We start from the raw sequence: 115,343 nt of genomic DNA, 5'->3' as shown, positions 1-115,343 counted from the left end.
ATGCATCAGGGCCATTTGATGCGCGCCGCGGTTGAGCTCGCCAAAGACTGGCGCACCGACCGGATGCTGAGAAAACTCGAGGCGCTGCTCGCGGTTGCCGACAGCGAAAGCTCGCTCATCATCACGGGTAACGGCGATGTGGTGCAGCCCGAGAACGATTTGATTGCCATCGGCTCCGGCGGCAACTTTGCCCAGGCCGCTGCCACCGCGCTTTTGGAAAACACCGACCTCAGCGCCCTTGAGATAGCTGAAAAGTCGCTGACCATTGCCGGTAACATTTGCGTATTCACCAACCAGTTCAAGACCATCGAAGAGCTGAGTTACTGAAGGAATCATCATGTCTGAAATGACTCCCCGCGAGATTGTCCACGAGCTGGACGCGCACATCATAGGTCAGCAAAAAGCCAAGCGCAGCGTTGCCATTGCCCTGCGTAACCGCTGGCGCCGGATGCAGCTCGATGCCGCGCTGCGCCACGAAGTGACCCCAAAAAATATTCTGATGATTGGCCCCACCGGCGTCGGCAAGACCGAAATCGCCCGCCGTCTCGCCAAACTCGCCAACGCCCCCTTTATCAAGGTCGAAGCCACCAAGTTCACCGAGGTGGGTTATGTGGGCAAGGAAGTGGACCAGATCATCCGCGATCTGACCGACGTGGCTGTTAAACTGACCCGCGAAGTCGAGATGAAAAAATGCCGCGCCCGCGCCGAAGAAGCCGCCGAGGAGCGTATTCTCGATGCGCTGCTGCCTCGGCCGAAAAACGACTGGGACGCGCCAAAAGAAGACACCTCAGCGAGCCGCCAGATCTTCCGCAAAAAGCTGCGCGAAGGGCAGCTCGATGACAAAGAGATTGAAATCGATGTGGCTGGGCCGCAGCTTGGGGTTGAAATCATGTCGCCCCCCGGCATGGAAGAGATGACCAATCAGCTGCAGAGCCTGTTCCAGAACATGGGTCAGGCCCAGTCCAAGCGCAAAAAGCTCAAAATCAAAGACGCCCTCAAGCAACTGGTGGATGAAGAAGCCGCCAAGCTTGTGAATCAGGAAGATTTGAAAGAAAAGGCCATCGAGCTGGTCGAGCAGCACGGCATCGTATTCCTCGACGAAATCGACAAAATCTGTAAGCGTGGCGAAAGCTCAGGCCCCGATGTATCCCGCGAAGGGGTGCAGCGTGACCTGCTGCCTTTGGTCGAAGGCTGCACAGTCAACACCAAGCACGGCATGGTCAAGACCGACCATATCCTGTTTATCGCCTCGGGCGCGTTCCAGATGTCGAAGCCATCGGATCTTATCCCCGAGCTGCAGGGCCGCCTGCCAATCCGGGTTGAACTCGATGCCCTCACCGCCTCGGACTTCAAACGCATCCTGACCGAGCCACACGCCTCGCTCACCGAGCAATACAAGGCGCTGATGGCCACCGAAGGCGTGAATATCGAGTTTACCGAGTCGGGTATCGAGCGCATCGCCCAGGCCGCCTGGCAGGTGAACGAGCGCACCGAAAACATCGGCGCCCGCCGCCTGCACACCGTGATGGAGCGGCTGATGGAAGACATCTCCTTCGATGCCAGTGACAAGTCCGGCAGCAAGTTCACCATAGATGCCGACTATGTAAATGCTCACCTCGACAATCTGGTGCAGGACGAAGACTTAAGCCGCTTCATCTTGTAAGCAGCATCCACACCGCAAAAAACCGGGCACAGTCCCGGTTTTTCTTTTTATCTCGGTTTATTTACACAGTAATTGCCACAGCACTTGGCGATAGTCCCTGGCGATAGTCCTTGGCAACAGTTCTTGACCACAGTTTATCGCCATTTTTCCAGTCAAAGTTCAGCACAGCCGCCCCACAACAGGCTCGCCCAAGCCAAGGTCACAACTTTTTTTCATCATACCTTTAACTGAGATTTACTCGGCAAAACCCGCCTGCTATATTGCCCACGCCTGAACCCGAGCACCCATTAACTACAATAAAAATTTTAGGAATATCAATGAAAAGGAATCTTTCCCTGCTGGCTGTTGCCGCACTGCTGTCTGCCCCTGCATTTGCCAACGAAACGCCTGACAACGGCCTGAGCTACAGCCACGCCGGTATCGGTTACACCCAGCTGGAGCTGGATGGTTTCAGCGAAGACTTCACCGGTTACACCGCGCATCTGGTACAAAGCTTCGGCGCCAGTAATTTCTACGCCACAGTGCGTCACAGCAACACCACCGCCGATATCAACACCTGGGGAGGTAACATTGAGCTGGACCTGACTCAGGGCAGCTACGGTGTGGGTTATGCCTTCAACCTCAATCCTGTGCTGGATCTGGGCATTGAAGCGGCACTGGTGAAAGTCGAAGCCAATGCAGAAGGTGAGTCTGCAAGCGATGATGGTTACCGCGTAGGCGCCCTGCTGCGCTACGCCACAACCCCGGCTCTGGAGCTTTACGCCGGTCTGGATTACATCGACCTGAGCGATGCCGAAGACAGCGACACATCGCACCGTATCGGTGCCAAGTACGCCTTCAGCAAGCTGTTTGCCGTGACTGCAGAGCTGAATGAATTCGGCGACGCCAGCGCCTTTGTGATTGGCGGCGAATTCCGCTGGTAATACAGCTGGGATATCCAAAAAAGGAAGGCATCGCCTTCCTTTTATCGTTTCTGAGCCTTGCTGCCTGTTGCAACCTGAGGCGCTGCCAGAAGTAGTATCCCTTTTCGCAGCAGTAAGCGTTCCACTCCAAGCATAAACAACATGGCTGGCAGCGCCAGCAGGGCTCGCAGCGGGAACGACGCCAGTACACTCAGTTCGCCTTCAAAAGCCGCAGGATACAAATCCGGCAGCAACAAGAACGGCAACATGATCAAACACCCAAGGCCAAACACCCAAAAGCCCGCACGGGTCACGTGCCAAGCACTTTTATTGGATAGCGGCTCATTGACGTCTGCTTTGTGTTTTATTTGCTTATTGCTCACTCTTCTTTCCCTGAATTGCCTGCATAGACCAGGCTCACTCTAGCAAGGCGCACAGGTCACAGGCAAGGCGCGCTGCTTGTGGTACACTGCCGCCACTTAGGTGCAATTTACTCCCAGCGTCATGGTGTCAGAACTCTATATCCTTCGTCACGGTCAAACCGAATTCAATGCCGAGCGCCGCCTGCAGGGCCACTGTAACTCGCCGCTGACCCCACTTGGGCAAGCCCAGGCACAGGCTTATGGCAACAGATTGAAAAAATTGGGTAATCTGGATGATTTCCAGCTCATTTCCAGCCCACTTGGGCGAGCGATGCAAACGGCAGCTCTGGTGGCCCAAACCCTCGGCCGTGATGAGCGCAGCATCATAGCGGACGAACGCATCAAAGAAGCGGGGCTTGGCGAATTTGAGCAGGCCTGCATCCCTGAACTTCACGCCGCCAATCCGCATTTTGCCAACCTGCCGGGCTGGTATCTGCAGGCGCTGGGAGCCGAGCCGCTTAACGCGATTCAGGCGCGGCTGCAGCACTTTTTGCGCGACGACGCCACGCCGGGCAAGGCCATTTTAATCTCCCACGGCATTACCAGCATGATCCTGCGCGCTATGCTGCAAGGGCTTGATGACGATGCCATCTGGGCACTCGACAGGCCACAGGATGCCTTTTACCACTTCAGCGACGGCAAACTGCGCCGCATCGAATGCGATTGACGAGCATCGCGTCTATCTGCTTTTAAGAACCTGTTTGTGACTGCAGCCTGCCGCTACTGGGCCAGCTCTCGCTGTGGCTGAGCTCTCAGTTCATCCGATGCCAGCAGCTCAAAATGCGTCAGCAGCGCGCGCAGGTAGCTTAAATCGGCGCAGGATAACTGCCCGGCGTGCACCACTTCACGCACATCCGACAGGATCTGCAGCGCCTGCGGCTCGCTGCACACGCCTTTCCACAGCGCCAGCGCTGCCTGCACCGGCTCACGGCCATAGCGTTTACGCTGCAGCGATAAAAAGCCGCAGGCGCGCTCGGTTGCACTCGGCAGTATCGCAATCACCGACCAGTTCATCTGCTCGTCCCCTCAGTCAGACAGCGCAATACGGTTTCGGCCGTCACGCTTGGCGCGGTACAACGCGGTATCGGCGCTCAGCAACATCGCATCGGCGGTACGAAACTGGCCGCAGCTCTCGCTGGCAATGCCCTGACTGACGGTGATGAGCGCCCCCTGCGGCAGCCCAAGGGCACTAACGTCAATGGCGGCAATCGCATCCGACACCTGCCGCGCCACCAGCTCGGCCATCGCGGCATTAAAGCCCGGCAACACCAGCACAAATTCCTCGCCGCCAAAACGGGCCGCCATACATTGATTCGACGGCAGCGCCGAACTCAGCGCCGATGCAATCAGCCTAAGGCACTCATCACCCTTGAGATGGCCATACAAATCATTGAACTGCTTGAAATAGTCCACATCCACTATCAACACGCTGATGGGTGTACGGCGCAGCACACATTGCTGCCACTGGCGCTCGAGGTTTTCGGTCAGGCTGCGACGGTTGGCAAGGCCGGTTAAGCAATCGGTGGAGGCAAGGGTCGATAAGCGGCGAATTTCCGCCTTCTGGGCCGACAGATCTTCGATACCAATCAAAAACACCGGCAACACGCCGCCCATCAACGACAGGCTCAGATTGATAGACAACAGATGACCATCGGCGCGGCGCAGTTGCATTTCACGGGGGCCGTGCTGATAGCTGTCCATGCAGCAGCCGGGTCTTGGCAGCGGCGCCGAGGCAAACAGGGTGGCATATTCACTTTGAAACGGATTGGCAAGCCAGCTTGGCCAGTGCTCGCCGACAAAGGTTTCGGCATCGTCGCCGAGGAGTTCGGCCGCCGCCGCATTCACACTGATAACAGTGCCATCGCTGCTGGCAAGCACCATGGGTTGACGCAGGCACAACAGCACATCGGCCACGGCGTCATAATCACAAACCACCGGATTCACCTGAGCGGCAAGGCTCGCCTGCAGCGCATGTTCGTCAGCGGCCATATGATTGTCATTGAGCCTTGCGGCTGTCCCCAAGCGGGTCAGATTGGCGTTGCTAAAGTCCTGTTTATGCATCATGCGCTCCACGGCATCGATTTTGACTGTGACTACTTTATCGAGTCAGGTCAAATTTCACCTTCCGCCAACCTTACGATGCAAGCTATTGTTTAAATTATATAAAAATCAAACCTTCCGCCAAGCTTACGGCCAAATTTCTGCCTGCGGCGAGCCACATTCGGCAAAACCCTGCGCTGATCCTGCCCCGCTCCTGCGCAGTTCCTTGCACTGAACCTGTGTAAAGGGCGTGCTTATGCTGCGCTGAAAGCGTCACGGCACCACCCCAAAAAATGCAAACCCGCGCTTGGGTTGGATGAGAGCTTTTGAACAAGTTCCGCCAGCAAGGAAGCGCGGCCAACGCAAAAACCAAGCACGCAGCAGCGGATACATGAGGCCCAAATCAGTGCTCAACTCAGTGCTCAACTCAGTGAAAAGGCAAAGCGGAAACAAGGTTGACACGCGGCAAAAAATGCCACAAAAAAGCCCGGCGCGGGGCCGGGCTGTTGCCGTATTTTTGCTGCTGTTTTGCATCACCTTTGCGGCGCCTATGGCACACCCTGTATTGCAATTTCGGCAATAAAGCTCGGGCTTATTTCTCGTCTTTGTTAATGACCTGCGGGTCATGGCTGCACAGCTGCAGCGTGCTGCCGGCAATGTTAAACAGCAGACGGAAGCCGGTGGTGCCGATAACCGCATCGGTATCAGTCAGGGTCAGCAAAGTAGGCGTTACTTCAACCGCGTCGATAATCCGGTCAAACGGAGTGGCAAAGGCGGCGCCGGCAAAGCTTAAGCCCTTGTTGGTCTGATCATCCAATTTGTAGTTGATTTGGGAGTTTTCGATTACAGTCACAGAGCCCGGTGGGTTATAGGCGAACTGAGGCACTTGATTGTCGTCGAGGCTGACGGTCACTGTGATATCGATAATAGTAGGCATGGGATTTCCTGTTGTTTGAGTTATTTAGGCTTGTGCAGGGCTAAAGCGGACTGAGTCGTCCACTCGCACGGATCCGCTCACATTGATTAGGCCTTAAAAAGGCGAACGCCGATGCGCCAAGCACGCTACGCATACTACCGCAGCAGCGCTGACAAACCTTCCGGCAATCTTACTAGCTAACACACTGTTTTAAAATGATTTTGTTATGCGCTTAATGTAAATTATCAAACACCACCCCCTGGGCAAGCAGCGGCGCCTTAAGCCGGGTGGCCTGCTCGGTCTCACCGAGACACTCCAGCGCCTGCACCAGCGGCAGCGTGATTTTAGGCTCATTTGATGCACCCGCGAGCGGCAAAAGAAGCTGTTTTGCCTGTAAGCACAACTCGGTGTCAGGCAACTCCATTCCCTGCGCCCTGCGACTGGCACGCCACAACAGCTGCACCTCTGCCCACTTGACGCTGTCATTGACATCGGCGGAGGCGGCCAAGTTTACCAGCTTAAATGCGGCCATCGCGGCCGCAGCCCGGGCTTCGGCGCCAGCAAAGTCGCCAAGCTTATACAAGCGCTTGGCGGCCGACAGCAGGTAAAGCTGCTGCAATCTTTGCTGCCGCTCGCCGGGCAATGGCGCCGCACTGTGGTTAAGCTCCGCCTCAAAGACGGCAAGCTCAGCACTGCTTGCCGCGGCAAGCCCGAGTTCAAGCCCTTGAATTTTGAGGGTGAGCAAATCGTAACGCCAGGAGAGGTTATCCGGATCGCCGCTTAAGGCATCCGAGCGGGTCTTGAGCGCGCGCTCAAGCGCCGCTTTTGCTGCTTCTGAGTCGCCCAGCCACTGGTGAAGCCGCGCAAGCTTAACCTGACTGTGGGATAAGCGGTCCAGCGCATAGGCCTCTTTGGTGACACCAAGCACGGCGCCTATGTCGTGGTAAAGCGCCAGCGCCTTTTTCACATCCCCCTGCGCCAATGCTGCACTGGCAAGCCAGGACTGGGTATCGGCCACATCGGCAAGCAGCTGGCCATCGCCCGGGTTTGCCGACAGCAGTATCTGCTTAAGTGCGAGGGAGGCCTCAAACATCTCGCGGGCGCGGCCATAATCCTGCTGCTTCATCGCCAGACTGCCAAGGGAGTTTTCGGCGTAGGACAGCTCCAGCATGGCATCGCGGCTTTCAGGCGCAAGGGCAAGCATGGCCTCGCTGTGCTCAAGGTAGGCGGTAAACCAGGGCTTGGTCGCCGCCCAGTCGCTCCTGTCGTACTCGATTTGCCCAAGCCAGAAGGCGTTGGCCCCAAGGGTTTTGTGCAGCTCAAGCTGGGGCACATCGTCCCCCACCAGCGGCAGCAGTTTGCTGCGCGCCGCCAGCAGCGCCGCCCTGGCTTCGTCGGGTTTTTCACGGCTGTAAGCCACTTCGCCCATGGCCTCGAGGGTCTGGCCGTGGCGCAGCAGCGCCGCAGCCGACAAGCTGCGGTCTTCGGTACTGAAATAATCCAGCGCCTTGTTGCTGACACCGTCGAGCAAATCCATGCGGCCGATGCTGCGCAGCCGGTCGGCAAACTGCCCCACCATAAATCCCAGCAAATCTTCGGCGGCAAGGCGCCGCTCGGTGGCAAGGCGCTCGGCACGCATGCTGCTGATACCCATCAGCACCGACACCAAAGTCAGCACGGCCAGCAGCGCTACTGTGCCGCGCTTAAGCAGGCTGCGGCGCGCCGCGCGGGCGCAGGAGGCGGCAATAAAGTCGCGGCTGATGTCATCGAGCCTGAGCACGGGCTCATCCAGCAGTTGCCTTGCTTCCAGCAGCGGTTTGCCTTCGCCAAGCAGATAATCCCGCTCACGCCCGCCCTGTTGCCAGCGGTTGGCCTGATGAAAAATCCGCGCCTGCAGCGCCAGATGCTGGCGGTGAGCCTCAATCCAGCTTGCAGCACGCTGCCAGCGGCGCAGCAGCGCTTCGTGGGCGACGCTGAAGCTTGGCTCGGCATCTTCGAGGTGTGACACAAACAGGCGGCTGTCCACCAGCGCCTGCACCAGCTGCCGCTCGGCATCGGTGACAAGCTCACTGTAACGGGCGCTGCGGCTGGTGATGGAAAGCTCGTCTTCCCGAAGGGTTACCAGCCGTGCAAGCAGGGTGGGCAGCGCGCGGCGGGTGGCGTCACTCTCGCTGGCAAGCGCCTCGTCGGCGGCGCGGCCAATCGCGCCTTCAATGCCGCCAAGACGATGATACACATCGAGTTTTAATTGATTTTGCCCATCGCGCTCCAGATACAGTACCTGCAGCAGGTACTGCAGCATCGGCAGCGCATCCGGACTTGCCGAAGCTTCACGGCAGAGGATTTCATCGAGGCCAAGGGCGCTTTGGGCGTCAAACTCCCAGCTAAGCCCTGCCGCGGCCGCCGGCAGACGGATCATTTGCAGCAGCGCCTGACGGCTCGGTGGTTCAAGGTCGAAATGGGCGCCGTTGCCCTTGCCTGCCATCAGGCTTGGCTGGCTGACCACCTGCGGGTAAAAGTCGTTGCGACAGGCGCTGAGCAGCAGCACTGCGCCGCTGCGGGACAGGCTGTCCATCAGCGCAAGAAAGGCATCGCGCTCGTTGGCGCTGAACAGCGGCGATGACAGCAACACCTCGAGGCGGTCAATCACCAGCGCAAACCTTGGTTTATCCCAGGGGCTGCCCGGCAGCGCGCCAAGCAACTGGCCATAGAGCGAGCTGGCATCCTGCTCGAGCACGGCCGCGAGCGAGGCCATGCTGTGGCCCTGAAACACCGGCGTGTCGTTTACTTCCCAGTCGAGCATGGCACCGGCCAGGGCGCTGTAAAGCTGGCCACGGCCAACGTCGGCCAAATCGAGGCCACTGGCCGACACCACGCCGATGCCGTTTACGCCCTGGGGCGTCATCAGGTTGGGCAGCACCCCGGCATGGATAAGCGAGGTTTTGCCGCTGCCGCTTGGACCAAGCAACAGGCAAAAGCCACGGCCGGTGCGCAGTTGGCGGCTGATGTTGTCGAGCAGGGCATTGATTTGCTCGCGGCGGCCAAAAAACACCCCGGCATCGGCTTCGCCAAAGGCGCGCAGCCCCGGAAAGGGCGAGCCGGATTGCCAGGCCTGCTCGGGGGCGGATTCTTCATGACCGACAGGAAAATTGACCTGCGCCAGGGTGCGGTAACCACGGCGGCGGATGGTTTCAATAAACTGTGGCGTGGTGGCGCTGTCATCCAGTGCCCGGCGCAGCTGGGCGATGGTTTTGTGCAGCGGGTTGTCGCCGGTATCCAGCCCCGGCCAACAGGCATCGAGCAGCTCGTCGCTGCTGACCACCTCGCCCGCGCGGTGGCACAGGTACAGCAGCACCTCCATCGCCTTGGGTTCGAGCTGGCGGTTGATGCTGCCACGGCTCAAGCGGTTGCTTTGGGGTGAAATCTGCCAATCGCCGAAGAAAAAAATATTGTCTGTCATGTCTGCCTGGCCGCGAGTCCGTGATCTGTTGTGTTTTTTGGCGGTGTCGGGGTTCACAATTGCTTAAAAGCAAGCGACCATAATCGGGCTTTGTCCCATTCTGGAGCTTACATGAGCCACCCCAATGTCGTATCCCTCAAGCTGAAACGCAAATCACGCCTGCTGGAAGTCGGTTTCGATGATGGCAGTCAGTACCAGCTCAGCTGCGAGTTTCTGCGGGTGTATTCCCCTTCTGCCGAGGTCCATGGCCACGGCAACCCTGTGCTGGTGACCAACAAGAAAGAGGTCAATATCAGCGCCATAGAGCAAGTGGGTAACTATGCAGTAAAACTGGTATTTGATGACGGCCATGATACCGGACTTTATTCGTGGCAGGTATTACATCAGCTCGCTACCAATCAAATAAGCTTATGGGAGCAATATCTTGCGCGGCTGCGGGCCGAAAAAGGCTCCCGCGAGGCCATTATCCCGATGGCGATTAAATATCGCTGAAGGCAGATAAACTCCTGTCACCTCACTGAGTGAAAAATGGGGTTGATGCCGCTGCAACTTCGGTTAGCCGAAAGTAGCGCTTCACCCCAAAAATGCCTGCCAACTATAGTGCATTAGAGCAATTGCCCGCGTTTTTACATCCCAATAACATAAAATTCTTCATTGGTTAACGCCAATGGGTTCAGGGTGTTTCACCCAATAATAATTTGCTGTTGTGACCTTCGCAGGCGTGCCTGCGTTGGATTGAAGGATGTGCCAAGCGGCATCTCGCCGCCCGACCCACAAGGACAAGTCACTTATGCGCAAGCAACAACTTTCACTCTTGTTTATCGCCATTTCCGCTACCCTGGGCACCTCAGCCCATGCTGCCAACGTGGTGGATGTATCCAAGCTTCGCCACACCGCCTCCGGCGATATCGGCAGCGTGCTGCAACTGGCACCCGGCTATGAGTTCCGCACTGCCAAAAAGTTAGACCTTGGTAAAGGCAAACAAAAAGAACGGCTGCAGCAGTATTTCCACGGCGTACCGGTACAGGGCTTTTCAGTGGCCGCCGACCGCTCGGTGATGGGCAGCTACAGCAACCTTAAAGGCCTGATGCTGACCGAAATCAACAAGGATGCGTCCTTCGCCAAGCCAAGCCTGAGCAAGGCCAGAGCGCTGGAAATCGCCAAGGCAGCCAAGGGCGGACATGGCCTCAAGGCCGGCAAAACCCGTAACGACAGCGCCGAGCCATGGATTATTCTGTACGGCAAAGATAAAGAGCCACGCCTGGTGTACATCACCTCTTACGTGGTCGATGGCGCAGCCCCAAGCCGACCTTTCACCATAGTGGATGCCCACAGCGGTGAAGTGCTGGATCGCTGGGAAGGTCTGACCCACGCCGCCACCGGCACAGGCCCCGGCGGTAACGTTAAAACCGGCCAGTACGAGTACGGCACCCAGTATGGCTATCTGGACGTTGAAGTAAATGGTGACACCTGCACCATGAACAACGCCAACGTCAAAACCGTGAACCTGAACCACGGCACCAGCGGCAACACCGCCTTCAGCTACACCTGCCCGCGCAACACAGTCAAAGAAATCAACGGCGCCTATTCGCCACTGAACGACGCCCACTACTTTGGCGGCGTGGTATATGACATGTACAGCCAGTGGTACAACACAGCGCCACTGAGCTTCCAGCTGACCATGCGCGTGCACTACAGCAACAACTACGAAAACGCCTTCTGGGACGGCAGCGCCATGACCTTCGGTGACGGCGGCAATACCTTCCACCCACTGGTGTCGCTCGATGTATCGGCCCACGAAGTGAGCCACGGCTTTACCGAGCAAAACTCAAGCCTGGTGTACGCCGGTCAGTCCGGTGGTATGAACGAAGCCTTCTCCGACATGGCCGGTGAAGCCGCCGAGTTCTTTATGCGCGGCACTAACGACTGGCTGGTCGGCGCCGACATTTTCAAAGGCAACGGCGCGCTGCGTTACATGGCAGATCCGACCCTGGACGGCATTTCCATCGGCCATATCAACGATTATGTTGACGGCATCGATGTTCACCACAGCTCAGGTATCTTCAACAAGGCGTTTTACACCCTGGCCACCACCCCGGGCTGGGATACCCGCAAAGCCTTTGAACTGTTCGTGATTGCCAACCAGGTTTACTGGACGGCAAACAGCCTGTTCCACGAAGGCGCCTGTGGCGTGAAAAACGCCGCCACCGACAAGGGTTACAGCACCGCCGACGTGGACGCAGCGTTTGCGGCCGTAGGTATCACCCCCTGTGAAGTACCGCCACCACCACCGGCACCCGATGCTGAGGCGCTGGATAACGGCGTAGCCGTGTCAGTCAGCGGTGCCACCGGCAGCAAGCAGTACTGGACGCTGGAAGTGCCGGCCGGTGCCAGCAACCTTGCCTTTAACCTCTCAGGTGGCAGCGGCGATGCCGACATGTACGTGAAGTTTGGCTCTTACCCAAGCACCACAGACTACGATTGCCGCCCCTACAAAAACGGCAACAACGAGTCTTGCCCGATTTCCACGGCTCAGGCCGGTACCTATTGGGTGATGCTGCGCGGTTACAGCAACTACAGCGGCGCGACTCTGGTGGGCAGCTATGAAGGCGGCAGCGGCGAGCCAAATCAGGCGCCTGTGTCTGACTTCAGCGCGGCCAATACCGGCGCCCTGTACAACTTCACCAGCACAGCTACCGATGCCGATGGCAACGTAGTGGCCTGGAGCTGGGACTTTGGTGACGGCGAAACCGGCAGCGGTGAGAGCGTAAGCCACCAGTATCTGGTGAGCGGCAGCTACACCGTGACCCTGACAGTCACCGACGATGATGGCGCGACCGGCGCTGCATCTCAGGTGTTCAACGTCGAAGTACCGGCAGCCGAGATTGATTTGAGCGTCAACAAGGTCACCCGTTCACGCCGCGGCAGCGCCCGCGTCGGCCTTGAGTGGACCGGCAACAGCGCAAGCTACAGTGTGCTGCGTAACGGCGTGCTGGTTGGCACCACCTCGGCCAGCAGCTTCGTTGACCGCTTCGACACGCCGGTCGGTGTGAGCTACACCTATCAGGTATGCAACGCCGAAGGCGGCTGCTCTGATATCGAAAACGTAAGCTTCTGATAAGCCTGAAACTGAAAACGCCGTCCAGTGGACGGCGTTTTTTTATGGTTACTTTTTCGCAGGCGGATTGCTTGCAGGCGGATTACTGCCAGAAGCGGCGCTGTCGCTTGCAGCGTCAGGCACGTAACGCTGGGTTTCCCAGTCGAGCCGGTAAAGCTGCCCCTGCCATTCGTAGCGGGGTTTGCCATTGACCATAATCACCCTGGCGTTGTCCGGCAAGCTGGCAAGGCTGCCAGGCTGGCTCTGGGATTGGCTGCGGGTGATTTGCGCAGGAGGCACAGGCTCAACCAGCCTTGGCTGGGTCAGGCGCCGCTGACGCTCGGCCTGCGCCGCCTCGCGTTCCCGTTCGCGGTCACGCTCCCATTCGCGCTGCTGCCAGTACCGGTTATCGTTATAGCGCCAGAAGGGATCTCGGTAAAAAGGATCGCGGTAAAAAGGGTCACGCCAAGGGCCATACCAGGGCGAGTTCCAGTGGCCTCCCCAGTTAAGTCCCGGCCGCCAACCCGACGGCCAGTTGTTGTGATGCCAGCTCGCGCCCACCTGATTGCCAGCATAGCCGCCGGTGGAATAGCTGAGCCCAAGGCCATTTTCATTGCCAACCCACACAGTGCTGCCAAGCCGCTCAGCGGCGCTGACCTCAGTCGCACTGAATGCGGCCGTAAAAAAGGTTGCTGCCGCTACCGTCACCGACAGCGTCAGTCCAAGGGAGGATACTAACTTCATACACCTGAGCCTTGCCATACTGCCCCTCCTGCTATGGGCGCTTTTGATTCCGCCCTGTGGGCTTTAATGATATAGTGCGCGCCACGAAAGATGTTTGCAAACTGAGGCATTTCCATATGAGTTTTAAGGATTTACGCAGCTTTATCAGCCACCTTGAACAGTGCGGTGAGCTTAAGCGCGTCAGCTATCAGGTTGATCCTTATCTTGAAATGACAGAAATTGCCGACCGGGTACTGCGTGCAGGTGGCCCGGCGCTGCTGTTTGAAAACCCCAAGGGCCACAGCATGCCTGTGCTGGCAAACCTGTTTGGCACGCCAAAACGGGTGGCCATGGCGCTTGGCAAAGAAGACCCGCTGGCACTGCGTGAAGTGGGCGAGCTGCTCGCCTTCCTGAAAGAGCCCGAGCCGCCGCGCGGCTTTAAAGATGCCATCGCCAAAATCCCCATGTTCAAGCAGGCGCTGAATATGCCGCCAAAGACAGTTAGCCGCGCGCCCTGTCAGGAAGTGGTGCTGACAGGTGACGATGTGGACCTGACCAAGCTGCCCATTCAGCACTGCTGGCCGGGCGATGTGGCGCCGCTGATGACCTGGGGCCTGACCATCACCAAGGGCCCACGCCAGAAACGCCAGAACCTCGGCATTTATCGTCAGCAACTTTTGGGCAAGAACAAACTCATTATGCGCTGGCTGTCCCACCGTGGCGGCGCGCTGGATTTCCGTGATTTTCAGCAGCAGCACCCCGGCGAAAACTACCCTGTGGTGGTGGCGCTGGGCTCAGATCCTGTGACCATTCTTGGCGCGGTGACGCCTGTGCCGGACTCCATGAGTGAATATGCCTTCGCGGGCCTCTTGCGCGGCGAGCGCACTGAAGTGGCCAAGGCGCTGTCGTGCGACCTTGAAGTACCGGCCACCAGCGAAATTATCCTCGAAGGTTATATCGCTCCCGGCGAGATGGCCGAGGAAGGCCCCTACGGCGACCACACCGGCTATTACAACGAGACCGACAGCTTCCCTGTGTTTACCGTGACCCACATCACCCACAGGAAAGATGCGATTTACCACAGCACCTACACCGGCCGTCCACCGGATGAACCGGCGATGCTGGGGGTGGCGCTGAACGAAGTGTTCGTGCCGATTTTGCGTAAGCAATACCCTGAAATCGTGGACTTTTACCTGCCACCCGAAGGCTGCTCTTACCGGATGGCGGTGATCTCCATCCGCAAACAGTACCCGGGCCACGCCAAGCGGGTGATGATGGGCGCCTGGTCGTTCCTGCGCCAGTTTATGTACACCAAGTTTATTGTGGTGGTGGATGAAGACGTAAACTGCCGCGACTGGCAGGACGTGATTTGGGCCATCACCACGCGCATGGATCCCAAGCGCGATACCGTAATGATTGAAAACACCCCGATTGATTATCTCGACTTTGCCTCGCCGGTGGCGGGCCTTGGCTCGAAGATGGGTCTGGATGCCACCAACAAATGGGAAGGCGAAACCAGCCGCGAATGGGGCACGCCCATCGTGATGGACGAAGCAGTTAAACAGCGCGTCGATGCGATTTGGGATGAGCTTGGCATAGACCGGGCACCAACGCTGTAATCCGCCGCGGCACCTGTGGCCGCAGCGGTTGCCGCCTTGCCCTCGGCGCAATGGCGGCAATACTTATTTTGAATGCATACAAACTGACATTGAATCCAACCCTTCAGCAGAAAGGGACATAAAAAGCACAGAGGTTTTAAAGAACATCGATGAACAACATCCGCTGTAAAGTTCTCAGTATCACGCCGTTCAACGACGCCGTGTATCAGGTCAAGCTGGCCCCGGAAACGGCCTTCGATTTCAAGGCAGGCCAATACCTGTGTGTGGTGATGGGCGAAAAAGACAAGCGTCCTTTCTCCATCGCCTCGGCTCCCGGCGCAGAGACTCTGGAGCTGCACATCGGTGCGGCGGTGAGCGAAAGCTACCCGATGCAGGTGGTTGAGCGCCTGAAGACTGAAACCCATATCGACATCGAAGCCCCGGGCGGCGATGCCTTCCTGCGTGAAGACAGCCACAGACCAAGGCTGCTGATTGCCGGCGGCACCGGCTTTTCGTACATCAAGAGCATAGTCGAGCAGCAGATTGCGCTGGGCCAGAAGGTTGAAACCCAGCTGTACTGGGGTTGTCGCACCCAGGATGCCATGTATTACGAGTCGATTGCCCGCCAGTGGCACGAAGCGCACCCCTGGCTGCACTTTGTGCCTGTGGTGGAAGAAGCCGAAGGCGACTGGGATGGCAAGACCAACAATCTGCTGGCGCAAATCAAGGCCGACTTTATCAGCCTGGTGGGCTACGACATCTATATCGCCGGCCGCTTCAACATGGTTGGCGCCGCCCGCGAGCAGTTCCGCGAAATGGGCGTGGACGAGCCACACCTCTATGGCGATGCCTTTGCCTTTATCAAATAAGCGCGTCGGCAACAGCCAAAACAATCCCGGCTCCGGCCGGGATTTTTATTATCAGAGCAGCGCCCTGGTGTAGCGGGTCCAGGCCAGAATATGGCCAATCTGCGGCACTATCCACACGGCGGTATCCTTGCCCTGCCACACCCGATAAAAGTACAGGGTGTCGTCGCGGATATCGTGCTTACGGATCTCGCGGTAAAAATGCAGCGCCGAGCCGCTGACATTGTCTGGTTTTTCCAAGGTTTTTTGCAAAACCTTCACCTGAAACACATCCACATCCATGCTGCCAATGCGGCTTTGATACTGAGTGAATGCGCCCCGCAGCCGGTATTTAATCGGGGTGGTAATGCAGTTTTCATCGGTAATGCAGGCCGACACATGGAACTGACCGGTATCTGCGCCTTCATACACCAGTGACAGGCTTAAATCCGCCCGCACCAGAAGCTCGCCCGCCACCGGAAAATACACATCGGCCTGGAAGTTATGCTCTTCAATTTCGCCGCCGGCTTGAGCTTCGGGCAATATCACCTTGTTGTAGCGGATACGCTCTTCCATCTGGCGACTCAGCGGCAAAAACTCCGCCATACTGAGGCCTGCTGGCTCCTCGCCTATGCTGGTGATATTGATGATGCGCTTGCCGCTGCAGTCGGTCGGCGACTCGCCGGGACACACGGCAAAGGAGTAATTGTTGCCATCGGTGGCGGCAAAGCCCGACAGCGGGCCATAATCGCTGAGCTGATTGCCCTCGGGCGCCAGATGCCGCTGCCACATCGAAGGATGCAGCCGGTCCACATCCTTAAGATAAAAAAGCTCAGCCTCCACCAGACTGCCACCGACATTCAACGGAATATCGCCGCCGGACTGCCAGCGGCTGACATCCTTGACCATGGCGTGCCGGTCGCTCAGATACCAAAAGGCGCCAAGAATAAACCCCAGCAGCACAATACCGGCGAGCTTGACCCGCAGCGACACGCCAATCAGCGCATCCTTGATGGCCTCACCGTCGTTGATGGCAAGCATATGCACATGGGACTGGCGGGAAATGTGTAGCTGATAGCCACGGCGGGCCACGGTTTTCAGTTGCAGCTCCGGAAAGGGCTCAAGCTTTTTACGCAGGGTGCTGACGCACTGGGTCAGGGAGGTCATGGACACAACCCGGTCGGGCCAGCCAATCGATAGCAGATCTTCCTTGGCAATAATGGTCTCGGGGGACTCAAGCAAGGCGGCCAGCACCTGGGCCTCCGAGAAGGTCAAAGGCACCTGGCTGTCGTCACGCTGATCCACCAGCACCTTGGCCGATGGCTCAAATATCAGGTAGGGGGTCAGTTGATGCATACAGGTTCCGGCCGCAACAGGTTGATCTTTACCGCATTCTACTGGCCAGACGCCATTCAGTGTGTGAGCTTACGCCCATTCAAGCCTATGTGCGGTAAAGGCTTTTTGCTAAACGAATCACGGATCACAGTTCATCACCCAAGCGTCGCACTTTGCACTGCGGCCGAAGCTCAAAGCTCGTTACAGCCGCGCACTATGCCAAGCTGGCCAAACCGAAACAGCAGCACAGGCACCAGCAGCTGCCCGAGCGCCCACAGCGGCAACTCGGCCTGCAACACAAAGCCCCTGAGCACAGTGACAGGATTAAGGAGCACCAGCACCTCAAGCAGGCCGCCCGGGATCGCGCCAAGTAACAGCAGCGCCAGCAGCAGCAAATCCCACAGCAATAACAGCGCCCCAAGCCACAGCAGGCCCAGAAACAGGGCGCTTTGACTGCCACGGCACCAGGCGCTGACCACCAGCGCACTGAGATGACAGCCAAGGGTAAGCGCCGCGCCGCCAAGCCAAAGCCGCAGTAGCCCTGCGAAGTACTCAAGCGGCGCCGAGCTTGCAACGAGCAGATACAGCAGCGCACTGCCAAGGGCCGCCAATGTCTGCGCCAGCAGCAGCGGCGCCGCGCCCCCAAGCCATTTGCCAAGCAACAGCTGCCCGGCTGACACAGGCTGAGTCAACAGCAGCCCCAGCGTCGCGCCTTCACGCTCGGCCACTATGCCCTTAAAGCCCGCCATCAGCGCCAGCAGCGGCAAGGTCAGGCTCCAAAGCGCGGTCAGGGAGCGCAGCGCCGCCATCGGCTGGGCAAGGAGCCCTGCCGATGCCGAAAAAGATAAACACACACAAACTCCCAGCAGCAGCAGTACTCCAAAGCTGATAAGGAGCAGCCGCTGCCTTTTGGCCTGCAGCCATTCGAGCCGGGCGATAAAGCGCACCGCATCAAGGGCACGGCTGCTGCAAGGTTGTAACGTCAGGGCTGACTTGTCGCCGCAGTGGCTGCTTACCAGACTGGTCATCACCCTTCACTCCCTATTGCTGCGCTCTGCATAGACTTTTGGCATAGACTTTTGGCCTCAACTTCTGGATATGAGCTCTGGGTCTGAGCTTTCGCCAAAAGCATTGGGCATCAGCCGCGAATAGGCGGCGCGCAGGCTGTCGCCGCCCAGAATGTCAGCGGCGCGGCCAAAGGCCTGCTGCCTGCCGCTGCCGATAAAAAGCAGCTTGTCGGCGCGCGGCTCCAGCAGCGCCAGATCGTGGCTGCAAATCACCAGCGCGCAGCCGTTTTGCTTCAGGCGGTCAAGGCGCTGATACATAAATTCAGCAGCGCCGGGGTCAAGCCCCGTGGTTGGTTCATCAAGTAGCAGTAACCTCGGTTTACCAAGGAGCGCCAGCGCAAGCGAGAGCCGCTGCAGCTGCCCCTTTGACAGGCTCTGGCACGGCCGATGTAGAAGCGAAGCCAGACTAAACGCCTCAATAAGCTCATTCACCTCACCGGCAGTCGCGCCCTTAAGCCTGCCAAAAAGCGCAAACAGCTCACTGCCGCTAAGCCTTGGGTACAAGCGGCAATGCTCGGGTAAATAACCCACCCCCGCCATGCCGCGCGAGGGCGTGTGCCCAAGCACCTTAAGGCTGCCGCGGCTTGGTGCAATTAGCCCGAGCAGCAGCTTTATCAGGGTCGATTTACCCGCGCCGTTATGACCAAGGAGCGCCAACAGCTCGCCCTCAGCGAGGGAACAGCTCACCTCCGTCAGCGCGGCTGTGCCCGAGGTTTGGTCTTTGCCAAAAAGCCCGGGCAACACTTTGCAGCGCCCCGGCCTGCTGTAGCCAAGCATTTGGGCATCAATCACCATGACAAACCTCCCGTGGCATTTGTGGCAGGAACAAGCGAGGCTGAAACAAGCGTGGCTGAAACAAGCTTCGTTGAAACAAGCGTGGCTGAAACAGAAGAATCTATTTCCGGCAGATGCACTGCTGACGAAGGTGCCTGCATCAGAGGATAAGGGTCGGTTACCCCTTCACCGCGCTCCAGCGCCAGCGCATCTGAGAGGGATTTAAGCAGCATCACCAGCGGGCTTTGCATCAGGGTGCGCGCCTCGGGGTAAATGAGAAACAGCCGGTCAAACCTGTCGTTTGGCCGGTACGGCCCATCGCCTATGCCGTCGCCATTTATATCAAGCCCCGAATGGCCGCCCCAGAAGTTACCCCGCCCCCCGCCGCTCCAGTCCATGGCCACAGTGCCCGTGTAGCGCAGCTCCTCGCCATTGCCCGCAATAACATTGCCATGAAAGCGGTTTGCCTCCGCCCCCATGGCAATGGCAACGCCGACATCGCCATCAATAAAGTGATTGTTTTCAATCAAATTGCTTTTTGCATCGTAGATAAAGAGCCCCTTGCCGACACTGAATATATCAAGGCTGGCACCCGTGCCGGCTTTAGCCTGAGCCTTGCTGGCTTTCACCAAATTGCCGCTCAAGCGGGTATCTTCAGTGACATTCAAAAGCACCCCAAAGTCGCTCGCCTGCAGGGCGATGTTTTCTTCAAGCCGCAGCCCTTGTGAGCTCATCAGCGCATAACCCCCAAGTACATTTTCGGCCTGATTAAGGGCGATAAGCTCCCCTTGGCTGTACATGGTATGCACGCCGTATTGCAATGAATTCATACGGTTGGCAATCACCTCACTGCCTTGTGTGCTTTCAAGGTAAATGCCGTCCCGCACCGTCTCGATGCGGTTATGGGCGATGCGCGCCGCCCTGCCCCCCTTAAGGTGAATGCCATCACCACGGTCAAGGAGGTGCAAACTGGCATCGCCGCGAATGTGGCTATGCTGAACCTCAAGAAAATCAGCATCTTCTGCATGAACACCGTAGCCTGCGGCCTCGATATTGAGATTGGCGAGCGTCACCCTGTGGGCGCCGGGCGTAAGTTTTACCGCCGCATCAAGGCTAAGCAGCGAGCCGCCAACGCCGTGAAAATGGATGCCATCCAGGGTTATATCGCTCGCGGCGATAATGAGCCCCGAGCCGACGCCGTCGCAATCAAACAACACCTTACCCGGGGATTGGGCGATAAGATCAATTGGAAAGTCGATGGTATCGCCGCAGGCATAGCGGCCATCATCAAGCAGCAGAGTTGCAGGCTTTTGCGCGAGCATCGCCTTAAAACTTTCCGGGGTGGCTGTGGGGATGCCTGAAGCCCTCTCCCCTGCACTTAAGTTAAAAGGCAACAGCAGGCCAAGCACGAACATTATTCTGCGTGCCTGCATGCCCCGGGCGGCGCTCATCTCAGTGCTCGCTCTTTAATAGCTCTAGGCTGATGTCATCGAAGCCCAGCACCCGCCCGCCATATTCGGCGGCAAACTTTTCGGCGGCCTCACGGCTGGAAAATGGCGCCACTGCCGGGCCCATCACGGCTTTTTTGCTGGTGCCGTACACATAAAAGGCGCTCTTGGCATCGATAAAGGCGCTGTCGTCCGGCGTTTCCCAGTTGGTTGCGCCCATGTCGTGGACAAACAGTGCCAGGGTGCGGCGGCCATTTTCCGGCTGCAATACATAGTTGAACATGTCGCGGCTTGAGCAGAATTGCGGCCGCGTTTCACCGTCATTTAAGATCACCTGCCCCTTGGGGCCCGGGTACTTGGTGATCATCATGCCGCACAGGTGGCAGCGGTCATGGTCGTGCAATGGCTCGGGGCGCAGGTCGGTGGCGGTGACCTCAGAAAAACAGGCACTGAGCAAAGGGATAAGGGCGGCAATCAGCAGTTTTTTCATGGCTGGCTCCGGATGAAGTGATTCCTTAAAAGCCGCCGCCCGACACGGAGATGAGATGGGGCGGCGGCCGGTTTTACCACACAGGGGTTAAGCTCGATTCTTTAGATCGCATAGCTCTCGGTCAGATCGCATGGCTCTCGGTTAAATCGCATAGCTCTCGGTCAGATCGCATAGCTCTGGCCCGCATACAGGATGAAGAGCCTGAGACACATCATGCCGCTGACCGCACACAGCCCGGCCAGATAAAACGCCTGGGCCGAGTGGCTGAAGCGCTTGCCGGTGGCGAAGTTAAGCAGCAGCGGCAGCACAAAGCCGACACCCACCACACCAAGCCAGAACAGCATCGACCAGTCACCGCCGTTAAAGGCGGCAAAGGCCATCTGGGCACCGGCATTTCCTGTGGCAAGCGACACCATGATCATGAAGATAAACAGGGCTTCGGCGGCCATAATCGGCCACTCGGCACCATGTAAGAGCTTCATGTCGCTGCTGTGCAAATCTTCATTGAAGAAGCGCACCGCCACCATCTTGGCCGCCGCCGCCCCCGCCGACAGACCGGACGCTACAAACAGCGCCGGCAGCACCGAGGTGTTGATGATGGGGAAGCGGATAAGCGCCGAGATGAGAAAGCCGGTGTAGGCACACACGGATACCGCGAGTACCAGAAGCGCGATTTCCATCGGCCGACGCTGACCTTCGAACTTGGCAGCAATGCCGGTGAGCATGGCGCCCATGGGCAGGTACTTAAGCTCTTCTTTCAGGGCTATCAAACACACCAACGCCAGCAGCGGCATATAGGCGCACAGGGCTATCACCCCGATGGACATGACCGAGTTCAGGTTGTAGAACACCAAAATTCGCCAGAAAAACAGCGGGTTGGTCAAATCCAGCACCAGACACAACATCCCAAGGCCAATGGTGACCAGCGCGGTGATGCTGGCCGCCTTCAGCAGCGGCGTGTTACTGCTCTGGCCCTTATAGAGCCTAAGCCCAAGGGCGATGGTCAGTGCGCCGCCGGAGATCCCGGCGAAAAACAGGTACACCGCGATGGGCCAGGGCCAGGCGACCCCTTCAGACAGCCCGAGGGTAAAAGCAATGCTTCCGTCCATGTCAGACTCCTGTTTTCACAATGGGGATGTAACGCAGGCTCGGCTCGGTGCCAAGGTGTGGCTTTATTCTGACCGAGTCCTTCACCGCCAAAAGCTTGCTGACGTAGGACTGGGGGTCATTGATGTCGCCAAACACCAGTGCGTCGTGACGGCAGCTCTCCACACAGGCAGGCAGCAGCCCCTTCGACAGGCGGCTTTCGAGGCAGAAGTCGCAGTTATCGGCGACCTTGGTGGCGCTGTTGATAAAGCGCGCGTTGTAAGGGCAGGCACCGATGCAGTACTTGCAGCCGGCACACTTGCCCTCATCCATGGTGACCACGCCGGTGGCTTTGTCGCGCATGGCGGCGCCGGTTGGGCATACGGTCACGCAGGGCGCGTCCTTACACTGCTGGCAGGACACCCGCACAAACTTACGCTCGCAGTCGCACTTAAGCTTGCCGCAGTGGGGGCAAGGCTGGCCTTCGACCCGGCCGGACTGCTGCTCAAGCAACAGCCGCGACTGGCCTTCGGGCAAACCATTGGCCTGATTACAGGCGGTTTTACATTCGCCGCAGCCGACACACTTGTTCTGGTCGAACACCATTACGTAGTGCGGCTTGTGGCCGCCGGTTTCGGCGTCCTCGCGGCTGGTACATCCCATGGGCAGCAGGGCTGCCGAGCAGGCACCGATTAAAAACCGGCGCCGCGATAGATGTTCACTCACACATTCCTCCTCGGGTCATGGATTGACCCTGTTATCCTTCGGCCTGGCTTCGACATGGGCCTCGACACGGGCATCGACACGGGCAATGGCGCGCTCGATGGCCTCGCGTCTGGGCTCCCCTGCGTTGCTGTCCAGCAGCCATTGCCACTGCCCCCGCGCAGCAGCCAGCTCTCCTGCCTGATAAAAGGCAGTGGCCAGCAGCAGGCGGCTTTGCAAATCGAAGGGGTCGAGCCTCAGGGCGCTGGCGATAAGCCCGCTGCTGGTTTGGCTCAGGATGCGGCCGTCACGGTAGTAGAGTGCCTCGGCTTCGCGGGCAAAGAGTTCGCTCTTTTCCCCTTCAAGCAAACGCACCTGCTGCCACAGGCTTGCGGCATCGCCATAGCGGCTGCCTTCGCTGTACAGAGCAGCGAGCCTGCGCATAACAGCGACATCGCCCGGGCGCGCCTCCAGCTCACGGCGTGCCTCGGTGATGCGACCGGCCAGCTGGTAGTCGATGCGCTCATCCACTTTGGCCTGCTGCCACTTATCAAAAGCGCCAAGTTCGCTGTAAACCCAGAACGCCAGCGGCAACATCAGGCACACCAGTGCCAGCGGCAGCCGGACTTCGGTGGCCTCACCCTGGTGGGTCGAGTGCACATGGGCGAGGGTAAGACTTGCCGGGATAAGCAAACTCAGGGCGATAAGCACAAGCAGCAGTGTCATGACAACATCCTCAGGGTAACCAGACTCAGGGCTTGGCCGCGCCTCAGTGACCCATGCCCATCATGGCGCCGTGATCGCCTTTGCCAGGGGCCTCAACTTTGACCAGTTCAAGCTCAAACATCACCGCGGCCTCAGGTGGAATGACGCCGGCACCGTCCTTGCCGTAGGCGAGCTCGGCAGGGATCAGGATTTTCGCCTTGCCGCCTTCGCGCAGCTGACGAATACCCTGCTCAAGCCCCGGGATCACCGTCATCAGCGCAAAGCGCGCCGGGGTATCGCCGGTGTTCTCAAACTCGCTGCCATCGCTTAAGGTGCCGCGGTATTTCACCGTGACCACATCCTCAGGCTTTGGCTGCTCGCCCTTTCCTTCACTCAGCATCTCCAGCTGCACGCCGGACTCCAGGGTGGTGACCTTGGCGTTGCTGGCGTTGGAGGCCAAAAACGCCTCGCTGCGGGCCTTTTCTTCGGCGGCAAGCTGGGCAAGTTTGGCGTCGCGGGCGGTATTGAGCCGCTCGGCTCTGTCGTTCAGAAGACCCACAATGGCGTCGTCACTGAGTTTGCTTTCGTTTTTAAGGGCATCGACGAAGCCCTCAATCACCTTGGCAACCTCGGCGTTTTCACCAAGCTCGGCATGTTGATAGAGCTGATTGGACACATAGCTGCCGACAGAGGCGCCAAGCGCATAGGACTCGTCCTTGGGCGCATCGGCGGCAACAACTGACAGTGACAGCATCACACCCGATACGGCCAGGGTGAGGGACTTGAATTTGAACTGGATTGATTTCATTACTACTTTCTCCAAAAACAAAAAGGGATCAGGGCTTTTCCACCGGCCTGCCGGAAATACGCCAGCCATAGACCCCATCGGGCATCTGGCGCACATCTGTGTAGCCAAGCTTCATCACTTCCCGCGCGGCCAGCACGCTGGCGGTGCACAGGCGGTTGGCGCAGTAAAACACCAGGGTGGCGTCTTTCTTTGCCGGCAACAGCTTTTGCCAGTCGCGCACGTTGAAGAACACGGCGCCCGGCAGGTAGCCCTCGGCCCAAATCTCCAGGGTGTTCACATCGAAGAAGTGCACATTGGGCTGACCTAGCAGCGACTCGGCCTCGAGCATCGAGATCTGGTTAAGCTCGGCTTCGTGGCGCACTGCGGCTGTCAGTTCACCGCCACCGCCCGCCTGACATTCGCTGATAACAGCGACGTTGGCGCCAAGGGCGATGAGTGCAGGCAGCAGATACAGGCTTGGGTTTCGCATCAGCATCCTCTCTTGCTGCCCCCGGCTGCGCGCCGGGGGCTTTGGGTGTTACAGGGTTTTGGCTGTGGTGCCGCTGGCATCCAGAATATTCTGGGCCTGGGTGACGTAGGTCAGCGCCGCATCCAGACGTTTCTGGACATAACGTGGACCGTGTACGCCCCATGAACCGTCTTTACGGACCATGTCGATGGCATCACGCGCCTTGTCGGTAAGCAGCAGCACCTGGGTCTTGTCATCCACGCTGAGCACTGTCACTTCCATCAGCTTGTCGATGCGAACCAGCGACTGCTCAACCTTGGCGAAGGTATCTTTAACCGGGGTTTGCCACTTCATCACTTCACCGTAGATTTCCATCTGATCTTCGAAGTGCAGGCCAACTTCCAGCTCAGACTGGAACTGGCTGTGACAGCCCTTGCCTTCAACGACCGAGTGATCAGACACGGCGGTACGGGCACAGCTCCACATCAGGTCGAGGTAGCCATGGCCGTTCTCGTCCTGGGCCACGGTCCAGCCCTTGGTGGTGGCATCCCTTGGCTGACCTTCAGGTGGGTTGAGGGTCTTGCGCTCTGGGCTCACGTCAATCTTCCACAGGTGAGACTTACGCACCGCGTCGAAACCGGCCTGATCCGGATACTGAATGGCGGTGAAGTTCTCACAGCTGCCCATGTTGGGCATGTGACAGCTGGTACAGGTGCTGTTGCTGTGGGTGTCGGTGTTTTTGGCCACTTCCGCCTGCACTGTGTGACAGTCGGTACATTCTTTCTTGATGGTCGGCTTGGTGAAGCCAGACTTCCAATCGTTGCCGGTCACTTCGTGCGGGTCGTGACAGGTGGCGCAGCGCATGCCCTTGTCGTAGTGAGCCGACATGAACATTTGCGAACCTTCGGTACCACAGGATGGGCAGGACGACTTCATCTTCACGTTGAAGGCGTACTCCATCTTTTCTTTGCCCTGTGGGGTGTCGGCCAGTTCATCGACGAAGTTGAAACGCTGGTGACAACGTTCACAGTTGGATGGCATGCCGCCGCCCACACCGCCGTCGAGGTGACCACCGGCGCCGTGACACTCTTCACAGGCGATACCTTTACTGATGGTGTGTTCCTGCAACTTCTTGGGGTCGCCCAGGGCGCTTAAGAATTCATCCTTGCTCTTAAAGTCGAACTTAAAGGTGTGGCACACCTCGCAGTAGGAGCTGGCAGGCTGGAACAGGAAGTCTTTTTCGTACTTGGCGCCGTAGGAGGTCATGCCCCACTGATGCGAACCAGTTGGACCAAAGTCCTTCATTTCGGTTGGGAAGCCGGGGATAGCCTTGTTGATTTTCTTGGCCATTTCCGGGGTCAGCCATTCGGCCCAGCCACGGGAGAACTGGTTGCCGCCGGCCACCAGAGTGCCGGTGCCGTCTTTGAGCAGACCGTCTTTGATGTGGTAGCTGCCGCGCACCAGATAGCTGTCGATAAAACCGTACTTGGTACGTGGGGTACCGACTGTGGCGTAAATGGCATCGGCGGTGACGCCATCAGGCAGAATTGAGGCCTCTGAGCCATACATTTTTTGCTTGAGGTCGTTATTCACCTCGGGGTGATCGCCGGGGAAGCGGATGGTCTGGGCGTGACGGGAGCGTTTCCACTTCTCGTACTGCACCGCGTGACACTCGCCGCACTTCTCCGGGCCAACAAACTTGTTGGGATAGTCGAGAATCGACTTGGCACCCAGACGGTACTGCACCGCCATCGGGCGGCCGACGCGCTCACTGTATTTTTCGCTGTTGCCCTGCTCGAGGTACTCTTCACCCCGGTCAGAAATGCGGTAAGTCCCCTTGATGCGGCCTTCTTCGGCGTATTTGAACACCGGGTGATTCTGGAACAGGAAGTCGAACAGCTCTTTTTCCTGAACAATGTAGTCCTGCAGGGTTTTCACGCCCTTGCTTTCTTCGGTCAGATCCGGATTGGCAATCACGCGCTGGGCAGCCTTGCCCATGTTCTTGTTGCCAAAGCCCGGATCGCCCTCGGAAGCCGCGACGGCCGCGCCCGATAAGGCAACGCCGCCCAGGCTTAACAGCACTGACAGTGCCGTCCTGGATTTCCATGGTTTCATCACTCACTCCTCTCATCATCTTGTTTGTGTTTTTGCTGCCGGGGCTGGGTTGCCGGGGCAGTCAACGACTTGAGCGAGGCCATGATGAGAGGGAATGCGGGACAAAAATCTGCGCTGGCGCACACTAAAAAACGGCTCAGGTCTCAGCAGTTATCAAAAGGACACAAAACCCATCAATTCAAACAGTTGACACCAATTCAATCACATCAATTCAGATCTAAAACCCTGCTTTTTAAGGTCTCAAAACTTGTGAAAACGCCCTTGAAAACTGAAAAAAACGCAGCACCATAGCGCACTTGCGAGGGATCACATTTCGCCGCGCCATTTGCCGCTAAGGTGCCTTCACCTTCCATCAACGGGCATTGATATGCTTGCCGAAACAGGACACTTTTTACTGATCCTCGCCATAGTAGTGGCGCTTGGCAGCGGCTGCCTGATGTTGGCCGCTCACTGGCAACCGGGGCGCGCACCTTACCTTGAGCGTCAATCAAGGGCGCTGGCGCTGCTTGGCGCCTGCAGCTGGCTTGGCGCCATGGCGGTGCTGGCACTGTGCTTTATTACCGATGACTTTTCGGTGGCCTACGTGGCCAACCACTCCAACACCGCCCTGCCACTCTTGTTTAAGGTGGCGGCGCTGTGGGGCAGCCATGAAGGCTCGCTGCTGTTTTGGGCGGCGCTGCTTGCCCTGTTTGCGGTGCTGTTTTTTAACACTGAGCCGACCCTTGGCCTCAGCCAGTGGCTGCTGGTTGGTTTTGGGCTGGTGATATTGCTGTCGGCCAATCCTTTTATGCGCCTGCTGCCGGGGGTGCCGCCCGAGGGCCGGGATCTGAATCCCGTGCTGCAGGACATTGGGCTTATCCTGCATCCGCCTATGCTGTTTATCGGTTATGTGTTTTTGTGTCTGATGTTTGTGCAGGTGATGGCAAACCTGTGGCAGGGCAACACAGATAAAGCCCACCAGGCCGGCGAGCGCCGCCTGCGCACCCTGACGCTTTTTGGCTGGCTGTTTTTAACCGGCGGCAATGTGCTGGGGTCATGGTGGGCCTATAACGAACTTGGCTGGGGCGGTTGGTGGTTTTGGGATCCGGTTGAAAACGCAGCCTTTATTCCATGGCTTTTGACCACGGCGCTGCTGCACTGCTTTGTGGCCCCCACGGTCAATGGCAAGCCGCAGCCACTGCTGCAATCGGCCGCCACGCTGCTGACGATTACCGCCTTTGGCTGCTGCCTGCTTGGCAGTTTTCTGGTGCGCTCGGGCATAGTGCAATCGGTGCATGCCTTTGCCAGCTCCCCCGAGCGCGGCATCAGCCTGCTGCTGTTGCTGGCGGGCTGTCTGGTGCCGGCGCTGTATCTCTTTGCTGTGCGCCACCTCAAGGGCGATGGGCAAGGCGCGCCAACGCCTGCACCACCTTTGCTGCTGCTCCTTGGCATGGCAGTTATCGCCAGCGCCGCACTCACTGTGCTGCTTGGCACCCTGTATCCGCTGCTCCATGAACTCCTTGGTCTTGGCAAAATTTCCGTCGGCGCCCCCTATTTCAACAGCGTATTTGTGCCTCTGGTGTGGCTTGCGGCGCTTGCCATGGGTTGGCGCTGGTTTGCCAGCCATCAGCAGCGGCTGCAGGCGGCTATCGGTGCACTGCTGCTGCCCCTTGGCTGGCTGTATTTCAATCAGCCGGACAGCATGCTTTATGCGCTGATGGGATTAAGCGCCGCATGCTGGCTGCTTTTTGCCGAAGTGACGCAGTGGTTTAGCAGCAATAGCAGGCGCCGCTGGGCAAGGCTTGCGCACCTTGGGGCGGCCATCAGTATCCTTGGCGCCACCTTTGTGAGTCAGTATGAAACCGAGGCCGTGCTGCGCATGGGGCCAGACACAGGCAAAACCATCAGTAGCCTTGGCAGTGACTACAGCTTTGTTTACCGCGAAACCGCGCGGGTCGAAACTCGCGCCTTTCATGCCATCGAGGGCCGGATTGAACTCCTTGGCGACGACGGTATGCGCCTGCACTGGCTCTATCCCCAGCGCCAGAGCTTCAAGAGTAACGGCATGGAGATGTCTCAGGCGGGCATAGTCCATGGCGTGTGGCAGGACTTTTATGTCTCTATGGGGCAGAAGCTGGATGACAACACCTATCTTATCCGCCTGTCGGTGAAACCGCTGGTGAGCTGGCTGTGGCTTGGCGGCGGCCTGATGATGCTCGCCGCCATCGCTTCCCTGCTGCAGCCACTGCTGCGCGCACGGCTGTCACCCACGGGGCAAAGGCCACAAAAGCTTGACGACAATGCCAAGCCCGCAAACCCGGCCACTGCTGCGGAGGTTTTATGAAACTGCTGTTTTTACCCCTGAGTCTGGTTATCGCACTTGTCTTTTTTTCTTCACAGGGCACCTTTGCGGCCCAAGACCTGGCGGGGCCGGAAAAACTGACCCTCGCCATGGACATTGCCAGGGAGCTTCGCTGCCCCATGGCCACCAACCAGAGCCTGTTTGAGTCCGAAAATGCCATCGCCAGTGAGCTTAAGGCGCAGATTTACCTGATGGTGAATGAAGGAAAAAACCGCGAGCAAATTCTTGATTTTATGACCCAAAGATACGGAGAGCAGATCCGCTACCAGCCAAAGCTTGGCATCAATACCGCACTGCTTTGGGGTGCGCCACTGCTGCTGTTTCTGGGGTTGGCGCTGCTGTCACTCAAGCTGACCGGCTGGCGACCGGCGCGAATGCGATAAGGAGTTTTTATGCGTTTATTGATGATGTTAATCGGCGCCCTGTTTGCCAGCAGTGCACTCTTTGCCAGTGCCAGCGCCAGCGGCGCCGGAAATCTGCAGCACAGGGCTTATCACACAGGTGAAGCGATTGCCAAACCCATGGTGATGACAGGCTTTGTGGAGCTGAGCCGCGCCCGCACCATCCCCACCATTGAATTTACCGACATCGATGGCAAGCCAAGAAAGCTCAATGAGTACAAAGGCAAACTGGTGGTGCTCAATCTGTGGGCCAGCTGGTGTGCACCTTGCCTTAGAGAAATGCCCGCGTTAAAGACACTTAAGCGGGCGCTGGCCGACGCGCCTATTGAAATAGTGCCGCTGTCGCTGGATGACGACCCCAGCGCTATTCCGGCCTTCCTTGAGCGCCATGGCCTTGCGGACTATGTGAGCTGGTTTGACCCCGGGCTAAAGGTTGAGGCAATTATGCCCGCCAATGTGGTGCCGGCAACCTATGTATTTGACGGTGAAGGAAACCTTATCGGCTTCGTGCGCGGGTTTCTTGACTGGAGCGATAAAGAATCTGAGGCCTTTTTACGGGCGCTCGGCGAAAAGTATACCGGCGTGCAACTACAACAACTGAAAGCAACTACGCCGTCCTGAGACGGCACTCCCTGCAAACCACCCTGCTAGGCAACCATCTTTTAGGGTTCCTCCACCCCAAGAGTGTTGTGCCCCTTTCCCGCCATGCACGCCGACCTTACCGGCGGGAAAGGCTTTTTTTTAGCCCCATAGAGCAAATCAAATATCACCGTATCGCGCCTTGCGCTGCGCTGTGTAATCCCACCATGGCCGTGGCTCGGCCCCTTGACTGAAGGCCACCAGCGACATCAACACATCCAATACGCAAGGGTCCTGCCGCTCAAAGGTTAAGTCACACAGCCGCCAATAGAGCTGCAAAGGGTCTTGCCCTGCTAAGTCATCCACACTGTTAATACCCAAAAGAAGCAAGTCTTTGGCGGTGGCGGGCCCCACATTGGGCAAATCGGTGAGCTTATTCAGTTTGCTTCGGTCTACTTTATCCGGATGCATGGTGACTCCCAGTCAGTTAACTCCGCCAGTCAGTTAACGCCGGCAATCTTTGCCTGCGGCGGCGCAATTCTTTATCATCCCCAGTTTCACGTAATTTGCGCAACAAGGCGAGCCATGAAACTGACCCAGCTGACTCCGGCACTCTATGAAAAACTGTACCGCGACATTCATCAATTCCGCACCACCTTTGACCTGCCGGTAGAAGACAGCGCCAGCCTGGATGACAAAGCAGATACCCTGCACTCATCTTTGATTATCGAAGAGCTGACCGAGCTTGCCGAAGCAAACTGCAAAGTCGAGCAGGCCGATGCGATAGTGGACAGCGTGTACGTGCTCATGGGCCGCGCCGTGCATTTGGGTGCCAAGAGCGCCGAGGCACATCTGGAAATCAGCTACTTTATCGATGTGCTGCTGCACGTGGCCGCAAACCGTGGCATCAACTTCGAAATCTGCTGGGATGAAGTGCACTCAAGCAACATGAGCAAAGTGTGCCGCACCGAGCAGGAACTTAACGACACCATAGCCCACTATGCAACCCAGGGTGTGGAGATTGTCGGCAGCCGTCAGGGCGAGTTTTTGATTGCCAAGTGCGCCAAAGATGTTGAGCTTGAAGGTAAAACCGTGCGTCAGGGCAAGGTGCTCAAATCGGTTTACTATCGCCCCGCCAACCTGAGCGCGCTGGTGCAGTAATCCAGCATCACCACATTGAAAAAGCAGGCCTGGCCTGCTTTTTTGTTGGCTGAGCTCACAAGGTACGCATCCACAAAAGCGCTGCTCACAAGAGCGCCGCCTTAGCCATTGCCTTAACCATCGCCTTATCCATCACCTTATCCAAATCGGCTGCGATTTTATGGCAATCTGAGTGTTAATTGGTCATAGCCCGACTAGGCTTATGGCATTAGCACCTATCAATCTGCTGCTTATGCTCAAGCCTTTATCATTACCCGCCCTGCCAATCGCCGCATTGCTGCTGGCCGCCATGGCATTGCCAGCGGCGGCTCAGACAGAGCCTGCTAAAGCTCAGTGGTATCCGCTGCAAATGATGGTCGATGGCAAACCGGCAAGCTTTGAGCCACCCACGGTGGCGGGCAAACTCTGGCGCCTGTGCGCCCTTTTGCCCCATGGCAAGGATCATTACTGGTGGGGCGTGGCCTGGGGATTATCGGAAGAAGCAAAGCGGCTTGGGGTCGAAATCGGCATTTACGATGCCGGCGGCTACGATAAGCTCGCGATGCAAAAACAGCAGCTGCGGGACTGCTATAAACTCAAGGCCGACGCCTACATCATCGCCGCCATTGCCGCCGACGGGCTAAATGCCGAAGCTGAGCTGCTGTATAACAACCATATTCCGGTGATTGATTTGGTCAATGGCATGAGTACCAGCAAGGTAAGCAGCCGCTCACTGGTGCACTTTTCTGACATGACCCGCGCCGCAGTGGCTTTTATGCTGAAACAGCCAGTTCAGGGCAAGCAAACCCTCGGCTGGTTTCCGGGGCCCGAAGGCGCAGCCTGGGTAACAGATGCCGAAACAGGCCTGAATACCGCCCTCGAAGGACAGCCGTTTACTCTTTACCACGGCGGCTACGGGATGACTGAAACCTTTGCCCAGGCCGATTTGGTGCGAAAAATGGTCGCAGCTCACCACCCCGACTACATCATTGCCAATGCGGTGGCCGCCACTGTGGCCAGTAAGTATTTTACCGACGGCAAACGCGGCAAGACCAAGGTGATTTCTTTTTACTCCAACCCGCAAACCATAGCGCTTACCCAAGAAGGCGCGCTGCAGGCCACAGTGACCGACTCACCTGTGCTGCAGGCGCGGGTGGCCGTGGATTTGGCGGTGCGTTGGCTCGATACAGGAAATGCGCCCAAGCGGGTCAGCCCCATTATCAAGGTGCTGACGCCGGAGAACATTAAGGATGCGGATTTGGAGCAGACGTTGCCACCGGCAAATCAGTGGATGATCCACCAGCAGCTGAGTCCCATTGATGGCGCTACAGCGCGGATATTCCGTAATCTGCGCCCAGCGCCAAAAACAGAGTAAGACCGGCGTAGTTGTTGTTCAAAAACGCTTTAAAACAATCGCTGCGCTCACGGCCACGAATAAGCCGCTGCTGATACACAGAAAAGCCGATAAAGGTGGCAATGCCGAGGGCATACAGAAGCCCACGCTCGGCGCTCATGCCGGCGGCGATAAAGCAGCCGAGCGCAGCAAGCTGAAATAAGCCAATGATTTCTCTGTCGAACCTGCCAAACAAAATGGCGGTGGACTTGATGCCGACCTTAAGATCGTCATCCCTGTCGACCATGGCGTACATGGTGTCGTAGGCCACGGTCCAAAACCAATTCGCGGCAAACAGCCACCAGGCCGAGGCCGGGACTTCGCCGGTCTGGGCGGCGTAGGCCATGGGAATAGACCAGCTCCACACCACGCCAAGGAACATCTGCGGCATATTGGTCCAGCGCTTGGTGAAGGGGTAAATCACGGTAAGGACTATCCCCACCACCGAGAGCTTTACCACCAGGGGGTTAAGCATCAGCACCAGCGCAAAGGCAAACAGCCCCAGTACCACAAACAGGGTCAGCGCTTCGCGCACTGTCACCTCACCGCTGGCGAGCGGGCGGCTTTTGGTACGGGCCACATGGCCATCGAGATCCCGGTCGGCATAGTCGTTGATGATACAGCCGCAGGCGCGCATCACCACCACACCGATAACAAACACCACCAGCACCTTGAGGTCGGGCATACCCCCTGCGGCCAGCAGCAGCGCCATCAGGCAGGGCCAAAGCAGCAGCAAGGTGCCTATGGGGCGGTCGAGCCGCATCAGGCGGGAGTAAGCATCCCATTTTCGCGCAAGTTTGCTCATATGACGTCCTTTTGAGTTTCGCGCCCGATTATAGCCACAGGCTGCTACCCGCTTAAATCAGATATTTTCCAGCTTGGCGTAACTCACCACCAGCCACTTGCTGCCAAAGTCATCGAAGTGCACCTGCACCCGAGCCTGCGGGCCGCTGCCTTCGTAATTGGTGACTATGCCCTCGCCAAACTTGAAGTGCCGCACCCGGCCGCCGATTTTAAGCCCTGAGTCATTGAATGACTGCTGGGCATGGGCAAAACGGTTGGTGGCCATCGGGGTAGACACCTGCGCCTTCAAACGGATTTCTTCCACATACTGGGGCGGAATTTCGCGGATAAAGCGCGACGGTCTGGCGTAGTCTTCACGGCCATAAATGCGCCGTGACTCGGCATAGGTGATGTAAAGCTTCTGCATGGCGCGGGTCATGCCGACGTAGCACAGGCGCCGCTCTTCTTCGAGCCGGTCGCCCTCTTCCAGCGCAAGCTTACTTGGGAATATGCCCTCTTCTACCCCAGCCATAAACACCATCGGAAACTCAAGCCCCTTGGCAGAGTGCAGCGTCATCAGCTGCACTGCGTCGGTGTGGGCATCGGCCTGGCCTTCACCGGCCTCCAGCGCCGCGTGGGACAAAAAGGCATCCAGCTCCGGCATGTCTTCAATGTCGTCCGGCCGCTCAAAGCTGCGGGCGGCGGTGACCAATTCCTCAAGGTTTTCAACCCGGGCCTGGGCGTTTTCGCCTTTTTCGGCCTCGTACATGGCCTTAAGGCCCGAGTGCTGAATCACATGGTCGGCTACCCGGTACAGTGGCAGCTCGGCGGTGTCGCTGCGAAGCTGCACTATCAGGTCCAGAAAACCTTTTACCGCGTTGGCGGCGCGGCCGGACAATACCTTTTCTTCCATCAGCTTAAGGCTGGTATGCCACAGGGTCAGCTGCTCTTTGCGGGCCGTGGTGCGCAGAATATCCAGGGTGCGCTCACCTATGCCGCGGGGCGGGGTGTTAACCACCCGCTCGAAGGCGGCGTCGTCGTTGCGGTTGGAGATAAGGCGCAGATAGCCCATGGCATCCTTGATTTCCTGACGCTCGAAAAAGCGCAGGCCGCCGTAAATACGATAGGCCATGCCCTTGTGCAGCAGGGCTTCTTCCAGCACCCGCGACTGGGCATTGGAGCGGTACAGGATGGCGCACTCGCCGAGCATGCCGCCCTTGTCCTGCCAGTCGTGGATGCGGCCGACGATAAAGCGCGCCTCGTCCATCTCGTTAAAGGCGCAGTAAAGGGAAATCGGCTCGCCGTCTTTATCTTCGGTCCACAGCTCCTTGCCCATACGGTCGGGGTTATTGGCAATCAGCTCGTTGGAAGCTTTAAGAATATTGCCGGTGGAGCGGTAGTTTTGCTCGAGGCGAATAGTCTCGGCACCGGGGAAGTCTTTCAAAAAGCGGTGCAGGTTCTCTACCTGCGCGCCGCGCCAGCCGTAAATCGACTGGTCATCGTCACCCACTATCATCACATGGGCACTGTTGCCCGCCAGCACCCGGATCCAGGCGTACTGAATGGCGTTGGTATCCTGAAACTCGTCCACCAGAATGTGGCGGAATCTGTCCTGATAATGGGCCAGCAAATGGGGCTTGTTGAGCCAAAGCTCGTGGGCACGCAGCAGAATTTCGGCAAAGTCCACCAGACCTGCGCGGTCGCAGCTTTCCTGATAGATGCGATAAAGCTCAAGCAGCTTTTGCTCCATCGGAAACGGGGTTGCGGCAATGTGCTGTGGCCGAAGCCCCTGATCTTTTTTGCCGTTGATATAACCTGCCACCATGCGCGGCGGATACTGTTTCTCGTCCAGATTCAGGCTCTTGAGTATGCGTTTGAGCAGCCGCTGCTGATCGTCCGAGTCCATGATCTGAAAGCTTTGCGGCAAGCCCGCGTCCTGCCAGTGGGTACGCAGCAGTCGGTGTGCCAGGCCGTGGAAAGTACCAATCCACATGCGGCCTGTGTTGTTGCCAACAATTTTTTCGACCCGCTCGCGCATCTCGGCGGCAGCCTTGTTGGTAAAGGTCACGGCAAGAATGGAATAGGGGCTCTGGTTTTCAACCTGCAGCAGCCAGGCAATCCTGTGGGTCAGCACCCGGGTTTTGCCGCTGCCGGCGCCGGCCAACACCAGCATGCTCGAGAGTGGCGCCGCCACTGCCTCACGTTGTTTATCGTTCAGGCCATCGAGTAAAAATGAAACGTCCATTCCTGCCTCCCAAAAGTCGAGGCGGCATTATATCAGAAGCCTGCAGACATGGGGCGGCAACCGCCAATCCATTGCTGGGCAAAATCCCATCAAGTGACTAAGATAGGTTTGCGCCTAAGAAAACAGCCTATCAAATCGATGATCTATACACTGCAGCCACTGACACTGGATGTTCAAGGACGCAGCCTTTCCTGCCTTGGACAGAAACTTGATTGCGACGAGCGCACTGTGCAGTTAATGCAACTGCTGATTGAGCGTTACCCCGAACCCCTTGACCAGCAACTGCTGCTGTCGAGCCTGTGGCCCAATACCGTGGTCAGCAATTGGTCGGTGGCGCGGTTAATCTCGGATACTCGCAAACGCTTTAAAGATGCCGGCATGGATGAAAGCGTGATTCAAACCCTCCATGGCCGGGGTTATCGGCTCGAACCCGAGCTCGCGGCGCGGCTTCGGATTGAAACCGACCCAGCGCCTGTTTCTGCTCCGGTTTCTGTTTCTGCTCCGGTTTCTGTTTCTGCTCCTGTTTCTGTGCTTGAGCCTTTCACAGACGCAGCACCTCAGGTATCGATCGCCGAGTCCAAGCCAAGCCGCAGTGCACGCCCTCTCCTTTGGCTTGCCCTGGCACTCGCCGTGCTGCTGGGCGCAAGCTGGCATTATCTGCAGCAATTGCCGCAAACCCTGCTGATTGGCGAGCCCGCCGGCGTCAAGGGCCGCATCCTGTGGGTTGACGATCATCCCGCCAACAACGAAGCCGAAATCAAAAGTCTTAAGCAGGACAACATCGCCGTGTACACCACCACCAGCAGCGAAGAAGCGCTGATGCTGCTGTCCATGTACCGCTACGATGCCATTATTTCTGACATGGGCCGGGGCGATGATTCGCTGGCCGGGCTCAGGCTGGTGCAAACCTTAAGAAGCCGTGGCGACCAGACGCCTTACTTTCTCTACACCATTCTACCGTCCGACGCGCAGCGCCAACTGGCACTGGACCATGGTGCCCAGGGCGTTGCCGTGGATGAGACCAAGCTATTCAAACAGCTGCAAACTGTGCCTTGGGGCGTAAAACCGGCAGTGCCTGCCCAGGTCGGCGATGCCGAGCCTCAAAGCGCAAGCAACTGATAAATAATACATTCAAAAAAATTCAAAACATTTCACAGCCGATTTTGGCAATTTTGGGCTAAAAAAGAGGTCGCCGCGCGTTCAGTGCAAACTGCTGCCAAGCAGCGGACTTAACAGCGGCGGAAAGGGAAAGGGGACTATCCCCACGATGGCGCCCACTTGGTTGGGGAATGGAGTCGAGCCAGACTCCGGCCATGGTCAGGGACGACCGGGGCGCCGCCACTTAAGGATTGAATGCGCTGAAGGAAACAACCATGTTACTTGCCATACTACTGGCGGTATTTATCGGCACCAGCGTGTATTTGTTGTTTCAGCTGCGGGACCGATGAAACCGCGCCCACGCCGCCGCTTGGCTCCTTTGATTGTTTTCAGCAGCTTAGGCCTTATCTTCAGTTGATGATGGGCGGCTGTGTGAATATCTTCTTCTCTGGCATCAGTTTTTTTCGAATTCCGCTGATACTTGGCAATCAGCCTTTGCGCGTCAAGGCGCGCTACTCGTTGCAGCTAAACTACTCATTCCAAGCGCTGTGCTTACTTTTAGCCCTCTCTTTTGGTGCCGCCGCCAACACCCCCGCATATGATTTCAGCCGCGCCGATGTCGCCGGATTGCTGGAGGCGCAGCGCCGTGGCGAGCTTTCGGCCGAGCACATCAGCGAGCATTATCTCAAGGTGATTGCCGATAACAATCCCAGGTACAACGCGGTCATCACCCTGGCAAATGATGTGAAAGCCCAGGCGCAGCAGCTCGATAGCGCCCGCGCGCAGGGCAAACCCATGGGCGCGCTGCACGGTATTCCTGTGCTTATCAAAGACAATATCGATACCGCCGATGGCATGGCCAACACCGCAGGCAGTGTGCTGCTGGCCAAGCATTTTCCGAAGGCCGATGCGCCGCTTATCCAAAAACTCAGGGCGGAAGGCGCCATCATTCTGGGTAAAACCAATCTGAGTGAATGGGCCAACTTTCGCTCAAGCCACAGTGTCAGCGGCTGGAGCAGCCTTGGCGGCCAAACCTTTAATGCCCACGACCCAAGCCGCAGCCCGTGCGGCTCAAGCTCGGGCTCGGCAGTGGCAGTCGCGCTGGGCATGGCACCACTCGCCATTGGCACAGAAACCGATGGCTCCATCACCTGCCCCGCCGCAATGAACGGCGTGGTGGGCATCAAGCCGAGCCTGGGACTGGTAAGTCAGGAAGGAATAATTCCCATCTCGGCGCTGCAGGATACCGCAGGCCCAATGGCAAGGAGCGTGGCCGATGCGGCGCGATTGCTTGCGGTGATATCGGGCGAGAAACTCAACAAAGATGACGCCAAGCTCAAGGGATTACGGCTTGGGGTGGTCGCAAATCTCATGGGTTACAGCCCGCGCACCGACGCCGCGTTTGCCGCAAGCCTCGATACCCTCAAGGCGGCGGGGGTGACGGTTATCGAAGGGCTTGAGCTGCCAAACCTTGATGAAATGGGCAATCTTGAGTTTCAGTTGCTGCTGTGGGACTTTAAAGACGCCATCGCCGACTATCTTGCCACCACGTCACTGCCCCATAAAAACCTCGCCGACCTGATTGCCGCCAACAGGGCCGCTGCCAAAACGGCCATGCCGCACTTTGGTCAGGAACTGTTTGAAATGAGTGAGGCCAGTAAGGGCCGCACCGAACCGGAGTTTGCCAAGGCCGAGGCGCGGGCAAAGGAGCTTGCCGGAAAGCTTGGTATCGATGCGCTTATCAACGCACACAGCCTCGATGCCCTGATAGCCCCAACCACAGGGCCTGCCTGGAAAATCGATGTGCTCAATGGTGACCATTATGGCGGCAGTGCCTCGAGCCCGGCGGCGGTGGCCGGTTACCCCCATATCACCCTCCCCATGGCCCAAACCGGCGACATGCCGCTGGGCTTATCGCTGTTCAGCGGTAAAGGCAGCGACGCACGCCTGATAGCCATAGCGTCGGCGATTGAGCCTCTGCTGCACCGCAAATGAGGATTTCACATAACAAAAAAGAGGGCCAAGGCCCTCTTCTTCATTAAAGCAGCAAGTTACTGTTTGCTGCTTTGGGCACGTGACGCCTCCAGCTGCTTTTTGAAGTCAGCTGACAAGGCGTCCAGTTTCGGCATCATCTGCTGCATCATGCCCATGGTGATTTGCATCGACTCCTGGGTCATCTGGGGCATTTTGGCTACCATGGCCTTGCCGGTTTCACTCTGGTAAAACGCGAGCATGTCGGCAATTTCTTTTTCGGTAAAATTGCGGGCATAAATATCGGCCATCGGCCCTTTCAATTTATCCCAGCCCATTTCGTCGCTGACCAGCTTAACCACCTTGGCGTTAAAGTCCTCGACCAGGGCGCGCTCACTTTCCTTGATTTGCATCTGCGCCTGCATCTGCCTGATCATGCCGTCCATCTGACCATAAATGGCATCCATCAGGGCATCGGCTTTCATGGCAACCAGCAGCTCGTCCACCTGGGCGCGGCGCTCAGCCTCACCGGCAAATACCGGCGCCGTCAGCAGGCTCACGCCAATCATTACTGACATCAGTGTCTTTTTCATGCTTCTTTCCTTATTGTGATTGAGGCCGTTCAGCGGCGCTCATCCAGACCCATCGCGGCCATCCACTGTTCAAAATGAACTATGTTAGCGGGCACCACGACACGGCTTCCCTGCTGCCCAAGCCCCTTGAGCTGGGCAAGATACTGCTCACCGAGCTGCAAACGCAGCGCGTTTTGACCGCCGGGCGCCGAAATCACCGCCGCCAGCCGCTCGATGGATTCGGCGGTGGCACGGGCAATGGCGAGGATTTCCTCGGCCTTACCCTCGGCTTCGTTGATACGTTTTTGCATCTCACCTTCGGAGCGGTTGATGGTCTCGGCCTTGATCCCCTCGGAGCGATTGATCTTGGCCTGTTTGTCACCCTCACTCTTGGCCAGCAGCGCCCGGCGCTCACGCTCGGCGTTTACCTGCATCTCCATGGCGTTTTTCACGGTTTCCGGCGGGGTGATGTTTTTGATTTCATAACGGTGTACCCGAATGCCCCACAGGGCACCGGCCTGATCCAGCACTTCCACCACCTTGGCGCTGATCACATCGCGCTCTTCAAAGGTGCGGTCCAGCTCCAGGGTGCCAATCACAGAGCGGGTGGTGGTCTGCGCCAGCTGAATCGCGGCGTAGCGATAGTCGGTGACGCCGTAACTGGCTTTGACCGGGTCAACCACAGACATATAAATCACCCCGTCCACTTCGACTTTCACCTCATCGCTGGAAAAACATTCCTGCGGCGGCACATCAATGGTTTCTTCCTTCAAATCATGAATATATGAAACCTTATCCACAAAGGGGATCAAAGTGTGAAAGCCCGCATCCAGAGTGGAGTGATACTTGCCAAGGCGCTCGACTATGTAGGCCGACTTGGTGGGCACCAGACGGATAGACTGAAACAACTTAATGATAAAGATGAAGAAAATCAGGCCCCAGATGGCCATAACTATCAATTCGCTTTGTACTGGCAGTTCCATGGCTGTTCTCCTTATGCCTTGTTCAGCGTGTGGCTGACTTTATCCATGCCTTCGAAAAAGCCTTCCAGTTTGGCCAGCTCCGCCGGCACCACTGACACTTCGGCATGTTTCAGCACTTCACCTATCTGCTTGATAAACTGCTCTTTAAGCTGCATGTTCATCGCCTCTGTACCGCCATTGACCGCCAGCGCCCCAGACACCATGGCCATGCCCTCAGCCTTGGCTTTGGCGATGATGGCAATTTCAGCCGCTGTGCCCTTTGCTTCGTTGATGCGCTTTTGCTTTTCACCCTCTGACAGGTTAATGGCCTCCTGACGCTCCCCTTCTGAGAGGTTAATCATCGCCGCCTTCTCGGCGCTGGCGAGGGTGATTTCCGCCCGCTTGCGACGCTCGGCTTCCATTTGTTTTTCAAGGGTATGAATAACGTGGTGCGACGGAGTGATATTGCGGATTTCGTAGCGCAGCACCTTGATACCCCAGGGCTCAGACGCCTTGTCGATTTCACGCACTATCGACTCATTGAGCCGGTCCCGCTCAGAAAAAGTCTCGCTCAGGGTGAGCTTACCGATTTCAGAGCGCATGGTGGTCTGGGCAAGATTGACCGCCGCCAGCTGATAATCTTCAATGCCGTAACTGGCAAGCTTGCCGTCCATCACCTTGAGATACACCAGACCGTCCACCTCCAGCTGAGTGTTGTCCTTGGAGATACAGCTTTGGCTGGGCACATCCAGCACCTGTTCGCGGGTGTCGTGGCGATAGGCCACCCGGTCAAAAAACGGAATAAGAAAGTGAAAGCCGGGCTCAAGCACGGTGCGAAACTTGCCAAGGCGCTCAATCACAGCCACCTCACGCATGGGCACCACCAGCATCAGCTTGTAGAGCAAAAATAAAATGAATAGAAAAATTATGGTAAACAGCAACATATTTCCGTCCTTGTCACATTGAACTGTTATTTTTCGCCGAGGTTTTCGACGATAAGCGAGATGTTTTCGCGGCAGATCACCCGCACTTTGGCGCCGCTGGCAATCAGACTGCCGTCACCGAGCGCGGGCCATTCGGCACCCTGAAACTCGACCCGGCCGGGCTTTTCTCCCGGGCCTATATCGGCCTTCACCAGCGCCAGCTGGTTGTAGATATCGAGCGCTTCGTCTGTGTTATCGACATGGGAATCGCCGCCAACCAAACGTTGGGTCACACTGCGAAACGCGAGCAGCAGTACCATGGCGCTGATAAACCACAGGGTAAAGGCTTGCGGCAAACCTTCGACCAGCCCGACCCACAGCGCGCCGGCCACCACCAGACAGGCAGCCCCAAGCAGAATCACTATGCCGCCGGGCACTATCACCTCGGCCAGCATCAGCACCACGCCAACACCGCCCCACACCAATACCGGATTTGAAAATTCCATCTCCCCCTCCCATCCAGTGTCATGATGAAACGACTATATCAGTAGTTTTTTAACATAGCGACATAATATGTCATTTCGGATGTAAATTTCGCCGACAAAAAAAGCGCCACTGGGGCGCTTTTTAATTAAGTCAGTATGTTAACTGCGAAGGAAACGGCAATGGAACAGTGGCATTTGCTGGAAGCTGTGCCCCGAACCACGCTTTGCAATCACACGATAACGGCCATACGAGCAAGCTTGGAACCTACTCGCGGCTTCCCTTCTATCAGGCCAGCAGTTTACGCGCGGCTGCCACAACCACAGACACGGCGCTGACTTCGGTGTTCTTCATGGTGGACTCGTCGGGGATTTCCTGCTGAGTACGGTTCACGATAACACCGGCCACGCAGGCCGCGCGCCAGCCCTGTGAAGCACACATGGTAAACAGGGTCGCAGACTCCATTTCATAGTTGAGTACGCCCATGGCCTGCCACTCTTGCATCGAGCCTTCAAAACGGCGGGTCACACGGCCAGAAACTGTGTCATAACGCTCCTGACCCGGATAGAAGGTGTCACTGGAGGCGGTAACGCCCACGTGTGGCTCAACCCCGGCGTCACGGCAGGCCGCCACCATGGCAGTGGTACATTCAAAGTTGGCCACCGCCGGGAATTCCATCGGTGCAAAGTGCAAACTGGCGCCATCGAGACGCACTGAAGCCTGGGTCACAATCAAGTCGCCCACTTTCACATGGGGCTGAATCGCGCCCGTGGTGCCGACCCGCAGGAAGGTATTGATACCAAGCTGTGCCAGCTCTTCCACGGCGATAGAGGTGGATGGGCCACCGATACCGGTTGAACACACCACCACGGCCTTGCCATCGACATAGGCCAGGTAAGAGGTAAACTCACGGTGGCTTGCCAGGAAGGTTGGCTTATCCATCAACTCTGCAATGCGCTTCACGCGCTCTGGGTCGCCCGGTACGATCGCCAGCGTGGCACCATCGAGCATGTCTTTGGTCAAACCCAGGTGAAATACATCTGCCATTGTGAAAACCCCTTTCATTTTTGATAATAAAAATCTTATAACTTCGACTTTAACCTAGTATCGAAGCCAATAAGGTTAACTTGATCACGTAATTTCTGCCAATCAGTAAAAGTTATGTCGTAAAAGAGTTACCAAACAAACTAATCCACTGATTAATAAGATAGCAGCCCGCAGACGCTGTTCCATTCCCCGAAAGGGCGATTCCGCCATTTGTGATCCCGCTGGCAAAGCCAGCAATCAACAACAAATAAAATCTTTAAAAATCATTAGATTATCCAACTCAATCTGAATTGGTGATCCGGATCACTTTTTGCCGAAAAACACAGGCGTAGGGTTAAGGTGAACCCGAAAGACAACGCATCAAAAAGGACAGTGCCGATGTTTCCAGAGTACCGTGAACTCATCACCAAATTGAAAACCGAAGACGCGCATTTTCTTAGAAAATTCAATGAGCACAATGATCTGGATAAAGAGATCATTGAGATGGAGAAACATCTTTCCAGTGAAGTGACCCCGGAATTAAAAGTCTTGAAGCAGAAAAAGCTGCATTTGAAAGAGGAAATCCACCAGATCCTCAAGTCATACGACAACTGATGTCACGCTGACAGCGTCTGCTTCAAAACACAAAGGGTGCCCAAGGGCACCCTTCTTTTTATCGGCTCTTTACCGGCCTGCTTACCGGCTCTTTACCGGCTTGCTTAGCAGCCGGCTTACGGCCTGTTCAGCGACTTAAGCTGAGCAAACAGCCATTACAGGTAGTAGTCTTTCAGCGGTGGGAAACCGTTAAAGCACACCGCTGAATAGGTGGTGGTGTAAGCACCGGCGGTAAGCCAGTAAAGGCGATCGCCGATTTCCAAATCTGATGGCAGACCATAGGCATAGTGCTCGTACATGATGTCGGCGCTGTCGCAGGTTGGGCCAGCAATCACGCATTTATCCAGCTCGCCCTTCTTCTCGGTGTAGATAGGGTACTTGATGGCTTCATCCATGGTCTCAATCAGGCCGGAAAACTTACCCACGTCGGTATACACCCAACGCTCAAGCGCCGTGTGGGATTTACGGCTGATAAGCACCACTTCTGATACCAGCACACCGGCGTTGGAGATCAGCGAGCGGCCCGGTTCCAGAATGATTTCCGGCAGTTCGTCGCCAAAGTCTTCTTTAAGGAAGTGCTTGATCTGCTGAGCATACACACCCAGCTGATTGGTCTTGTCGATGTAGTTGGCCGGGAAGCCGCCGCCCATGTTGATCATCTTGAGAGTAATGCCGTGATCGTCGCGCAGACGCTCAAACAGTACCTTCACCTTGCCGATGGCCGAATCCCAGGCGCCGATATCGCGCTGCTGAGAGCCCACGTGGAAAGAGATGCCATAAGGGTCCAGGCCCAGTTCTTTTGCCAGCGCCAGCAGCTCGTAAGCCATTTCGTTCTGACAGCCAAACTTGCGTGACAGTGGCCAGTCAGCGGTCTGTGAGCCTTCGGTCAGGATACGCACATACACTTTAGAGCCGGGGGCTTCTTCGGCAATCATGCGCAGATCTGCTTCAGAATCAGAAGCATACAAACGCACGCCGCGCTCATAGAAAGCGCGCACGTCTTTGCGCTTCTTGATGGTATTGCCAAAGCTCACGCGATCGGCAGTCACACCCACGGCCATCACCATATCCAGCTCGTAGATGGAAGCGATGTCGAAGTTCGAGCCCTTGTCTCTGAGCAGGGTCAGGATTTCCTTCGCAGGATTGGCCTTGACTGCATAATAAACATTGGCAAAAGGAAAGTTGCTTACCATGTCATCGTATTGCTTTGCGATGATATTGGTATCAATCACCACAAAAGGGGTTGCCTTGTCTTTGGCGAATTCCTGAATGCGCGCAAAGGTTTCACTGTCATAAAAGTTAGCAACATCAATAGATTGAAACTGGCTCATTGGCCCTGGGTCTCCTGTAATTGGTCTGCACCCGCCGGCGCAGTGACATGGTAAAAATCGTGCGAAGTAGACGATATTTTGCCCCAAGATGCAACGAATTTTTATGCGATATGCGTAATTTATTATGCATAAATAGTCAAATATATTGAACGCTATGTTTTGTCATTTAAAAACAGATAGTTGCATTTGACATTTCGACAGTTTTCGGTTCAAAAATCCCCTGAATAACCCATGCTTTAACGTGACTTTTCAGATGAATATCCACTGCTGCCGCATTGTCATTGCCGTTGCCATTTCCTTTGCACCTCCTTTGTCCTTTCCTTTGTCCTTTCCTTTGTTATAGCCAGGCAGCTCCCCGCTATATACTCACGCCTTTATATAAGCCAGCCCGGCTTAAGCCTCTTAGCTTAAGCCCTACCCAGCACAAGCTCCCGCTTCCATACGCCAGTCCGACATAAGCCTAGCCGCTTCCCGTAAGAAGCACTCTTTCGTGGGCCTTATATATAGTGGCCATCCACAGCCTTCTATAAGCGGGGCTTATATATATTCGTAAAACTGATAATCCATATAATTCATGCCTTATCGTTCTTCGCCGCTGGGTTACCTACAATGGCCTCACTTTCGCAAAACGACGTGTTTATACACCAAGGAGTGAACCATGAAAAAGTCAATGATTGCACTGGCACTGTTCGCTGCAACTTCTTATGCCAACGCTGCTGCACCTGAGAGTGGCTTCTATTTCGGCGCCGGCGCAGGCCAGACCAACTTCAACGATGTAACCACCGAAAGCCACCTGAAAGACGGTGAAGGCACAGCCTGGAATGCGGTCGCAGGTTATCAGCTGAATAAATATTTTGCCGTCGAAGCCGGCTGGCAAGACCTCGGTACCCTGAACGATACCGACATGCGCGGCGCAGCCGCCCACGGCCAGAATATCGAAGTGAGCGGCGCGACGCTCGGTCTGGTGGGTACCCTGCCGCTGTCTGAAAAATGGTTTTTGACCGGTGAGGCCGGTGCCTATCAGTACCACCTCGAGCACCACATGGCCGCCGACCATTATGTCAGCGACACCGATGTGACTCCCTATGTGGGCGCCGGTGTGGGCTATCGCATCACCGACAATATGGATGTCACCGCCAAGTACCGCCGTTTCACCGACATAGATGAAACTGCGTGGAACACGGCGCAGATGGATGCCGAAACCGTTGGCGTGCAGCTGACTTACCGCTTCGGTGCCAAACCGGCTCCGGTTGCTGCAGTAACCCTGCCTGCCACCATCGACAAGCAGACCAAGCCGATGCCGCGGCCTGTGGTTGAAACCAAGGCCACCTCAGTCGAAGTGCTGTTTGGATTTGACTCAACTGAGCTCAGCGGTGAAGGCCAGGCCAAGCTTGACCAAATCGTCAGCCTGTCGAAACAGAGCGACAAAGATACCCTGGTACTGATTGGTCAGGCCGACAATCAGGGCGACAGCAGCTACAACCAGCGCCTGTCAGAGCAGCGTATCGCCGCAGTATCCGATTATCTGAACCGCCGTGGCGTAGAGGTGGCGTCCATCGACACCCAGGCCGACGGTGAAACCAAGGCAGCAGGCAACACCCAGAACGAGCGTCAGTTGGATCGCCGGGTGATTGTAACCCTGACCGCCGAGACTTTGGCTGCGGTGACTATGTAACACCGCGCCACACCAGTTTGGGTAGTGTTGCGGCCTGATAACCGTCCCTCCCGGCTGATACATTGACTGCCATCTTGTATCAGCCAGCCTTCGGGGCAAACTCAGCCGGTTCAGGATTGCCAAAATGCATAGCCGCTATGCAGCTCCCCCCGGCAATCTCCCGACAGAGAACAGGATGAGTGGAGGAGGCGGCGCTTGCCGCAGTTGTAACCCAAGGCCATGGAATGGCCTTTTTTTATTTGTACCGGCTCAGGATTGCGACGCATTGCTGATGTCAAAGCCATGCTTTACTGATGCCAAAGCCACGCTTTCGTTTTGCGATAGCAAGGCTTTCATTTTATAGTCAGCGAGTTACCCACCTGCCGCGAGAAATGGATGCCCCTCTCGGAACAGAATCTGGAAAAACTGCGCTCCTGCGACCTTAACGCCCTCTTTACCCTGTCGGTATTGCTGGAGCACGCCCACGTGTCCCGCGCTGCGCAGGCACTGGGGATGTCGCAGTCGGCCATGAGTCAGGCACTGAGCCGCCTGCGGCTGCTGTTTGAAGACCCGCTGCTGATTAAAGGCCATAACGGCATGACGCTGTCGAGTAAAGCCGAGGCGATGCAGCCCGAACTGCAGCAATGCCTGGCGCTTGCGTCTGAACTGCTTGGCAATCAAAGCTTTGATCCGGCGAAAGCCCAGGAGCAGGTGCGCTTTGCCATGAATGATGTGGCCGCCCAATTAATGATCCCGACGCTTATCAGCCATTTCGGCCAGCATGCACCCGGACTGCAACTGGATTTTCACTCCCAGCACAAAGACTGTTTTCAGTCGCTGCAGCGCGACCGGCTGGATTTGGTGGTCGGGTTTTATGACCGCTTCCCCAAGGGCATTCGTCGCCAGAGCATAGGCAAAGCCTGCTGGCAATATGCCACGCTGGACAAGGTCGATGAGCCCAAACGGCTGCTCAGTTATCAGTTTCAGGAGCACGGCCAACTGGCGCAGCAGCAACACCTCGGCGCGATTGACGATACCGAGCAGGGGTTTCTGCTCTCGTCAGGCTCGCTGAGTGTGCTGGTTAACGGGCTGCGTCAGCGCGGCACGGCAACCCTGCTGCCCCACCATGCCATCACGGTGCTGCCGGAAGAGATACGCCAGCGGCTGGTCTGGTTTGGCGAGCCGCAATATCTGGATTTACAGCTGTGCTGGGTTGACCGGCCAAGGCACAGAGAATTGCATTCCTATTTCAGAAAAGAGCTGGCTTTACTGATTAAAGACAGCCTGTTGTCGAAAGAGGTATCCCCATGTTGAATCAGGCCGATATCGCCCGTATTCGTAGCTGCGACCTCAATTTGCTGCTGTGTCTCGCGGTGCTGATTGAAGAGCAGAGCGTCTCCAAAAGCGCAGAGCGGCTGGGCTTGTCGCAACCGGCCATGAGTCAGAACCTGAAAAAACTGCACAAGCTGTTTGATGAACCCCTGTTCGTTAAACAGGGCCAGGGCATAGCCGCCACCGAAAAGGCGCAAAACCTGTATCAGCCGCTGCATCAATGGCTGCAATTGTCGAGCAGGTTACTGCTGCAAAAGCCATTTCTGCCGGAAGAAGCCACCGGAAAAATCCGTTTCAGCATGGTCGCCGATGTCGCTGAGGCCTTTGTGCCGCAGCTGCTGGCGCGCATGATGCAGGATGCCCCCAACGTCGAACTCGAGTTTATCCATAAACCATCGGACATTTTTGCCATGCTCGAATCGGGTGATCTGGATATCGCCGCCGGCGGCGTGGAGCTGCCGCCGCCCAATGTGTACGGCAGGCGCACCTCAACCGAGCGCTATCTGGTGTTTTTCAGCCCCGAGCATCCGCTGGCCGGGCTCAAAAACCCCACTCTCGCCGATGTATTTGCCTTTGAGCATGCCCGCTACAGCTCATCCAATCTGGTCGAGCAGCAAATAGACCAACTGGCGCAGGAGCAAGGCTTTACCCGCCGCTGCAGCTTTTCAAGCTCGTCCATACTGGTGCTGCTGCAGTCGCTCAAAGCCGGCCGTCATCTGGCGTTTTTGCCGGAGCGCTTCCTTCGCCGCCGCGAGCAGCTCAGCTATCTGGAACTCAGCGAAATCCCCTGGGCCGAAGGCATGCTTTACTGGCATGCCAGAGTGCACAAAGACCCGCTTATCCAATGGTTTAAAGATTTATGCCTCGATTTGGTGCAGGAGATGATAGCCGCCGGCAGCCTGCCACAAAGCGCTGGCAGCAGCGTTACAGCCCCCGCTGCCACTCCTGCCTGAGCCCGGCGCCGGCCGGATTGGCCATCGCCTCGCTGACACGGGCAAGCAGCGTCTGCTTGTCGCGGCCAAGAATGCCTTTAAGCACCAGATAGTTAGAGGCGTGATCCGAGCGAAATATCGTCTGTTCAAGCTCTAGATGACTGAGCAGCAGGTGCATTTCTTCAAGGAGCTGCGGCTGGGATGGCAGCTCAAAATTGCCATCAAACCCTTCATCCATCCGCGCCTTGCCAAGGGGTAAGGTCACCACCAGGGTGCTGAGATAATCTGGCTGCGCCGCATTCATCAGCCTGGCGGAGTTAATGGCGTGCTGGCGCGACAGCGCCTTGCCGCCAAGCCCGGTTAAAATCATTACCGAGGATTTCATTCCCGCGGCGCGGATTTTTTCAAGCGCCGCCAGCGACGAGGCAAAGGTTTCGCCCTTGGCAACCCGCTCAAGCACTTCATCATCGCCGCTCTCACAGCCGACATACAGCAGCGAAAGCCCAAGTTCACGCAGGCGGCTTAGCTGCTCAATCGACTTGTTGCCAAGGTTTCGCGGCAGGCAATAACTGCTGACTCGGGTGACGTTGGGCAAATACTCTTTAATAAGCAGCAAGATGGCCTCGAGCCTTGCAAACGGCAGGCTCATGGCATCGCCATCGGCAAGAAATACCCGACCGACCGGTGCACCACTGGCGGCCACGGCGGCCAGATCGGCTTCAATTTTGTCCTCTTTAAATGCCTTAAACCGCTTCGGCTCAGAGGTGTACATGTCGCAAAAGCGACAGCGGTTGTAACTGCAGCCATTGGTGACCTGCAGAATTAGCGATTTCCACTCAGACGGTGGACGAAACACCGGGGATATGTAGTCGAACATAAATTAGCTTGATCTTGACAAAGCCTACTTTCGTATGAAGGATAAAGTTGCGCCAGCGCAAATTTCAGTCAATGTATATCGACTAAGATGAGCGCTACGATTGCCAGTTATCACCACATTTTGGGGCGAACCATGATGAATCAAAGCGTCGCGGTGGATCAAGACAGGCGAGGGATTGCACCGGGTTTCAGGGATCATTGGGAGACCCTGACCGCCGAACAGAAAATGAGCCTGTACCAGCTGCAAACCTGGGGTTACCGTTTGCTGTTTGTACGCAATATGCCCTCGGGTCCGCTGGCAATTATTGCCCAGGATCAGGAAATCGCCACGATCGATACCGAAGGCACGCTTAACACCCACCCCGACATCCACCTGCGCCCGCACTGATAAGCGACCACCCTGATAAGCGGCCCCCTGATAAGCGACCACGGATTTCGCCGCCACCATCACCCAGATACAAACAAGCCCCGTCCGTCGGGGCTTGTTGCCTGCTAAGCACCTTCCTAATCAATCAAGCAAGCACCAAGCAACCAAGACTCAGGCGATTATTTCGTGGTAAGTCTCAACTTTATACGACTCCACCAGCGCAGGCATCACCTGATGGAAATAGTGCTGAATCGCCTCTTTGGCGCAGTGCTGCTCGAATGCTTCCACATCGACAAACTTTTCCACAAAGGTGATGCGGCGCGGCTCATCGCGGCTTTGGTTAAGCTCGTAACGGATGCAGCCGCTCTCGCGGCGGGTATCGGCAATCAGTGAGCTTAACGCAGCAATCAGCGCCTCTTCTTTGCCCGGAAACGCCAAAAAGCTTGCGATACACACCAGCTGGCGACTGTTTTTTACATATTGACTCATGCTGTCGGCTCCGTTGCTGAAAACACCATGTCGAGGTGAGGAATGCCATCCTCGAGATACACCTCGGAAACGGTTTCAAATCCCATAGACTGGTAAAAGCGCTGCAAATACTGCTGCGCACCGATTTGGATCCCGGCCTGAGGCCAGGCTTGCTGCGCCGCCGCTATCGCACGCGCCATCAAATCACGGGCAAGCCCGCCACCACGGGCCACCTGTGCCACCGCCACCCGGCCAATACTGGCCTGCGGGTAACTTAAGCCCGGCGGCAATATGCGCGCGTAGGCCACCAGCTCCTGCTCACGATAACCAAGCAGATGAAGCGCCTCTGCCGCTAAATCCTTGTTATCGAGCTCAGGATAGGGGCAGGCTTGCTCCACCACAAAAATATCGACCCTTAGCTTTAGCAGCTGGTACAGGGTTACGCTGTCCAATTCAGAAAACGCCTTGATTTGCCACTGGAACATTCACATCTCCATCAAGACCAAAATGCCAGTCTACCACCGCCACCCAAGCGCTGCAGCCACCAAAGCGCCGCAGCCACGAATAGCGCGCAGCTACCCCAAACAAAACGCTGCAGCCGCAATCAGTGCATATCACCGGCAGGAGCCGGCACCTGCGAGGTGCGCGGCCGGATAAGCAGCACTGCCACCACGGCCACACACAGCAGTATACCTATGGCAAAAAACACATCGTTGTAAGCCTGCATAAAGGCTTCCCGCGTCAGGGTATCGGCAAACATCTTGCGCGCCAGGGTGTCGGCGGCGCTCGGATCCACCCCGGACGCAAAAAGCTTGGCGGCCTGCGCCGACAAATGCTCGGCAACCATGGCATCCACCGCCGGTACCGATTCTTTCAAATAGGCCAGATGCTCGCGGGCACGGTTATCGAGCAAGGTCGCCACCAGCGCGATACCGCAGGCGCCGCCAAGATTACGGATAAGGTTCAGCAGCGTCGAGGCGCTGGCCGTGTCCTGGGGTTTGAGGTGCATAGTGGCAATGATGCCGATGGGCACCAGAATAAAGGGCTGCCCCATGGCACGTACTATCTGCGCCAGCAGCATTTGCTCGCCGCCGTAGTCTGCGGTCATATGCGAATTAAGCCAATAACTGGCGGCAAACAGCAAAAAGCCCCAGGCCGCCAGATAACGTGGGTCCCAGCGCTCGATAAGTTTTGGCACCAGCGGCAAAATCAACAGCTGCGGAAACCCCATCCACATGATGACCTTGCCAATTTCCAGCGCCGAGTAGTTGTGGATTTGCGACAGGTACAGCGGAATAAGATAAATGGCACCAAAAAGCCCAAGCCCGAGCAGAAAATACGCCACCGACGAGAGCGCAAAGTCGCGCCCGCCGAGCAGGCGCAAATTTACCAGCGGCGTGCGGCTTTTAAATTGCAGCACCACAAAAATCACCAGATTGATGGCGGCGATAAACGCAAGGTTGCGGATAAGGTCCGAGCCAAACCAATCCTTGCGATTGCCCTCTTCCAGCACCACTTCGAGGCAACCAAGCCCCAGCACCATGGTGACTATGCCCCACAGGCTGAACTGACCAAGTTTTTGCCAGTCCACCGGCTGCTTTTCAAGCCCCCAGGCCAGCATGGCGAGCACCATAAGCCCGGGTGGCACGTTGATATAAAACAGAAAATGCCAGCTGAAGGTTTCAGTGAGCCAGCCACCGAGGGTTGGGCCAATGGAAGGCGCGAAGGTGGCGGTCACCCCGAACAGCGCCATGCCGGTGGCGCGTTTGGCAAGCGGCAGACACTCGACAATCAGCCTGAACGCGAGCGGGATCAGCGCGCCGCCAAAAAAGCCCTGCAGCGCCCGAAACGCAATCAGCGAGTTCAAATCCCAGGCCATGGAACACAGCAGCGAGCTTAAGATAAACGCCGAGGTGCTCCATAAAAGATAACGGCGCACCGACAAACCCGTACTGAGCCAGCCGGACAGCGGAATGGCAATCATCTCCGCCACCAAATAGGCAGTGGAAATCCAGGAGCCTTCTTCGAGTGTCGCCCCGAGGCTGCCCTGAATTTCCTTCATCGAGGCATTGGTTATCTGAATATCCAGAATCGCCATAAAGGCGCCGATGAGGCCGCCGAGTACGGCTATCCAGGCGCGGCGGCTGCCGACGCCATAATCTATGCCGGGCGTGGCGACTGTGCCGGCTGTCGCAGCGGTGTGCATCAATTCATCCTCAGCGGCTGACGGTCAGCGCGGCACTGCTGCTTGCTTCAGTATCCACCGACACCACGGCGCTTAAGCCCGGCACCACATGGGCAACGTCCTGATTGGACTCAAGGCGGATCCGCACCGGAATGCGCTGCACGATTTTGGTGAAGTTGCCGGTGGCGTTTTCCGCCGGCAGCAAGCTGAATTTGGCGCCGGAAGCCGGTGACAGGCTATCGATGACTCCATGGAATGCATGGTCGGGAAACGCGTCGAGTGACACTGTCACCGGCTGGCCGGGCTTCATGCTCTGGATCTGGGTCTCCTTAAAGTTGGCCGTGATCCACAGCGCCCCGTCCGGCACCAAACTGAACAGCGCCTGCCCCGGTTGCACATACTGGCCAACGAAGGCACCGCGCTTGCCTACCACCCCGTCAAAGGGGGCAAGAATTTCGGTATCTTTCAGCTGCAATTTGGCGAGTTTGAGGCCGGCTTCGGCTTCAAGCTGGCTCGCCTGTAACTGGGCGCGCTGGGCGGTTAGCACCGACAGCTCCTGCTCGCGGGCATCGAGCGTGGCCTGGCTTTCCATGTGACGCGCCTGGGCGCCATCCTGCTCGGCACTGAGCCGGTCCACATCGTCCTGAGAGCTGTAATCGCGCCGCTTAAGTTCACTGGCGCGCTGCCACTGCTGATTAACGCGTTTGTAATCGGCATTGGCGGCAAGCACGCCGGCGCGGGCCTGCGCTATCAGCGCGCCCTGCAGCTGAATTTTGGCATCCAGAGTCGCAAGCTCCGCCGCCACGTTGGCAAGCCTTGCCTCGCTTTGAGCAAGCCGCGCCCGGTATTCGCTGTCATCAAGCCTGGCGAGCACGGCGCCAGCGCGCACATGCTGATTGTCCTGCACCAGCGAGGCCACCACCAAACCGGGCACCTTGACGCTGATTTGCGAAATATCGGCTTCAACATAGGCGTTATCGGTGCGCTCAATAAATCTGAGGCTGTGCCACAGATAGCCACCACCCGCGGCCAGAAGCAGCACAGGCAGCAGAAGCAGGGCTTTGGATTTGCTCATTCATAGACTCCTTATTCAGTGGCTGCTATTGTACTTCTGTCTCTTTTTTATTATTAGTCAGCTCAAATTCAACCAACTGTTTCACAGGTGTAACAATAATGGATTTAAACCGGGTGCAGTTATTTGCCGCCGTGGTCGAACAGGGCAGCTTTACCGCCGCAGCCACCCACCTTGGGGTGACCAAGGCCACCGTGAGTCGCAAAGTGGCAGAGCTTGAGCAGGAGGCGGGGGTACAGCTGCTTTTTCGCACCACCCGGGCACTGAAACTCACCGAGGCAGGCAGCAATTATTATCAGCGCATCAGCCGCATTCTGTCGGAGCTGCAACAGGCAGAAGCCCAGCTCAGCGCAAGTCAGCAACAAATCCGTGGCCGGCTCAGCATTGTGTGCCCTATTGAACTTGGTCAGCTGTACCTTGGGCGGGTACTGACCCAGTTTTTGCTGGAATATCCGCAAATCACCATAGAAACCGAACTGACCAACCGCAGGGTCGACGTGATAGAAGAAGGCATAGACATGCTGTTTCAAATCGCCGAAGTAAAAGACCCGCGCCTGACCAGCCACGCCCTGATCCGCGCCGAGAAAATCCTGCTGGCCTCACCGGACTACCTCGCCCGCTTCGGCACCCCGAACGTGCCGGCCGACTTGGCGCAGCACAAAGCCATCCGACTGACCTCGGCCCATATCGATGGCAGCTGGCGTATTTTTGATGGCGAGCAGTGGCAGAGCTTCGACCCGCCGGCGCAGCTCACGGTCAACAATGTCACCCTGGCGCGGGAAGCCGCCATCGAAGGGCTTGGCATCGCCACTGTACCCACCCTGATAGCGCGGGATGCCATCGACGCAGGCCTTTTGGTGCCGGTGCTGGAAGACTTTCCGATGCAGCAGTCGCGCATCACCCTGAGTTACCCACAGGGCGCCTATTTGCCACGGCGTTACCGGGTGTTTATTGAGTTCCTGTTTCGCCATCTGATGGAGCGGTTTGGCGACGAAGTACTTGAGGTGCCTGACTTCATCAACTCCTGAATTAGTGCACTCTGAGATTGCTTTTACCGTACGAAGGTTTAAGCTTTCCGGCAGGCTACAGCGGGTTAACGCCAGCTGCAGACCGGGGATTCAGGGAAGATGTAAACCTCAATAACAAGGACTTATGGAACTCTGAATAACGAAAAAGGTGCAACATGAAATTCACCCAAACCCTGATTGCCGTTACCCTGACTTCACTGCTTGCCGCCTGCGGTGGTGGTAGTGACAGCGCGCCTGCCCCGCAAATGGGCAAGTTCAGTCTCGGCGTATCTGACAACCCAGCCGACGCAACTGAAGTGAACATTGCCTTCAAACAAGTCGTGCTCAAGAGTGCCGAAGGCACTTACTCTTTCAACGTTTCCAACAATGGCGCCGCCAAACAGGTCGACCTGCTGGATTATCAGGGTTCAGCCACTGAAACTCTGGTCGAAGGCGTCGAGGTACCGATTGGCGAGTACCAGATGTGTATCTACATGGAAAACCGTGAAACCGTAGATACTGCAAGCTCTTACGTTAAAACCAACGACGGTAACGACCATGGTCTGGTGACCAACAGCAACGGTAGTTGCGGTGGCACCGGCGCCGACAACCCGGATACCGGCCGCCTGTTCTTCAACAAGGCCTTTACCATTGCCGCCGGCGCCAACGACTACGTGGCCGAGTTCGATCTCGCCCGTGGTATCCAGGGCCCGCACGGTAACAAAGACTACTGGACCCTCAAGCCAACCTCGGTACAGCTGGTTAACCGTGCCGACATAGGTCACGTGAAAGGCATGGTCAGCAGCGATCTGATGGCCTCCTGCGAAGCAGTTGCCACTGGCAGCGAGTTTGCGCCTGCCGTGTATCTCTACACAGGCTCCACCACCCTCGCCAACATGAGCGACATCCGTCCGACCGTTACTGCGCCTATGGTGTCTCCGCTGGCAGTTGCCCGTGTGAATGACATCCTTGATGGCAGCGGCAATGTAACCGGCCACGGCTATGAGTTTGGCTTTGTGGTTGCAGGCAGCTACGCCCTGGGTTACACCTGTGTAGCGCAAAATGACGATCCGGAAGCTGCCAACAGCCCAACCGACGAAGTCGCCCCCTTCTTCATCCACGCCGATTCTCAGGATGTGGTAGTCACCAAGGGCCAGACCACAGTGCGCGACTTAGGCGTTGCCCTGTAACCGGCTGAAAATGCCTCGAAATAAAGCCCCGCTCGCGGGGCTTTTTCTTTTAAATCAATTTATTGAATTTCCTTAAGTAGTAAAACGCATAAGCAGATTTCGTTTAGCTCAAAATAAACTATCTGGCCTGTGACCAATTCTCTAAGCTGGAGTTGCCGGTGAAAAAACGCGCATCCGGCGCTAAATCACAATCGCACTTAGCTATCCGCAGGGAGCCATTCATGAGTAAAGACCAAAAGAAACAGCCCCAAAAGACGATGAAGGAAAAACGCGCTGCCAAGCAGGCGAAAAAGCAGGTGGTCGCTACTGGAAAAGTTGAAAACCTCGGCAAAAAAACCAAATAAGCCGTAAGGCTTGCGAATTCAAAAAAGGCACCCGCATGGGTGCCTTTTCGTTATGCGTGATCGCGGGCTTATCGGATTGCAATCAACCACAGCAATTCGATTTAACGGCGCGGCGCGGCAACTTTTGCCACAGCACCCGGCCCATCAGGAAGGCCAGCAGCAGCCCGGATGAGGCTACCAGCCAATCGGGCAGCATCGAATGCTCTTCACCAATCTGCGGTGCCACTTCAAAGCCAAAGGTCGCCACCAAATAGTTCACCAGCAAACCAAACACCAAAGCGACACCCAGCACGCCGCCGAGGTAGCCAAACAGCGCCCGCTTACCCAGCTCCTTGGTCACCACGCCTAATGTCGCGATATTGGTGGCCGGGCCTGCCATCATAAACACCAGCACGGCGCCGGGTGATACACCGGCGAGCAGCAAACCGGCCGCAATCGGGGTCGATGCGGTGGCGCAGATATACATGGGAATAGACACCACGACCATCACCAACATGGCGAGAATGCCGTTACCCCACTGAGCCAAAAAGTCTGCCGGTACATAGGTTTGCACCAAAGCCGCAAAGAAAAGACCGATCAGCAGCCATATCGCGGTATCGCGCACCAAATCATTCGAGGCGTACACCAGACCATCCCAGATCCGCTCGATCACCGAAGCATGCTTATCCCCTTGTTTAGCATGGGATTGAGTGCTGCCACAGCAGCCCGCCTCGGCAGATTTGGCCGTGGATGCGGATGACGAAGAAGCGCAGCAGCTTGATGCCTCGGGCACGGCAACTTTGGGGCTGCAACAGGAAGTCGATTCCGCGGCAGGCTCTGCATCGCAGCAGGAAGCACTGGCTACCGCCTTCGGGGTGCAGCATGACTCTTGCCTGGCTTTGGACGTGGGCTCGGGCGTGAATTTGGGCGCAGGTTCAGATCCGGATTTGCCAGCACAGCAGCTGTCGCCTGCCTTGGCGGCCATATTTTCGGTAGCAGGTTTGAAACTCACCACGGGGGCCGCCGCAAGCTTGGCGCCGGTGGGCGTCATCAGCGGGCTGTTTGCCGCAACCGGTTTGAAGCTCATGGCAGGCTTGGCTATTGGCTTATCAGACTGCTTTGCAGGCGATGTTTCTTTGGATTGAGATCCGTTATCCGGCTCATCTTCATCGCGGCCCACCAGCAGGCCTGCGACTATGGCGCTGGTCACGGCGGCGATGGGGCGGATGATGGCCATAAAGGGCCCTAGCAGCACGTAAGAAACGGTCACTGAATCGACACCGGTTTCTGGGGTCGACACCAAAAACGAGGTGGTAGCCGCCTTGGAAGCGCCGCTGCGCCTAAGGCCGATGGCTGCAGGAATCACCCCGCAAGAGCACAGCGGCAAAGGCGCACCAAGGAGCGCCGCCTTGACTGTTGCCTTAAAACCGTGCCCACCGAGCTGCTTTTGCATCCACTCCATGGGCACAAACATTTTCAGCATGCCAGCAAGAAACAGCCCCAGCAGCAGCCAGGGCGCAGATTCCAAAAACAGGTGAAGGAAATTGTTCAGCAGCATGATGATTTACCCTTGTTCGCGGCGCTGATGGCCAAACTGGCCTTGAGGTTCTTGTTATCGGCAACTGGCGTGAAACCGGCGTGATGCTCAGCCTGAACCTGACGATTGGTTTCCAAGGCTTCGAGAATAGAGCAGTGTTCGGCGCTCTCGGGGCCGCCGCAGCAGGCATCCGACAAGCGCTTGAGCGAATCCTGAAACACCAAAAGCTCGGCGATTTTGGCGCTGACCTGCTCGAGTTTGTCATCCACCATGCCCTTCACATCGGCGCAGGCCCACTCGGCCTTGTTAAGCTCGATAGACAAAAGCTCAGTGATTTCATTCAGGCTAAAACCCACCGCCTTGGCGCGCAGAATAAACTTAAGCCGCGAAAGGTCGGCATCGCTGTAAACGCGATAACCCGACTCGCTGCGGCTCGAGGGCGCGAGCAAACCGTGCTTTTCGTAAAACCTCAGGGTATCCGGCTTTACCTCACAGAGGCTCGCCAATTCACCAATGCGGTACATGCTCTATTCCGATTTCGTGACTAATCAAGTAACAATGGGACAAGTATAAACCTTGGAGTTTAATCCAAGGTCAAGGGTTTATTCTCGGCATCACTTCGTTCTCAGATCAATATTGTGAATCCACGCAGAAAAAACACCGCCGGGCATGCTTTTGCGGTAGAATACGCGCCCATAAAAAGGTGTCTTGGCAGACCAATACACTCGCGTGAGGGGAAACGCGAGGGGCTTTTGGAAAATAAAACACTGATGCTGTTTTGTTTTCCGAAAGATCCTTGAACCCTAAAAAGCGGAAAACTGTACCCAAAATGAATAATGCCAGACCCATTCGCCGCGCGCTGCTTAGCGTGTCCGATAAAACAGGTATCCTCGAGTTTGCCCGTGCACTGCACGCTCAGGGCGTTGAACTCCTGTCCACCGGTGGCACCGCCAAGCTGCTGGCCGATAACGGTGTGCCTGTGATCGAAGTTTCTGACTACACAGGTCACCCTGAGATCATGGACGGTCGGGTCAAGACCCTGCATCCCAAGGTGCATGGTGGCATTCTGGCGCGCCGCGGTCAGGATGAAGACGTGATGGCCGCCAACAACATTGGCCCTATCGATCTGGTTGCCGTTAACCTGTACCCCTTTGCCACTACCGTTGCCAAGCCTGGCTGCACCCTGGAAGACGCCATCGAGAACATCGATATCGGCGGTCCTACCATGGTGCGCGCTGCCGCCAAGAACCACAAAGACGTGGTGATTGTGGTTAACGCCAAAGACTACGACCGCGTGCTTGCTGAAATGAGCGCTAACGGCGGCTCCACTACCCACGCTACCCGTTTCGATCTGGCTATTGCCGCCTTCGAGCACACCGCCGCTTACGATGGCATGATTGCCAACTACTTCGGCACCATGGTTCCGGCTCACAGCAGCGACGAGTGCCACGACGACTCCAAATTCCCACGCACCTTCAACACCCAGCTGGTGAAGAAGCAGGACCTGCGCTACGGCGAAAACAGCCACCAGAGCGCCGCCTTCTACGTGGATTTGAACAGCGACGAGGCCTCTGTGGCCACCGCCACTCAGCTGCAGGGTAAGGCCCTGTCTTACAACAACATCGCCGACACCGATGCCGCCCTTGAGTGCGTCAAAGAATTCGACGCCCCAGCCTGCGTTATCGTTAAGCACGCCAACCCCTGTGGTGTGGCCCTGGGCGACAACCTGCTGGACGCCTACAACCGCGCCTACAAGACCGACCCAACTTCTGCTTTCGGTGGCATCATCGCCTTTAACCGCGAGCTGGACAGCGACACCGCCGCCGCCATCGTTGAGCGTCAGTTCGTGGAAGTGATCATCGCCCCCGTGGTGAGCCAGGCCGCCCGCGACGTGGTTGCCAAGAAAACCAACGTGCGCCTGCTGGAGTGCGGTCAGTGGACCAGCCAGACCAAGGGTCTGGACTATAAGCGCGTCAACGGTGGTCTGCTGATCCAGGACCGCGATCAGGGCATGGTGACAGAGGCTGAGCTTAAAGTCGTGACCAAGCGCGTACCGACCGAAGCTGAACTTAAGGATCTGATGTTCTGCTGGAAAGTCGCCAAGTTCGTTAAATCCAACGCTATCGTGTATGCCAAAGAAGGCATGACCATAGGCGTGGGCGCAGGCCAGATGAGCCGCGTTTACAGTGCCAAGATTGCTGGCATCAAGGCCGCCGACGAAGGTCTGGTGGTTGAGGGCTCAGTGATGGCGTCTGACGCCTTCTTCCCGTTCCGCGACGGTATCGACGCCGCTGCGGCCGCCGGGATCAGCTGCATCATCCAACCCGGCGGTTCTATCCGCGACGAGGAAGTGATTGCCGCCGCCGACGAGCACGGCATGGCCATGGTGTTCACCAACATGCGCCACTTCCGCCACTGATAAGATTGAGGCAGCCTGAGGGCTGCCTTTCGCATTCAAGATTTAAGGAATAAGCAGATGAATATTCTCGTAATTGGCAGTGGTGGCCGCGAACACGCCCTGGCCTGGAAAGCCGCTCAGAATGCCGATGTAAATACCGTATTTGTGGCCCCCGGCAACGCCGGCAGCAGCCTCGAGCCCAAGGTGGAAAACGTGGCGATTGATGCCACCGACATCCCTGCGCTGCTCGCCTTTGCCAAACAAAGCGATATCGCCCTGACCATAGTTGGCCCTGAAGCGCCGCTGGTGATTGGTGTGGTGGATGCGTTTCGCGCCGAAGGCCTGACCATTTTTGGCCCCACCAAGGGCGCTGCTCAGCTTGAAGGCTCCAAGGCCTTTACCAAGGACTTTTTGGCCCGCCATCAAATCCCGACTGCCGACTATAAAAACTTCACCGACATTCCACCTGCCAAGGCCTTTGTGACCGAGCTTGCCTCAAAGACTGGCTTCCCGGTGGTTATCAAGGCCGATGGTCTCGCCGCAGGTAAGGGCGTAATCATCGCTCAGGATCAGGCCGAGGCCGATGCCGCCATCGACGATATGCTGGCTGGCAACAAGTTCGGCGAAGCCGGTTCCCGCGTGGTGGTAGAAGAGTTCCTCAAGGGCGAAGAAGCCAGCTTCATCGTGATGGTCGACGGCAAAAACATTCTGCCGATGGCCACCAGCCAGGATCACAAGGCCCGCGACAACGCCGATCAGGGTCCAAACACCGGCGGTATGGGCGCTTACTCCCCAGCCCCTGTGGTGACTCAGGACGTACACGATTGGGTGATGGCCAACGTTATTCGCCCAACCGTGGATGGCATGGCCGCCGAAGGCAATGTTTACACCGGCTTTTTGTATGCCGGCCTGATGGTCGACCCACAGGGCAAGGCCAAGGTGCTGGAATACAACTGCCGCTTTGGCGACCCAGAGACTCAGCCTATCATGATGCGCCTCAAATCCGATTTGGTTGAGCTGTGTCTGGCCGCCTGCCGTGGTGAGCTCGATAAAGTCACTGCAGAGTACGACAGCCGCGCCGCCGTAGGCGTGGTGCTCGCCGCCGGTGGTTATCCGGATGACTACCGCAAGGGCGATGTGATTGAGGGCCTGTCCCTTGGCAACAACGACGCCAAGGTGTTCCATGCCGGCACCAAGATGGTCGATGGCCGCGTTGTCACCAACGGTGGCCGCGTGCTGTGCGCCACCGCCCTTGGCCACACAGTGACCGAGGCGCAGAAGGCCGCTTACGCTCTGGTGGATGAAATCCATTGGGACGACGTGTTCTTCCGTACCGACATTGGCTATCGTGCTATCGCCCGCGAAAAGCAGGCAAAATAAGCCTAACAGGGCAGTAACCCGCTGCCAATGAACAGAAGCCGGTGCACCCACCGGCTTTTTTGCGCCTGAATTTTGACTAGCGCCAAATATAAATCAATATAAAACAAGCCATTAACAGATATAAACTCTGGTTATACCTTAGAATGATGGTTACACTTCCGCCCAGACCATTATAAAAAATAACAAGGATTACCCATGAGAAACACCCTGGTTTTAACGACCATGGCGGCCTTTCTGTCAGGCTGCGGTGGCGGAGGCTCAGCAGATGATGGCGGCACTGCGCCGCCACCGAGTGCGGTGCAGTATACAGCATCAAGCCAAAGCAGCAGCGGCGGTAAACTCTCGCCGGCAAGCCTGAGCATAGAGTCCGGCAAGCAAGGCAGTTTCAGCATTGCGGCCGAGCAGGGCTATGTGCTCGATACCATCACGGGCTGCAATGGCAGCATTAATACCAGCGCAAGTGGCAGCAGCTACACCACAGGTGCGATGAGCGCCGACTGCACCATTAAGGCGAGCTTTATCACCAATGCCGCCAACGCCATCCGCAAAGAAGATCACAGTCTCGCATCGGATGCCGAGCTGATTACCCATGCCCAGGCGGCCATCAGCGCCAGCGAAATCAAACGCAAGGCACTGGTCGACAGCCTGTTTCAGGGGATTTCCACGGTAAACTGGCACCCAAGCCACGACTCCATCACCTTTACCAGCTTCCTGCCCGAGCGCACCCTGACGCTGCTGCCCTCAAACCAGAATGGCAGCGGCAACCCCGAAGTGCGGGGATTGGTGATGGTGTCAGAAGAAGGCAACAACCGCAGCGCCGCTATGGCCGCTAACCTGTTCTCGGTCAGCACCTCAAGCGACACAGATTTACTGCTCAAACGCCTTATCGGCTGGCTGACCAAGGGTAAAGATCAGACTGACGGCCTCAGCATAGTCACGGCGCAAATGCCAAGCCGCGCCGACAGCTGGTACTTCCCCCATAACGAAGGTATCCGCACCTGGCTGGCAAATAACTATGCCAATGCCCACAGCATTAACGACGCCAATGCCTGTGATTACAATGAATTATCCGCTTGTATAGACAACCTTAAGCCCGACCTGATTATCCTGTCGGACATAGACCGCAAAGCCCTCGGCCATGACGGCATAGCCGCGGCGGTTGCCAAGGCCAAGGCGGCTGGCATACCGCTTTTGCTGTCCAACTACTGGCGTAACGCAAGCCCCATGCTAAGTCCGCTGTATCAGCAAATGGGACTGGTGACCTACGGCAACTACTGGTCAAAGCTCAATGCCAGTGAGCTGGCGGTAAGCAGCATTCGCGCCGACGACACCAATCTGATGGCGGTCAACACCCTGCTGGATAACCTGAAAAACGCTGACTTCACCACCGCACATCTGGATAGCTGCAACGGCAACTTCCTTGGCTGCGATGCCGCTCCCTTTGTAGAAAACTTCAAGGCCGGTGCCGATTGGCTTAGAAACGCCGCCATTACCCTCGACAGCAAAGAGACAGATGCGTTTGACCTTGGCGATGCCGATACCCTCAAGGCCAGCTTGCTGCTCGCCGATAAGTACCGCGCCGCCATCGACTACCCCATTGGCTGGGATGAACATCAAAGCTGGCAACAGGCCATGTTTGCCGACTGGCTGATTAACTACGCCCGCCAAGGTAACGCGGCGCAGCCTGATTTGGGTGAATACGTCACTGACCGCAGCAAACTCGCCAAGGGCAGCAACGCAAGCTACGCCCACCCTGCCAAGGTTACCGAGCGTAAAACCATCGGCGTGCCCTACCCCAACCAGTGGACCACCACCGGCTGGTACGTGCTGCCGGGGCAAACCGTGACCCTGACCCGCCACGACAGCTCCCCTGCCGGTGTTGAAATCAAACTCAACTACCACAGACGCAACACCAACCGCGCATTCGAACAGAAGGTGTACCGTGCGCCACTGGAGCTTGCCACCCAGCGCCTGCCGCTAAACGCAGGCAGCAGCATTAGCTTCTCCAGCCCCTACGGCGGCCCGCTGTATCTGTATCTGGATGGTGCCGAAGGCGCGCTTAAGGTCGATATCAGTGCCAGTGGCATCACCCGCCACCCGAGCATTATGAATTTCAGCGACGAGGCGCAAATCCAGCAGTTTAATGAGCGCTTAAGCCAGACCGAGCTACCCCACGTTGACCTTCGCACCGATGGCGCCGAGCAGCATATGCGCCGCGACCGCTTTACCAACGCCATCGGCGGCGCTGTGCCCGACGTCAGCGCCCTGCTTAAGAGTGTTGCCGAAGATCATATCAACGCGGTTTATAACCTCGCTGGCTTTAAAATTCAGGGCAAAACCCTGGCTGAATCTTTGCCTGCCGATGTCAAAGCCGCCTGCGTGAATATGATTGGCAACGAGTGTCTGGATGCCACCCTGCACACCCGCAGCATCATTCAGCACGCCAACTACGACCAGAACGCCCACTGCGGCAGCGGCTGCAGCGGCAACCCCTGGGATGCGGCCTGGAACATCAGCCCCACCGGCTGGGGCGACAACCACGAACTTGGCCATAACCTGCAGGTAAACCGCCTCAATGTGCAGTACGCCGCAGCAGTCGATGCCGACAACTGGGCCGGTTACGGCAGCCGCGCCGGGGAAAACTCCAACAACATTTTCCCCTACGTGGTGAAGTGGCAGGCCCACTATGTGCGTGACGGCAACAGCAACGTAATCACCGACGGCCATATGAACCATAAAGATCTGTTTTATGTGTTTATGTCAGATGCCGCCAAGGTGAAAAACAGCAGCGGCAACCGTGTAGTGCTTGGCGCCAACTGTAAGGTACTGGATGCGGGCGACAGCCGCTACGAAGCGCCCTGGAAGAGCAATAGCTACGCGGTACACAACGGCTACCGGATGGCGTTTTACATCCAGATGGCGCTGCGTGCCCACGGCATGGAACTGGCCGACGGTACCCGTCTGGCCAATGGTTTCAATATCTTCACCCTGCTGTACCAGCACCAGCGCATCTTTGGCGCCTTAAGCGGTAATCAAGCCAACTGGGATGCCAATAAAGACCGACTCGGTTTTGGCCTGTTCCCGTTTGAAGGCCACAGCGTTTATGGCGGTCGCAAGGTGCGCGACATTCCCGGCAACGACTTTATGCTGGCGTCGTTAAGCAAGCTCACCGGCCTTAACTGGCAGAGCCACTTCGATATGCTGGGGCTGCGTTACTCAAGCCTCGCCGCCACTCAGGCACAGGCCAATGCCACCAAGGGTACGCTCGCCATGGGCATGTATGTGCTCGAAACCGACCTGCCACCAGCCAACATGAGTGAGGGACTAAGCTTCCTGCCGCTGTCGGTTGATGATGCAGCCACCACCTGGCGTGATGGCAACTCACCGGCGAGCTGCCCACCGGTGCAATGAGTCATTGACCAACCCGAGCTTTCAACAAAGCATCACGCAATAAACGCCCCTCGGGGCGTTTTTTATTTTTGGGGTCATCACCCCGGCAACGGCAAGCCTCAATGCCCAGAGGCTATGGCCTTTTTGGCAATGCTGTCGATAAGGGATGGCCACAGCAGGCGCAGCCAGCGGCCAAGGCGGCCGCGCAGCGACATAATCAGCAGCCGCTCACGCCCTGCGATGGCGGGTAACATGGCTTTGGCGCAGTCGTCGGCACTCTGAATTTTGCCTTCCTGCATCGGGCTTTTACCCAGCGCCTCACCCCGGCCATCCAGCGCCCGCTTATGGATTTGCGACACCACAAAGTCGGGGCAAATCACGGTCACGGCCACGCCTGCGTCGGCAAGTTCTATTCTGAGGGAGTCAAAAAATCCAATCATGGCATGCTTGGAGGCGGCATAGCCGCTGCGGGTTGGCACGCCGGTTAAGCCCGCCACCGAAGCGATGGCGACGATTTGCCCCCGACTCTGCTTAAGGTAGGGCAAGGCAAAATGGGTAAGTCGGGCGGGAGCAAGGTAGTTAACCTGCATAATGGTGTCGAGAATATCGAGCCGCTGCAGCGCATCGAAGCGCGACCACATGGTCATACCGGCGTTGTTGATGAGGATGTCGAGTCGGCCGAACTTGTCTATACAAGCATCGATAAGGTCCTTACAGGCGCTTTCATCGCTGACATCGGCGACATGGATTTGCACCTTATCACTGGCACCAAGCTCAAGCCGCAGACTTTCCAGCCGCTCGGCGCTGCGGGCACTGAGCAGTAAACTGCAGCCCTCAGCCAGCAGCACGGGCGCCAGCGCCCGACCTATGCCTTCCGATGCGCCCGTCAGCAGCACCACTTTTCCGTTCAGCCCGCCCATAAGCCCCACGCTTAATCATTTATAGTAACAATGACTTACACTGTCACATTCACGAGGGCTTTGCAAACTCAGGCAAGGCGGGCGAGTTTGGGGCGGCCGTGGTAATCGGCCAGCGGCTTTGGCCTGCCCACGGCATAGCCCTGGGCATAGTTGATGCCGATTTCTTCGAGCTTTTCGATAATGTCCTGACTTTCAACAAACTCGGCCACCGTCTCTATGCCCATCACGGCGCATACGTCGTGAATGGATTTGACGATGGCGTAGTCCTTGGCGTTACTGGCGAGCTGGCGCACAAAGCAGCCGTCGATTTTCACGTAATCCACCGGCAATTCCCTAAGGTACCCGTAGGACGCAAAGCCGCTGCCAAAGTCGTCGATGGCAAAGGCAAAACCCTGTTTGCGCAGGCTTTTAAGCATATCCAGTGCCCGCTGGCGATTTTGAATGGCCGTGGTTTCGGTGATTTCAAAACAGATACAGCTTGAGGGCGCGCCGGTGCGCTTTAGCTCATCAAGGATAAAGGTTTCCATCCCTTCCACGCCGAGCGAATTTCCGGAAAGGTTAATCGACAGACAGTGATCGCGCCAAAGCTCAGGCCTCGCGGCAAGCCACTGCATTGCCATGGAAATCACCGCCTTATCTACATCCGGCATTAACTTGAAGCGCTCAGCCGAGGCGATAAACTGCGCTGGCGGCAGCATACGGCCGTCACTCTCGCGGATCCTTAGCAGAATCTCCATCCGCTGGCGTGGGTTAGCTGCTTCCAGCGCGTGAATGGGCTGAAAGTACAGCTCCAGCTCACGGCTGTGGATAGCACGGGCAATGCGCATCGCCCACTTGGGCGCATTACGCTCGTAGTTGAGCTCTTTGTCTTTATCGTCGTAAAAGTGAATTTGATTGCTGCCCTTACGCTTGGCGGCAATACAGGCGATGTCGGCATCTTTAAACAGCTCCCGCAGCGGCGGCAGCGGCGTGCGGGCAAAGGCCACCCCAATACTCACGCCAACCCGATAACACTGCCCCTGATATTCAAGCACCTGCAGTGACAATTGCCGCTGCAGCTCTTTCATCAGCCGGGCCACCTCATGGGCGCTGCGCCCGAGCAGCAAAATGCCAAATTCGTCGCCGCCGAGCCGTGCCAGCATGTCATGGCTTTGAATACCGCCCTGCAAGCAGTGGGCAACCATTTGCAGCATACGGTCGCCTTCGAGATGGCCGCAGCTGTCGTTGATGATTTTGAATTGCTCCAGGTCGAGATAACACACGGCCGCCGAGCTGTCTTTAACCGAAACCTTATCGAGCCGCGCCTCAAAGGTGGCGCGGTTTGGCAAACCGGTAATGGGGTCTTCTTCGGCCTGACGCCTGAGCTCTGCCTTAAGGCGCTCTTCGGCGGTGATGTTACGCAGCGCCACCAGCGCGCCCTGCTGCTGGCCTTGATGATCTTCAATCCGGCTCAAGGTGCTTTGCAGCAGGTGGTTTTGATAACGGAAACAGTGGTTTTTGCGGGGCTTACCACTGCTTAGCAGAAAATCGGTAATGCTGTTTGTGTCCCAGCCAAGCAGCCGCTCAATCTGCTGGCCATGGCGCAGGATTTCGCCGCCAAGCAAACGGGCGGCCGGCGGATTGAAATACAGCACCCGCCCTTCGATATCAGTCAGCAGCACCGCATCGGCAATGCCTTCAAGGATGGCGCGGGCGCGCTCCTTCTGGGCAAAAATCTCCGCCAGCAGTTGATTGCTGACCTGAGAAAACTGCAGCACTTCCGGGCAGCCATCGGCATTGAGTGGATGATATTCACTGGCATTGGGGTCGATGTGGCCAAGTTGGGTCATCAGGGTACGAAGCGGCGCAACCAGGCTGCGGCTTATCCACAAATACCCCAGCGCCAATACCAAGAGCCCAAGCAGCAGCACCGCCATCACCACCAAATCCGGCGATGCGGTCAGGTTCCAGGCACCGGCAGAGACAAAGGTCACCTGCAGCGCCAATCTTGAGCCATCAAGCGAAGGCACTGGCACCAGATAGGCATCGCCATCGGCAGCCCTATCATGGCGCAGCTGCACCAGGCGGATATGGTCGACCACGCCGGACTGACCAAGCCGCTCAAGCTCGCCCTCGGCAAAGGTGCGTGACACCAGCACCCGGGCATCGCCGATGCGGATTGACGTCAGCAGGTGCGGCACGCCGTCCAGCAAGGCGGCGCCGGTTGCTTCATCGGGACCGGACACCAGCGCATGCACCAGGTCGGGCGGCAGCTCGCTGTCGGCGTTTTCACCAAGCGCATACAGGGTGCCGTTCAAATAGCGGAAGAAATGCAGCCCCATGGCGTGGGTGCGCTCATGCCAGGCGGAGTCCATGGCATCGCGGGACTGCTCATCAAGCAGATTCAGCGGGCTGGCGTAGATGTGGCTGAGCAGCAGCTGCCGTTTGACAGTGCGATCGTACTGCTCACCAATACTCACCAACTCCTGGGAGATGGTTTGCTCGCGCATCACTGCGGCTTTTTGCTCAAACCACAGCCCCATGCCCCAATAGACGAGCAACATCGCCGGCAAACAAAAGCCAACGATAAAAACCAGAAATTTTTTGCCTATGTGCATCTTGAACCATGGCCGTTTAATTCCGACGCCTGTGCGCCGGTACTGCATTAACGCGCCGAAAATACCCTATTTATGGCTGCGCTGAAACCTGTCTTTGCGCTTCCCATGCAAAAACTTGTACAGCATGCTGGTCCAAACGCCAACCTGCCTTTATAAAACGCATTATTTGGCGGATTACTCCGCCATCCGTGATGAAATTGTGATATTTGCGGGATATTTAAGTGAAGTTCCGAGCGGATGCTTTCTCCATCAAACCCAACAAGGAGAAACACCATGGCTCACAAATTACTGCCCGCAGGCGCCCTGCTTACCGCTGCCTTGCCGCTTATCGGCCACAGCGCCGAACTGGATATCAGCATCACCAACCTCACCCACGGCAACCACTTTACCCCAGTGCTGATCGCCGCCCACGGCGCAGATGTGCACCTGTTTCAAAGCGGTGAAATGGCCACGGCCGCCCTGCAAAAAATGGCCGAAGGCGGTGCTATCGATGAGCTGGTGACCCAGGTCGAAGGCGCAGGTGGCGCCACAGTACAAAACCCAGCAGCTGGCCTCATGGCCGCAGGCAGCAGCGTTTCCGGCGTGTTGATGAATAGCGGCAGCCAGACCCACTTAAGCCTTGTCGCCATGGTGCTGCCCACCAACGATGCCTTTATCGGCCTTGATGCCTGGCCTATTCCCACCGAAGCGGGCACTTACACCCTGTATCTCAACGCCTACGATGCGGGCACCGAAGCCAACGATGAAATCATTAACGGCGCAGGCGCGCCCGGTCAGCCCGGCATTCCGGCAGCGCCCGGCGGCAATGGCGGCAGCAATGGCAATGGCACCGGCGTGGCCGATGGCTCAGGTAACGATAAGGTGCACATTCACCCCGGAGTACTCGGTGATACCGATCCCAATGGCGGCACCTCGGATCTCGACAGTCGTATCCATCGCTGGCTCAACCCCGTGGCCCGCGTGGTTGTGACAGTGAAATAAGGAGGCTCAAGATGAATACGCTTCCCATGAAAACCAGCCTGCTCGCCCTTGCCCTGTTGGGGCTTGGGGCCTGCTCCGACAGTGACAATATGGCTCCCATCGAGCCGCCTCCACCACCTCAGGTTGCGATGCAAAGCTTTGAAGTCACAGTCACCAACCTTACCGCCAATCAGCCGATGTCACCGCTGGCGCTAATCAGCCACGACGATAACGTCAAGCTGTGGCAAATCGGTGAAAGTGCCAGTGTAGCCCTCGAGCAAGTGGCCGAAGCTGGCAACAGCAGCGGCTTTGATAGCCTAAGTGGTGTGAATGCTGTGGTGCGCGGCGCAGGCATGTTGCCGCCCGGCATGAGCGAAACCCTCATGCTCACTCTTGAGGAAGATAAAGTAGACGCTCTGTCACTGCTGACCATGTTAGTGAACACCAACGATGGCTTCAGCGGCATTAACGCCATGGACATCGACAGCATGGAAAAAGGCAGCGCCAAAACCCTTACCCTCATGGCCTACGATGCCGGCACCGAAGCCAACTCCGAAGCCAAGGGCAGCATCCCCGGCCCCGCCGATGGCGGCGAAGGTTTTAACGCCGCGCGGGACGATGTAAACCGGGTTCATGTGCATCCGGGCGTTATCAGTCAGGACGATGGCTTAACCGGCTCAGTGCTTAACGCCTCGCACAGGTTCGATAACCCGGTGCTTAAGGTCACGGTCAGGCGTACCGAATAAAGGCTGAAAGAAAAGGCGCCGGCCGCAGGTCATCTTGATACCTGTCAGTGCCGGAGCCCGGGTGATGCCTTATCAGATTAATGGAAGCCACACGAAAGATAGCCTTGCGATGGAAGGAGGCGCGCAGATCCTGCTTGTGGAAGACGAGCAGGATTTGGCGCAAATGATTATGGTAAACCTGACTGCACTTAACTTTCGGGTGTTCCACGCCAGCAACTTGCACCAGGCCAAGGCACTGCTGCAGGCCAAGCGCATCGATTTATTGCTGCTCGACCGCATGCTGCCCGATGGCGATGGCCTGTTGTTGTGCCATGAGCTCAGAAACGCCGGCCTCGATATGCCGGTGATGCTGCTCACCGCCCGCGATGGCGAGGCCGATACTGTGCTTGGGCTCGAAAGCGGCGCCGACGATTACATGACCAAGCCCTTCAGCGTACTTGAGCTCAGAGCCCGCACCAAGGCGCTGCTGAGACGTCGCATCAGCGCCGTGCCTTCACGGCAACTGATTGAGTTTGAAGGGCTTCGCATCGATGTCGATTCCCGCGAAGTGGTCGCCTTCGACAGTCCGCTGCCGCTCACCGCCAAAGAGTTTGATCTGCTTGCCTTTTTAGCCCGCCATCCGCAGCAGGTGTTCAGCCGCACCCAATTGCTCGATGCCGTGTGGGGCTATCGTTTCGATGGCTTCGAGCACACGGTTAACAGCCATATCAATCGCCTGCGCGGTAAGCTGGCGCAAATCCCCGGCTCCCGCGAGCTGGTGCAAACCGTGTGGGGCGTGGGTTATAAGTTTGCCCCGCCAAACGCACTGGCGGCACTGCACTGATGAAAAGCCTGTTTGCCCGGATCATGCTTGCCTCAACGGTGCTGATGCTGGCACTGATGCTCGCCCTCGGCGTATTTTTGGAGCAAAGCCATCGGCTTGGGCGCGATAAGGTGCAGCAGTCTTTGCACCGGGAATTGTCGGCCCACATGGCCCATATCAACCCCATGCTGTCGCGCGGGGTCACCTCCGACAGCGCCCTTAAAGAAGCCTTTCACGACTTTATGCTGCTGGGGCCAAGCTTTGAGATTTATACCTTAAGCCAATCCGGACAGGTGCTGGCATTTGATGCCGCGCCAGGCAAGGTTGTTACGCCGCAGGTCGATTTATCGCCAATTCAGCGTTTTTTGCGGGGCGATGCGCTGCCCATCACAGGCACAGATCCCCGCTCCGAAAAGCTGCAGAAAATCTTCTCAGTGAGCGAGCTTAAAGACCCCGGCGGCCAGCTCACCGGTTACCTGTATGTCATCATCGGCGGCGAGATTTACGACAGCTGGCACGCGCTGCTGACAAACGACATTCAAAGCCGCGGCCTTGGCGCCGGCATGCTGCTTGCCATCGGCTTTGTGATGGCGCTGTTTTTACTGCTGGCCAAGGTGCTTAGCGCGCCGCTTAAGCGCTTAAGCCGGGATCTTGACCAGCTGCGTCAGGCAGGACAAGGGCAGGCCACGCTGCCCGGCCACTATGGCGGCGGCGCCGAAATAGACAGCCTTGCCACCAACATCAATGCCCTGCTTGGCACCTTATCGGCGCAGCATCAAAAGCTTGCCTCCCAGCAGGCGGCGCGGCAGCAGTTTTTACTGCATTTATCCCACGACCTTAAAACCCCGCTCACCTCGCTGCTGGGGTATCTTGAAACCTATCTCATCACGGCAGAAAAGCAGCGCGATATCGGCTGGCTCGAAGCCGGAATGCGCTCGGGGGAAAAGCTTAAGTCGCAGCTTGGTGAGCTTTTGGAACTCGCCGCGCTGGAAAATGGCCAGATCCGGGTAAATTCACGTTTAACGCCCCTCAAACCCATTCTGGATGAACTAGAGCAGTGCTTTGCTCCCAAGGCACGGCAAAAGCAGATCAGGCTCAATATTGCGAAACCCGGTGAACTGCAACTGCACACAGATCCGCAGCTGCTGGGGCGGGTACTGTCGAATCTTTTGGATAACGCACTGAGATACACCCCACGAGGGGGCGAGATCAGCATCAGCATACAATCGGGTGAGCAAATCACCCTGAGTGTGCGCGACACAGGCCCCGGGATGGGCGCAGAGCAACAGGCCGCCTGGCAAACGCCCGCCGATGGAGAGCTGCCGCAGCTGGGGGTGGGGTTATCGATTGTGCGGCAACTCACTGGCCTGCTGGGCATGAAGCTGATGCCCATCAGTCGCCCGAGGGCGGGCTGCGAGTTCAGGATTGAGCTGCCGGTCTGATAGCCGGTATCGGCACCCGCAGAAAACAAAAAGGCCCGCGAATGCGGGCCTTAACGCTAAGTCAGCGGCTTACTTGTGATACTTGCGTGACTTCTCGTGTACCGCCTTGATAAAGGCGCCGGCATGCTCAGGATCCACATGCTGATGGATACCGTGGCCGAGGTTAAACACGTGACCGGTACCTTCACCGAAGCCAGCCAGAATTTGCTCAACTTCTTCTTCGATGCGTGGAATTGGCGCGTACAGCATGGAAGGGTCCATGTTGCCCTGCAGTGCTACCTTGTGGCCTACGCGGCGACGGGCATCGGCGATGTCGACAGTCCAGTCCAGACCCAGCGCATCACAGCCGGTTTCGGCCATGGATTCGAGCCACAGACCGCCGCCCTTGGTGAACAGGGTCACAGGTACCTGACGGCCTTCGTTGTGGCGGGTCAGGCCATCAACAATCTTCTGCATGTAGCGCAGTGAGAACTCGCGGTAAGCAGTGTGCGACAGCGCGCCGCCCCAGGAGTCGAAAATCATCACTGACTGGGCACCGTTGGCGATTTGTGCGTTCAGGTACAGGATGACCGAGTCGGCCAGCTTGTCCAGCAGCAGGTGCAGCGCCATCGGCTCGGAGTACATCATACGTTTGATTTTTTCGAACGCCTTGCTGGAGCCGCCTTCCACCATGTAAGTGGCCAGGGTCCAGGGCGAGCCGGAGAAACCAATCAGCGGTACTTCGCCTTTGAGTTCGCGGCGGATAGTGCTCACGGCACGCATCACGTAGCCAAGCTCATCTTCCGGATCTGGGATTGGCAGCGCCTTGATGGCTTCGAGGGTGTCGGCCTTACGCTCAAAACGTGGGCCTTCGCCGGTTTCAAAGTACAGACCCAGACCCATGGCATCGGGAATGGTCAGAATGTCGGAGAACAGGATAGCCGCGTCGAGCTCGTAACGGCGCAGCGGCTGCAAGGTCACTTCGCAGGCCAACTCGGCATTTTTGCACAGTGACATAAAATCACCGGCCTGGGCACGGGTAGCACGGTATTCAGGAAGATAACGGCCCGCCTGACGCATCATCCACACGGGAGTGACATCCACGGGTTGTTTAAGCAGGGCGCGCAGGTAACGATCGTTTTTCAATTCTGCCATTTGGCGTGATTCCTGTTCTTATGGAAAGCTGCGCGGTAGTTTAGCATTTACGGGAATAAAGTAACCGTTCAGAGTGCATTTATGTGAGCTTCTCCCACTCCCCGAACGCCGGGATGCGGCCAATATGCTTATCTTCTGATCAAGATCAACGGATGACGGGAAAATGACGCCTTTGTGAATCTTGAGACAGAAAAAAGTTGCGTGGGGGGATCCCCTTTGGTATAAAAAGTCTGCGCTAGCAAGAACAATCAAGAAGCTCGTCACATCGAGCCCGCATATATTCTCACTCGCCCGGCAACAGACTTCTGTGCCGGGCTTTTTATTTCCTGTGGTTTTTGTATACAAAACAACTGGTTTGTCCATAGCATACGGAATGCTGAAAGCGTCAAAAATCAGTTGATCCCCGACCAACTTCTCTCCTACAGTAAAAGAACGAAAATTGCACAAAAGGGGCAAACCATGCTCAGTCAGCTGGAACGGGCCGAACAACGTTGGGGCGGTGCCAACAAGCTAATCGATCAATGGCTGGAAAACCGCCGTAATCTGCTGGTGCACTACTGCCAGATTGCCGGCCTCCCCCCCTATGATGGCCGCGACAGCCTGCCCTCGTTCGATCACATCAAAGCCTTTTGCGACCTGCTGGTCGATTACGTCTCTGAAGGCCACTTCGAGATTTACAACCGGGTGGTAAGCGCCTGCGAAACCAACGGCAAAGACAGCCAGGCCATCGCCAAGCAACTGCTGCCGCGCATCCACAACACCACTGATGCCGCACTGGACTTCAACGACAAGTACACAGGCGTGGATGATGAAACCGTGCTGATGCAGCTCGACAATGACCTCTCCAATCTCGGCGACGCCATGGAAACCCGCTTCCAACTTGAAGATCAGTTGCTCGAAGTGCTGCATACCCGCCATTCGTGATTGGCACCTTCTACAATAACCAAGCCGGCAGACGCCGGCTTTGTTGTTTAAGCGGCGGCTTTCCTTTTGACCGAGCTTTTCGTTACATTGTCGGCTGGCGTTGTCGCTACTATGTTCGCTATTGTGTTCGCTATTATTTTTCACGACTGGTTTTCTGTGCCGATTTTCAGCATTGGTTTTTGCCGGGGTTGAATGCGCCCGGCAAGCCCCCAAGTTCAATGGCCACCTGCGTCGCAACAAACTGCGGGTTCGCAATCTCAGGAGAGTAAGATGAGCAAGATTAAAGTCAGTTATTTTGATGTCGATGGCGGCCGCGGCGAGCCAATCCGCATAGTGCTGCACGCCGCTGGGATCCCGTTTGAGGATTTCCGTTTCGGCTACGGTGAATTTGCCGAAGTGCGTAAAACCACGCCGCTGAATCAGGTGCCTACGGTCAACATAGACGGAGTGCAGTACACCCAGTCGTGCGCCCTGCTCAGATACTTCGGAAAAGCCGCCGATTTGTATCCGCAGGATGCGTTTCAGGCGCTGCTGTGTGATGAAATTATCGATGGCAGCGAAGACCTCACCAACAAACTGGTTGCAAGCTTCGGCCTGCAGGGCGATGCCTTAAAGAGTGCCCGCGAGGCCTTTATTGCCGGCCCGCTGACCCAGTATCTGGGCTGGATGGCAGCCAAGCTCGCCGCCCAGGGCAACTATTTTGCCAACGGCAAGCTGACCATCGGCGATCTGAAAGTGTTTATGCTGCTGCGCTGGTTAAGCTCCGGCATGCTGGACCACATTCCGGCCGACTGCGTGTCGCGGATTGCGCCATCACTCGCCGCTTACGCTGCGCGCATCGCCGCCGAACCTGTACTGACAAGTTACTACGAGTCCCGCGCTGGCAAGTAATTGCCGCCCCGCAAGGGGCAATTGCGGTTGCCCGTAAAGCAAAAGTAAGCAGAGCCAAAAGCAAGCAAACAGCAAGTAAAGAAAAGGCCAGCATATTGCTGGCTTTTTCTCTCTCTTAAAGGGCGAAAATGAAGGACTACGATTAAGGGCAATGAACCCGCGCGCGCATCAGAACCGTAAGCAATCAGAACTGTAGGCAATCAGAGTGCGGGCAGCAGCTGCCACAGCATGCGTCCACCGGTAATAAGCAGCACCAGCGCAAACACCTTTTTCAGTTTGGCGCCATCGAGCCGTGCCCCCAATGCTGCACCTATGGGCGCAAACAACACGGTTAAGGGCACAATGCACAAAAAGCCCGGCAAGTTGACCAGCCCCAGGGTGCCAATCGGCGCATCGGTTGGCGTAGTGCCAAACAGGAGCATGGTCAGGGCTCCGGGCAGTGCTATCAAAAGCCCGATGGCGGCGGCTGTGCCCACCGCCCGGTGGGCTGGGTAACTGCAGAGTGTCAGCAGTGGCACTGAAATTGTGCCGCCGCCAATGCCAACCATGGCACTGAAAAAGCCGATACCACCGCCCATCAGCCGCTGCATCGCCCTGCCCGGCAGCTTGGCGAACATCGCCGCCTTGCCGGTACGAAACAGCATATTAAGGGCTGCCAACATGGCGATGATGGCAAAAAGCAGAGTCAGCCAGCGGCCATCAAGCTCGGTAACCAGCAAGCTGCCGCCAAGCACACCGGCCACGATAAAGGGCGCCCAACGCTTAAGCAGCAGCGTATCAACATTGCCTTTGAGATTATGGGCGCGGATGGAGCTTATTGAGGTCGGGATCATGGTCGCAAGGGAGGTAGCCGTTGCCACCAGCATGGCCGAAGGCGCCGACACGCCCTGGCGCTGCAGCAGAAAAAACAGCACCGGCACTATCACTATGCCGCCGCCGACACCCAGCAAACCGGCCAGCAGCCCCGCCAGCACGCCAGTGGCGACCAGAGTCAGGATGAATGAGAGATTGGCGGCGGCAAAATCGATAAGTTCCATTGAATCGGGTTTCTTATTATCAGTTGTCTATACAAGTTAAGGCTTGCGAAAGGAAAAGCCGGGCGCAGCATGGCTGCGTCACCGGCGATGGGATTGATTACAGAGCTTGTTAAATCGCTTTGGCTTGCAGCTTTTGAAGCACCAGCTTTGACGAGCAAGCTGCTCACGCTCCAGTTTTTAACGAGCCAGCTCGTCGCGCTCCGGTTTTTAACGAGCCAGCTCTTCTCGAACAAGCTCTTCACGAACAAGCTGGGCCCCGGCCGCGAGTGCCGCCAGTTTGCCGCGCGCCACCTGGCGAGGCAGCGGCGCCATGCCGCAGTTGGTGCAGGGGTAGAGTTTGTCGGCATCGACAAATTGCAGCGCCTTCCGCAAGGTTGCCGCTACTTCTTCAGGGGTTTCAATGGCATGGTTTGCCACATCGATGGCGCCCACCATCACCTTTTTGCCGCGCACCAGCTCCAGAAGCTCCAGCGGCACCCGGGAGTTGTGGCACTCAAGCGAAATAATATCGATGGATGACTGCTGCAGCTTGGGGAAGATTTCTTCGTACTGGCGCCACTCTGAGCCTAAGGTTTTCTTCCAGTCGGTGTTGGCCTTAATGCCGTAGCCATAGCAAATGTGCACCGCGGTTTCGCATTTAAGGCCTTCGATGGCACGCTCCAGCGCCGCTATGCCCCACTGGTTCACCTCATCAAAAAACACGTTGAAGGCGGGCTCATCAAACTGAATGATGTCGACCCCGGCGGCCTCAAGCTCTTTAGCCTCTTCGTTGAGGATTTTGGCAAATTCAAACGCCAGCGCCTCGCGGTTTTTGTAATGTGCATCATAGAGGGTGTCTATCATGGTCATGGGCCCCGGCAGCGCCCATTTAATGGGTTTAGTGGTTTGCTGACGCAGGAATTTGGCGTCTTCCACAAACACGGGTTTGGTGCGCGACACAGGCCCCACCACGGTCGGCACACTGGCATCGTAGCGATCGCGAATGCGCACCGTCTCGCGCTTCTCGAAATCGACCCCGTTTAAATGCTCAATAAAAGTGGTGACAAAGTGCTGCCGGGTTTGCTCGCCATCGCTGACAATATCAATCCCGGCCAGTTGCTGCTCCTGCAGGGCGATACGCAGCGCATCGCATTTGCCGTCGTGCAGGGCATCGCCTTCAAGCTTCCAGGGCGACCAGAGGGTCTCGGGCTCAGCAAGCCACAGCGGCTTGGGTAAACTGCCAGCACTCGAAGTGGGTAAGAGTTTTTTCATGATTTGCTCCGAGCTTAGGCTGACTGAGAAAAATTGGCGGACCACTGCTCGAGGAACGCCTTGTGAGGCTTGATAAAATGCTCTTCGGCAAACTTGCCCTGCTGAATCGCCAGCTTGCTGCGCTCTTCTCGGTCGTAGACGATTTTGGTGAGTGAGTGCTGCTGGCTCTTTAAATCGGCCTGATAACGCTGCCCGGCGGCGGCATGGGCGTTGTAAATTTCAGGACGGTAGATTTTCTGGAAGGTTTCCATGGTGCTGATGGTGCCAATCAGCTCAAGGTTGCTGTAGTCGTTGAGAAGGTCACCAAAGAAGTAAAACGCCAGTGGTGCAACACAGCCTGCGGGCATAAAGTAGCGCACATTCAGGCCCATCTTGTTGAAATACTGCTCTGTCAGTGACGACTCATTGGGCAGGTATTCAAAGCCCAGCACCGGATGCTGATTGGTGCTGCGCTGGTACACCTTGCTATCGGACACACTGAGGCAAATCACCGGCCGCTTTTTAAACTGGCGCTGGTAGGCGTCGGATTTCACAAAATGCTGGAACAGCCGTCCGTGCAGCTCGCCAAAGTTTTCCGGAATGCTGAACCCTTGCCTGTTTTTATTGTGCTCCAGCAGCAACACGCTGAAATCGTAATCCCGCACGTAAGACGAAAAGTTATTGCCCACCAGCCCTTCAATTCGCTCATTGGTTTTGTGGTCGATGATGTTGGTTTTCAGCACTTCAATCGACGGAAACGCATTGGCCTGCCCTTCAATTTGGATATCCACCGACACAATTTCCAGCTCAACCGAATAACGATTGGCGTCGGGGTTGTCCCAATGGGCCAGCGAGTTGAACCTGTCGTTAATCATGGTCAGGGTATTGCGCAGGTTTTGCTGGCGACGCTCGCCCCGGGCGAGATTGGCAAAATTGGTGGTGATGCGGGTGCTGTCGGATGGGACGTAATGCTCATCAAAACAGATGCTTTTGATTGAAAAAGAAAATTCGTTACTCATACTGCTGCGCTCTCCGTTATCACTGCTGCCGTTATCGCTGCTGCCCTGCCCGCCACTCTCGATGGCTTGCTGTGGGTTTAGCTGGATCCCTGTGGCTCTTTGCTTGTGTGGCTTTCTATTTATGTCGCTGGTTAGTTACGAGGCTTTTGGCTTGTGTGCCACTTTGGCTTTTGCGGCAATTGGCCCAAACAGACCTAAACGCCGCGCTGCCGCCGATTAACCTGAAGCAAGGCCGCCACAGCGCCACATTAACGCCACCCCACTGAATATTTAGACGTCTAAACGGCTAAACATCCGCTTTGGAGTGCTTTATACCCATAAGCAAAGATGAAGAAAATTGAATAATCCGCGACTGCAACATGAGCCAAATTCAACATGCGCCAAAAGCCGCATCCGCGCAGGCTGTGACTGAGGTATAACCAATGAACTGGCAGATGAGCCCAGGCAATATCAACCTTTAGGCTCACAGGTCGGCCTTGGCAGCATGGCTCTGACCTAACCACGCAGCTACCTGATATCTGTTCACAAAACGGCGAAATTGTGTGACCGTAGCTGACTGGGTAAACAAACTTAAGGGCTTGTGATGAAAGCAGGATTGGCGACATTGATGCTGGCGAGCAGTTTAATCATGCAGTCAACCGCTGGGCAGGCTAGCAATTTATCCACACAGGCAACTGCAGAGCAGACGCTTGCAGGCACTGTGGTGACTACTCCGCCTGACAAGCCAAGCCCGTCGGCAACCTATCTCTTTTATTTACACGGCCGCATTATTGAAAACAGCGGCCCCAGGCCAACCGACCCAAGGTTTGGCTTATATGATTACCCGGCAGTACTGGATGCGCTGGCTTCCCGTGGCGCGGTGGTGATTTCAGCCCAGCGACCGGCCAATACCAACAGTTACGCCTACGCCGGCAACATAGTGGCCCAAATTGAGCAATTGATTGAAGCAGGCGTGCCCGAGCGCAACATAGTGGTGGTCGGTTTTTCAAAAGGCGGCGGCATTACCACCCGGGTATCCAGCTACCTGCATCGCCCTGAACTGCGCTACGTGCTGTTGGCATCCTGCCCCGAAGGCTCAGTGCCACCCAGCCTGAGATTATCCGGCAAGGTATTTTCGATTTATGAAGCAAGCGATGCGCTGGGCGCAAGCTGCCGCCACTTTATGGACTATCCTGAAAAACCGGCAAGCTTTAAGGAACTTAAAATCGACACCGGCAAACTGCACGGCGCCTTTTACCAGCCTCTCCCCGAGTGGCTGAACCCAGTGCTGGATTGGGTACACGGTGAGGCACAGTGATCCTATGAGATGGGATCTGACGGGATTGGATCCGATGGGATGAGAGCTGATGGGATGAGAGCTGATGGGACAGGTTCTGGTGGAGTAGGATTGATTGGCCTGAGTACTTTGCCCACACATCGGGTGGATATCCGAGAACTAAAAACGGCTTACAGCTGTAGAATGCGCCCATAGATGTGCTGACACTTCTCTGCCCTGGCTTTCTGTGCTTGACTTGATCCAATGTCTGCAGCCCCCATCAAGCGCCGCTGGCTTTGAATACCGGATGAATAGCGATAGAATGCGCGCCCATCCTGAGGCTACCGCCCACTACACTGAGTTGGATTTTCTATGTCATTTGCTCGTCTGGGGTTAGCTCCCGCCATTACTTCGGCACTAGAGTCGCTTAACTATCAACAGCCTACCGAGATCCAGCAAAAGGCTATCCCGGTCGCTTTAAGTGGCCACAATCTGCTGGCCGCAGCTCAAACAGGCACGGGCAAAACGGCGGCGTTTGGACTGCCGCTGATTGAGCGCTTAAGCAAGGGCAAGACAGAACGGAAAAAACGGGTACGGGCGGTGATTATGGCGCCCACCCGGGAGTTGGTGGTGCAGGTGGCTGACAATCTCGGCGCCTACGCAGCGAATTTGCCGCTGACCGTGTTGGCCATGTATGGCGGCGTGGATATGGAGGCCCAAAAGCAGGCGCTGATTGCGGGGGTGGATATTCTGGTGGCGACGCCGGGTCGACTCAAAGACATGTACCATCAACGCGCTGTGCATTTTGACGAAATCCAGGTGCTGGTGCTGGATGAAGCCGACCGCATGCTGGATATGGGCTTTATTGAGGTCATTAACGACCTTATCGGCCGCATGCCCACGAACCGCCAGAATCTGCTGTTTTCGGCGACTTTGTCCCCGCGGATCCGCGAACTGGCCAAAACTGCGGTGCCGGATCCAGTTGAAATTGCCATCGCCAAGCCCAGCAAAAAAGAGATTTCCCAGTGGTTGGTGACGGTCGACAAGGACGCCAAGTCGGCACTGCTGAGCCATCTTATCCAAACTGAACAGTGGCAGCAGGCGCTGATTTTTATTGAAACCAAACATGGTGCAGCCAAGTTGGTCAGCCAGCTTGAAAAGCGTGGCATTCGCGCCGAAGCGTTTCACAGTGGCCGCAGTCAGGCGTCGCGCGAGCAGGTGCTGAGTGAATTTAAAGACGGCAGCTTGCAGTATCTGGTCGCCACCGGCGTGGCCGCACGGGGGATTGATGTCGATAAGCTTGAACGGGTGGTGAACTACGATCTGCCATTCCCGCCGGATGAATATATTCACCGGATCGGTCGTACCGGCCGCGCGGGCATGACAGGGGAAGCTGTGTCTTTGCTGTCAAAAGATGATTTCAAGAATCTGTGTATGATTGAAAGCCGCCTCGGGCATGTGATTGAGCGGCGAGTGATAGAAGGGTTTGAGCCTAAAAAGCCTATCCCTGTGTCTATTCTCGACTATAAGCCCAGCTCTCAACGCAGCTCTCAGCCCAAGTCTCAGTCCAACTCTCAGCGCAAAGCCCAACCCAGCTCTGAGCTCAGCTCTCAACGCAACTCTCAGCTCAGCTATCAACGCAACTCTCAGCCCGTCTCTCAACCAAAAGCTCGCCCAGAAAAACCAGGGGCAAGCGAAGGCGGCACTGAAGCCAAAGGCCCTTGGGCAGCGGCGCAACGGAAAAAACCAGCAAACCCACAGCGTGGGACGGGCGCCGCCAGATCAGGGACGCCAAAGGGGAAGGACTCAGGCAAGCCACGGGGCTAATCTAAGAGGCCGCGAGCAGCGGCCTGAGCTGTGACATCAATGAGTGAGGACGGTCGCTTTGCAAGCGACAGAAGGTCGTGGGTCTTCAACCCACACCCGACCAAGAGGGGATCTACAGCAATCCCCTTTTGCCGATTTATAAATAAGAGTCCCTGCCGCCCCAGACGAAGCTAGGCACTTTGGCCTTATGGGCTGAAAACGGTCACCGAGACCGACTCACGAATTTACATCCCTATAAATTCATCCCAGCTCGGCTATCCTTGCCTCGCGCTGATCTGCACGGATGGAGAGAATGCAGAAAGTGTTGGGAACAACTTTCTGCCGTAAACTTTTCGGCTTTGCGACATTCGCCCCTTCTCGACGGTCTCTGCCTCGACTTCCCTGTCTCGGCTACGCGCCCAATTCCAACAACCTTAGCGGCACCGAAGGTGGGGAAAGACCAGTGCAATCTGCAGGTGAAGTGTTATGCCTGTCCTGACTTTTCTTCTTTAGTCTGTCAGGTCGCCGATGATTGGGTTTAATTAACTCCGACCCCTTTATCTATCTCTACTCGTTAAAAAACGCAGTAAGATTTAATATCAGCGGTTTGATATTCTAGCTCCGGAAATAGCGACGCCTGCGTCACTCCACAAAATTCAAGCTCCCTCAGAATATTTGCTTTGCAGCCTGAAGGAATAACTGCTTCCTGTACGTAAGATTGAAAGCCGTTAAGATTTAGAAAGCTTTGCCCACCGTGGTAGCACTTCCCAAAATGACAAGTGAAGACACCGTGCTGAGCTATCAGTCGACTGTTGATTTTTGGCGGGGTAAAAAGAAAGCCTGGATAAACCAGCTTTCGCACAGGGTCGACCTGCAAGTTAAGGCTTCCTATTGTTCCTGCGAACAAATCTGGAGAAAGTTTTGCTTTTCCAATCGCAACACCTATTTTATGGTCAGAAAAATACAGTGTCCGCTCACAATAATCTAACTCATCTTCTGACAACTTGTTGCAAGCATTGAGTATTGCTCGATTAAAGCCAAATGGATTTGAGTTATGAATTAACTCTTCAAACAAATTACGAATAAATTTTTGATGTATCTGATTAAATTGTTCAAGCTCATTAATTTTATTAGGAATTGAGAAAATTTTTGCTTCACAAGCAGGCTCTGTCGAACATGCAAAATACAGCGCAACAAGTAGGTTTTCTGTCCAATCGAGCAGGCGTGTTGGCAGCCCATAATGCTGCGCATAGGTTAGTAATTCAAAGGTGTCGCTGTGCCTTTCTTTTGCTTCCGGATGCCTTCGTATAAATTCTTTCAGCAGCTTTGCTTCATCAAAGTATTCGTTACTACCTGGATGCGTTTCGCGAAAGACCGACGGTACTAAATCCCAACTTTTATTTGCATGCCCACGAAACCAGCACTTCCGGTCTTGAGCGGAGGCAAACTCAAGCGCATCTGCGATACAAGTAATGACTCTGTCCCACTTTGACATAACGACTTCCTAAAAGAAAAACAGGACAGCCGCACCGTCCCAAGCTTGTAACCAAGATAACATTAAGAGCTTGAAAAACACACAAAAAAGCCGGCTTGCGCCGGCTTTTCAACTCACGATGCGACAGTACTTAGACCGCAGATTGGAAAATCACTGCACCGGCTTTCTTGGTGTAGGAGTCAATCTGGTCGAAGTTCAGGTAACGGTAGGTATCGGCGGCAGTGGCGTCGATTTCCTTGGCGTAAACCTGATATTCCTCTGGCGATGGCAGACGGCCCAGCAGAGCGGCTACGGCGGCCAGTTCGGCTGAGGCCAGGTACACGTTGGCACCGGTACCCAGACGGTTCGGGAAGTTACGGGTAGAGGTGGACACCACAGTGGCGCCATCGGCTACGCGAGCCTGGTTACCCATACACAGAGAACAGCCTGGGATTTCGATACGGGCACCGACGCGGCCGAAGATACCGTAGTAACCTTCTTCGGTCAGCTGGTCCTTGTCCATCTTGGTTGGCGGAGCAATCCACAGACGGGTTGGCAGGCTCTTGGCGAACTTGTCCAGTACCTTACCGGTAGCACGGAAGTGACCGATGTTGGTCATACAGGAACCCACGAACACTTCGTCAATCTTGGTGTTGGCAACGGCAGACAGCAGCACGGCATCGTCCGGATCGTTAGGGGCACACAGGATTGGCTCTTTGATGTTGTTCAGGTCGATTTCGATAACCGCAGCGTACTCGGCATCTTTATCGGCTTCCATCAGCTCTGGGTTCTTCAGCCACTCTTCCATGCCCTTGATGCGGCGCTCGATGGTACGGCGGTCACCGTAGCCTTCAGCGATCATCCACTTGAGCATGACGATGTTGGAGTTCAGATACTCGATGATTGGATCTTTATCCAGCTTGATGGTACAACCGGCGGCAGAGCGCTCGGCAGAGGCATCAGACAGCTCGAACGCCTGTTCAACTTTCAGGTGTTCCAGACCTTCGATTTCGAGGATGCGGCCAGAGAAGATGTTCTTCTTGCCTTTCTTCTCAACGGTCAAGAGGCCCAGCTCGATGGCCTTGTGCGGGATGGCATGCACCAGGTCACGCAGGGTGATACCAGGCTGCATCTGGCCCTTGAAGCGAACCAGTACCGACTCAGGCATATCCAGTGGCATTACGCCGGTGGCAGCAGCAAAGGCTACCAGACCGGAACCGGCCGGGAAGGAGATACCGATTGGGAAACGGGTGTGCGAGTCACCGCCGGTACCTACCGTATCGGGCAGCAGCATGCGGTTGAGCCATGAGTGGATAACACCGTCACCTGGACGCAGTGAAATACCACCGCGGTTCATGATGAAGTCAGGCAGAGTGTGGTGAGTGTTCACGTCCACTGGCTTTGGATAAGCGGCGGTGTGACAGAATGACTGCATGGTCAGGTCGGCGCTGAAGCCAAGACAGGCGAGATCTTTCAGCTCATCACGGGTCATAGGACCTGTGGTGTCCTGAGAACCTACAGAAGTCATCTTAGGCTCACAGTATTGACCAGGGCGAACACCGGCCACGCCGCAGGCTTTACCAACCATCTTCTGGGCCAGGGTGTAACCCTTGCCAGTGTCGGCCACATCCTGAGGACGAACGAACTCGGCAGAAGCGCCCAGACCCAGCACTTCACGGGCCTTGTCGGTCAGACCACGACCGATGATCAGCGGAATACGGCCACCGGCGCGTACTTCATCCAGCAGCACGTCGGTCTTGAGTTCAAACTCAGAAATCACTTCATCGCTGCCATGGCGACGTACCTTGCCCTCGTAAGGGAAGATATCAATCACATCGCCCATTTCCATCTTGCTGACGTCCAGCTCGATTGGCAGAGCGCCGGCATCTTCCATGGTGTTGAAGAAGATAGGGGCGATTTTGCCGCCAAGACAGAAACCACCGGCGCGCTTGTTTGGCACGAATGGGATGTCATCACCCATGAACCACAGCACAGAGTTGGTGGCAGACTTACGGGAAGAACCGGTACCTACTACGTCACCCACGTAAACCAGTGGGAAACCTTGGGTTTTCAGTGCTTCAATTTTCTTGATTGGACCAATGGCGCCTGGCTCATCGGGCACAATGCCGTCGCGGGCGTTTTTCAGCATCGCCAGGGCGTGCAGCGGGATATCCGGGCGAGACCAGGCATCCGGAGCCGGAGACAGGTCGTCGGTGTTGGTTTCACCGGTCACCTTGAATACGGTCAGGGAAATCTTGTCGGCAAGCTTAGGACGGCTCAGGAACCACTCGGCGTTGGCCCAGGATTCAACCACTTGCTTGGCGTGGGCATTGCCGGCGTTCATCTTCTCTACCACGTCGTGGAAAGAGTCGAACATCAGCAGCGTGTGAGACAGGGCTTTAACGGCCAGAGGGGCCAGCTTGTCGTTGTCCAGCTGACGTACCAGCGGCTCGATGTTGTAACCGCCCTGCATGGTGCCCAGCAGTTCAACGGCACGCTCGGCGCTGAGGATTGGCGACTTGGCTTCGCCTTTGGCAACGGCATCCAGGAATGCAGCCTTAACATAGGCGGCTTCGTCAACGCCGGGGGGAATACGGTTTTCCAGCAGATCCAGAACGAAAGCTTCTTCACCAGCTGGGGGATTCTTAACTAATTCAACCAGTTCGGCTACCTGGTGGGCATCGAGTGGCTTAGGGACAACGCCCTCTGCAGCACGTTCTTCGACGTGTTTACGATATGCTTCTAGCACGGCAACATTCCTCTTTGTATGGCGCTCTCAACGAAACTGCACGTCTTCGCGAATGAAGGCTACAGTCCGACAGGACGACCCGGATTTCCGGGCTGCAGTATACTACAGCTTTGAAAAAGTATGAATCGGCTCACACTCTTGTACAGGGGGAAATCGACGCGAAGCCTGTGGGCAAGCCGCACCTTATCTCAGCGTTTAAACGGCCGAAATTAGACAATAGTTTGAAACAAGCACAAATTTCATACAATACAAAGCATTAGATTTTACCCTACCGTTCAATTTCAGCCGCGCTGCAGCACAGCCCGGCCAAAAAGAGGCTGAAAAAATATTTTCAGCAGGCGACAATATCCGCCGCCTTTGCCCGGGGCTGACGCCGGTCGCCGCCCCGCTTCCATTGCAGGAGAAAAGATGTTCACCAACCGTATTGACGCCGTGATTTTCGACATGGATGGCATTTTGATTGACTCAGAGCCGGTGTGGCAGCTGGCCGAATATGAAGTGCTGGCCGGACTTGGCCTGCCCATCAAACCCGAAGACATACATGAAACCGTGGGGCTGCGCATCGATCAGGTGGTGGACTACTGGTATCGCCGCCATCCGTGGGACAACTACGACAACGCCGCTGTGGCCGGGCGAATCGTCGATACCGTGGTGGCACACATTCTGGCCGAAGGTGTACCGATGAAGGGCGTGGTTGAGGCGCTGGAGTTTTGCCGCGCCAAGGGTCTTAAGATTGGTCTTGCCACCTCATCAAGCTGGGCCATTATCGATGCGGTGCTGGATAAACTCGGCATCCGCGACTACTTCGAGGCCATGGAATCCGCCGAGCACCTCGCCTTTGGCAAGCCGCATCCTGAGGTGTATCTCAACTGCGCCGCCAAACTCGGCATTGCTGCGCGCCATTGTCTGGCGGTGGAAGACTCTTTCAACGGCCTGATTGCCGCCCGCGCCGCCACCATGCAAACCCTGGCCATTCCGCCCGCCCACGAGCGTGAGCAAGCGCGCTGGGTTATCGCCCATGTGAAAGCGAATGACTTAACCGCCCTGCCCGCGCTGCTGGCAAACTAAACCACACAAGCCTGGGCACGCAAGCCACACAAGCCAGGGCGCGCACACTCATCCGCACAAGCCAAAGTACGCAAGCCAAGCCACGCAAACTCAGTCGCATAAGCGAATGAAACCCAAATGAACAAAAAAGCCGGACTGCTGTTACCCAGCGGCCCGGCTTTTTTAATGGCTGAAATCCGTTACCAGATTTTCACCCGCTGCTCGGCTGGCAGGTACATCTTGTCCTGCTCGGTCACGCTGAAGGCCTCGTAGAAGCCCGGCATGTTGCGCGGGGTGCCCATGGCGCGGAAGTGGCTTGGTGAGTGGCTGTCGGTGAGCAGACGCTTGCCCAGCTCCTCATCGCGGTAGCTGCGACGCCATACCTGCGACCAACCCATAAAGAAGCGCTGCTCGCCTGTGATGCCATCAATAACCGGCGCTGGTTGGCCATTGAGGCTCATCTGATAAGCGCGCAGGGCTACGGTCAGGCCGCCGAGGTCACCGATGTTTTCGCCGAGGGTCAGGTCGCCGTTAACAAACTTGCCGGGCAGCGCTTCGTACTTGCTGTACTGCTCAGACAATTGCTTGCCGCGCTTCTGGAACTCTTCGCGGTCTTTGTCGGACCACCAGTTGCGCAGGTTGCCGTCGCCATCGTACTTGGAGCCCTGATCGTCAAAGCCGTGGCTGATTTCATGGCCAATCACGGCGCCGATGCCGCCGTAGTTCACCGCATCGTCGGCATCCATGTTAAAGAATGGCGGCTGCAGAATGGCGGCCGGGAACACGATTTCGTTGTTCACCGGGCTGTAGTAGGCGTTCACGGTTTGCGGGGTCATGCGCCATTCGGTGCGATCGATTGGCTGACCGAGCTTACCGAGCATGTCGGCGTATTCGAAGTTGGCGTAACGGATGTAGTTACCCACCAGATCGTCGGCTTTGATCTCAAGGCCGCTGTAATCCTTCCACTTTTCTGGGTAGCCAATCTTGTAGGTGAACTTGGACAGTTTTTCCTGGGCGGCAACCTTGGTCTCGGGGGTCATCCACTCGAGTTCATTGATGCTCACCTCGAACGCCTTGATGAGATTATGGATAAGCTGCTCCATGCGCGCCTTGGCTTCGGGCTTGAAGTGGGCCTTCACATAGGCTTCGCCCACCAGCTCACCAATCACCGAATCGGCAGCATCCACCGCACGTTTCCAGCGCGGCGCCTGCTCTTCAACACCGGCGAGGGTCTTGTCGTGGAAACCAAAGTGCAGCTGCACAAACTTGTCGCTCAAAAGCTCAGCCGCGCCATCCACCAGATGGAAGCTCAGGTAATCCTGCCAGGCCTGCAGCGGGAAGCTGTCAAAGCCTTTGCCCAGCGCCTCGATGTACGATGGCTGGCGCACAATCACGTCGGTCACCTTGTCACCAAGGCCGGCAGCGGTGGCAAAGGCTTCAAAGTTAAAACCGCCGAGCAGCTTGGCAAGCTCTTCGCGGCTTAACTTGTTATAGGCCTTGTTGGCATCGCGGGACTCAACCCGGCTCCACTGATTCTGTGCGATAAAGAGTTCGATATCGGCCACGCTCTTGGCGGCGCGCTCGGCATTGGGGTAACCGGCAGCGGTCAGAATTTCAGTGACGTACTTGGCCAGCACTTCGCGGTTGGCCAGATACTTGGCGTCATCTTTGAGGTAAAAATCGCGGTCTGGCAGCGACAGGCCGCTCTGGCTCAGGTACACCGCGTACTGAGAGGAGTTTTTGGCGTCGTTGTTAACAAAGAAACCGAAAGGAATTTTGCTGCCGTCGGTGAGCAGTTTACCCATGAGTGATGACAGCGCCTTGTGATCGCTGGCAGCTGCAATGGCATCGAGCGAAGATTTAAGCGGCGCGGCGCCAAGCTGCTCGAGCTTGTCGGTATTCATGTAGCTTAAGTAGAAATCACCGATTTTCTGCTCTTTACTGCCAGCGGCATGGCCCTCTTTCGCGGCTGCCTCTTCAAGAATCTGTTTGAGGGCTTTTTGGCTCTCATCGTACAGCACAGAGAATGCACCGTAGTTGGACTTGTCAGCCGGGATGGGAGTGTTTTTCAGCCAGTTGCCGTTTACGCTGTAGTAGAAGTCGTCCTGATGGCGCACGGAGGTGTCGAAGTTTTCCAGCTCGATACCGGACAGCGGCGCTTTTACGGCAGCGGCGGCTTCAGTTGCTTTGGTTTCAGATGCGGCGGTTTCAGTGGCTGCCGTCTCAGGAGCCTTGGTTTCGGCGGCTTTGGTTTCGGCAGTTTTGTCGCTGCAACCCACAAGGCCAAGGCCCAGGGCTACGCCCAGCGCCAGCATGGATAATTTGCTCATATCAATCCCCGGATGTGTCTTATTGTTGATTGCCAAACGTTTTGATAGCCCGAACTGGGCCAAAAGGCTGCCGACAGCCTAACAGCAGATGTCAGGCTGGCCGAAGCCCGTTTTTGTAAAAGTCTGTGAGTTAGAAGTTTTTACCGATAAACAGGTACAAAGAGCGCTGGCCATCGTCGGTCGCGCCAAAGCCAATTGCCGCAGGCCCCAGGTCTGTGTCTGTGCCTAAGTACAGACTGCCGGCATAAATCAAATCCTGCAGTGATACCTGATCACGCTCCCACCACACGTTACCGGCTTCGACACTGGCACCGAGGTACAGCGGGTAATCTGTCATACCGAGCACATCGCGGCCGAGGTCGTATTGGTACACAAAGGCGCCAAATACCTTATGGGCACCCACCAGCGCATCTTTACGGTAGCCTGACAGATTCCAGAAACCTCCAAGCTCGGCAAAGTGCAGCGTGTCGCCGTCACCGCTGGAGGTATCAAGGGATACCTTGCCCACCACGGCATGGTTGCCAAAGGCAAGCGCGCCCTTCCAGTCAGCCTCGATTTGGGTCGCGGTTTCGGGGTTGAAATCGACGTCGTAATCTTCGTGGAAACGGGTCACTTTAAAGGTGATACGGTTACCCGATGTCGGGAAGCTGATGCTGTTCAACGTGTCATAACCCACCAGCAAATAGCCGCCGTAGGAGGAGTAATCCAGATCCGACTCAAGGATTGCCTCGTTGGACACCTTGCCGCGCTCCCCAACCAGGCCAAGCTCCACCTGGCCGTGCAGGGCGAAATTCAGCCCCAGGCCAACATTGAGCCTGTGGGTGTGTTTATCGAGCTCGAAAATCTTGTTATTGGCATCAAACCAATCCCAGGCCTTGATTTCGTACTGATAACGGGCGCGGCTGTAAAACTCCTGATCCCGGTCGAGGGGCTGATAAAATTCGCTTCCGATAAGCTTTTCATAGCCGAGTTTCAGCTCGTTGCGCCACTCTCCGCCATTCTGGTTGAGGTTGGTCATGGTGTAGGAGGTATCGAGACTCACGGCGGTGTCGGCAGTGAAGTTATCTTCCCAGTTAAAGCCCAAATCAAAATAGTTGGGGCCCCATGACTTGGCCTTGGTGGTGACGGTCAGCACCCGCCCTTCGGCCGTGTCGGTAAATTCGGCGTCAACCCGCTCAAATTTGTTGAGTGCGTACAGCTGATTGATGCCAGCCTCGAGCTGCTCGCGGCTGACCACTTCGCCTTCACTGATGTTGAGGGTTTCTTTCAGCAGCGTATTGCTGAGCCTGGAGTCGTTGTTGTAGACAATGGCCACCACCGGCCGCTGCAGCTCCTCAAGCCAGGCCCTGGAGCGCTCGCGTTTCTGATGCTGATAATCGGCGTACACCTCGGGCGCCTGACCAAGTGCCTTGAGCGCGGCCAGCTGCTCGTTGGCAGCCTGCTCGCCCAATACCAGCGCTGTGCTCATCACGCTGAAATCTGTGGTGCTGAGGTCATCGATGGCAGGCCGGATGAGAATATCTTTGCCGGTCAGCAGCTTTTTCTGGGCCTCGGTGCTTGCGGCGGTCAGCATGGTGGATAACTGGTTCAGTACGGCGATAGTGCTGTCGAGCTGATCCTTGCCCACCAGCGGCGAGCCGATATCCACGGCGATGATGATGTCGGCGCCCATGGCTTTTACCACGTCCACCGGCATGTTGTTGGCAATGCCGCCATCGACCAGCATCCGGTCATCGATGATCATCGGCTGCAGTGCACCCGGCACAGTGGCAGAGGCCTGCATGGCTTTGACCATGCTGCCGCGCTCAAGCACCACGGGCTGACTGGTGGAAAGATCAGTGGCTACGGCGCGATACGGGATGGCGAGCTCATCGAAACTGGCAAATTCGCGCACCACGTCGGTGGATTCACGCAGCAGCACCGACATAGTTTGGCCACGCAGCAACCCCGATGGCGCCTTCACTTCGTTGTCGCTGTAACCTATGTTGAGCGGGATGTTGTACTTGTCTCTGAGCTGCTTGTCGCGGTAGCTCAGGGCTTCGCGGGGTATGGTGTCGGAATAGCCGCGATTCCAGTCCACATTCATCATGATGGCTTCGATTTCGGCGGCGCTGTAACCCAGGGCATACATACCCGCCACGTAGGCGCCAATACTGGTGCCGGCGACATAATCCACCGGAATATGATTTGCTTCCAGCACTTTAAGCACGCCAACGTGGGCCGCGCCTTTCGCGCCGCCGCCACTGAGCACCAGACCAATTTTGGGGCGCTCGGCGGCCTCGGCAGCACAAACTATCAGCATAAGCAGCAGTGGCAGTAATTTTTTCATAAGCTCCGGCGCAAATCAGGTCGGATAAAAATGTGGCGCCATTCTAGCAGACATGGGCCACATAAGTTCAAAAAACGGTTATTTTTCAGCCTGACGCACACTCATCAGACCTGCGTCAATCACCCAAGCCCGAGGTAGGCATCGAGCTCCTCACGGGGCATGGGCTTGGCAAAATAATAGCCCTGAATAATATGGCAGCCCCGCTCCGATACCTGTGTCAGCTGCTCTTCGGTCTCAACCCCTTCGGCCACCACTTCGAGCTTAAGGTTGCGGGCAAGCTCGATAATACTCGACACAATCGCCTGATCCGCCGGGTTATCGGCTATATCCATCAGGAAGGAGCGGTCAATCTTAAGCACGTTGACATCGAAATGGCGCAGATAGGCAAGTGACGAGTAGCCGGTGCCAAAGTCATCAATGGCAACCTGCACGCCCATTTCCTTCAGCTGCTGCAGATGGGGCCTGGCCACCTGCAGTTCTTTCATCAGCACGCCTTCGGTTATCTCCAGCGCCAGACAGGACACCGGCATGCCGGTGTCGCTGAGGGTCTGTTTGAGATGGTCGATAAAATCCGGCTGACGGAAATGCACCGCCGACACATTGACCGACAGCTTAAACGGCTTATCGAGCATGGCCGCCCAGCGCGCGCCATCGCTGCAGGCCCGCAGCAGCACCCACTTATCCAAATCAATAACCAGGCCGCAAGCCTCCGCCACCCTGATAAACACATCGGTGCGCACCAAGCCATCTTTTGGATGTTTCCAGCGCAGCAGCGCCTCCATACCCACCACGCCGTTACTGGCGTTCACATCGATTTGCGGCTGATAGCAGAGATAAAACTCATCGTTTTCCAGCGCTTTACGCAAATCTGCCTCGAGGCGTAAATGGTACAGCGCCTCGGCATTGCGCTCCTGCGAGTAGTACTGGAAGTTACCGCGCCCCTCTTCCTTGGCGTGATACATGGCCAAATCGGCGTTTTTAATCAGCGCCTCCGGCTGGCGGGCATCATCGGGCCAGATGGCAATGCCGATACTGGTGGAGATAAAAAACTCGCGGCCAAACAGTTTGAACGGGGTCTCGATTTGCTCGAGCATGGCGTTGGCCAGATGATTGAGGGTATCGACCTGCGCCCCCTGAACCAGCACCACAAATTCGTCGCCGCCAAAGCGGCAGAGGGTATTTTCCGGGTCGATACAAGACTGCAGCCGCGCCGCCGCTTCCACCAGCAGCGCATCGCCCATGCTGTGACCGAAGGAGTCGTTAACGTGCTTGAAGCGGTCGAGGTCCAGGAACATCAGCGCCAGCTTTTCTTCTTTCAGGGTCGCCTTGTGAATTGACTGGTTAAGCCTTGCCGCAAACAGTGAGCGGTTTGGCAGGCCGGTGAGCACGTCATAGTTGGCAAGGCGGCGTAAATCCGCTTCGCTGCGTTTACGCTCTGTGATGTCAGAAAACACCACCACGTAATGCTGAATTTTGCCATTAAGGCCCAACATGGCCGACACGTTCAGCCACACGGGGCACACCTGGCCTTTGGCGATGCGAAGCTCCCGCTCACCGGTCCAGCTCATGCCACCATCGAGCAGCCCGGCTATCTCGGCGCGATTACCACCGTGCTCGGTCAGCAGGGTGATAAATTTGCGCCCGCCAAGCTGAGCCGAATTGACCCCAAGAATGGTCTGCGCCGCGCGGTTGGCGACCTTGATTTGCTCGTCGGCATCGAGAATAAGCACGCCTTCGGAGGTGTTTTCGAACGCCTGCGCCAACAAATCCACTTCGTTCTGCAGCGCCTTATGCTGGGTGATGTCGCTGTAGATCCCGCTGATTTTTTCGATTTCGCCGGTTTCGCGGTTAATCTGACTTGGGCGGCCGCGTACCCTGAGCCAGCCCCAGGCGCCGGTTTTACGCTGGAAGCGGTACTCGGCATCGAAGCGCTCAATCTCGCCATTGACCACGGCAAACCATTGATTCAGCACCCGCTCCTTGTCGTCGGCATGGATAGGGAAACCATCGAGCGGCACTATCAGCACGTCATCGCTGCCCGACAGCACGCCGTTGCGGTTATCAAGGTAAAACTGGTTGTTTTTACGCGTCCACACCCAAAGATCTGAATCACTGCCGCGCAGCGACTGGCGCAGCCTGTCTTCGCTCTCCTGCAGCGCCGTGTTGATGGCACGAAAACGGCTGACCTGCTTTTGGCGAATGAGCACTATCATCAGCGTCAGGGCCATCAGCGCCAGGATAAGCAGCCACCTGAACCAGCGCGTTTCCCACAGGTGCAGCCTCACCTCGATATGGTGCACAAAGGGCTCCTGCGACCACACATCGTTGTGCTTGCTGAGCACTTCCAAATCCACTTCACCTGCCCCGAGGCCCGACAGATTGAGCTGTGACTGACCATCGAATTGCAGGTATTTATCTGCCTGAGCCTGACCGTGACGCATCATGCGGTAACGGAATTGAATCGGCGAATCATCGAGATAATCGTTGCTGGTCAATTGCAGGGTGATCATCCGTGCGCCGGGTTCAAGCCGGCTGGTGTTGCCCGGAATAAGCGACTTTTCAATGCGGTCGTCGTAGTAGACCATCACAGATTCAAGATACACCCTGTCATCGGAGATGCGGTTTTGCAGCGCATCGACATCAATCAGCTTGACCCCGTTTGAGCTGCCAAGCAGCAAGCCCTTGGCCGGATCGTAGAAATACGCGCCCTCGTTCAGTTCGCCCGCATGCAGGCCATCTTCCGAGGTAAACACCTGCACGGCGCCACTTTGCTTGTGCTGGCGCACCAGAGAGCGGGGGCACAGCATGATGCGGTAATCACTGGTTTCCTGGATGCCGTAATTGATGTAACAGCTCAGGTTCCATGCGTCTTTCAACGAGTGGATGCTGTCGCTTGCCTGCTGATACTCGAGCACACCGAACATCGAGGTGCCAATCCACAGAGTGCCGGGGCTGATTTCGGCAAGCTGGCCGACATTCAGACCGCTGCGATAGCCCTCAAGCATTTCTTTTTTATCGATAAAGTAGCCGTCAGGGTCGATATAGCCAAACTCGTCCACGCCGCCAATCCACAGCTTGCCATCGCTGGCGCGGAGCATTGAATAAATGGACGGCTGCTGCTTATGCCCGCTGCGGCTTTGAATGGCAAATTCCTGCGGATCGGTTTCGCCAGGTTGCCAGTAGTAAAGCCCGGTGGAGGTTAAAAACCAAATCCGCCCGGGGATGGCCGGATCTTTATAGACGTTGTAAATCCACTTGCGCTTAAGCGACTCAGTGCCGTGGCTCCACTCGGCAAAACGTTTGGTTTCGCCGCTATGTTTATTCTGCACAAACAGGCCGTTGGTGGTTGCCGCCAGCAAATAATCGGCATTGAGAGAGCTGATGCTGTAAACGCTGTCGTTGGCTTCAAACTCGTCGGGTACATGGAGGGTAGAGCCGGGTTTGCCATCCATCACATGGATAATGCCGCCATCGGAGCCAAACCAGTAATGCTCGCCTTCAGAATAGATAGACCACACCACTTCATTGCCCAGATGGTAAGGTGCCTCTGCGCTGAAGCTGTCTTTGACAAACTCAGGGCTGTCCACCGCCAGCACCAGGCCATCGCCCGCGCCGCCAATCCACACCAGACCATTTTTATCGATGGCGATGTCGGTGACATGGTCGATATTGGCAAGGTTACGCAGATTGCGTTCCAGCTGGGTGACGACGCGTTTATCACGCTCCCACTTGAGCATGCCCTCGCGGCTGGAGAGCCACAGATTGCCTTTACCATCTTCGGCAATGGTAGTGACGTAATAAGGCACTTCGGGCACGGCATGGATTTGCTGGTTGGGCACATCGATTTCAAACAGCCCCTCGCTGGAGGTAAGCCACACCCGTCCGGATTTATCGCGAAAAATCCGTTTGCCCTGCCCGGAGGCTTCAACCCAGGGTAAGTCCGTCAGCTTTTCACCACTGGAGCTTCTGAGCTCCAGATGGTATGGCTTGCCAAGCAACATGGTGCCGTCGTTGAGGTAGAGGATTTTGTCCCATGGCACATCGGCATCGTGCTGTAACTGCACCAGTTTTTCAAACTTCCAGCTTTGCACATTAAGCTTGATTATCTGGCTCTTGCTGGTCAGAAGCAGCAGGGTGTGGTCGTCTATCCAGCTGCGGCCCACTATGCCACCGCCATCAAAACCGGCGGCAAGGTCGCCCTGACCGAGCTGCTCAAAAGTATCAGTGGGAATGTGATAGCGGTATAAGGTTTCAGACAGGCTCAGCAGCAGGTATTCCTGCCCGGCGGCAATCACATCGTAGAAATAAGAATCTTCAACCCGGTGCGCGCCCTGATTGGTATCTATCCGGCGTACCAGGGTTTTACTGACCCGAAACAGGCCGTCTTCGGTGGCAACCCAGACAAATCCATAGCTATCAAAGGCAATGGCATTGATCATGCTGTTGGAGAGACCGTCGCGGCTGTCGAACACCCGCTGGACAAAATCACTCCCGTGGCTTGCACCTATGCCGGGCAACCACAAGCACAAACAAAGCAGCAGAAACTGTATGGTTTTTATTATCATAGTAAGCAAATACGCTCAGGCCAGCTCCGAAAATCCCCAAAAATCCTGTTTGCCCAAGGCTCTAAGATGATTACATATTTTTCACAGCTTTCACAAATGGCGGGATAAAAAAAAGACGCCCTAAAGGCGTCTTTTTTGTGGCAGATCAGAAAATTACTTCTTTTTTGCCTTTGGGTTTGGCAGGTCGGTGATAGAACCTTCGTATACTTCCGCAGCCAGGCCCACAGACTCATGCAGAGTTGGGTGAGCGTGGATGGTCAGCGCGATGTCTTCGGCATCACAGCCCATTTCGATAGCCAGACCGATTTCGCCCAGCAGCTCGCCGCCGTTCACACCAACGATGGCACCACCGATAACACGGTGAGTCTCTTTGTCGAAAATCAGCTTGGTCATACCGTCGCTGGCATCAGAGGCGATGGCGCGGCCGGAAGCAGCCCATGGGAAGGTCGCAGTTTCGTAAGCGATGCCTTTCTCTTTGGCTTCTTTCTCGGTCAGACCTACCCACGCCACTTCAGGGTCGGTGTAAGCGATAGATGGGATAACCTTAGGATCGAAGAAGTGCTTCAGACCAGAGATCACTTCGGCAGCCACGTGGCCTTCATGCACACCTTTGTGCGCCAGCATTGGCTGACCCACGATGTCGCCTACGGCGAAGATGTGTGGCACGTTGGTGCGCAGTTGCTTGTCTACCTTGATAAAACCGCGCTCATCTACGTTCACGCCGGCTTTTTCTGCATCAAGCAGCTTGCCGTTAGGAGTACGGCCGATGGCCACCAGCACGGCGTCGTAACGCACAGGCTCAGTCGGGGCCTTCTTGCCTTCCATTGATACGTAGATACCATCGTCTTTCGCTTCAACAGCGGTCACTTTGGTTTCGAGCATCAGGTTGAATTTCTTGCTGATCTTACGGGTGTAAACCTTCACCACGTCTTTGTCGGCAGCTGGGATAACCTGGTCGAACATTTCAACCACGTCGATGTCACTGCCCAGCGCATGGTACACAGTACCCATTTCCAGACCAATGATACCGCCGCCCATCACCAGCAGCTTTTTAGGCACTTCTTTCAGTTCCAGCGCATCGGTAGAGTCCCAAATGCGTGGGTCGTGGTGAGGAATGAATGGCAGCTGGATTGGACGTGAACCGGCAGCGATGATGGCGTTGTCGAAGTTAACAACGGTCACGGCGCCATCGGCACCGGTCACTTCGATGCTGTTCGGGCCGGTGAATTTACCCAGACCGTTTACAACCTGCACTTTACGCATCTTGGCCATGCCACCCAGACCACCGGTCAGCTGGCTGATCACTTTCTCTTTGTAGCCGCGCAGTTTGTCGATATCGATGCTTGGCTCGCCGAATACTACGCCGTGATCGGCAGCAGTTTTGGCTTCTTCAATCACTTTGGCAATGTGCAGCAGGGCCTTTGATGGGATACAACCCACGTTCAGACACACGCCACCCAGGGTGCTGAAGCGCTCGATGATAACGGTTTCCAGACCAAGGTCGGCTGCACGGAAAGCAGCGGAATAACCCGCAGGGCCCGCACCCAACACTACTACCTGAGTTTTGATTTGATTACTCATGTTTTCCTCTGAATTTTTCTTCATTCCGTTGTTTAAAAAATTGCTCAAGCATTTGAGGGAGACAACTTTTTAAACCAACTATCCGGCCCGCTTGTAAGGTGGCCGCATTTTAACCCGCGTTGGACGCGGATCACAATAAAAAGGCTGTCCCAGCAGGGACAGCCTTTACGGTTACAGAACGAGTTTGCGTATGTCTGACAGTACACCACTTAAGAAGGTGGTGAACTTGGCACCTTCGGCGCCGTCGATCACCCGGTGATCGTACGACAGCGACAGCGGCAGCATCAGGCGCGGCACAAATTCTTTGCCATTCCACTTCGGCTTCATCTCAGACTTGGACACACCGAGAATACCCACTTCCGGCGCGTTCACGATTGGAGTGAACGAGGTGCCGCCAAGGCCACCCAGGCTGGAGATGGTGAAGCAGCCGCCCTGCATATCAGAGGCGGTCAGCTTACCGGCGCGGGCCTTCTTGGAGATCTCGGCCAGCTCGCGGGACAGCTCATAGATGCCTTTCTTGTTCACATCGCGTACCACAGGTACCACCAGACCATTGGGGGTATCCACCGCAATGCCGATGTTGATGTATTTCTTCAGAATGAGGCTCTCGCCGTCTTCTGACAGAGACGCGTTGAACGATGGGAAGGCTTCCAGTGACTTGGCCACGGCTTTCATGATGAACACCAGTGGGGTGATCTTCATGCCGGTATCGCGCTTGGCTTCTTCGGCGTTTTGCGCCTTGCGGAAATCTTCAAGCTCGGTGATATCGGCCTCATCAAACTGAGTCACATGGGGGATCATCACCCAGTTGCGGTGCAGGTTGGCACCACTGATCTTCTTGATGCGTGACAGCGGCTGAGTTTCAACTTCACCAAACTTGCTGAAGTCGACCTTAGGCCATGGCAGCAGGTTCAGACCAGCACCAGAGGCAGCGCCCGCAGCAGCGGTGGCTGAGCCAGACTCGAGACGCTTGAGTGCTTCTTTAATGTACGACTGCACGTCTTCGCGCACCACACGGCCCTTGCGACCTGTACCCTTGACCTTGGCGAGGTTAACACCAAACTCGCGGGCCAGACGACGGATAACCGGTGACGCGTGGGCGTACTCGTGGTTTTCCACGAACTCGCAGGTCTTGCCTGGAGACTGAGACTGAGACGGAGCCTGAGCCTGGGCATTGGCGCCTGAAGCAACGGGGGCAGCAGCAGCTGGTGCAGCGGCCTGAGCTACAGGCGCAGCTGGCGCGGCAGCAGGAGCAGCCCCCTTCACAGGATTCCCTGCGACTTCGAACACCATAATCAGTGAACCGGTAGACACCTTATCACCCGCCGCCACCTTGATGGCTTTCACGGTACCGGCAAATGGCGCTGGCACTTCCATGGAGGCCTTGTCGCCTTCCACGGTCAGCAGTGACTGGTCGGCAGCAACTGTGTCGCCTACCTTCACCAGCACTTCGGTCACTTCCACTTCATCGCCGCCGATGTCCGGCACCTGAATGTCTTTGTCACCGCCGGCAACAGCCACTGGCGCGGCGGCAACCGGAGCTGGCGCGGCAGCAGCGGCCACAGGGGCAGCAGATGCAGCCTGGGTCTCGAACACCATGATAAGGGAGCCGGTGGCTACCTTGTCACCGGTGGCGACCTTGATTTCTTTCAGCACACCGGCGAACGGCGCTGGCACTTCCATAGAGGCCTTGTCGCCTTCTACTGTGATAAGCGCCTGCTCGTTGCTGATGCTGTCGCCGACTTTGACGAGGATTTCAGTGACTTCTACTTCGTCACCGCCGATGTCGGGCACGAACACATCTTTCAGTGCGGCTACTGCAGCAACCGGTGCTGCCGCTGCGGCCTGGGCCGCAGGAGCCGGAGCAGCAGCTGCCGGAGCGGCAACAGCCTGCTCGCCTTCAAACATCATGATCAGCGAGCCGGTGGCGACCTTGTCGCCCACCGCAATTTTAATTTCCTTGACCACACCTGCCTTGGGAGCCGGTACTTCCATGGAAGACTTGTCACCTTCTACGGTGATCAGCGACTGATCGGCTGTGATGGAATCACCCACCTTGACCAGGATCTCGGTCACTTCGACTTCATCTGTGCCGATATCGGGTACATGAATTTCGATTGCCATTGTCTCGTCTCTTACGCGTAAAGTGGGTTCATCTTCTCGGTGTCGATATCGAACTTCTTGATGGCCGCAACCACCACAGATTTCTCGATGTCACCGCGCTTGGCCAGCTCGTTCAGGGCAGCCACCACCACGTAACCGGCGTTCACTTCGAAGTGACGACGCAGGTTGGCGCGGCTGTCGGAGCGACCGAAACCATCGGTACCCAGCACCTTGTAAGACACGCTTGGCATGAAGGCACGTACCTGTTCGGCGTAATTCTTCATGTAGTCGGTCGCGGCGATGGCAGGCTCGTTACCCAGCACCGAGGTAATGTAAGGCACGCGGGCGTCGGCTTCTGGGTGCAGCATGTTGAAGCGCTCGCAGTCCTGACCGTCACGGGCCAGCTCGTTGAACGAGGTCACTGAGAACACGTCTGAACCGATACCGTATTCTTCAGCCAGGATCACGGCGGCTTTACGCACTTCGTTCATGATGGTGCCTGAGCTCATCAGCTGAACTTTAGCCTTCTTGCCTTCGTGGCTTTCGAGCTTGTAGATACCCTTGCGGATGCCTTCCTCGGCGCCTGCAGGCATAGCTGGCATGGCGTAGTTTTCGTTCATCAGGGTCAGGTAGTAGAACACGTTTTCCTGATTGCCATACATGCGGCGGATACCGTCCTGAATGATCACGGCGGTTTCGTAGGCGAAGGTCGGATCGTAAGAAATACAGTTAGGTACGGTACCGGCCAGAATGTGGCTGTGACCATCTTCGTGCTGCAGACCTTCACCGTTCAAGGTAGTACGACCGGCGGTGGCACCCAACAGGAAGCCGCGCGCTTGCTGGTCGCCCGCCATCCACGCCATATCGCCCACACGCTGGAAGCCGAACATGGAGTAGTAGATGTAGAACGGGATCATCGGCAGGTTGTTGGTGCTGTACGAGGTGGCAGCGGCAACCCATGACGACATGGCGCCGAGCTCGTTGATACCTTCCTGCAGTACCTGACCTGAGGTGTCTTCTTTGTAGTAAGACACGATATCGCGGTCTTCCGGAATGTAGTTCTGGCCGTAAGGGTTGTAGATACCAATCTGACGGAACAGACCTTCCATACCGAAGGTACGGGCTTCATCGGCGATGATAGGCACGATGTTTTTGCCGATGTTCTTGTCCTTGAGCAGGATGTTCAGGGTACGAACAAAGCCCATGGTGGTCGAAATGTCACGCTTCTGCTCTTCGAGCAGCGGCTGGAACTCAGACAGTTCAGGGGCAATAAACTCGCCGGTGAAGTTAGGCAGACGCTTTGGCGTGTAGCCATGCAGGGCTTCACGACGCGCATGCAGGTACTTGTGCTCAACACTGCCTTCTTCAAGCTTGATATAAGGCAGGTTAACCAGGGCTTCGTCGCTGACAAGGTCAGTCACGCCCAGACGGTCACGCAGCTTGGCTACGTGGGTCATGTCCATCTTCTTCACCTGGTGCGCGATGTTCTTGCCTTCGGCAGCTTCGCCCATGCCGTAACCTTTTACGGTCTTGGCCAGGATAACAGTTGGACGACCCTTGGTTTCCTGGGCCGACTTGAACGCCGCGTACAGCTTGGATGGCTCATGGCCGCCACGCTTGAGGGCGAAGATTTCATCGTCGGTCATGTCGGCAACCAGCGCCGCAGTCTCTGGGTACTTACCGAAGAAGTGCTCTCGTACGTAAGCGCCGTCTTTTGACTTGAAGGTCTGGTAGTCGCCGTCAACGGTTTCGTTCATCAGCTGCAGCAGCTTGCCGGTGGTGTCTTTGGCGAGCAGCTTATCCCAGCCACTGCCCCACACTACCTTGATAACGTTCCAGCCCGCGCCTTTGAACAGGCCTTCGAGTTCCTGGATGATCTTGCCGTTACCCATTACCGGGCCGTCGAGACGCTGCAGGTTACAGTTCACCAGGAAGCACAGGTTGTCGAGCTTCTCACGGGCAGCGAATGAAATCGCGCCGCGGCTTTCTGGCTCGTCCATCTCACCGTCACCGAGGAAGGCGTAAACGCGCTGCTCAGTGGTGTCTTTCAGACCACGGCCGTTCAGGTACTTGAGGAAGCGCGCCTGATAGATAGAAGAAATTGGACCCAGACCCATGGATACGGTCGGGAATTGCCAGAACTCAGGCATGAGTTTCGGGTGCGGGTAAGAGGAAATACCCTTGCCGTCCACTTCCTGACGGAAGTTGTCGAGCTGCTCTTCAGTCAGACGACCTTCGAGGAAAGCGCGGCTGTAAATACCGGGGGCAATGTGGCCCTGATAGTACACCAGATCGCCGCCATCTTTGTGGTTAGGGGCGCGGAAGAAGTGGTTGAAACACACTTCGTAGAAGGCAGCTGCCGACTGGAACGACGCCATGTGGCCACCCAGTTCCAGATCCTTTTTGGAGGCGCGCAGCACAATCATGATGGCGTTCCAGCGGATGATGGAGCGGATACGGCGCTCGATGGTGATGTCACCTGGGTAAGCGGGTTCCTGGGTCAGCGGAATGGTGTTCACGTAGTTGGTGGTGATGCCGGTTGGCATGTCCACGCCATCCAGACGCGCCTGTTCCAGCACTTGCTCGAGCAGGTACTGGGCACGTTCCACGCCTTCTTCACGAACAACCGATTCGAGGGCCGCCAGCCACTCCTGGGTTTCGATTGGGTCTAAGTCTTGTAGCACTGAATTTTTTTGCATAGGTTCAGACATGAGACTGTCCTTATTTATACATATTTATAGGAAAGCGGCTTGCGCGGTACTGGTAAACACCATCCGGCAATCAGACGCCACTCTTTAATCGGCGCAGGCTGCGCTGCAACCGGCTGTCTTCTTCCCTCACGGCCAACATCACTTCCTCGATGTAACTCAAGTGTTCGTTGGAGGCTTCGCGGGCCGCTTCGGGATCGCGGCGAACGATGGCCGCGAGCAGGGCTCTGCGGTGTTCGTTTGCCATGCGGGAGGCTTCTTCGCGGCGGCTCAGAAGCTCCAGGTTCTGTGCCACATTCTTGTGCAGCACCGGAGTTAAACTCAAAACCAGATGTAACATGGCCACGTTGTGGGAGGCTTCGGCCACGGCGCGGTAAAAACGCACAATGGCAGCGGCCTGGGCGTCGGTATCTTTCGCCTCTTCCACTTCCTGGATCATCTTTTGGATGTTCTGCATGTCAGCATCGGTACCGCGCAGGGCGGCAAAGTAAGCCATCATGCCTTCGGTGGCATGACGGAATTCAAGCAGGTCGTACTGGCTTTCGGTGTCGCTTTGCATCAGCTCCACGATAGGATCGGCCATGCTCTGCCAAAGCTGTTCTTTGACATAGGTGCCACCGCCCTGACGGCGCATCAGCAGGCCTTTAGCCTCCAGTTTCTGGATGGCTTCACGCAGGGACGGACGGGAAACTTCAAATTGAATAGCCAGCTCCCGTTCGGGCGGGAGTTTTTGGCCGGGCTTGAGACTGCCCTCAAGGATCATGCGCTCTAGCTGCTGCATAATCACATCAGAGATCTTCGGCTGGTTGATTTTGCTATATGCCATGTGGGCCTTGCGCTCCTTTGTAAATTGGTCTTACCAATTTATGCGAGTGAGCGCACTTTATCAAATCACAGTTTTATTGTCCATACAGTGATCGATATCACCCACGACCTGAGAGCATAGCGGAAATTTGCGGCCATGGGGTCAGACCAATTTATGAAAGGCGCCGAGAGGCTTCAGAATCCAGAATCCAGGCCCTAGATTCCAGGGCCTAGTATCTAGCCTCTACACTCTCACCTCTAGCCTTTGCCGTCGGCTCAGCCAAGCACACCAAAGATGGTTAGGAGCGCCGACAAGGTCAGCAGTAACACAAAGTTACGTTTGCTGAGCCCAAGCAGCACCAGAGTCGGCTGCAGGCAAACCGGCGCACTGGATGCTTCGGGAATGGTTTCGGCCTCGGTGGCCGTTTCGGTAATCAGCCTGCGCGCCGGAGTTGACGCATCAAAGGCAAGCTTGCGCCAGCGACCAAAGCCACTGCGAAATTGTCCGGTAAGTAAATAGCCAAAGGCCACCAGACGCGCGGGCAGCCAGTCAAGTACGGTCAGCAGTGAATCAACATAAGGCAGCGTGACCCCGGCACCACTGGCCTTTTTATCGTAAAAGCGCACGGTGCAGTAAAGCACGGCGCCAACCGGGCCAAGCAGCAACAAATACAGCGCCACCGCACCATAATAACGGTAGTTAATCCAGGCCACACTCTGGCCAACTTTTAAGCCCAAATCCGGCGCACTGACCGCATTGAGGCTTGCCGAGCAATCCATTTCGGCGCCATGGCGATAGCATGCCTGCACATCGCCGCGACAGGCGGCCTGAATGTACTTTTTAAAGGCGTTGCGCTGATCTAGATGACTGAAGCAAGCCATTGCCACTGTTACCCAAATGGCGAGCGTCACAACGCCAAACAACAGCCCCTGACTGAACCATAGCGCGGCAAGCACCAGTAGCGCCGGCAGCAGCAGCGCCTGCAGCATGCGCGCATCGGCAACCTTGCCGGCATTGTTATATGAACCAGAAGCTATGCCTGTATCTGTATCTCTATCTGTATCTGTGCTTGTTTCAGCCGCCGCACCGCCTTCACTTTGGGCGGCGGTAAAGTCATCGCGCCACAGGCGCTGGTGAAACCGGGCCAGAATCGCATCAAACTGCCATGACTCAGGCAGGAGTTTGAGCCGGTCGGCAAGAATGGCCATCAATAATGAAAACAGTGCCATGTTATTTCTCCTCTTCCTGAGCCTTGCCAGCAGAAGCATTAACGTCAATGTGCGAAGCATTAAGGTCTATGCGCTGAGCCTTACCATCAAGCTGCGGCGCATTCTTTAAACTGGCCGCAACAGCGTGCAGGTACCTTGGCCAGTCGAACGCCGGACCCGGATCGGTTTTTCGCCCGGGCGCAATCTCACTATGGCCAACAATACGCTCAAGGCTTATCTGTGGGTAGGCGGCCATCAGCTTTGCGGTCAAAAGTACCAGCTGCTGATACTGGGCGTCGGTAAAAGGCGTGGTGTCGGCGCCTTCCAGCTCAACCCCTACGGCAAAATCATTGCAGCCATTACGGCCATCAAACTGCGAAACGCCGGCATGCCAGGCCCGCTCATCGCAGGAAACAAACTGCACCAGCTCACCATCGCGGCGGATAAGAAAATGCGCCGACACTTCAAGCCCACGCAAATCGGCAAAGCTTGCCTCAACCGAGCAATCAAGGCAGCCGTTAAACAGCTGCTCTATATAGGGCAGGCCAAATTGCCCGGCTGGCAGGCTGATATTATGAATAACCAGCAAACTCACTTCGCCAAGCGGCCTTGCGTTATAAAAAGGCGAAGGTGATACCCGCGCATCAAGCAGCCAACCATCACGCCAACAGACAGACATTCGGGTACGCCCTGCGGTAATTAGAGTGCTAATAGCTGAATATTATAGCGATTTCAGCCTGCGACACCAGCACGGCGCAGCGCCGTGAGCAACCTCAGGCAGACACAGGGACTGCCTTCCCAACCAATGCCGTGATATTCTTTCGCCATTATGGCAATACATGGGCCGCGCAGCTGGCCCGTTACGCGTTCACTCTTATCAAGGAAGTCGTCATGCTGGAAAATGACATCAGACTCGCCGTCAAAGCGGCATTGGATGAAGATCTTGGCCACGGCGGCCCCGATGCCGACATTACCGCCAAGCTTATTCCTGAAGACAAAATTGCCGAAGCCACCCTGATCACCCGTGAAGAAGGGGTGTTTTGCGGCAAAGCCTGGGCCGAACAGGTGTTCAATCAGCTAGGCGGCACAGTCGCCATTCACTGGCATGTGGATGACGGAGATTTAGTGGTGCCAAATCAGGTGCTGTGTGAGCTGTCCGGCCCCGCCCGCGCCATTCTCACCGGCGAGCGCACCGCGATGAACTTCATCCAGACGCTTTCTGGTGTGGCAACCCTCACCAAAATCTATGTCGATAAGCTTGCCGGCACCAATTGCCGCCTGCTCGATACCCGTAAAACCATTCCGGGGCTCAGGACCGCGCAAAAATATGCCGTCACCTGCGGCGGCGGTAAAAACCATCGAATCGGCCTGTATGATGCTTTCCTTATTAAAGAGAATCACATCATGGCCTGCGGCGGTATCAAGGCCGCAATCGACAAAGCCAGAACTCTGCATCCGGACAAGCCGGTCGAAGTGGAAGTCGAAACCCTCGCCGAGCTCACCGAAGCGCTCAATGCCGGCAGCGATATCATCATGCTGGACAACTTCGACATCACCATGATGCTCGAAGCGGTCAGCATCAACGATGGCTACAAATCGCAAGGCGCGGGCGCCAAGCTCGAAGTCTCAGGTAACATGACCCTCGACACCCTGGGCGAGTTTGCCAAAACCGGTGTAGACTTTATCTCGGTCGGCGCGCTCACCAAGCATGTGAGAGCACTGGATTTGTCGCTGCGGCTGAAGCAGTAATCATTGCAACATCCGCGAATGACGCCCGTAGATAGGGATAACAATCAATAGAAGATATCCGTAAATAGAAAATAGCCCGGGCGCAGTTGGCTTAAAGTGCCCGGGCTTAAATCACTGAAACGCATAATCTGTTGCTGCGTGCTTGCCATGTGCCAGAGCGCTCACGGGCCAGAAGCTGCGCAGATGCCCGGGCAATGCGCCAGTCACTCCTCGTTCTGAGACATCAGAAATCCTTCAGGGCCCGCTTGTGTAATCAAGCCTGTTTTGAGTAATCAAAAAAGATTTAAGCCCGCGCGACTTCTGCGACTCAGTTAACTTTTTCACTTTTTAACTTTTTCACTTTTTCTTGTTGCCCGCTTAAGCGGCTGAGCTGGCGCCTCTTCAACGCCTCAACAAGCCGTCACGCACCGTATGTAAAGGATAAAGCACACAGGGAGCGGCAGGCGACCACATGACCGAAATCACGCCGTCACTACAATTCAGCCAAATACCAGTCAAAAACACTGCCAACAACCAACACCAAAGTATTAGCAGGCTCGGCAGCAGTCACGCTTTGTCACGCACAGCGAAGGAATTTTGAGCGGCGGAATTTTGACCTCAAACACAAAAGCGTCAAGCAATTACTCACAGTCAAAAAATTGTTAGAACAATCGGTATGCCAAATAAACTACTTTAGAAAAATTAAGCGAATAGGCACGACTTTCGTGCAATTTTCTGTTTCATTTTCGCAAACTTTGTACTAACTTTTACCCAAGGCTTAATGGCCTTGCCGGGCAGTGCAAAAAAGCATCACTTATCTGCCGCGCCAAGATTCAGTGATCAGTGCTTAGTTGTTCAAAATTCAACAGGCCTGTTCATAACGAATTGGCGCGAACAGCATAAACGCTTGCAGCACCACCGGATAAACGTGCAGTTTGAAAGGTTGGTCGTTACCCGTGCGCGCTAAACACAAGCTAAACACGAGGTGACAACCACATTAAAGCAGCACCTGAAACCGAGACAGCCCCAAGGCCATGTTCGGCTTCAACCCAAAGGCACAGGTGCCAACAGGCAAACCAGCCCAAGGGCAACAAAAAACCGCAGCAGCGCCAAGGCGTCGTGAGTTATGCAGATACCCTCTGCCACACAAGCGCAACCAAGGTGACCAAGCGGCAAGCGAGCAGCGCAGACGTCGTGCAAAGTTGAAGAACTGGTAGAGTCGCAAGATTCTAGATCTGAACTTCAGCCAAGCAGTCAGCCAATGCAATGTTCGCAACAGGTGTCGAACTACACCTTTGACAGGCAACGGCGAAACAGGCCAAGGCAAGTGAGCCCCACGCCTCGAAGCGCTCGAAGAGACCTCAATGCTCTTGGTCGCAGCTTTCAGCTAAAGACCATAGAGACAAAGGCATCGTAGAGATCGTAAAGAGCGACGAGGATAAACGGAGTGCTGTTTGACCATAAAAAGTCAGCCAGAAATCCGCAGGCGCACACCAAAGCAGGGTTAAACCGGTGGCAAAGGCAACTTTTTTGCGCTGTGAAGGAAAATGGCTAAGCGGCTAAACATACACCATAGCTCGGCAACCAACACAGCATTGCAACAAACGGAGAGAGAAATGAAAGGTATCAATTTCAAAAAGAACGCCCAGGGTTTCACCCTGATCGAACTGATGATCGTAGTAGCCATCATCGGTATCCTGGCCGCCATCGCGCTGCCGGCTTACAAAGACTACGTGGCCAAGGCCAACGCCACAAACGCAGTTGCATCAATGAGTGGTTCAAAAATTAAAATTGGTGAGCGCTATTCAGTCGAAGGTACTCTCGACTGCAATGCACGAACTGCAACAGCTACAGTTACAGCTTTAGCTGCTATTCCTTATTGTAAAACTGGAACCACAGGTGCGATTGAGAATACGGTAGACGGTATCACTGCAACTTTAACGCCATCTGCTAATGGCACCACTGGAGAGCTGCAATGGGCATGTAAAATCTCTGGGACTGGGGCAGTTGCTATCAAAAATTGTACTCTATAAACATTATAAGTTTAGTAACAAATGCCGACATCAGGCCTTCACTTAGGATTATCGACCCTCTTTATCCGTAAGGGGCTGCTGAGTGAACAGCAGCTCTCGGAGGCCATCGCGACTTCGCGTAAAAACCGGCATTCGCTGGTCACCACCTTGGTGACCAGCAAACTTTTGTCAGCACGGGAAATCGCCGAGCTCTGCTATGAAGAATATGGCACGCCGCTACTTGATCTAGCCGAATTTGATGTCAGCAGTATCCCTGAAGACTTCCTCAATAAAAAACTAATTGAAAAGCACCGCTGCTTGCCGCTGTTTAAGCGGGGCAACCGGCTTTATATTGGCACCTCAGACCCAACCAATATCGCAGCGCTGGAAGATTTCCAGTTTTCAGCTGGCCTTCACGCCGAAGCCATTTTGGTGGAGGACGACAAGCTTGCCAAAGCACTGGAGAAGGTGCTTGAAGAAGACATCAGTGCGCTGGATTTAGGTGGCCTCGATGAAGAAGCCCTTGCAGGAATTGAGGTCACTGACACCGACAAGCGTCAGGATAATGAGACTGAAGGCGCCGACGATGCGCCCATTGTAATTTACATCAACAAGATTTTGACCGATGCCATTCGCCGCGGTGCATCGGATTTGCACTTCGAGCCCTACGAAAAGCGTTACCGCATCCGTTTTCGTATCGATGGCATCTTGCATGAAGTATCTGAGCCGCCAATTAATCTCTCGGGTCGCATTGCCGCCCGCTTAAAGGTGATGTCAAAGCTCGATATCGCCGAGCGCCGCCTGCCACAGGACGGCCGCATTAAGATGAAGCTCAGTCGCACCAAGAGTATCGATTTTCGGGTAAGCACCCTGCCGACACTCTGGGGCGAAAAAATTGTAATGCGTATTCTGGACTCATCCTCGGCCCAGCTTGGTATCGAAAAGCTCGGCTATGAGCCAGACCAAAAACAGCTGTATCTCGACAACCTCGCCAAACCCCAGGGCATGATATTGGTAACCGGCCCCACTGGCTCGGGTAAAACCGTATCCCTTTACACGGGTTTGAATATCCTTAATACCGAAGAGCGTAATATCTCCACCGCTGAAGACCCGGTAGAAATTAACTTGGAAGGTGTTAACCAGGTCCATATTAATACCAAGGCGGGCCTTACTTTTGCGTCCGCCCTGCGCTCTTTCCTGCGCCAAGACCCAGATGTGGTGATGGTAGGGGAAATCCGTGACCTTGAAACTGCTGAGATTGCCATTAAGGCCGCACAAACCGGCCACCTTGTGCTCTCGACCCTGCACACTAACTCGGCCGCTGAAACCTTAACACGCCTCCTTAACATGGGCGTACCAGGTTACAACATCGCAAGTTCGGTGAACTTGATTATTGCCCAGCGCCTTGCCCGCCGCCTCTGCCCCGAGTGCAAGCAGCCTGAAGAAATACCCGAGCATGAACTTGAACGCTTGGGATTTTCTCCTGAGCAAATTGCCAGTGGCTTTACAGTTTATAAACCTTGCGGCTGCGACTTATGCTCCGGCGGCTACAAGGGCCGCGTCGGTATTTACGAAGTCATGCCCATGAGCGATGAAATTGCGCGGGTGATCATGGAAGGCGGCAACTCGCTGGAAATTGCCCGCATGGCCAAGGCTCAGGGAGTGCGTGATTTACGCCTGTCCGGGCTTCTCAAAGTTACCCAGGGCGTAACCAGCATCACCGAAGTAAACCGGGTAACCAGTTTCTGATATTAATTTTACGTATGAATGGCTTGTTTTAAGCGTTCTACTTCTTGGCACCTTGATTTATGCGCTATCAATTTGCTGCTCAGTGTGTTTTTATCGCAGTCTGTACTATAAAAAAGAGAACAAACAGGTTCTAAGGAAGGCAACAAAATGGCAACCGCAGCCGCCAGCAAGACTAAAAAGCCCACAGTCAAACAGGCTCCCAAGGTATATAACTTTGAGTGGAAGGGCATGAACCGCGACGGCAAAAAATCCAGCGGTGAACTGCGCGGTGCATCAGTTGCCGAAATCAAGACCCTCCTTAAAAACCAAGGCATTAACCCCAAGGTGGTTCGCAAAAAGTCCGACGGTCTTTTTGGAAAAAGCAATAAAAAAATCACCGCCATGGACATTGCCATGGTCACCCGCCAGATAGCAACTATGTTGACAGCTGGCGTCCCCCTGGTAACTACAATCGACATTTTGGGCAAAGGCCATGAAAAACCAAAAATGCGCGAGCTGCTTGGCACTATCCTTAACGATATTCAGGCAGGCATCCCCTTATCAGATGCATTAAGACCCCATCGAATCTATTTCGATGACCTCTATGTAGACCTGGTAGCAGCAGGCGAGCACTCTGGCGCGCTGGATACAGTATTTGACCGCATCGCAACCTACAAAGAAAAAGCTGAAGCGTTGAAGTCAAAAATTAAAAAGGCCATGTTCTATCCAGCTGCTGTTGTGGTAGTCGCTATAGCAGTTACCACACTGCTGCTGCTGTTTGTAGTTCCGCAATTTGAGGAAATCTTTAAGGGTTTCGGTGCAGAACTTCCTGCATTCACCCAAATGATTATTAATCTGTCCCGATTCCTACAATCGTCTTGGTACTTTTTCGTCATTACCATTGTTGCCGCCATTTGGCTTTACGTTCGAGCACATCGTAACTCTCAGGCCGTCCGCGACCGACAGGATGAGTTCGTACTTAAAATTCCCGTGATTGGTGAGATTTTGCATAAAGCCGCCATGGCTCGTTTTGCCCGTACTCTCGCCACCACCTTTGCAGCAGGTGTGCCCTTGATTGACGGCATGGAGTCCGCTGCAGGAGCATCTGGCAACGCGGTGTACCGCAAAGCACTGCTTAAAATCCGCACCGAGGTAATGGCGGGCATGCAGATGAACGTAGCTATGCGTACCGTCAATCTGTTTCCCGATATGCTGATTCAGATGGTGATGATTGGCGAAGAATCTGGCTCACTGGATAACATGCTTAACAAGATTGCCAATATTTACGAGATGCAAGTGGATGATGCCGTTGATGGTCTTTCAAGCCTGATTGAACCCATCATGATGGTGGTCATCGGAACCCTGGTTGGCGGCCTCATTGTTGGCATGTACCTGCCAATCTTCCAGATGGGTAACGTTGTAGGCTAATCTATTCAAATCATCAGGTTAATCTATTAAAACTTTAAGCTGCGGTACTCACTGAAAAATGACCGAATTTCTTACTCTGATGAGCCAGTACTCCTGGCTCTTCGTTTTACTTAGCTTTATCTTCGCTGCCACCATTGGCAGCTTTCTTAATGTCGTTATCCACCGCCTGCCGGTGATGATGAAGCGTGAGTGGCAGGCAGAGTGCAATGCCTTTATCGAAGAGTATCGCCCGGATGTTTTCAAACAAATCGGTGCCAAGGCGCTGGAAGCGCCAATCGATAACTACCCGCCGCGCTATAACCTGATAGTCCCAACCTCTGCCTGCCCCAAATGTGGCGCGAGCATTAAGCCTTGGCACAATATTCCCGTGCTGGGCTGGGTGATGCTCGGCGGCAAATGCGCAGCTTGTAAAAATCCGATATCTGCGCGCTACCCCATAATCGAAGCGCTGACCGGCGCCATGGTGGCAACCCTTGCCTGGCATTTTGGCCCAACGGCACAATTTGCAGCAGCGGCGCTTCTGAGCTTTGGTCTGATTGCCATGTCGGGTATCGATCTCGATGAAATGCTGCTGCCCGACAGCCTCACCCTGCCGCTGCTGTGGCTTGGGCTTATCCTCAATTTCAATGGGATCTTTACCAACCTCAACGATGCGTTGATTGGCGCTATTGCCGGCTATCTCTCGCTCTGGTCTGTCTATTGGCTGTTTAAACTCACTACCGGCAAAGAAGGCATGGGCTATGGCGACTTCAAGCTGATGGCGCTTTTGGGTGCCTGGTTTGGCTGGCAAATGCTGCCGCTTATCATCCTGCTTTCAAGCCTTGTTGGCGCCATTGTTGGCATCAGCATGATGATCTTCAAACGCCATCAGCGTGAAAAACCCATCCCATTCGGGCCCTATATTGCCGCCGCTGGCTGGATTGCGTTAATTTGGGGTGAGGATATCGTCAGCTGGTATCTTGGCACGCTTTAAGGTGACCCCCTGATGTCTCAGTTTATCCTTGGCCTTACCGGCGGTATCGGCAGCGGCAAAACCACGGTCGCCAATCTCTTTGCCAAAAAAGGCATCACTCTGGTGGATGCCGATGTCATCGCCCGAGACGTAGTGATGCCGGGCACACAGGGGCTTGCCGCCATCGCGAACCATTTTGGCGAAGGTGTGCTATTGCCAGACGGCAGCCTTAACCGGCAGGCTCTGCGCGAAAGGGTGTTCTCTGCACCAGGCGAGCGACTTTGGCTTAACGGTTTGCTTCATCCCATCATCCGCAGCGAAATGCTTGATGCGGCGAAGAAAGCCACCTCTGAGTATGTAATTTTGGTGGTGCCCTTGCTATTTGAGAATGGCTTGGATAGGTTAGTGGATCGAACCTTGGTGGTCGATGTAGAGCCTTCGCGCCAAATCAGCCGCACTGCCAGGCGGGACGGTGTATCTGAAGCGCAGGTCGCCAATATCCTCGCCAGCCAAATCAGCCGAGATGAACGGCTTGCCAAAGCTGACGACGTGATAAATAACAACACAGATAACAAGGAAGATTTTGCCGGGCTTGAGTCGCAGGTAACTGCGCTCCATCAGCGTTATTTACAGCTCGCCGCATCAAAAAAGCAGCATGACTGAACTGATTTATGAACAACCCCTGAGTGAGAAGATCCGCAGTTATTTGCGGCTGGAATACCTTGCCCAGCAGTTGCGTCATAATCTGGAACACGACCATCAGCAGCGCTGCTTTTACCCGCTGTTTTCCCTGCTTGACCTCAATGAGCGCTGTGATTATCGCAGCGACCTGCTCAAAGAAATCGACAAACAGCTCGCCGTGCTTATCAAGTGGCAAAGGCTCCCCCATGTCGATTCAAACGAAGTCCAGGGCTACATCGATGGATTGGCCAAAGGCCGCGAAGGGTTGCAGTCGCCATCACGTATCGGCAGTGAGCTCAAGCAAGACAGGTTTTTAAGCGCCCTCAGGCAAAGATTCGGCATGGCGGGTGCCTGCTGCAACTTCGACCTGCCCCAGCTGCATTTTTGGCTGGCAAAAAGCTGGGATGAACGCAGCCACGAATACAGCCAATGGGCATCACACTTTATGCCCTTACTTGCCCCGATAGAACTACTGCTATCACTTATCCGCAGCACCTCGGATTATCAGGACGCCACCGCTGCCGGCGGATTTTTTCAGGGTACCAACGCTCAGGCACTGTCACTTATCCGGGTCAAACTGGATGCAGCACAAGGCTGCTACCCTACCATCAGCGGCCACAAAAACCGTTACGCCATCCATTTTGTCCGTTTTGATGACCAACGCCACAGCGACAAAACCATTACCTTTCAACTGGCGACCTGCGCCTGAACACTATACCATAGCCCTTTTCTTCCCCCGTGCATCCTCGATGCCCGAGGCGATACAAAGACAAGAGGTTTGGTCATGCCGCTAACCGTAAACTGCCCTCAGTGCCAAACGCAGGTCATCTGGGGGCCAGAGTCTCCATTCAAGCCATTCTGCAGCGAACGCTGCAAGCTTATCGATCTCGGTGATTGGGCCAGTGAAAAACATGCCATCCCGGTAAAAGATGATATCAGCGAAGAGCTGCTCGACCAGCTTGGCTACGATGAAGCAGACTTCTTTAAAGACCCTTCCGGCAAAGACTCGTTCAACGAATAAAGGTAATCAGAAAACAGCATGACTAAGCGCGTTCATGTAGCAGTAGGGATAATTAAACGCAGCCAGCAGGTGTTGCTGGCCAAGCGCCACGGCCATTTGCATCAGGGTGGTAAATGGGAATTCCCCGGCGGCAAAGTCGAAGCGGGTGAAAGCACCACAGCCGCCCTTATCCGCGAGCTTAAAGAAGAAGTTGACCTGAATGTTTCGTCAAGTGCGCCATTTATGCAAATCAGCCACGATTACCCAGATAAACAGGTATTTCTGGATATCCATCTGGTTGAAGACTTCAGCGGCGATGCAAGGGGAGTTGAAGGCCAAGAGGTGGCCTGGGTCGACATTTCTGAGCTCCATAAGCTCGAATTCCCTGATGCCAACACACCAATCGTAGATAAGATTCAAAAAGAACTCATCTGACACAGCGCCTCCCTTGGGAGGCGTTTTGCCAAGTGGGCACATTGCGCGAAACATCTTACCGAGCATAGTACAGATGAAGCGCACAGAGCAGATTACGAACAACATACAAAGCATTCGGGAGCCAACGCCACGCCGCTCATTACTACTCCCTGTAACCCAGCGCATTCAATGCCTGAACGTTTAGCTATGTTTAGTAGGCCCGCATCATCAAACCAAAGGCCCCAACGGCAAAATTGCCACTAACGCCATTGCTGCCCTGAAAAGGCCATAGGTGTCAAAGTCAGCCGTGATGCCTCTAATAAATTTAGGAAACAGCAAAGAAAAAGGCCGATGCTATGCATCGGCCTCTTCAGATTTGGTGCTTGGAAATGTCCTACTCTCACATGGGGAGACCCCACACTACCATCGGCGCTACTGTGTTTCACTTCTGAGTTCGGAATGGGATCAGGTGGGACCACAGCGCTATGGTTTCCAAGCAAATTTTGTTGCTGCCATTTAGTGCGTGGCTGCGAATATGGTGCTGATACCCAGAATCGAACTGGGGACCTCATCCTTACCAAGGATGCGCTCTACCGACTGAGCCATATCAGCGAAACTTTGATTTAACTTAACTAGTAAAATCATAAATTTGGCGCCTGGCGATGACCTACTCTCACATGGGGAGACCCCACACTACCATCGGCGTGACTGCGTTTCACTTCTGAGTTCGGAATGGGATCAGGTGGGACCACAGCACTAATGTCACCAGGCAAATTCGGTTTTGCTCCCGCCATCAGGCAAGAACAAGCAATTCGGAAAGCTGTTCAACGAAATTAAGTGGTGGTCGCTACTGGGATCGAACCAGTGACCCCCTCCTTGTAAGGGAGGTGCTCTCCCGGCTGAGCTAAGCGACCGGTATTCGTTTGCTGTATTGAGTCAATCACTTCAATCAAGTCTGGTATCTTCAAGACTTATCTACTTTAACCATCTATCGAAACCCATCTGGGTTGTATGGTTAAGCCGCACGAGTCATTAGTACAGGTTAGCTCAACGCCTCACAACGCTTACACACCCTGCCTATCAACGTCCTGGTCTCGGACGGCTCTTCAGTGGACTCTAG

General features: G+C 56.0%; 93 protein-coding genes, 2 tRNA genes, 3 rRNA genes and 1 pseudogene (1 of these 99 running past the window's edge). 44 read left to right on the top strand and 55 right to left on the bottom strand.

What is annotated here, in order from left to right; all coding sequences use genetic code 11:
* The 3 genes from hslV to KJI95_RS06050 form a co-directional block, all read left to right on the top strand.
* Positions 1–327 carry the 3' portion of an ATP-dependent protease subunit HslV gene (gene hslV / locus KJI95_RS06060; protein WP_214506297.1) on the top strand. It extends 198 nt beyond the left edge of the window, so only the last 327 of its 525 coding nucleotides appear in the window; the start codon falls outside the window, past its left edge; it ends in the stop codon at positions 325–327.
* 10 nt (positions 328–337) lie between these two features.
* Positions 338–1,663, top strand: coding sequence for an ATP-dependent protease ATPase subunit HslU (gene hslU / locus KJI95_RS06055; RefSeq protein ID WP_214506296.1), 1,326 nt, complete (start codon positions 338–340; stop codon positions 1,661–1,663).
* A 317-nt stretch (positions 1,664–1,980) separates the two neighbouring features.
* A complete protein-coding gene (locus KJI95_RS06050) occupies positions 1,981–2,586 on the top strand; it encodes an outer membrane beta-barrel protein (RefSeq protein ID WP_214506295.1) in 606 nt (201 codons plus the stop codon).
* A gap of 41 nt (positions 2,587–2,627) precedes the next feature.
* On the opposite strand, the gene KJI95_RS06045 is transcribed toward KJI95_RS06050, so the two are convergent.
* Positions 2,628–2,948 (bottom strand): hypothetical protein, encoded by a 321-nt coding sequence (locus tag KJI95_RS06045; RefSeq protein WP_214506294.1) that lies wholly within the window; start codon positions 2,946–2,948, stop codon positions 2,628–2,630.
* Between the two features lie 100 nt (positions 2,949–3,048).
* Here KJI95_RS06045 and KJI95_RS06040 point away from each other — a divergent pair, with 100 nt between their 5' ends.
* The gene (locus KJI95_RS06040) at positions 3,049–3,654 is read left to right on the top strand and encodes a histidine phosphatase family protein (RefSeq protein WP_214506293.1); all 606 of its coding nucleotides are present in this window, start codon (positions 3,049–3,051) and stop codon (positions 3,652–3,654) included.
* Positions 3,655–3,707: 53 nt separating this feature from the next.
* Here the strand turns inward: KJI95_RS06040 and KJI95_RS06035 are convergent, their stop codons facing one another.
* The 4 genes from KJI95_RS06035 to KJI95_RS06020 form a co-directional block, all read right to left on the bottom strand.
* Positions 3,708–4,001 (bottom strand): hypothetical protein, encoded by a 294-nt coding sequence (locus KJI95_RS06035; protein ID WP_214506292.1) that lies wholly within the window; start codon positions 3,999–4,001, stop codon positions 3,708–3,710.
* A 12-nt stretch (positions 4,002–4,013) separates the two neighbouring features.
* Positions 4,014–5,051: a GGDEF domain-containing protein gene (locus tag KJI95_RS06030; protein ID WP_214506291.1), complete on the bottom strand. Its 1,038-nt coding sequence runs from the start codon at positions 5,049–5,051 to the stop codon at positions 4,014–4,016.
* Between the two features lie 568 nt (positions 5,052–5,619).
* Positions 5,620–5,964 carry a DP-EP family protein gene (locus KJI95_RS06025; RefSeq protein ID WP_214506290.1) on the bottom strand — a complete coding sequence of 115 codons (345 nt, stop codon included), beginning with the start codon at positions 5,962–5,964 and terminating at the stop codon, positions 5,620–5,622.
* A 211-nt stretch (positions 5,965–6,175) separates the two neighbouring features.
* Positions 6,176–9,403, bottom strand: coding sequence for an nSTAND1 domain-containing NTPase (locus tag KJI95_RS06020; protein ID WP_214506289.1), 3,228 nt, complete (start codon positions 9,401–9,403; stop codon positions 6,176–6,178).
* Between the two features lie 111 nt (positions 9,404–9,514).
* Between KJI95_RS06020 and KJI95_RS06015 the strand changes: the two genes are divergently transcribed.
* Both KJI95_RS06015 and KJI95_RS06010 read left to right on the top strand, forming a co-directional pair.
* Positions 9,515–9,895 (top strand): gamma-butyrobetaine hydroxylase family protein, encoded by a 381-nt coding sequence (locus KJI95_RS06015; protein WP_214506288.1) that lies wholly within the window; start codon positions 9,515–9,517, stop codon positions 9,893–9,895.
* A 298-nt stretch (positions 9,896–10,193) separates the two neighbouring features.
* Positions 10,194–12,521, top strand: coding sequence for a M4 family metallopeptidase (locus KJI95_RS06010; protein ID WP_214506287.1), 2,328 nt, complete (start codon positions 10,194–10,196; stop codon positions 12,519–12,521).
* Positions 12,522–12,569: 48 nt separating this feature from the next.
* Here the strand turns inward: KJI95_RS06010 and KJI95_RS06005 are convergent, their stop codons facing one another.
* Complete coding sequence (locus KJI95_RS06005) at positions 12,570–13,244, bottom strand: hypothetical protein (protein WP_214506286.1); 675 nt, start codon at positions 13,242–13,244, stop codon at positions 12,570–12,572.
* Between the two features lie 116 nt (positions 13,245–13,360).
* Between KJI95_RS06005 and ubiD the strand changes: the two genes are divergently transcribed.
* Both ubiD and fre read left to right on the top strand, forming a co-directional pair.
* Positions 13,361–14,842, top strand: coding sequence for a 4-hydroxy-3-polyprenylbenzoate decarboxylase (gene ubiD, locus KJI95_RS06000; RefSeq protein WP_214506285.1), 1,482 nt, complete (start codon positions 13,361–13,363; stop codon positions 14,840–14,842).
* Between the two features lie 149 nt (positions 14,843–14,991).
* On the top strand, positions 14,992–15,690 hold the full coding sequence (gene fre, locus KJI95_RS05995) for an NAD(P)H-flavin reductase (RefSeq protein ID WP_214506284.1): 699 nt from the start codon (positions 14,992–14,994) through the stop codon (positions 15,688–15,690).
* A 51-nt stretch (positions 15,691–15,741) separates the two neighbouring features.
* Here the strand turns inward: fre and KJI95_RS05990 are convergent, their stop codons facing one another.
* The 11 genes from KJI95_RS05990 to KJI95_RS05940 all read right to left on the bottom strand — a co-directional run bounded on the left by KJI95_RS05990 (position 15,742) and on the right by KJI95_RS05940 (position 26,644).
* Positions 15,742–17,022: a winged helix-turn-helix domain-containing protein gene (locus KJI95_RS05990; protein WP_214506283.1), complete on the bottom strand. Its 1,281-nt coding sequence runs from the start codon at positions 17,020–17,022 to the stop codon at positions 15,742–15,744.
* 170 nt (positions 17,023–17,192) lie between these two features.
* Positions 17,193–18,029 (bottom strand): ABC transporter permease, encoded by an 837-nt coding sequence (locus KJI95_RS05985; protein WP_214506282.1) that lies wholly within the window; start codon positions 18,027–18,029, stop codon positions 17,193–17,195.
* 57 nt (positions 18,030–18,086) lie between these two features.
* Complete coding sequence (locus KJI95_RS05980; protein WP_214506281.1) at positions 18,087–18,863, bottom strand: ATP-binding cassette domain-containing protein; 777 nt, start codon at positions 18,861–18,863, stop codon at positions 18,087–18,089.
* Positions 18,857–20,293, bottom strand: coding sequence for a nitrous oxide reductase family maturation protein NosD (gene nosD / locus KJI95_RS05975; protein WP_214506280.1), 1,437 nt, complete (start codon positions 20,291–20,293; stop codon positions 18,857–18,859). Before nosD ends, KJI95_RS05980 begins: the two co-directional genes overlap by 7 nt.
* Position 20,294: 1 nt before the next feature.
* Positions 20,295–20,780 carry a nitrous oxide reductase accessory protein NosL gene (locus tag KJI95_RS05970; RefSeq protein ID WP_214506279.1) on the bottom strand — a complete coding sequence of 162 codons (486 nt, stop codon included), beginning with the start codon at positions 20,778–20,780 and terminating at the stop codon, positions 20,295–20,297.
* A gap of 161 nt (positions 20,781–20,941) precedes the next feature.
* Positions 20,942–21,889, bottom strand: coding sequence for an NrfD/PsrC family molybdoenzyme membrane anchor subunit (gene nrfD / locus KJI95_RS05965; RefSeq protein WP_214506278.1), 948 nt, complete (start codon positions 21,887–21,889; stop codon positions 20,942–20,944).
* A gap of 1 nt (position 21,890) precedes the next feature.
* Entirely contained in the window at positions 21,891–22,592 is a 702-nt protein-coding gene (locus KJI95_RS05960; protein WP_214506277.1) for a 4Fe-4S dicluster domain-containing protein, read from the bottom strand.
* Positions 22,593–22,607: 15 nt separating this feature from the next.
* Positions 22,608–23,294 (bottom strand): tetratricopeptide repeat protein, encoded by a 687-nt coding sequence (locus KJI95_RS05955; protein ID WP_214506276.1) that lies wholly within the window; start codon positions 23,292–23,294, stop codon positions 22,608–22,610.
* 43 nt (positions 23,295–23,337) lie between these two features.
* Positions 23,338–24,081, bottom strand: coding sequence for an FKBP-type peptidyl-prolyl cis-trans isomerase (locus KJI95_RS05950; protein WP_214506275.1), 744 nt, complete (start codon positions 24,079–24,081; stop codon positions 23,338–23,340).
* 28 nt (positions 24,082–24,109) lie between these two features.
* Positions 24,110–24,550 (bottom strand): rhodanese-like domain-containing protein, encoded by a 441-nt coding sequence (locus KJI95_RS05945; RefSeq protein ID WP_214506274.1) that lies wholly within the window; start codon positions 24,548–24,550, stop codon positions 24,110–24,112.
* Between the two features lie 48 nt (positions 24,551–24,598).
* Entirely contained in the window at positions 24,599–26,644 is a 2,046-nt protein-coding gene (locus KJI95_RS05940) for a cytochrome c3 family protein (protein WP_214506273.1), read from the bottom strand.
* Positions 26,645–27,011: 367 nt separating this feature from the next.
* Here KJI95_RS05940 and KJI95_RS05935 point away from each other — a divergent pair, with 367 nt between their 5' ends.
* Genes KJI95_RS05935 through KJI95_RS05925 form a run of 3 tightly spaced genes read left to right on the top strand, consistent with a single transcriptional unit; the run spans position 27,012 to position 30,007 of the window.
* Entirely contained in the window at positions 27,012–28,967 is a 1,956-nt protein-coding gene (locus KJI95_RS05935; RefSeq protein ID WP_214506272.1) for a heme lyase CcmF/NrfE family subunit, read from the top strand.
* On the top strand, positions 28,964–29,368 hold the full coding sequence (locus KJI95_RS05930) for a cytochrome c-type biogenesis protein (protein WP_214506271.1): 405 nt from the start codon (positions 28,964–28,966) through the stop codon (positions 29,366–29,368). The genes KJI95_RS05935 and KJI95_RS05930 overlap by 4 nt, the downstream gene beginning before the upstream one ends.
* 9 nt (positions 29,369–29,377) lie before the next feature.
* Positions 29,378–30,007 (top strand): TlpA family protein disulfide reductase, encoded by a 630-nt coding sequence (locus KJI95_RS05925; RefSeq protein WP_250885681.1) that lies wholly within the window; start codon positions 29,378–29,380, stop codon positions 30,005–30,007.
* Positions 30,008–30,145: 138 nt separating this feature from the next.
* Here the strand turns inward: KJI95_RS05925 and KJI95_RS05920 are convergent, their stop codons facing one another.
* A complete protein-coding gene (locus tag KJI95_RS05920; RefSeq protein ID WP_214506270.1) occupies positions 30,146–30,436 on the bottom strand; it encodes a helix-hairpin-helix domain-containing protein in 291 nt (96 codons plus the stop codon).
* Between the two features lie 114 nt (positions 30,437–30,550).
* Here KJI95_RS05920 and KJI95_RS05915 point away from each other — a divergent pair, with 114 nt between their 5' ends.
* Together KJI95_RS05915 and torT are read left to right on the top strand one after the other, a co-directional pair.
* The gene (locus KJI95_RS05915) at positions 30,551–31,126 is read left to right on the top strand and encodes a nucleoside triphosphate pyrophosphohydrolase family protein (RefSeq protein ID WP_214506269.1); all 576 of its coding nucleotides are present in this window, start codon (positions 30,551–30,553) and stop codon (positions 31,124–31,126) included.
* A 202-nt stretch (positions 31,127–31,328) separates the two neighbouring features.
* A complete protein-coding gene (torT, locus tag KJI95_RS05910) occupies positions 31,329–32,480 on the top strand; it encodes a TMAO reductase system periplasmic protein TorT (protein ID WP_250885680.1) in 1,152 nt (383 codons plus the stop codon).
* Here torT and ubiA read toward each other — a convergent pair.
* A complete protein-coding gene (ubiA, locus tag KJI95_RS05905; protein WP_214506268.1) occupies positions 32,431–33,303 on the bottom strand; it encodes a 4-hydroxybenzoate octaprenyltransferase in 873 nt (290 codons plus the stop codon). The genes torT and ubiA overlap by 50 nt on opposite strands.
* 57 nt (positions 33,304–33,360) lie before the next feature.
* The gene (uvrD, locus tag KJI95_RS05900) at positions 33,361–35,526 is read right to left on the bottom strand and encodes a DNA helicase II (protein WP_214506267.1); all 2,166 of its coding nucleotides are present in this window, start codon (positions 35,524–35,526) and stop codon (positions 33,361–33,363) included.
* A gap of 138 nt (positions 35,527–35,664) precedes the next feature.
* Here uvrD and KJI95_RS05895 point away from each other — a divergent pair, with 138 nt between their 5' ends.
* Positions 35,665–36,645, top strand: a complete 981-nt coding sequence (locus KJI95_RS05895; protein ID WP_214506266.1) for a response regulator — start codon at positions 35,665–35,667, stop codon at positions 36,643–36,645.
* 411 nt (positions 36,646–37,056) lie between these two features.
* Positions 37,057–38,619, top strand: a complete 1,563-nt coding sequence (locus KJI95_RS05890) for an amidase (protein ID WP_214506265.1) — start codon at positions 37,057–37,059, stop codon at positions 38,617–38,619.
* A gap of 56 nt (positions 38,620–38,675) precedes the next feature.
* Here KJI95_RS05890 and KJI95_RS05885 read toward each other — a convergent pair whose 3' ends face one another.
* The 5 genes from KJI95_RS05885 to udp all read right to left on the bottom strand — a co-directional run bounded on the left by KJI95_RS05885 (position 38,676) and on the right by udp (position 42,582).
* On the bottom strand, positions 38,676–39,188 hold the full coding sequence (locus tag KJI95_RS05885) for a DUF2059 domain-containing protein (RefSeq protein WP_214506264.1): 513 nt from the start codon (positions 39,186–39,188) through the stop codon (positions 38,676–38,678).
* Between the two features lie 29 nt (positions 39,189–39,217).
* The gene (locus KJI95_RS05880) at positions 39,218–40,150 is read right to left on the bottom strand and encodes an SPFH domain-containing protein (RefSeq protein WP_214506263.1); all 933 of its coding nucleotides are present in this window, start codon (positions 40,148–40,150) and stop codon (positions 39,218–39,220) included.
* An 11-nt stretch (positions 40,151–40,161) separates the two neighbouring features.
* Positions 40,162–41,073: an SPFH domain-containing protein gene (locus tag KJI95_RS05875; RefSeq protein ID WP_214506262.1), complete on the bottom strand. Its 912-nt coding sequence runs from the start codon at positions 41,071–41,073 to the stop codon at positions 40,162–40,164.
* A 26-nt stretch (positions 41,074–41,099) separates the two neighbouring features.
* Positions 41,100–41,558, bottom strand: coding sequence for an NfeD family protein (locus tag KJI95_RS05870; protein ID WP_214506261.1), 459 nt, complete (start codon positions 41,556–41,558; stop codon positions 41,100–41,102).
* Positions 41,559–41,823: 265 nt separating this feature from the next.
* Positions 41,824–42,582, bottom strand: coding sequence for a uridine phosphorylase (gene udp / locus KJI95_RS05865; RefSeq protein ID WP_214506260.1), 759 nt, complete (start codon positions 42,580–42,582; stop codon positions 41,824–41,826).
* A gap of 378 nt (positions 42,583–42,960) precedes the next feature.
* Here udp and KJI95_RS05860 point away from each other — a divergent pair, with 378 nt between their 5' ends.
* The gene (locus tag KJI95_RS05860) at positions 42,961–43,176 is read left to right on the top strand and encodes an HP1242/YdcH family protein (RefSeq protein WP_214506797.1); all 216 of its coding nucleotides are present in this window, start codon (positions 42,961–42,963) and stop codon (positions 43,174–43,176) included.
* A 155-nt stretch (positions 43,177–43,331) separates the two neighbouring features.
* On the opposite strand, the gene KJI95_RS05855 is transcribed toward KJI95_RS05860, so the two are convergent.
* Positions 43,332–44,507: a type III PLP-dependent enzyme gene (locus tag KJI95_RS05855; RefSeq protein ID WP_214506259.1), complete on the bottom strand. Its 1,176-nt coding sequence runs from the start codon at positions 44,505–44,507 to the stop codon at positions 43,332–43,334.
* Between the two features lie 658 nt (positions 44,508–45,165).
* On the opposite strand from KJI95_RS05855, the gene KJI95_RS05850 reads away from it, so the two are divergent.
* From KJI95_RS05850 to KJI95_RS05840, 3 genes are all read left to right on the top strand, one after another.
* Positions 45,166–46,182 (top strand): outer membrane beta-barrel protein, encoded by a 1,017-nt coding sequence (locus KJI95_RS05850; RefSeq protein ID WP_214506258.1) that lies wholly within the window; start codon positions 45,166–45,168, stop codon positions 46,180–46,182.
* A gap of 375 nt (positions 46,183–46,557) precedes the next feature.
* A complete protein-coding gene (locus tag KJI95_RS05845) occupies positions 46,558–47,475 on the top strand; it encodes a LysR family transcriptional regulator (RefSeq protein ID WP_214506257.1) in 918 nt (305 codons plus the stop codon).
* Positions 47,469–48,446, top strand: a complete 978-nt coding sequence (locus KJI95_RS05840) for a LysR family transcriptional regulator (RefSeq protein ID WP_250885679.1) — start codon at positions 47,469–47,471, stop codon at positions 48,444–48,446. The genes KJI95_RS05845 and KJI95_RS05840 overlap by 7 nt, the downstream gene beginning before the upstream one ends.
* Here KJI95_RS05840 and KJI95_RS05835 read toward each other — a convergent pair.
* Positions 48,418–49,302 carry a radical SAM protein gene (locus KJI95_RS05835; RefSeq protein WP_214506256.1) on the bottom strand — a complete coding sequence of 295 codons (885 nt, stop codon included), beginning with the start codon at positions 49,300–49,302 and terminating at the stop codon, positions 48,418–48,420. The genes KJI95_RS05840 and KJI95_RS05835 overlap by 29 nt on opposite strands.
* A 132-nt stretch (positions 49,303–49,434) precedes the next feature.
* Here KJI95_RS05835 and KJI95_RS05830 point away from each other — a divergent pair, with 132 nt between their 5' ends.
* On the top strand, positions 49,435–49,689 hold the full coding sequence (locus KJI95_RS05830; protein WP_214506255.1) for a hypothetical protein: 255 nt from the start codon (positions 49,435–49,437) through the stop codon (positions 49,687–49,689).
* A gap of 150 nt (positions 49,690–49,839) precedes the next feature.
* Here KJI95_RS05830 and KJI95_RS05825 read toward each other — a convergent pair whose 3' ends face one another.
* From KJI95_RS05825 to KJI95_RS05810, 4 genes are all read right to left on the bottom strand, one after another.
* Entirely contained in the window at positions 49,840–50,157 is a 318-nt protein-coding gene (locus KJI95_RS05825; protein WP_214506254.1) for a putative quinol monooxygenase, read from the bottom strand.
* Positions 50,154–50,621: a GNAT family N-acetyltransferase gene (locus KJI95_RS05820; RefSeq protein ID WP_214506253.1), complete on the bottom strand. Its 468-nt coding sequence runs from the start codon at positions 50,619–50,621 to the stop codon at positions 50,154–50,156. Before KJI95_RS05820 ends, KJI95_RS05825 begins: the two co-directional genes overlap by 4 nt.
* A gap of 119 nt (positions 50,622–50,740) precedes the next feature.
* A complete protein-coding gene (locus KJI95_RS05815; protein ID WP_214506252.1) occupies positions 50,741–52,342 on the bottom strand; it encodes a DHA2 family efflux MFS transporter permease subunit in 1,602 nt (533 codons plus the stop codon).
* Positions 52,343–52,352: 10 nt separating this feature from the next.
* Positions 52,353–53,396 (bottom strand): HlyD family secretion protein, encoded by a 1,044-nt coding sequence (locus tag KJI95_RS05810; protein ID WP_214506251.1) that lies wholly within the window; start codon positions 53,394–53,396, stop codon positions 52,353–52,355.
* A gap of 98 nt (positions 53,397–53,494) precedes the next feature.
* Here KJI95_RS05810 and KJI95_RS05805 point away from each other — a divergent pair, with 98 nt between their 5' ends.
* The 3 genes from KJI95_RS05805 to KJI95_RS19565 all read left to right on the top strand — a co-directional run bounded on the left by KJI95_RS05805 (position 53,495) and on the right by KJI95_RS19565 (position 55,934).
* Positions 53,495–54,421, top strand: coding sequence for a LysR family transcriptional regulator (locus KJI95_RS05805; RefSeq protein ID WP_214506250.1), 927 nt, complete (start codon positions 53,495–53,497; stop codon positions 54,419–54,421).
* Between the two features lie 155 nt (positions 54,422–54,576).
* Positions 54,577–55,590, top strand: a complete 1,014-nt coding sequence (locus tag KJI95_RS05800) for a DUF4382 domain-containing protein (RefSeq protein WP_214506249.1) — start codon at positions 54,577–54,579, stop codon at positions 55,588–55,590.
* A gap of 221 nt (positions 55,591–55,811) precedes the next feature.
* Entirely contained in the window at positions 55,812–55,934 is a 123-nt protein-coding gene (locus KJI95_RS19565) for a hypothetical protein (protein WP_284730685.1), read from the top strand.
* An 82-nt stretch (positions 55,935–56,016) separates the two neighbouring features.
* On the opposite strand, the gene KJI95_RS05795 is transcribed toward KJI95_RS19565, so the two are convergent.
* Entirely contained in the window at positions 56,017–57,471 is a 1,455-nt protein-coding gene (locus KJI95_RS05795; protein WP_214506248.1) for an SO_0444 family Cu/Zn efflux transporter, read from the bottom strand.
* Positions 57,462–57,974, bottom strand: coding sequence for a Zn(2+)-responsive transcriptional regulator (zntR, locus tag KJI95_RS05790; protein ID WP_214506247.1), 513 nt, complete (start codon positions 57,972–57,974; stop codon positions 57,462–57,464). The genes KJI95_RS05795 and zntR overlap by 10 nt, the downstream gene beginning before the upstream one ends.
* A 305-nt stretch (positions 57,975–58,279) precedes the next feature.
* Between zntR and purH the strand changes: the two genes are divergently transcribed.
* The 3 genes from purH to KJI95_RS05775 all read left to right on the top strand — a co-directional run bounded on the left by purH (position 58,280) and on the right by KJI95_RS05775 (position 64,639).
* Entirely contained in the window at positions 58,280–59,869 is a 1,590-nt protein-coding gene (purH, locus tag KJI95_RS05785) for a bifunctional phosphoribosylaminoimidazolecarboxamide formyltransferase/IMP cyclohydrolase (protein ID WP_214506246.1), read from the top strand.
* 57 nt (positions 59,870–59,926) lie between these two features.
* The gene (gene purD / locus KJI95_RS05780) at positions 59,927–61,228 is read left to right on the top strand and encodes a phosphoribosylamine--glycine ligase (RefSeq protein WP_214506245.1); all 1,302 of its coding nucleotides are present in this window, start codon (positions 59,927–59,929) and stop codon (positions 61,226–61,228) included.
* Positions 61,229–61,423: 195 nt separating this feature from the next.
* Complete coding sequence (locus tag KJI95_RS05775; protein WP_214506244.1) at positions 61,424–64,639, top strand: ImpA family metalloprotease; 3,216 nt, start codon at positions 61,424–61,426, stop codon at positions 64,637–64,639.
* A gap of 98 nt (positions 64,640–64,737) precedes the next feature.
* Here KJI95_RS05775 and KJI95_RS05770 read toward each other — a convergent pair whose 3' ends face one another.
* Both KJI95_RS05770 and KJI95_RS05765 read right to left on the bottom strand, forming a co-directional pair.
* The gene (locus tag KJI95_RS05770; RefSeq protein WP_214506795.1) at positions 64,738–65,538 is read right to left on the bottom strand and encodes an SDR family oxidoreductase; all 801 of its coding nucleotides are present in this window, start codon (positions 65,536–65,538) and stop codon (positions 64,738–64,740) included.
* A 68-nt stretch (positions 65,539–65,606) separates the two neighbouring features.
* Entirely contained in the window at positions 65,607–68,135 is a 2,529-nt protein-coding gene (locus KJI95_RS05765) for a putative bifunctional diguanylate cyclase/phosphodiesterase (protein ID WP_214506243.1), read from the bottom strand.
* Between the two features lie 273 nt (positions 68,136–68,408).
* Here KJI95_RS05765 and KJI95_RS05760 point away from each other — a divergent pair, with 273 nt between their 5' ends.
* The 4 genes from KJI95_RS05760 (at position 68,409) to KJI95_RS05745 (ending at position 72,085) form a co-directional block, all read left to right on the top strand.
* On the top strand, positions 68,409–69,116 hold the full coding sequence (locus KJI95_RS05760) for a spondin domain-containing protein (protein WP_214506242.1): 708 nt from the start codon (positions 68,409–68,411) through the stop codon (positions 69,114–69,116).
* Between the two features lie 11 nt (positions 69,117–69,127).
* Positions 69,128–69,841 (top strand): spondin domain-containing protein, encoded by a 714-nt coding sequence (locus tag KJI95_RS05755; RefSeq protein ID WP_214506241.1) that lies wholly within the window; start codon positions 69,128–69,130, stop codon positions 69,839–69,841.
* Positions 69,842–69,950: 109 nt separating this feature from the next.
* Positions 69,951–70,664: a response regulator transcription factor gene (locus KJI95_RS05750; protein ID WP_250885678.1), complete on the top strand. Its 714-nt coding sequence runs from the start codon at positions 69,951–69,953 to the stop codon at positions 70,662–70,664.
* The gene (locus KJI95_RS05745) at positions 70,664–72,085 is read left to right on the top strand and encodes a sensor histidine kinase (RefSeq protein WP_214506239.1); all 1,422 of its coding nucleotides are present in this window, start codon (positions 70,664–70,666) and stop codon (positions 72,083–72,085) included. The genes KJI95_RS05750 and KJI95_RS05745 overlap by 1 nt, the downstream gene beginning before the upstream one ends.
* Positions 72,086–72,154: 69 nt before the next feature.
* Here the strand turns inward: KJI95_RS05745 and hemE are convergent, their stop codons facing one another.
* Positions 72,155–73,219: a uroporphyrinogen decarboxylase gene (gene hemE, locus KJI95_RS05740; RefSeq protein WP_214506238.1), complete on the bottom strand. Its 1,065-nt coding sequence runs from the start codon at positions 73,217–73,219 to the stop codon at positions 72,155–72,157.
* 459 nt (positions 73,220–73,678) lie between these two features.
* On the opposite strand from hemE, the gene rsd reads away from it, so the two are divergent.
* Together rsd and KJI95_RS05730 are read left to right on the top strand one after the other, a co-directional pair.
* The gene (rsd, locus tag KJI95_RS05735) at positions 73,679–74,143 is read left to right on the top strand and encodes a sigma D regulator (protein ID WP_214506237.1); all 465 of its coding nucleotides are present in this window, start codon (positions 73,679–73,681) and stop codon (positions 74,141–74,143) included.
* A gap of 270 nt (positions 74,144–74,413) precedes the next feature.
* Positions 74,414–75,034 carry a glutathione S-transferase family protein gene (locus tag KJI95_RS05730; protein ID WP_214506236.1) on the top strand — a complete coding sequence of 207 codons (621 nt, stop codon included), beginning with the start codon at positions 74,414–74,416 and terminating at the stop codon, positions 75,032–75,034.
* Between the two features lie 200 nt (positions 75,035–75,234).
* Here the strand turns inward: KJI95_RS05730 and KJI95_RS05725 are convergent, their stop codons facing one another.
* The 3 genes from KJI95_RS05725 to KJI95_RS05715 all read right to left on the bottom strand — a co-directional run bounded on the left by KJI95_RS05725 (position 75,235) and on the right by KJI95_RS05715 (position 78,320).
* Positions 75,235–76,071: a sulfite exporter TauE/SafE family protein gene (locus tag KJI95_RS05725; protein WP_214506235.1), complete on the bottom strand. Its 837-nt coding sequence runs from the start codon at positions 76,069–76,071 to the stop codon at positions 75,235–75,237.
* Positions 76,072–76,278: 207 nt separating this feature from the next.
* A complete protein-coding gene (locus tag KJI95_RS05720) occupies positions 76,279–77,322 on the bottom strand; it encodes a methionine synthase (RefSeq protein WP_214506234.1) in 1,044 nt (347 codons plus the stop codon).
* Positions 77,323–77,336: 14 nt separating this feature from the next.
* Entirely contained in the window at positions 77,337–78,320 is a 984-nt protein-coding gene (locus KJI95_RS05715; RefSeq protein WP_214506233.1) for a DUF1852 domain-containing protein, read from the bottom strand.
* 628 nt (positions 78,321–78,948) lie between these two features.
* On the opposite strand from KJI95_RS05715, the gene KJI95_RS05710 reads away from it, so the two are divergent.
* Entirely contained in the window at positions 78,949–79,617 is a 669-nt protein-coding gene (locus tag KJI95_RS05710) for an alpha/beta hydrolase (protein ID WP_250885677.1), read from the top strand.
* 330 nt (positions 79,618–79,947) lie between these two features.
* Positions 79,948–81,402, top strand: a complete 1,455-nt coding sequence (locus KJI95_RS05705; protein WP_214506231.1) for a DEAD/DEAH box helicase — start codon at positions 79,948–79,950, stop codon at positions 81,400–81,402.
* Between the two features lie 553 nt (positions 81,403–81,955).
* On the opposite strand, the gene KJI95_RS05700 is transcribed toward KJI95_RS05705, so the two are convergent.
* A complete protein-coding gene (locus tag KJI95_RS05700; protein ID WP_214506230.1) occupies positions 81,956–82,876 on the bottom strand; it encodes an FRG domain-containing protein in 921 nt (306 codons plus the stop codon).
* 130 nt (positions 82,877–83,006) lie between these two features.
* Entirely contained in the window at positions 83,007–85,604 is a 2,598-nt protein-coding gene (gene acnB, locus KJI95_RS05695; RefSeq protein ID WP_214506229.1) for a bifunctional aconitate hydratase 2/2-methylisocitrate dehydratase, read from the bottom strand.
* 408 nt (positions 85,605–86,012) lie between these two features.
* On the opposite strand from acnB, the gene hxpB reads away from it, so the two are divergent.
* Positions 86,013–86,672, top strand: a complete 660-nt coding sequence (gene hxpB, locus KJI95_RS05690) for a hexitol phosphatase HxpB (protein ID WP_214506228.1) — start codon at positions 86,013–86,015, stop codon at positions 86,670–86,672.
* A 179-nt stretch (positions 86,673–86,851) separates the two neighbouring features.
* Here hxpB and KJI95_RS05685 read toward each other — a convergent pair whose 3' ends face one another.
* From KJI95_RS05685 to ampD, 9 genes and pseudogenes are all read right to left on the bottom strand, one after another.
* Positions 86,852–88,981, bottom strand: a complete 2,130-nt coding sequence (locus KJI95_RS05685; RefSeq protein ID WP_214506227.1) for a M13 family metallopeptidase — start codon at positions 88,979–88,981, stop codon at positions 86,852–86,854.
* Between the two features lie 130 nt (positions 88,982–89,111).
* A complete protein-coding gene (locus KJI95_RS05680) occupies positions 89,112–91,310 on the bottom strand; it encodes a patatin-like phospholipase family protein (protein ID WP_214506226.1) in 2,199 nt (732 codons plus the stop codon).
* Positions 91,311–91,429: 119 nt separating this feature from the next.
* Positions 91,430–95,875, bottom strand: coding sequence for an EAL domain-containing protein (locus tag KJI95_RS05675; RefSeq protein WP_214506794.1), 4,446 nt, complete (start codon positions 95,873–95,875; stop codon positions 91,430–91,432).
* Between the two features lie 153 nt (positions 95,876–96,028).
* Positions 96,029–97,456: a dihydrolipoyl dehydrogenase gene (lpdA, locus tag KJI95_RS05670; protein WP_214506225.1), complete on the bottom strand. Its 1,428-nt coding sequence runs from the start codon at positions 97,454–97,456 to the stop codon at positions 96,029–96,031.
* Between the two features lie 171 nt (positions 97,457–97,627).
* The gene (gene aceF, locus KJI95_RS05665) at positions 97,628–99,580 is read right to left on the bottom strand and encodes a pyruvate dehydrogenase complex dihydrolipoyllysine-residue acetyltransferase (protein ID WP_214506224.1); all 1,953 of its coding nucleotides are present in this window, start codon (positions 99,578–99,580) and stop codon (positions 97,628–97,630) included.
* Between the two features lie 11 nt (positions 99,581–99,591).
* On the bottom strand, positions 99,592–102,270 hold the full coding sequence (gene aceE / locus KJI95_RS05660; RefSeq protein ID WP_214506223.1) for a pyruvate dehydrogenase (acetyl-transferring), homodimeric type: 2,679 nt from the start codon (positions 102,268–102,270) through the stop codon (positions 99,592–99,594).
* A 70-nt stretch (positions 102,271–102,340) separates the two neighbouring features.
* Entirely contained in the window at positions 102,341–103,093 is a 753-nt protein-coding gene (gene pdhR, locus KJI95_RS05655) for a pyruvate dehydrogenase complex transcriptional repressor PdhR (protein WP_214506222.1), read from the bottom strand.
* Between the two features lie 254 nt (positions 103,094–103,347).
* On the bottom strand, positions 103,348–104,301 hold the full coding sequence (ampE, locus tag KJI95_RS05650) for a beta-lactamase regulator AmpE (RefSeq protein ID WP_214506221.1): 954 nt from the start codon (positions 104,299–104,301) through the stop codon (positions 103,348–103,350).
* Between the two features lie 118 nt (positions 104,302–104,419).
* Positions 104,420–104,959 (bottom strand): annotated as a pseudogene (gene ampD, locus KJI95_RS05645) (1,6-anhydro-N-acetylmuramyl-L-alanine amidase AmpD); the annotation flags it as partial.
* Between the two features lie 212 nt (positions 104,960–105,171).
* Between ampD and nadC the strand changes: the two are divergent.
* The 9 genes from nadC to mutT all read left to right on the top strand — a co-directional run bounded on the left by nadC (position 105,172) and on the right by mutT (position 114,244).
* Entirely contained in the window at positions 105,172–106,029 is an 858-nt protein-coding gene (gene nadC / locus KJI95_RS05640; RefSeq protein ID WP_214506219.1) for a carboxylating nicotinate-nucleotide diphosphorylase, read from the top strand.
* Between the two features lie 1,595 nt (positions 106,030–107,624).
* Entirely contained in the window at positions 107,625–108,041 is a 417-nt protein-coding gene (locus KJI95_RS19640) for a pilin (RefSeq protein WP_214506218.1), read from the top strand.
* Between the two features lie 21 nt (positions 108,042–108,062).
* A complete protein-coding gene (gene pilB, locus KJI95_RS05630; protein ID WP_214506217.1) occupies positions 108,063–109,769 on the top strand; it encodes a type IV-A pilus assembly ATPase PilB in 1,707 nt (568 codons plus the stop codon).
* Positions 109,770–109,916: 147 nt separating this feature from the next.
* Positions 109,917–111,176 (top strand): type II secretion system F family protein, encoded by a 1,260-nt coding sequence (locus tag KJI95_RS05625; protein WP_214506216.1) that lies wholly within the window; start codon positions 109,917–109,919, stop codon positions 111,174–111,176.
* A 58-nt stretch (positions 111,177–111,234) separates the two neighbouring features.
* Positions 111,235–112,149, top strand: a complete 915-nt coding sequence (locus KJI95_RS05620; RefSeq protein WP_214506215.1) for a prepilin peptidase — start codon at positions 111,235–111,237, stop codon at positions 112,147–112,149.
* Positions 112,150–112,161: 12 nt separating this feature from the next.
* Positions 112,162–112,791: a dephospho-CoA kinase gene (gene coaE / locus KJI95_RS05615; protein ID WP_214506214.1), complete on the top strand. Its 630-nt coding sequence runs from the start codon at positions 112,162–112,164 to the stop codon at positions 112,789–112,791.
* Positions 112,784–113,518, top strand: a complete 735-nt coding sequence (gene zapD, locus KJI95_RS05610) for a cell division protein ZapD (RefSeq protein ID WP_214506213.1) — start codon at positions 112,784–112,786, stop codon at positions 113,516–113,518. Before coaE ends, zapD begins: the two co-directional genes overlap by 8 nt.
* A 75-nt stretch (positions 113,519–113,593) precedes the next feature.
* The gene (gene yacG / locus KJI95_RS05605) at positions 113,594–113,830 is read left to right on the top strand and encodes a DNA gyrase inhibitor YacG (RefSeq protein WP_214506212.1); all 237 of its coding nucleotides are present in this window, start codon (positions 113,594–113,596) and stop codon (positions 113,828–113,830) included.
* Between the two features lie 18 nt (positions 113,831–113,848).
* Entirely contained in the window at positions 113,849–114,244 is a 396-nt protein-coding gene (gene mutT, locus KJI95_RS05600) for an 8-oxo-dGTP diphosphatase MutT (protein WP_214506211.1), read from the top strand.
* 360 nt (positions 114,245–114,604) lie between these two features.
* Here mutT and rrf (KJI95_RS05595) read toward each other — a convergent pair.
* From rrf (KJI95_RS05595) to KJI95_RS05575, 5 genes are all read right to left on the bottom strand, one after another.
* Positions 114,605–114,720: ribosomal RNA gene (gene rrf / locus KJI95_RS05595) — 5S ribosomal RNA — on the bottom strand.
* Positions 114,721–114,759: 39 nt separating this feature from the next.
* Positions 114,760–114,835 (bottom strand) — tRNA-Thr (locus KJI95_RS05590).
* A 42-nt stretch (positions 114,836–114,877) separates the two neighbouring features.
* Positions 114,878–114,993, bottom strand: a 5S ribosomal RNA gene (rrf, locus tag KJI95_RS05585).
* Positions 114,994–115,061: 68 nt separating this feature from the next.
* Positions 115,062–115,137: transfer RNA gene (locus KJI95_RS05580), tRNA-Val, on the bottom strand.
* A 97-nt stretch (positions 115,138–115,234) separates the two neighbouring features.
* Positions 115,235–115,343: ribosomal RNA gene (locus KJI95_RS05575) — 23S ribosomal RNA — on the bottom strand; the annotation flags it as partial.

The sequence above is a fragment of the Shewanella jiangmenensis genome (assembly GCF_018596335.1).
GTDB lineage: Bacteria > Pseudomonadota > Gammaproteobacteria > Enterobacterales > Shewanellaceae > Shewanella > Shewanella jiangmenensis.
This window is presented reverse-complemented; position numbering and strand designations above follow the sequence as displayed.

Excerpts from the sequence above, each read along its gene's own strand:
- KJI95_RS05775 (WP_214506244.1), top strand. The coding sequence starts at position 61,424 with ATGAGAAACACCCTGGTTTTAACGACCATGGCGGCCTTTCTGTCAGGC.
- KJI95_RS05710 (WP_250885677.1), top strand. The coding sequence starts at position 78,949 with ATGCAGTCAACCGCTGGGCAGGCTAGCAATTTATCCACACAGGCAACT.
- uvrD (WP_214506267.1), bottom strand. The coding sequence starts at position 35,526 with ATGGACGTTTCATTTTTACTCGATGGCCTGAACGATAAACAACGTGAG.
- KJI95_RS06035 (WP_214506292.1), bottom strand. The coding sequence starts at position 4,001 with ATGAACTGGTCGGTGATTGCGATACTGCCGAGTGCAACCGAGCGCGCC.
- KJI95_RS05675 (WP_214506794.1), bottom strand. The coding sequence starts at position 95,875 with ATGATAATAAAAACCATACAGTTTCTGCTGCTTTGTTTGTGCTTGTGG.
- KJI95_RS05850 (WP_214506258.1), top strand. The coding sequence starts at position 45,166 with ATGAAAAAGTCAATGATTGCACTGGCACTGTTCGCTGCAACTTCTTAT.
- fre (WP_214506284.1), top strand. The coding sequence starts at position 14,992 with ATGAACAACATCCGCTGTAAAGTTCTCAGTATCACGCCGTTCAACGAC.
- KJI95_RS05825 (WP_214506254.1), bottom strand. The coding sequence starts at position 50,157 with ATGAGTCAATATGTAAAAAACAGTCGCCAGCTGGTGTGTATCGCAAGC.
- KJI95_RS05880 (WP_214506263.1), bottom strand. The coding sequence starts at position 40,150 with ATGGAACTGCCAGTACAAAGCGAATTGATAGTTATGGCCATCTGGGGC.
- KJI95_RS05715 (WP_214506233.1), bottom strand. The coding sequence starts at position 78,320 with ATGAGTAACGAATTTTCTTTTTCAATCAAAAGCATCTGTTTTGATGAG.
- rsd (WP_214506237.1), top strand. The coding sequence starts at position 73,679 with ATGCTCAGTCAGCTGGAACGGGCCGAACAACGTTGGGGCGGTGCCAAC.
- KJI95_RS06030 (WP_214506291.1), bottom strand. The coding sequence starts at position 5,051 with ATGATGCATAAACAGGACTTTAGCAACGCCAATCTGACCCGCTTGGGG.
- KJI95_RS05765 (WP_214506243.1), bottom strand. The coding sequence starts at position 68,135 with ATGCACATAGGCAAAAAATTTCTGGTTTTTATCGTTGGCTTTTGTTTG.
- torT (WP_250885680.1), top strand. The coding sequence starts at position 31,329 with ATGGCATTAGCACCTATCAATCTGCTGCTTATGCTCAAGCCTTTATCA.
- KJI95_RS05730 (WP_214506236.1), top strand. The coding sequence starts at position 74,414 with ATGAGCAAGATTAAAGTCAGTTATTTTGATGTCGATGGCGGCCGCGGC.
- KJI95_RS05755 (WP_214506241.1), top strand. The coding sequence starts at position 69,128 with ATGAATACGCTTCCCATGAAAACCAGCCTGCTCGCCCTTGCCCTGTTG.
- KJI95_RS06005 (WP_214506286.1), bottom strand. The coding sequence starts at position 13,244 with ATGAAGTTAGTATCCTCCCTTGGACTGACGCTGTCGGTGACGGTAGCG.
- KJI95_RS05720 (WP_214506234.1), bottom strand. The coding sequence starts at position 77,322 with ATGAAAAAACTCTTACCCACTTCGAGTGCTGGCAGTTTACCCAAGCCG.
- KJI95_RS05745 (WP_214506239.1), top strand. The coding sequence starts at position 70,664 with ATGAAAAGCCTGTTTGCCCGGATCATGCTTGCCTCAACGGTGCTGATG.
- KJI95_RS06050 (WP_214506295.1), top strand. The coding sequence starts at position 1,981 with ATGAAAAGGAATCTTTCCCTGCTGGCTGTTGCCGCACTGCTGTCTGCC.
- KJI95_RS05820 (WP_214506253.1), bottom strand. The coding sequence starts at position 50,621 with ATGTTCCAGTGGCAAATCAAGGCGTTTTCTGAATTGGACAGCGTAACC.
- KJI95_RS05705 (WP_214506231.1), top strand. The coding sequence starts at position 79,948 with ATGTCATTTGCTCGTCTGGGGTTAGCTCCCGCCATTACTTCGGCACTA.
- KJI95_RS05700 (WP_214506230.1), bottom strand. The coding sequence starts at position 82,876 with ATGTCAAAGTGGGACAGAGTCATTACTTGTATCGCAGATGCGCTTGAG.
- yacG (WP_214506212.1), top strand. The coding sequence starts at position 113,594 with ATGCCGCTAACCGTAAACTGCCCTCAGTGCCAAACGCAGGTCATCTGG.
- KJI95_RS05950 (WP_214506275.1), bottom strand. The coding sequence starts at position 24,081 with ATGAAATCAATCCAGTTCAAATTCAAGTCCCTCACCCTGGCCGTATCG.
- mutT (WP_214506211.1), top strand. The coding sequence starts at position 113,849 with ATGACTAAGCGCGTTCATGTAGCAGTAGGGATAATTAAACGCAGCCAG.
- KJI95_RS05795 (WP_214506248.1), bottom strand. The coding sequence starts at position 57,471 with ATGCTGCTGAACAATTTCCTTCACCTGTTTTTGGAATCTGCGCCCTGG.
- purH (WP_214506246.1), top strand. The coding sequence starts at position 58,280 with ATGAATAATGCCAGACCCATTCGCCGCGCGCTGCTTAGCGTGTCCGAT.
- KJI95_RS06015 (WP_214506288.1), top strand. The coding sequence starts at position 9,515 with ATGAGCCACCCCAATGTCGTATCCCTCAAGCTGAAACGCAAATCACGC.
- KJI95_RS05835 (WP_214506256.1), bottom strand. The coding sequence starts at position 49,302 with ATGTTCGACTACATATCCCCGGTGTTTCGTCCACCGTCTGAGTGGAAA.
- KJI95_RS05805 (WP_214506250.1), top strand. The coding sequence starts at position 53,495 with ATGGATTTAAACCGGGTGCAGTTATTTGCCGCCGTGGTCGAACAGGGC.
- KJI95_RS05770 (WP_214506795.1), bottom strand. The coding sequence starts at position 65,538 with ATGGGCGGGCTGAACGGAAAAGTGGTGCTGCTGACGGGCGCATCGGAA.
- lpdA (WP_214506225.1), bottom strand. The coding sequence starts at position 97,456 with ATGAGTAATCAAATCAAAACTCAGGTAGTAGTGTTGGGTGCGGGCCCT.
- KJI95_RS05810 (WP_214506251.1), bottom strand. The coding sequence starts at position 53,396 with ATGAGCAAATCCAAAGCCCTGCTTCTGCTGCCTGTGCTGCTTCTGGCC.
- purD (WP_214506245.1), top strand. The coding sequence starts at position 59,927 with ATGAATATTCTCGTAATTGGCAGTGGTGGCCGCGAACACGCCCTGGCC.
- KJI95_RS05925 (WP_250885681.1), top strand. The coding sequence starts at position 29,378 with ATGCGTTTATTGATGATGTTAATCGGCGCCCTGTTTGCCAGCAGTGCA.
- pdhR (WP_214506222.1), bottom strand. The coding sequence starts at position 103,093 with ATGGCATATAGCAAAATCAACCAGCCGAAGATCTCTGATGTGATTATG.
- KJI95_RS05955 (WP_214506276.1), bottom strand. The coding sequence starts at position 23,294 with ATGACACTGCTGCTTGTGCTTATCGCCCTGAGTTTGCTTATCCCGGCA.
- KJI95_RS05915 (WP_214506269.1), top strand. The coding sequence starts at position 30,551 with ATGAAACTGACCCAGCTGACTCCGGCACTCTATGAAAAACTGTACCGC.
- KJI95_RS05830 (WP_214506255.1), top strand. The coding sequence starts at position 49,435 with ATGATGAATCAAAGCGTCGCGGTGGATCAAGACAGGCGAGGGATTGCA.
- KJI95_RS05930 (WP_214506271.1), top strand. The coding sequence starts at position 28,964 with ATGAAACTGCTGTTTTTACCCCTGAGTCTGGTTATCGCACTTGTCTTT.
- KJI95_RS05680 (WP_214506226.1), bottom strand. The coding sequence starts at position 91,310 with ATGAAAAAATTACTGCCACTGCTGCTTATGCTGATAGTTTGTGCTGCC.
- pilB (WP_214506217.1), top strand. The coding sequence starts at position 108,063 with ATGCCGACATCAGGCCTTCACTTAGGATTATCGACCCTCTTTATCCGT.
- KJI95_RS05760 (WP_214506242.1), top strand. The coding sequence starts at position 68,409 with ATGGCTCACAAATTACTGCCCGCAGGCGCCCTGCTTACCGCTGCCTTG.
- KJI95_RS05840 (WP_250885679.1), top strand. The coding sequence starts at position 47,469 with ATGTTGAATCAGGCCGATATCGCCCGTATTCGTAGCTGCGACCTCAAT.
- nosD (WP_214506280.1), bottom strand. The coding sequence starts at position 20,293 with ATGAGCGCCGCCCGGGGCATGCAGGCACGCAGAATAATGTTCGTGCTT.
- zapD (WP_214506213.1), top strand. The coding sequence starts at position 112,784 with ATGACTGAACTGATTTATGAACAACCCCTGAGTGAGAAGATCCGCAGT.
- zntR (WP_214506247.1), bottom strand. The coding sequence starts at position 57,974 with ATGTACCGCATTGGTGAATTGGCGAGCCTCTGTGAGGTAAAGCCGGAT.
- KJI95_RS05750 (WP_250885678.1), top strand. The coding sequence starts at position 69,951 with ATGGAAGGAGGCGCGCAGATCCTGCTTGTGGAAGACGAGCAGGATTTG.
- KJI95_RS06025 (WP_214506290.1), bottom strand. The coding sequence starts at position 5,964 with ATGCCTACTATTATCGATATCACAGTGACCGTCAGCCTCGACGACAAT.
- aceF (WP_214506224.1), bottom strand. The coding sequence starts at position 99,580 with ATGGCAATCGAAATTCATGTACCCGATATCGGCACAGATGAAGTCGAA.
- KJI95_RS05920 (WP_214506270.1), bottom strand. The coding sequence starts at position 30,436 with ATGCATCCGGATAAAGTAGACCGAAGCAAACTGAATAAGCTCACCGAT.
- KJI95_RS05620 (WP_214506215.1), top strand. The coding sequence starts at position 111,235 with ATGACCGAATTTCTTACTCTGATGAGCCAGTACTCCTGGCTCTTCGTT.
- KJI95_RS05625 (WP_214506216.1), top strand. The coding sequence starts at position 109,917 with ATGGCAACCGCAGCCGCCAGCAAGACTAAAAAGCCCACAGTCAAACAG.
- KJI95_RS05875 (WP_214506262.1), bottom strand. The coding sequence starts at position 41,073 with ATGTTGCTGTTTACCATAATTTTTCTATTCATTTTATTTTTGCTCTAC.
- KJI95_RS05895 (WP_214506266.1), top strand. The coding sequence starts at position 35,665 with ATGATCTATACACTGCAGCCACTGACACTGGATGTTCAAGGACGCAGC.
- KJI95_RS05980 (WP_214506281.1), bottom strand. The coding sequence starts at position 18,863 with ATGGTGATTGATGCCCAAATGCTTGGCTACAGCAGGCCGGGGCGCTGC.
- udp (WP_214506260.1), bottom strand. The coding sequence starts at position 42,582 with ATGGCAGATGTATTTCACCTGGGTTTGACCAAAGACATGCTCGATGGT.
- KJI95_RS19565 (WP_284730685.1), top strand. The coding sequence starts at position 55,812 with ATGAGTAAAGACCAAAAGAAACAGCCCCAAAAGACGATGAAGGAAAAA.
- hemE (WP_214506238.1), bottom strand. The coding sequence starts at position 73,219 with ATGGCAGAATTGAAAAACGATCGTTACCTGCGCGCCCTGCTTAAACAA.
- KJI95_RS05885 (WP_214506264.1), bottom strand. The coding sequence starts at position 39,188 with ATGAAAAAGACACTGATGTCAGTAATGATTGGCGTGAGCCTGCTGACG.
- KJI95_RS05940 (WP_214506273.1), bottom strand. The coding sequence starts at position 26,644 with ATGAAACCATGGAAATCCAGGACGGCACTGTCAGTGCTGTTAAGCCTG.
- KJI95_RS05990 (WP_214506283.1), bottom strand. The coding sequence starts at position 17,022 with ATGCATCAACTGACCCCCTACCTGATATTTGAGCCATCGGCCAAGGTG.
- KJI95_RS06020 (WP_214506289.1), bottom strand. The coding sequence starts at position 9,403 with ATGACAGACAATATTTTTTTCTTCGGCGATTGGCAGATTTCACCCCAA.
- KJI95_RS05855 (WP_214506259.1), bottom strand. The coding sequence starts at position 44,507 with ATGAGCCAGTTTCAATCTATTGATGTTGCTAACTTTTATGACAGTGAA.
- KJI95_RS05945 (WP_214506274.1), bottom strand. The coding sequence starts at position 24,550 with ATGCGAAACCCAAGCCTGTATCTGCTGCCTGCACTCATCGCCCTTGGC.
- nadC (WP_214506219.1), top strand. The coding sequence starts at position 105,172 with ATGCTGGAAAATGACATCAGACTCGCCGTCAAAGCGGCATTGGATGAA.
- KJI95_RS05685 (WP_214506227.1), bottom strand. The coding sequence starts at position 88,981 with ATGAGCAAATTATCCATGCTGGCGCTGGGCGTAGCCCTGGGCCTTGGC.
- ubiD (WP_214506285.1), top strand. The coding sequence starts at position 13,361 with ATGAGTTTTAAGGATTTACGCAGCTTTATCAGCCACCTTGAACAGTGC.
- KJI95_RS05970 (WP_214506279.1), bottom strand. The coding sequence starts at position 20,780 with ATGAAAAAACTGCTGATTGCCGCCCTTATCCCTTTGCTCAGTGCCTGT.
- coaE (WP_214506214.1), top strand. The coding sequence starts at position 112,162 with ATGTCTCAGTTTATCCTTGGCCTTACCGGCGGTATCGGCAGCGGCAAA.
- KJI95_RS05870 (WP_214506261.1), bottom strand. The coding sequence starts at position 41,558 with ATGGAATTTTCAAATCCGGTATTGGTGTGGGGCGGTGTTGGCGTGGTG.
- KJI95_RS05985 (WP_214506282.1), bottom strand. The coding sequence starts at position 18,029 with ATGACCAGTCTGGTAAGCAGCCACTGCGGCGACAAGTCAGCCCTGACG.
- KJI95_RS06010 (WP_214506287.1), top strand. The coding sequence starts at position 10,194 with ATGCGCAAGCAACAACTTTCACTCTTGTTTATCGCCATTTCCGCTACC.
- hxpB (WP_214506228.1), top strand. The coding sequence starts at position 86,013 with ATGTTCACCAACCGTATTGACGCCGTGATTTTCGACATGGATGGCATT.
- nrfD (WP_214506278.1), bottom strand. The coding sequence starts at position 21,889 with ATGGACGGAAGCATTGCTTTTACCCTCGGGCTGTCTGAAGGGGTCGCC.
- KJI95_RS05815 (WP_214506252.1), bottom strand. The coding sequence starts at position 52,342 with ATGCACACCGCTGCGACAGCCGGCACAGTCGCCACGCCCGGCATAGAT.
- KJI95_RS05800 (WP_214506249.1), top strand. The coding sequence starts at position 54,577 with ATGAAATTCACCCAAACCCTGATTGCCGTTACCCTGACTTCACTGCTT.
- KJI95_RS05725 (WP_214506235.1), bottom strand. The coding sequence starts at position 76,071 with ATGGAACTTATCGATTTTGCCGCCGCCAATCTCTCATTCATCCTGACT.
- KJI95_RS05845 (WP_214506257.1), top strand. The coding sequence starts at position 46,558 with ATGCCCCTCTCGGAACAGAATCTGGAAAAACTGCGCTCCTGCGACCTT.
- ubiA (WP_214506268.1), bottom strand. The coding sequence starts at position 33,303 with ATGAGCAAACTTGCGCGAAAATGGGATGCTTACTCCCGCCTGATGCGG.
- KJI95_RS05935 (WP_214506272.1), top strand. The coding sequence starts at position 27,012 with ATGCTTGCCGAAACAGGACACTTTTTACTGATCCTCGCCATAGTAGTG.
- KJI95_RS05860 (WP_214506797.1), top strand. The coding sequence starts at position 42,961 with ATGTTTCCAGAGTACCGTGAACTCATCACCAAATTGAAAACCGAAGAC.
- ampE (WP_214506221.1), bottom strand. The coding sequence starts at position 104,301 with ATGGCACTGTTTTCATTATTGATGGCCATTCTTGCCGACCGGCTCAAA.
- hslU (WP_214506296.1), top strand. The coding sequence starts at position 338 with ATGTCTGAAATGACTCCCCGCGAGATTGTCCACGAGCTGGACGCGCAC.
- KJI95_RS19640 (WP_214506218.1), top strand. The coding sequence starts at position 107,625 with ATGAAAGGTATCAATTTCAAAAAGAACGCCCAGGGTTTCACCCTGATC.
- aceE (WP_214506223.1), bottom strand. The coding sequence starts at position 102,270 with ATGTCTGAACCTATGCAAAAAAATTCAGTGCTACAAGACTTAGACCCA.